This window comes from Paenibacillus sp. JT31N11 (genome assembly GCF_056269285.1).
In genome coordinates this window covers 1-93,374 of the sequence record NZ_JBWDNQ010000021.1, presented here as the reverse complement: position 1 = coordinate 93,374, position 93,374 = coordinate 1, and the positions used below count along the sequence as shown (strand labels likewise).

Here is a 93,374-nt window from a genome sequence, read left to right as displayed (position 1 = left end):
TGTCCAGGTCTATGAAGTGGTCACCCGAGCGTCCTTCATACATGTCTAACAAGGGAGAAATCCTGCGAATAAGCGAGCATTCGTGAGAAAACTTAATCGTACCGAGGGAGTTCAATCAGAAAAGACGGGGACAGAGTGAGTAGTCAAAGATTCAAGTAAGAGGTTTTGAAGGGCGAAAGGGTTTTTCCACTTTGATAAAATGGAGGTCTGCTGCCTTGGAGAAGCCATACTTAATTTTTGATTTTGATGGAACCATTGTCCAATCCAAAATGTTGGCGGTTGAGCTTTTTAACGAACTTTCCGGAAAATACGGCGGAGATAAAATCGAAGACAGCAAAATTTCGGAGCTGTCCAATTTGTCGCTTCCTGATCGCATGCGGGCGCTTCATGTGCCTTTATATAAGCTGCCTGCTTTGATTCTGGAGGGAAAGAGGGAGTACAGGAAAGCTGTGGTTGGGCTACAACCGGTTGAAGGAATGACCGGGGTCCTTCACAGCTTGAAGCAGAAAGGATATTCGCTTGGTCTGCTGTCGTCCAATACACGGGAAAATATTCAAGCCTTCCTGGACCTTCACTACCTGCATCTGTTTGAATTCATTCATTCTGCTTCGAATTTATTCGGAAAAGACAGGGCTATCGCAAGCGTTGGCCGCAAATACCGGATCAATCGGGAAAACATGTTGTATATCGGAGATGAGCTCAGAGACATTCAAGCCTGCAAGAAAATAGGTGTCAAGGTTGCGGCTGTAACATGGGGATTTGATTCTGCAACTCTTCTGCGGGGTGCGGGTCCTAACTTCCTGTGCCATTCCCCACAGGAATTTGAGAACATGCTTTAGCTTAAATTGACGGACATTTGAACGATGACGAATGGTGTGAAAATTAATCAACAATAGTTCAAACCGCCTTATAATAGGTGGTTTTTTTTTGCAATTCAATACCTTTTCCCCTTTAAACCAAATGATGGAAGTGATAAAATGGCGGGTAAAGAAGGAATGATGGAAGAAGAAGCAAGCATTGGAAGTGTAGCCACACTTCCGAAAAAATGCTTGTTAGGGGTTCCCCCTATGACCCCGAAATTCATTAGGGCTGCGCCCTAAAACCCCTGAAAAAAGAAGGTGATGCCATTGGATAAAAAACGATACAGAGATAAAGAAGTTAAGTTCTTCGTTACGCAAAAGGAATTGGAAATGATCGATAAAAAGGCAGAGGTCGCGGAGCTAGATCGAAGCAAATACCTTAGAAGAATGTCGTTGGAGGGTTACATTATAAAACGTGATTTTTCGCAGGTCGAGCAATTAGTTTATGAGGTCAATAAGATTGGTAACAACATTAACCAAATCGCTCGTCGGGCTAACGAAGTGGAATATGTAAGTGCAGACGATGTTAAATATTTAAGAAAACAGTTAGATGACATCTATAATCAAATCGAAAAATTTTACGATGGGGGATGACTTCATTTTGCCATACGTAAAACAAATTACGATACGAACGACCTTGAACCGATCCTTGAAATATATTGTTAACGATAAAAAAACGGACTACGGTTGCTTTGTAACGGGCGTGAACTGTGCAACGAATGATAAGCTGGCCTATAAGCAGATGATCGGAAATAAGAAAAAACACAATAAAGAAGAAGGAACGCTTGGCTTTCATTTCATTCAATCCTTCAAAGAGAATGAGATTAACGATCCGTACAGAGCACATGAAATCGGATTGAAGTGGGCCGAGAAATTGTTTGGCGATAAGTATCAATTTATCATCAGCACTCACTTAGATAAAGGGCATTACCATAACCACATCATTATTAATTCCGTTTCTCTGGACGGTAAGAAATTCAATGCTTGTAAACAGAGTTTGAAAGACGCAAGGGATTATTCGGATGAAGTTGCGAAGGCGTATAACCTCAATGTGATCCCGTTCAACAAAGATTCCGTTTCAAAATCGTATAAGGAATGGAACGAAGAAAGGCAAGGGACTTCATGGAAAGCTCATATTAAAAATAATATTGACACCGTTATAAAATCAGCCAGTTCGTTTGAGGATTTCATGTACAGGATGAATCAACAAGGTTACACGATGAAACAAGGAAATGTGAAATACATGACGTTTAAGGCTCCCGGCATGGAGAGATCGGTTAGAGGAAAAACACTAGGGGTCGAGTATACAGAAGACCGAATTAAGGAACGGATTCGATTTAAAGCGTTTAATCTTTCTGAATCGAAACACAAATATAAGTATCGGTTTAATCGTAAAACGAGCCGAAACCAAATCATACATGCAGCAAGACAATATCAGTACAGACGGGGAACCTTGGCCGTTAACTTTATGCTTACGATTGCTCTTATTCGAACATTGATTGACCGTAATACTGCTGAGGCCCAAAGAAGAAATGTCAAACGAGATTTTAAAGCAGATATTGAAATATCGAAGTTATCTAATCAACTGAAGTTCATCACCGATCAAAGTCTAAAAAGTCGGTCCGACTTGAAACAGGCGATTACTAAAATGGAAAGCCAAATCCAAGAGATCAATTCCGTTATAAAAGAAGCAACTCAAATGAATCGAAATATGATACTCGTCGTCCAGACCATTGATACGTATAACAAATACAAGCCAATCTACGACGAATATCAAGCGTCTACAATTAAAAAAATGATCCTAAAGAGAAAATACAACACAGAGTTAGAGACGTTTGAAAAGGCGCTTAATCAATTGAAAAAGATCGGCATTAAAGAAAATGAATTACCCTCATATGTTGAAAAGCAAAAATCAGTTGAAAAGAAAATGGAACAGCTAAAGGTAAGATGGGATGCGTCGAAAGAGGAACTATCGAAGCTCATGGAAATCGAAAAAACATTGGACCAAAGAAATCAAATCCTTCTGCCGAGAAATCAAATCAACGAAACAAAAAAACAACGCGACGAAAGATAAAAAACTAGTATACAGTTTTCCGTCCTGGTGTGCAGCTGCAGCTCTTAATCCGTATACAAAAGTGCAGCTGCCGGTGGATCCAAAACCGAAAATCTGTATACGAAAATAAGAGCAGCCCGCGCCGATCGCGCGCGGCCACTCCAATGAAGTGTATACCTTAGACTCATTCTTGTGATAATTGGAGACATGTTACAATATGTAGGGGTTGAAAGGGAAGGTGACTTATGACCAAAGTTTTACTCTTCAATTTTAATGGAACCATTGTAAATACAAAGTTATTGGCCATTCATATCTTTAATGAAATTGCTGAAAAACGCGGCTATAAAAAAATCAAGGATGAAGACATTGATTTACTAAGTACGTTATCGGTGCGTGAAAGGTGTAAAAGGCTTGGTGTACCCCTTTATCAAATGGCTCTTATTGGGATACTCATTAAGCAAAAGTATCAGCAGTACATTCCCACACTGCATTCGGTTGACGGTATGAATGAGGTGATTCACGAATTAAAGCAAAGAAGGTTTCGTTTAGGTTTTTTGACCTCCAACTCCCGTGATATAACAAGCCAGTTTTTAAACAACAATTCAATTAACATTTTTGATTATAGTCATTTTTCATCTAATCCTTTTTCTAAAGCAAAAAATATTTCCTCTTTTCTTAAAAGGAATGGGATAAACAGCGATGAGGTGGTTTATATAGGCGACGAATTAAGGGATATTAAAGCTGCTAAAAAGAATCACCTTTGTTGTATCGCGGCGGCTTGGGGCTACGATTCAATTGATCTTTTGACTACAGGACATGCGGATTATATTGCACAACGGCCAGAAGATATTTTAAGCATTGTTTTAAGGAATTGACCTATGCTGTTTATTTTCTTTTTTAATTTGTTGTTTGGGATCATCCTACTCGTTACGCAACCCAAGGAAAATGAAGCTAACCGATGGATGGTCACATTTATTATGTCCGCTGCAATAGGCGCTCTGTCAGAATATTTAGTGAGTGACGTGATCCCGGAGCTTCAGAAGATAGGGGCCATATCCCTTTCGAATATTACATTTGAGATGCATATCTATTTTCAATTTCTAGGGGAGGTTATTTCTCCTTATGCCATTCTCATGTACGCCATTGTGTATTCGGAAATAGTTAAGCCAAAGACTAAGAAATGGTTGGCATATCTCCTTTCAATACCAATGGTTGTTATGATATTTTTTTCTGACTTCTACCCTGACATTGTCATTAATTTTCGAGTGCTTCTTGTATGGTCTGCCCCGTATTTCTTTATTGCAAGCTGGCTCATGTTCTACACATGGCGCAGTGAAATAAACATGTACCGCAAAAAAAGCAAGTTTCGTGTATTTACCGTCCTGGTTCCTGCTTGGTTAGGTATTTTTTTCTTTAATTACACATTACGGGCAATTGACCCACATACCGAATTATTCCGATTTGTCCCTGTTTTTTTCTCTATAGCCTATGTCTTATTCGTCGGATATATTTTCCTAACGGGTGCCTTTGGAATCAAGATCAAAATAGAACAACAACACGTACTAGATAAGTCTATGCAAATTATGAGTAGTGGAACGGCGATTTTAAATCACACGATTAAGAACGAAGTTAGTAAAATCAGATTTTTCTTCGTTCTCGCTAAAGACTCAATTGAAAATAAAGATTTGGATGAAGCCAAAAGCTCCATTGAATCGGTCTTTTCTGCAATTGAAGGCATTGATAATATGGTGGATCGGATTCGTTCAAAGACGGAAGATATTGTTCTTAAAGAGGGAAATGTCCAACTGGTAGAATTGATTACGAATTGTGTTAATGGAATAAAGGCTATGTACAGTTCTAAAGGCATTCAAATAGAAACACAATTGAAACCGGTTACGTTGCATGGTGACAATGTTCTTTTAGCGGAAGTTATTAAAAATATCCTTAATAATGCCATAGAAGCTATCGATGTTCCAGACGGAAGGATATATGTTCAGTTGTTTCAGATGAAGAATGGGATAAGTATTGAGATTAGTGATAACGGTGTTGGAATCCCCAAAGAAGAACTAAACCGGATCATGGAACCATTCTTTTCGACAAAGAAGAGCATAAAAAACCATGGTCTAGGACTTAGTTTCTGTTATAAGGCAATCCGAGCACATGATGGCGAAATTATTGTACATAGTGAGGTGAACAAAGGAACTTCTGTCATTATCCAGTTGCCTAAATCGCGGGTCGCTCAACAAAGCTCGATGCATACATGATCGTATAGTTTTGGAATGGAGGTAAACCCATATGGAAAATAAAAAAATAAGAGTGGTTTTGGTCGAGGACGAGCCTTTTTGGCAGGAGAACATATCCAAATATATTGCAAAGGGGACAAATAATATCGATGTCGTTCGAGTTGTAGGATGTAAGGAAGAGATGCTAAAAATTGTGAAAGAGGTACCCGACATCGATGTTGTATTATTGGATTTAAACCTTACGAGAGCTAATTTAGATGGGATTGAGCTTATAAAGGAATTAAGTGATCGGGGACTTAAAATAATTGCACTTACTTCAATTGTTGATGAAGAAGTCATTATTAATTCTTTTGAATCTGGAGCAATCAATTATATAAACAAGTCCAGCATATTTGACATCATATCAGCTATACAGGAAGCTGCTGAGGGCAGGAATCGAATTCACCCCGATGCTTCCCCCGCCTTGCTATCTCGAATTAAGGAAGAAAAGAAAATGAAGGCTCTTAGCCCTTCCGAACAAGAAATTTATATCCTGCAACAAAAAGGATACGGGAGGAAGCAAATTGCAGAAAAGCTCTATAAATCGATAGATACAGTTAAAAAACAAATTCAGTCCATAAAGAAGAAATTAAATGCGTAGCAAAGCATTACGCTCCTCAAAGTAGGGGCTATTTTTTTTGTACACATCATTTGGCCGCGGCAGCGCCCGATCCGCGCCGTCACCCTATTTTTTTGTATACAGATTAGTGGAGTAGATCTCGCCGGCAGCTGCCTTTTTGTGAACGTAAAACGGATGATAAAGCTAATTGAGCAAAAGCAGCCCATCCTCAGTTGAGGATGGACTGCTTTTTTCGTTGCTGGGGATGCATTTTTCCAGTTCAGAGTCCTTATGACGACAAAGCATGGCTTTTGCAGTGCTCTCTTAAAGGGGCCAGCATCAGCCATCTTCTCATCGCATCGAACGACCTTCCCTTAGCCATATTGGAATCAGTACAATGGACAACGCTACAACGATCGCATGTATCGGATTGGCAATATCCCCGATCTGCGGTTCGGGCGGATAAGCCCAGTCCATCCACGACAATAGCACGGCAACGCCTACTGCAATCAAGGCGTAGATCAGCCGCGGCCGGGACATTGTCTTGCGAAGTTTAGCATAAATAAATGCGCCAACACAATTGACGACAATCGATACGACCATAATCGACACCGGATTCAATTGGATGAAATGCAGTCCTGTAAGTAGCGTCAGCAGGTAAAATAACACGACCCCCGCAACGCCGGAAATAAGCCCTGCCCTCACGCCGACCATCCAAGTTTTCTTCATTCTGAACACTCCCTCGTTTTTTCTTATGTATTGATCTTACCAGAGCGCATCTTCGAAGATCAGTGACCTTCTTCACGAAAATGAGATGACAATCCTCACATTATTCGTGCCGGACTGTGAGGATTGTCATCTTTCCAACGGAGACGATTCAGGAAGAAAAATCCCTTCGGAAATGAAGGGATTTTCTTATGCTCACTCCTACCCTAAAGGCGAAGGGGCGAAAGTTGCCAGCAGATCGTTTGATGATGGCGATGTCGCTAGTGTTCTCATGTTAAGTAGAAGGGCGGCATCAACTAACGGAGACGATAATTCGATGCAGCGGCGAACCAGTCCTGTGGGGTTTAAACTGTCATTAAGTAAGCGTCACATACCTCGAAATAGCCCATGCCAAGCGAAGATGACCATGGCAAATAAGGCTCGATCGCTTCTAGATTTTGTGGATCCGGAAGCTGCTCAAACAGGTATTTTAAATATTGAAACGGAAGAAGCCCTTTTTTCCTTCGCGGTCTAAATGACGCTGTAGATCGCCGCACTTGCCTTCGCGCCTCGTGGCGTGTTCGCAAATAACCAGTTCTTTCTTCCGATCACGAACGGCTTTATCAGCGTTCACTTCGGTTGTTATCGATTTCGAATCGGCCATCCTTTAGGAATACCGTCAATTTTTCCCACTGATTCAAGTTATAAGCAATGCTTGTTCAACCAGACTCTTCGGCAATGTTTGAGAGCGCTGCTGCTTGAGCCATACCGAATAAGTCTCTAGGGCGATTTTTTGTATAAAAATATTGTTGTAGCCGCAAGTGCGGCCGGCATCCGGTGATCTGAAAGGTATCATTCTATCACAAAGGTCATTGAACAAGGGAGGGGTATTATTTTGGTCCTCCCTTAAATTTGTCGAAGCTTGTACGATGTAGCTATCAATTATTCAATAACGAATCGAGGAGGTTGGTTAAATTTTTCTTCTGTCGGGGGTCTAGGCCATGAATATGTTTAAGCAATGACATGTGGTCCATTACGAGTGATGCTGCTAAATCTATTTCATCTGAAGATAGCCGTTTCAAATATGTATTGAATCGATCCAAATTCGAATTCACTTCATCTTCATGAGAATCTAAATTCTTTGGCGGTAAGACATCATATAATGTGATTCCTAAGGCATCGCAAATTCTTATCATTGCATCGAAGTTAGCAAATCTTTCTCCGCGTTCGATGCCGCTAATGGTGCTTTGGGATGTTTCGGATAAAGCACCTAATTCAGAAGTTGTCATTTTTAGATTTTTACGATAGATCTTTATCTTTTCGCCAATGTATTTTTTTAGGTCATCCATATTTTATCTACTCGATTCGATTGGTTTATTTTATCTTATCAAATTCTGATCTTTATTTGTTATATGCCCATATATTAATAATCATAATATTAATAATATCTATTTACAGGTTATTTGATTTCGAATATAATCAGATCAAGGAGGTGCAAAAATATTCATAAGATCAGATTAAAACGATTAGAAAGAGGTTGGACCCAATTGGAGCTAGCGGAAAAATCAGGGGTTCCGCAACCGACCATATCCCAAATTGAAAAGGGAAATCGAAAGTACCCTACACATGAAAACATTAGGAGAATCGCTAAGGCATTAGAGGTTGATATAGCGGAACTTGATGGTGACGATGAACCACAGCGTAAGGAAATGTAAATCAAAGGAGTGAGAACATGTCCGAAATCGGCGGTGACGTTTCAACGGTTGTAACCCGACTAGGCGCGGATTTATCCAGAGAAGCCGCTAAAATGACGAATGAATCCATGAAGCAGATGCTTCTGTTTTTAATTCAGAAGGCAAAGGAACAGGCTGATAAGGCAGGTGAAGTTGCTTTAAGTAAGCTTGTAAAATCGAACGATGAAATCAAATTGTTCGATCTGGATCAAAAGCAGCTTAAAGCATTTAATGAACTTGCAAAAAAATATGAAATTTCCTATGCGGTAGTCAAAGACCAAAACCAGTTATCCGTTTTCTACAAACAGAGTGAAGAAAGCCGAGTTAAATTAGTTCTAGAAAAGTTGGTCGAAAGAGAACTGAAAGATAGGGAAATCCCCGTTACTAAAATTGATGAAAAGGAGCAGCAACAAAGCGGATTATCATTAATCAGGGAGAAACTGTTCCGTGTAAAAAACGACCAAATGGAATCTGTGAGAGATGACAAGGCTGAAACGATTGAAAGCAAACATGAGGAAGTGAAGCAGCTCACAACAAATCAAAACAACGTTAAGCCCTACGAAGCCGTTGATCCTAAAGGCAATATCGAAATGACATTCGTAATTGATCGTAACGGCATGTTTGAACGTCTGGAGAAACACCAATTGGATGAACGAGTTAAACGGATTTTGGAAAACATGAAAGACAATGAGAAACACCATTTTGATGTTGGAAACAAAAGGGATCGGATAAGTGTAGAACGTCAAGGTCATGTTTATGTTTTCAGGGCTGAACACGATCATAGCCGGGAAGAAGACCAGCGAACAACACTTGCTGAAAAGCTTGGCACTAAGGCAAATAATGTCCGAACTGAAAGCAGAGATCAGGGCCAAGAACGGATGTCGCTTGCCGAAAGACGTGAGGAAATCAAGCCCTTAATGGAAGCACAAAAACAAGCCCCTCCGACAAAAAACAAAAATAAGGAAAGAGGGGGGCGATAAGTGAACGATCAAGATAAAAGGAAAAAACAACTTAGATTTTTTGCCCTCCTTTGTTTCCTTCTCTATATCCCACTTGCTTACTTTACATTGCACTTTCACCATGTTATCTCAACCACAGAAGAAAAATTCAATATACTCAACATCGAAAATTACAGTGAAGCAACTTTAGAAAGTATCCAGACGAATGTCATTGTACCGAGCAAAAAAGAGTGGCAAATACTATTGCTGGAACTAATCGCTGTTTCCTTATATGTCCTTTATAAAGTAACCGATCAAAAGAATTTGATGCCAGGGAAAGAGCATGGCACGGCCAGATGGGGAGGTAATGCCGAGAGAAACAGTATCAAACATAAGGCCCAACTCCAAAATATCATTTTAACAAAAACGGAGAGGCTAAGCCTTGATACCAAAAAGGTACGAAAAAATCTTAATATTTTAGCTATTGGTGGAGCAGGTACAGGTAAAAGCAGATTCTTTGTCAAACCAAATATCCTGCAAGCAAATACAAGCTTTGTCGTCACCGACCCCAAAGGGGAATTGCTCCGGGACACTGGTTCTTCTTTAAAAAAGCAAGGATATAAGATTAAAATATTCAATCTAATCGATATGTCGTCGAGTTGCAGATACAATCCATTTGCTTACGTTAAAAAGGAAAGCGACATTTTGAAGGTCATTAATAACCTGATAAAAAACACCAATGTAGGTAAGAGCGGCGGTGATCCTTTTTGGGAGAAAGCAGAGACAGCATTATTACAGGCGGTTTTCCTGTATATCTTCTACGAACTTCCAACGTTCGAACACAATTTCAAATCGGTATTTACTTTGCTACGACTTGCAGAAGTGAAGGAGGATGAGGAAGATTTCAAAAGTGAGTTTGACTTCTTGTTTGAGAAACTCAGGGAAAAGAACGCCAATCATATTGCCGTAAAACAATACGATATTTTTAAAATGGCTTCTGGAAAGACGGCGAAAAGCATCTTAATATCTGCGGGAGTTAGGCTTTCACCATTTGGCATTGAGGAAGTTGAACGGCTGCTGATGGAAGATGATCTGGAACTACACAAGCTAGGGGATGAAAAGACAGCCTTGTTTGTACTCATTCCAGATAGCGACACAACCTTTAATTTCATTGTCGCTATGATGTACGCGCAGTTGTTTGATTCCTTGTATTATCAAGCTGATTTTGTCAGCGGCGGCAGTTTAAAGCATCATGTAAAGTTCTGGCTGGATGAATTTGCGAACATCGGGCAGATACCTGATTTTGATAAACTAGTTGCCACTATGCGAAGCCGTAACATTTCAGTGTCGGTCATCCTGCAGAACATGACGCAACTCAAAGGTTTATATAAGGACTCATGGGAAACGATCGTCGGCAACTGTGATACGATCCTATTCCTTGGAGGACAGGAACGATCTACGCTTGAATGGGTGAATAAAGGGCTTGGAAAGCAGACCATCGATACGAAAAGTTCCAGCCGATCGAGGGGAAGAAACAGTTCATCGAGCGTCAGTTACGGAAGCCAAGGCCGGGATTTGATGACCATCGACGAGATCGCGCAGATGCCGGATAAATACTGCATCCTTTTTATTCGGGGGTTAAGACCCTTTTACAGTGAGAAGTTTAAGCTGGAATCGCATCCGAATTATAAACTTCTCTATGAAGCTAACGAAGCCAATTATTTTGATTCTGAAATGGGGGTGAGCATAGCTGCCGATGAACCTACAGAAGAAGCTACCTTAAAGCCGTTCAATTTGCGGGTTCCCGATCAAAACCTTGAAGAACGAAAAGATGACATTCACTTGGTTGACGTTGAGGAAATAGATGCCATAGAAAAACGGATGGAAGCCTTAATTTAAAATAAAATTGAACCCAAAGGGAGAAATGTGACGATGAACAACTATATTTCCAAGTTTTTCAATGTATTTAATATGAATATTGCTATCAAGTCGCTTTGTATCGCTATCGTTCTCATGTTGGTCGCAACTAGCGTATATGCAGCGCCGGGAGATCCGGTTGGTATGGATAAGTTGGATGCTGTTATTGCTGTAGTCGCTACGTGGTTGGGACGCATCGGTTTAATTGTAGCCTTCTTCGGAGCCGTTCAATTGGCCCTAGGGTTTAAAAATGACGATGCAGATGGTAAGGTTCGGGGCATGAAAACCTTGGCGTCAGGCTTCCTTGTGTTCGGTATTACACAATCCCTTCCATTGTTCGGACTGTAAGAGAGGGGCAGCCTACGAGCTATCAAATCGTAAGCTGCCCTTCCATTCCTGTATCAAGTCAAGAGCAGGGCATTACCAATAACCTTTTCCATACGAAAACAAAATCAATAAACAGGTTGGTAGGTGGTGAAATTTGTCCTCTCCAGTAGATGACATTAAGCAAGCGTTTCAAGGATTTACAGCACTCATTAGTGAGGTAACGGCTCTTGTTAATCAAGGGCCGTCATCATATCCGGGGCTTTACTCTGTAATAAAGGAAATCCATCAAGCCATTCTTCCTGTGGCGTATAGCCTTTTAACACTTTACTTTTTACTCGACTTTCTTAATAAATCCATGAACTTTTCGTTTGTTCGATGGGAAATCGTTGTATCTTGCATGGTGAAATTGGTATTTGCCAAATTCGTAATGGAGCATGTTTTCGATTTATTGGAGATCATTTTTCATGTGTCGTCGTACCTTACAAGCATCGTTGGCGCAAAAGGCTCAAGCGCATCGCTATATAACGTGGATTTTTCGGCCATGGAAGCGGAGTTTAACGGTATGAGTTGGTTTGCTAAACAGCTTTACAGGTTTGAAATTTTTCCTTTTAAGTGGGTCTTACAGGGAATAAAAATCGTTATCATGCTCATTGTTTTTGGCCGATTGTTCGAATTGCTTATTTACACCGCTGTTGCTCCCATACCGCTTGCAACCTTCATTCATGATTCCCTTTCTGGAACAGGAAGAAGGTTCATTATGGAATATGCTGCGGTTTGTCTCCAAGGAATTGTTATCATCGTCGGATGCGTTATCTACGCCGCGATTGCTTCCAGTTTTACCTTTGGTGGTTTCACTGGGGGTGGCGATATAGAGGTATGGAAAGGCATATTATCCGCTTTAGCTCTTTTACTTGTCGTCATAAAATCCGGTTCATGGGCGAGAAAATTAACAGGAGCATGATAGGTTTTTGTTTTTAGATGAAAGGGGGAGAGCGATGTTCATCTTGGACTGGCTTCAAATGAGCATGGTTGAGAGGTGTTGGTATGTTGCCATTATGATCTCATTGTTGATGATTTCCATTCCGAGTGTTCTCGAGGAACATCGGGCATTCAAGAGGCACGACAAATACATGTCTATGCTGTGTGGTAGAAAATCTAAATAAAGTAATCATAAGCTGTAGCTACTTTAGATCCTTGTATACAGAGAATGAGCCGATAAGTGGTCTACGTTTTCATGTCTTGTATCCCGGCCGGCGCTGATCCACAACCACGACCCAAGATATGCAATGTCACGTTTAATATGGAGGATTTATGATTGAAATTCGGATTCCCAAAGAAATTCGAACGTATAAAGAAAAGCTATTTTTCGGATTGAATTTACGCCAATTGGTTTGTACCTTAATTGCCATTATTATCAACGTACCTTTGTACTGGTTTGGAAGAAATATGGTGGGTTCGGATACGGCCAGTTGGATTGTCATTTTCATTGCGATGCCGTTATTTTTGGTCGGCTACTTTAACTACAACGGCATGACCTTTGAGCAATTTATAAAGTCAGTCATTCAACAGGAGCTCATTTATCCGCAAAAAAGGAAGTACGCCACTCTAAATATGTTTGAGATCTTATCCAGTGCGAAAGAAAAGGGGGAAAATGGCCGTGCTATCCTTTCTAAGCAAAAAAAGCGCCAGTAAGAAAGTACGGATTCCCAAAACAACACAGCAATCCATTCCGTATTCGCACGCGTTCGAAGACGGCATTTTATTACATGGGAAAAATAAATTCTCGAAATCCTTTTTGTTTAAGGATATTAATTACCAAGTGGGTAAACAGGAAGATCAAGAAGAAGTGTTTGCCAAATACTGCGAATTCCTTAATTTTTTCGATAATACCGTTGATTTACAAATTACCATTACGAATAAAAGCTTTAACAGAGAGGATTTTGAAGAAAAACTGGTCGTGACAAACCGGGACGATCATCTTAAGCCATATCGGGACGAATATAACGCCATGCTGAAAAAGAAGATTGTCGGTGGCAAGAACGAAATCAAAAAAGAGAAATTCATTACGGTTTCCATTGAATCGAGTTCGGTGGAAGATGCCCGAAATTCCTTTATGCGAATGGAGAATGAGACGCAGAACGTCTTCAAGCGTATGGGGAGCTCTGTTTTCGGATTGGACTTGAATCAACGCCTGGAACTTCTTCATGATGTTTACCGCATGGGACAAGAAGGGCATTTCAGGTACAGCCCTACCGAGCATAAACGCAAGGGATTGGTGACGAAGGACTTAATTGCTCCAGATGCGTTTACCTTTAAACGTGATCATATGATTATTGGTGAAAAATTTGCGAGAGCGATCTATATACGAGATTTACCTACCTTTCTTAATGACAAATTCTTAAGCGAAATCTCCGACTTCAGTTTCAATATCCTGTTAACGATGAATATTAAGTCGGTCGATGCGTATAAAGCGCTTCGAATCGTCAAAAAACAGATTACCGGCATGGAAGCTAATAAAATTGAGTACCAAAAGCGCAGCCTTAAAAATGGCTATCTGGAAGCATTCATTCCCCATGAGTTAAAACATTCCCTCGATGAAGCTAAAGAACTTCTCGATGATTTAATTAACAAAAACCAAAAAATGTTCCTTACCAATGTCATCATCATCCACTTTGCAGATGACCTTGAAACCCTAAATAAAGACGGTAAAGAGATTACTGCGATTGCCAACAAGTTTTTGTGCCAAGTGGGAACCCTTCATTATCAGCAAGAAGACGCATTAAATTCGTGCTTGCCGTATGGTTTGAATTTAATTAAGGCTTCCCGTACGTTGACGACAGAAAGCACAGCTATATTTATGCCCTTTACCAATCAAGAGTTGTTTCAAGAGGGGGGGATGTATTACGGCTTAAATGCGGTTTCAAGAAATCTGATCATGTTCAATCGCCTTTCCCTAAAAAACCCGAATGGTTTTATTTTGGGAACGCCGGGATCGGGTAAATCCTTCGCAGCCAAACGCGAAATGATAAATGTTTTACTTAATACCGACGATGATGTGATTATCATTGACCCCGAACGGGAATATACGAAGCTTGTAACCAATTTTAGCGGCGAAGTTATTCATATTTCAGCTGGATCAAAGAATTATATTAATCCGCTAGATATGACGATCGATTATGCCGATGACGACGATCCGTTATTGCTTAAATCGGATTTCATTCTGTCCTTGTGTGAAGTGCTTGTGGGTGGCCGTTACGGTCTTACCCCTAGAGAAAAGTCGATTATCGACCGCTGCTTGAAACTCACGTACAAGCAATATTTACAGACGTTTGATCCCGAGGATGTCCCAACCCTTTATGACTTTTACGAGCAGTTGAAAATACAGAACGAAGATGAAGCGGTTCAACTGGCGACAGCACTTGAATTATACGTGAAAGGCAATTTATCGGTTTTCTCCAACAAAACAAACATCAACATCAATAACCGTTTTGTATGCTTCGATATTAAAGATTTGGGAAAGCAGCTTAAAACAATGGGCATGCTCATTGTGCTCGATCAAGTTTGGAATCGGATCACATTAAACCGGGGCAAGGGTAAGCGGACTTGGATTTACTTGGACGAAATCTATTTACTCTTTGCCAATGAGTATTCAGCGAATTTCCTCTTCGAGTTGTATAAACGGGCTAGAAAATGGGGCGGTGTTCCAACGGGAATTACGCAGAACGTAGAGGACTTGCTTAAATCCGAACTTGCGCGGCGAATGCTCTCTAATTCCGATTTTCTAATGATGCTCAATCAAGCTCCGTCGGATCGTAACGAACTTGCGGATTTATTGAACATATCCGAAACACAACTTAGTTATGTGACCAATTCGGACAGCGGTCAAGGCTTGTTATTCGTTGGAAATGGGATTGTTCCTTTCAAAGACGAATTTCCTAAAAAGACCAAGCTATACAACATGATAACAACGAAAGTGGATGAAGTTGCGGAGGGCGATAAGGAGCAACCTGCATGAAAACTTACTTTAAGCCAGGACTAAAAAGAAATCTGAAACTAATTCGAACTGCACCAGTAAATCCCCCCGTTACGCAAGGGGGGATTCGAGCCAAACTGAAAGAGGGGCTTTATAAACGGGTAAAGCAATCCCCCCGAAAAGCGGCAAATCATCTAATTCGGACGCTTGATTCGTACCACGAAGAAGAAGCACATGAAGCGATTCAATCACTACGGCTCCCGAAGAAAGGTACAGACCAAGCTAAAAAGAGCTATAGCCAGATTTCGAGTGTTTTAAATCGAATTTCATGCCAACCATCTACGATTAAAAGTGGCAGTCGCTCCCGGACCATGTACGGATTCAGAAAAATTAAAGGTGCGGCTTCCACTCCATCGGCCAGCAACTCCAGTAACGTATCGACGATCAAAACGTTAAGTAGCAAATTTGTTTCCAAAAACAGGTTTACGTCCCTCACGATTAAAACAGGATTAAAAAAAGCACTTTCTTCTCCTTCTGCTTTTTTAAAAGAAGCCGCCCAACAATTAACGAAAAAACTTATAGCCAAGCTCGTTACTGCGGTTGTGGCTAATCCAAAGATTTGGGCGATTGCGGCAGTAATTGGTTTGCTGCTATTTCTGATCATGTCCGCCACGAACAGTATGGGAGGATCGGCAAGTTCAGCGGGTTCCTTTTTTATGACAGATGAGGATAACGCCAAGCAATACAAGGCTACTGTCGATGAATTGAATGATAAATTACAACAACAGATCGAGGATTATAGGGATAGTGGATATGATGATGTGAGAATCGATTATATGAATGAAGAAGGGGTATTGCAGGTCAGTTGGGTTGAAATATTCGCCCTGGTTGCCGTAAAGTTTGAGCAGGAATTAACCTTTTCTGATGCACAGAAGGACTATATGAAAAGCCTATTTAATCAATTTAATCGAGTAAATACAGCGACAGAGACGTACTCAGCTGAGGTGTGCTCAACCATTGTAGACCCGGAGAGTGGGGAGGAAGAAAGACATTGTCATTCAGAAAACAGAACAAGGCTAGTCGTTAAAATTTATTCGTATGACATGGAGGATGTTTTCGATTGGATTGGTTTTGACGAGGATCAAAAAGAATGGGCGCGAAGGCTCGTATCGTCAGGAGCTATTCAAGAGCAATTTCCTGAGTTAGCCGGAGGTTACGCGGGTGGAACGGGTCCCGGCCCCGGTAGCTTAACTCCAGAGGAATTAGCCGATTTAATGAACAATTTAGGCGGCGATATTGATAAAGCGAGAATGAAGGTTATTGAAACAGCACTAACGTTAGATGGCAAAGTTGATTATTTTTGGGGAGGTAAAAGTCCCGCTGGATGGAACGACAATTGGGGTAAGCTCGTCATGGTCACCGCGCCTGGTAGTGATAATACAGGGACATTACAGCCTTATGGGCTGGATTGTAGCGGATTTATTGACTGGGCATTCAAAACAGCAGGTCTTGGAAATGTTTTTTCGTCAGGAGGAACTTCCTATCAATGGAGCAAGACCTTTGCGATAACGATGGATGAGCTAAAACCGGGAGACTTGGTTTTCAAGAACATTCCGGGGCAGGGCGGGGTTAATCACACCGGCATTTTTATTGGCCGAGATACAAACGGCAATCCCTTATACGTTCATTGTCAGGGATCAACAGGCGTAATTGTAAACAGCTATAAGGGATTTAAGTATCCTCGAAGGCCCCTATTATTCCAGTAAGGCAGGTGTTTATTATGCGAATACTTATTTCGGTACTTTTTGTTTTCCTCTTTATTAGCTTTGCAGGGATTCCGGTATTTGCCGAAGAAGTCACTAATCAACCGCCAGCGAGTATCGATACCGTGAGTATGCTTGAAATAACGGCTACAGTTCCCGAGGGTTTTGATAGTACGATCCTAATTAATTTTACATCTGTTGAGCAAGAAAACGTGATGGCCCGGCTTGTTAGGGCAAATAGCTACTTATCTTCACAGGAAATTAAGCCCGGGACTTATAAGGTCGATTTTATTAGTGTCGTGGGTGAGAATGCCAGTGACTTTAATATTACTGCCCCTGAACAGATTGTGATAAATGAAGGGGATGCAGCCAAATTTCCGTTACAAATTGCTTTGAAGCCTAACGTTCAAAAGCCAGAAGTGAAAACGGAACCTAAACCTGAAATCACACAGCCTGTTACCGAAACAAAACCGGAGGGATCGGCAGTAAATAGTGTGTCCGTTCCCGAAGTTGTGAAAGACGTACTAGCGCCAGCAGATGTTATTAAACCATCTACTTCTAGCGGGGGTTCAATTTATCCTGCCGTTAATGTTCTCATTGGTTTTGCCGTTGCTGCGCTGCTTGCGCTTTTGTATCTTCTTTATAAACAAATTCGATATAAGCATGATTATTACGATTGTTAGAGATTAGGAGGGCTTTCGATGGACGAAGATAAAAAATTAATGAAGCTGTTTGAACGTGAAGAAACATTGACTAAGAAAAAAGAAAAAATCGAGGAAGAATTAAAGAAAATTGCAAAACAGATCAAGGAGTTGGAGCGTCAACAAAAAGTGAAGAATATCGAGGAAACAATCCTTGTTCTGGATGATCATGGCCTTAACATTAAGGACCTTATCAAAGAAATTCAGAAAGGCAACTTCGATCATTTGAAGAAGAAACCTGCAAGTGATGTGGAAACACAAGAAGTCGCCGCGGATATGTCTCGAGAAAAAATGTATACAGGGTGATAAAGTGGCCACGCGCGATCGGCGAGGGCAGAGATTATCTGGGCACGGTGAAACCGAAGACAGCTCGTGTCAGGTGGGAAATGTTCATAGTCGTTATTGATTCGAGGCAGATAAGGTGTAGCGTAAACAACCCCCCAGAACCCGGAGACGTATCGTTCAATATTCTCGACCATCGGAATCTTCCGGGCGGTTGTAGGTTCGCTACAATTCACTACATCTGGATGCAGACGGAGTCAACTGTTGGCTTGGCGAGCGCACGCAAAGTAAGGTCGGGGTAAGCGGTCAGCTATCCAAGTGCTTTATACTGGAACATGTTTATTAAGGAGATTAAATATTAATACCATATTTTGATCAATTTGGAAGAAGCGGAGGATGCTGTTGAATGAGCCAGCAAAAGATATTAGGAGGTAGATGTTGCTAAGGTTCTAATGGAATTAGCAAAGAGCAGCGGATTAAAAGACACGTACCACATCGCAAATCATAAGCAAGGCACTTAGAAGTCATTTCAAAGCCGAGAATTTAATGAAATAAAGAATAAATATTGGTAGTATAATTAGTTAAGTGGTTACCTGAACTGAAGGGGGGAGTTTATGCATTCGTGGACGGATTTTTTAATAGTAGTGGCCGTAGCCAGTTTTCTTTATCCTATGAGAAACTTGCTTGGTTTGCTTACTAGATTAGCGATTTATGGGATGATTGCTATGGCATTGTTTTCTGGATCAATCGAGGGGTGGGAGGACAAATTATTTGCTGTCGCGATCTTGAGCCTCCCTATTATAATAAATTGGATATTTAAACTTCTAAAATCGAAGTTATCCAGCAAGCTCAATGCGTAACCGTCACCTAACTGGGTGGCGGTTTTTTTTCAATACATAAGGAATGTGTTGAAACTATCGTTACGTTACCGGGCAGATTACTATAGCAGCAAGCCACAAGGATTGGGGCGCATGTATGAGCTTTTCAGGCGAAAGTCTAAGGAGGATCGAATTTATTTGATAGAAGGTTTCGTGCAAAAATAGTTATTGATGATAATGGGCATCTAGATTTATTAAAAACAAAGAACTCAACATTGGCGATTCAGCTATTTAGTCAAATTGGGTCTAGAAGCGGTTGGAGATAACTATACTTTAAATAAATTGGTGTACCATCAGTGCCTTGATAAAGAGAGAAATTTTCGTGTTGCTTGCGCCTTGAAAAAAACAAATCGGAAAGGGGTGGTTGGTGAAAGTGAAAGCGTTTACTAGTATCTTTGTCGCTATTTTTTTGCTCATGAGCATTGCAGCGTGCAGCGGCGGAACCAACACAGAGAACACCGGCAATACAGGCAATACCGAAGCAGCGCAGGACAACACCGGGCAGACGACCGACAACGTCGCAAGCGATCCGGCAACGGCTGCTGAAGAGCAGGTGCCTGCAATCGACCTCTCGGGCAGGACGATCAAATTCGATGCGTGGTGGAATGACTATCCGACCGGAGATGACGTGGATTCTGAGACGCGGCGCCAAAAAATCGCCGAAGTGGAAGAAAAGTATAATATCACAATCGAATTTACGGAAACGCCTTGGGGCGAAAATGTCGAGAAGCTGACGACATCGGTTCTCGCCGGCGAGCCTTATGCGGATATCGTCCGGTTCGAGCCGTATCATGCGAAACCCAACCTTATCGTCAAAGAGGTGATTCAGCCGCTGGACGATCTTATGGATGTTAGTTGGTTCCCGGAAGATGTCCGCAAGATGGGCGGCTATCAAGGCAAAATGTACGGCTTCTTTAAGGATAATGTGGACAGCGGAACAGGAGTTTGGTACAACAAGGGGATTTTCGAGCGTGAAGGCCTCCCGGATCTGTATGAGCTTCAGGAAAGCGGAGCGTGGACGTGGGAGAAATTCCGTGAAATCGCGAAAGCGGCGACTAAGGATACGAAAGGTACCGGCCAAATCGATCAATGGGGCATCGCTAACGGTCCGAGCGACCTTGCTTACGCGCTGATCATCAGCAACGGCGGCCATGTTTTCGATGAACAAAACGGTAAATTCGTTGGCAATGAACCGAATGCCGTCGAGGCTCTGACGTTCCTTCAGCAGCTGTATTCAGATAAAGTGTTCGCGCCGGGTGAAGGGGACTGTCCGATGTGCGGCGGCCCCAAATTCGAAACCGGTCAAGGGGCCATGAAAATCGGCTCGTCCTATGAAGGCAACGGGTTCAAGGAGAAGCTGACAGACGATTTCGGTTTCGTGTTCTTTCCGAAAGGTCCGCAAGCGGACGAGTACACGTCTTTCTCGGCAACACCGAACATGTGGTATCTGCCCAAGGGCGTGAAAGATCCCGAGGCGGTGATGCAGATATGGAAAGAGATCAATACGTACGAAGATACGGGCGCTGGTTCCTGGGGTGAAGAGCAATTCAACTCCTTGGAAGACATCGAGACCCACGAAAAGATGATAGATTCACTTGTCATCGACATGGGAGCGGGCTTCCCTAAAATCAACGAGCTGTTCAACGGCCAATTCGATGCGATTGCGACCGGCGAGCAAAACCCGGCGACACTCGTCGAGACAATTAAAAATGAAGTGCAGGCGGATATCGACAGTATCCTTAAGCAATAGTACGAACGAAAAATACACCCTGCATGGAGACGAGTATAACGCTCGTCCAACCCAACTGAATGCCGGGTGTATTTTCTTTTCTCTAGTGGAGGAGGGACTCACTTGCAGCACAATGGGATGCGATCGAATCCGATCAAACGGTTTGTCCTGCTCTGTCTGGGTGTCGTCGTCTTGCTGCATCCGGCGGGAGCCATCCATTCAGAGTCGACGGTCGAGCCTGTTTCGGAACCGTCGGACGTATCCGGATTCGTGGCCCCCGACAGCTACGACAGCTATCTGAATGCCCACCAATCGGCCGAGCGGCCGAACATCCGGATGATGATTGAAGGGGAAGCATTCTCAAGAGCGGACGGGATGAATGCGGCAGTCGCAGACAATGCGTCCTATGGCGGCGCCGAAGGAGAATCCCTGCTGACGGAGGAGTCAGGTTCGGTTGAATGGGAAGTTGAGATTGAGAATGACGGACTGTACAACATCGGCATCCGCTACTATGCAGTGGAAGGCAAGAGCTCCTCGATCGAACGGGAATTACGCATCGACGAAAAAGTTCCGTTTCGCGGAAGCGACCGGCTTGTTTTTCCCCGAATCTGGGTGAACGAGCAAGAGGAGATCGACCGGGATAGCCGGGGCAACGACTTGCGCCCGCGCCAGAAGGAGAAGCCGGACTGGCAGTTCTCGCTCTTTAAAGCGTCGGACGGCTACTATAACGGGCCGTATCTCTTTTACTTGTCCAAAGGAAAGCATACGATCAGTCTTCATTCGCTTCGGGAGCCGATGCTCATTGACCGCCTGGAAATCTACCGGGAGACCGAGGCTTTGGACTACGCATCCGTCGTCGAGCAATACAATGCGAAAGGGTACGCAAAAACCAAAGGGGTGCTGGTCAAGGTGCAGGCGGAAGATGCGGCAGCCAAATCGGACCCTATGCTATACCCGCTGAACGACCGTATCTCGCCGGCTACCGAGCCTTACGACGTGTCGAAGATCAGAATCAACATGATCGGCGGGAATAACTGGCGGATGCCGAACCAGCGGATCAGTTGGAAGGTGGAGGTTCCCCAGGACGGACTGTATCAGATTGCACTGAAGAGCAGGCAGAACCTACTGCGGGGCGTGTACTCTACCCGCAGGCTGACCGTGGACAGGGAGCTGCCGTTCCGGGAAGCGGACAACCTTCAATTCAAATATGACGGTAACTGGAGCATGAACGTACTCGGAGGCGAGGAGCCGTATTTGTTTTATTTGAGCAAAGGCACCCACGAGCTCGCCCTCGAGGTGACGCTCGGCGATATGGCCGAGCTGATCCGGGAAGTGGAAGCAAGCGTACTTGAGCTGAACGAGCTGTATCGAAAAATATTGATGATAACGGGATCCACGCCGGATACACTGCGAGATTACGAGCTGGACAACCAAATTCCGGGACTGGCCGACACGCTGCTCAAGGAGAGCGAACGGTTATCCGCAATCGCGGGCACCTTGCAGCGCGAGACGGGGGAGAAAAGCGACAAGGTGGCGATCCTCAATACGACCGCCTATCAGCTTCGGGATATGGCCGAACGGCCGGATTCGATCCCTCAGCGGTTGGACCGGTTCAAGACCAATGTCGGGGGTCTGGGCACCTGGATGCTGCAGGTGAAGGAGCAGCCGCTAGAGCTCGATTATCTGATCGTGGCGTCGCCGGGCAGCAAGCTGCCCAAAGCGGAAGCCTCCTGGTTCCGCACCGTCCGCCATGAATTGTCGGCCTTTTACCACTCTTTTTTCGAAAACTATGATGCGATCGGAGACGAGTCGGACGCCGGGGCCGTCGAGGTATGGATCGGCACAGGCCGGGACCAGGCGCAGGTGCTGAAATCGATGATCGACGACACGTTTACGGTGAATACGGGCATTGAAGTCAACCTCAAGCTGGTGCAGATGGGTATGCTGCTGCCGGCTACGTTGGCCCAAATGGGGCCGGACGTTGCGATGCAGCTCGGCAGCGACATACCGGTTAACTACGGCATGCGCAATGCGTCGTACGATCTGACGAATTTTCCGGATTTTCTGGAGGTTTCCAAGCGGTTCCGGGAAAGCGCTCTCGTACCGTTCACATATGGCGGCGGCGTCTATGCGCTTCCCGAGCAGCAAACCTTTAGCATGCTATTTTACCGGAAAGACATCTTAAGCGAACTGAACCTGGAGGTGCCGGAAACGTGGGACGACGTTAGGACTATGATCCCCGTGTTGCAGAAAAAGCATATGGAATTCGGCCTGCCTGCCGAGACGCTGCCGAACCAGATGTATCCGAACCATACGTTCGCGATGCTTCTTTACCAGAACGGCGGAAGCTTCTACAGAGATAACGGCCTCGCGAGCGACCTGGACAGCGATATCGGCGTCCAGACCTTCAAGCGGTGGTCCGACTTTTATTCCAGCTATAAGCTGCCGCTGCAGTTCGATTTCGTCAACCGGTTCCGGACCGGCGAAATGCCGATCGGCATCGCCGACTACACACTGTACAACCAGTTGTCGGTATTTGCGCCCGAGATTATGGGGATGTGGGAGTTCGTTCCCGTACCGGGCACGAAGCAGCCCGACGGAAGCATCCGGCGGGATGCGGCGAGTACCGAGTCCGCGGTCATGATGCTGAACGACGCGGCGAATAAAGAGGATGCCTGGGCCTTTATGAAATGGTGGACGGATAAAGATACGCAGGTGATGTTCGGCCGGGAGATGGAAGGTCTGATGGGCGCTGCGGCGCGGTATCCTACGGCGAATATCGAGGCGCTGAAGGAGCTTCCCTGGCCCGTGAAGGATTACGGGCATTTGTCCGAACAGTGGGAATGGGTCCGCGGCATCCCGGAAGTGCCCGGAGGATACTTCACCGGCAGACATTTGAACAACGCGATGCGGAAGGTGGTTAATGATGCCGTGAACCCGCGCGAGACGCTGCTTGATTATGTCCAGTTCATCAATGAGGAAATCAGGATCAAACGCAATGAATTCCAGCTTCCCACGGAATAGGAGGAAATACGTTGCGGGAAACGTGGCTGCAGATGAAACGGCACAAGCATCAGTACCTGCTGCTTAGCCCTTATTTCATACTCTTTTTCATATTCACCGTATTCCCGGTCCTCATTTCGGTGATTCTGAGCTTCACGTACTTCAATATGCTGGAATTCCCCCGCTGGATCGGGTGGGACAACTATGTCCGGCTACTGCTTCACGACGAAGTATTTATCATCAGTCTGAAGAACACGATCATCTTTGCGGCCGTCACCGGACCGCTCAGCTACATCGCCTGTTTCGTGTTCGCCTGGCTGATCAACGAATTGCCGGCCAAAGTCCGAGCCGTGATGACGCTGGTATTCTACGCGCCTTCGATATCGGGGAATGTCTATTTTATTTGGCAAATCATGTTCTCCAGCGACCAGTATGGTTATATCAACGGATTTCTGATGAAGACGGGCATGACCTATGAGCCGATTCTGTGGCTGCAGGATCCGAAATATATGTTGGGCATCGTTATACTGGTCCAGCTGTGGCTCAGCCTGGGAACGAGCTTTCTGGCTTTCATTGCAGGTCTGCAGGGCATCGATCGAACGCTCTATGAAGCCGGGGCTGTGGACGGGGTTCGCAACAGGTGGCAGGAACTATGGTATATTACGCTGCCTTCCATGCGTCCCCAGCTGATGTTCGGCGCGGTGATTCAGATCACCGCTTCCTTCGCCGTCGCTGACGTCGCGATGAATCTCGCCGGCTTCCCAAGCGTCGATTACGCTGCGCACACGATTGTGACGCATTTGATAGACTTCGGCACGATCCGGTTCGAGATGGGCTACGCGTCCGCCATTGCGACGGTACTGTTCTTCCTGATGCTGGGTTCGAACCTCATCACGCAGAAGCTGCTTCGAAGGGTGGGTGAGTAGAATGAAGCTGCTGTCCAGAAGAAGCAACGGCATGCAGCGGTCGATTTTCGGGGACCTGGCGTTTCTGGTTGTGCTCGCGGGCTTCGGTTGCTTTATGGTGCTTCCGCTTGCCTATGCGGTGAGCAACGCATTTAAGCCGCTTGACGAATTGTTTCTGTTCCCGCCGCGATTTCTGGTACGCAATCCGACGCTGACCAACTTCGTTGATCTGTTTCGGCTCATGGCCAGCTCATGGGTGCCGTTCAGCAGATATATATTCAACACCGTCTTTATTACGGTTGTCGGTACGGCGGGACACGTCATCCTGGCATCCGCCGCCGCCTATCCGCTGGCGAAGTACCGTTTCCCCGGAAGCAGAGCGCTGTTTACGATGACCGTGCTGTCACTGATGTTCGCTGGAGCGGTTACCACCATTCCGAACTACATGACGATGTCCTGGCTCGGCTGGATCGACAGCTACGCCTCGATCATCGTACCGTCGTTCGCCTTTTCCCTCGGCTTGTATCTGATGAAGCAGTTCATGGAACAGATTCCGGACGCGCTCATCGAAGCGGCCAAGATCGACGGCGCCAGCGAGTACCGCATTTTCTGGACGATCATCATGCCGCTTGTCAAGCCGGCGTGGCTGACGCTGATCATCCTGCTATTCCAGCAGCTATGGGGCACCGACGGAGGAATGTTCATCTACAGCGAAGAGCTGAAGACCATGGTTTATGCGGTGGGTCAAATTTTGGCCGGCGGCATTGCCCGAGCGGGCGCGGCGGCAGCCGTCGCGGTGCTGCTCATGGTCGTGCCGATCACGATTTTCGTCTTGTCGCAGAGCAATATTATCCAAACCATGGCCACTTCCGGCATGAAGGATTAGGGGGGACAAATGTGAGCATGCCCAAATCCCTCGCACTGCTGCTGTCCCTCCTACTCTTTGGCACAGCTGCAGTCCCGTACGTGTCCGCGAGTCCGTACGGAGGGTATAACTATTCGGCTTGGAAAGAAGCCGTAGCATCTCCGCTTGCCTACGAAGCGATCGAGGTCATCGATGGCGTCCGGTTGAACGCCGGCCCGCTGAATCAGCCGGAAGACATGTATGTCGACCGCAGCGGACGCATCTACATTGCCGACACCGGGAACAACCGCATCGTCGTCGCGGACCGGAATTGGAACCAGGAGGCAGTCATCTCGTCGTTCGACAACGGCGGGACAGAGGACGGCTTCCAAAGTCCGACGGGCGTATTCGCGACAGCGAAGGGCGAAATCTACGTCGCCGATTCCGGGAATAAGCGCATTGTCGTCATCAGCCTCGACGGACGTCTGTTGCGGGTGATTGGGCCGCCGGAGTCCGAGGTTTTGCGGCAAAACTTTCAATATACGCCGGTCAAATTGGCCGTTGATCTGGCGGACCGCCTGTACGTCGTTAGCCGCGGCAGCTTCGACGGACTCCTTGAGTTCGACGCGGACGGCGTTTTCCAGGGCTTTATGGGTACCAACCCGGTACGGGTCAACCTGCTCGACTATATTTGGAAACGGTTATTCTCGACCAATGAGCAGCGTGAACAAATGACGCGGTTCATTCCGGTCGAGTTCAACAGCATGGATATCGATGCCGACGGTTTCGTCTATGTCACCACGCCGGATTATAATTCCGAAAAGCCCGTTCAGAGACTGAATCCGACCGGCAATGACGTCATGCGCCGGAACGGCTACGATAACCCTCTCGGCGAGCTAATGACGGGTGGACTTACTTCCCGGTATGCCGGCAATTCGATTTTTGCCGACGTGGACGTTGAGGACTATGGCATCTTCCACGTGCTAGACACGAATCGAAACCGCGTCTTCACCTACGACGAGGAAGGCAATCTGCTGTATATTACAGGACAGCCGGGCAGCCAGACAGGGACATTCGAGGCGCCGGCCGCACTAGAAACGCTGGACGGAGGGCTGCTGGTGCTCGACAAGGGGCCGGGTCTGGTTACCGTGTTCGAGCCTACCGTCTTCGGCAGAAGTGTAAACGAAGCGGTAAAGCACAACTATGAAGGCAATGACGAAGCCTCGGCTTCGGCCTGGAAGCATGTCGCCGATCTCAACGCGAACTATGAGATTGCCTATATTGGCATCGGCAAATCGATGATGAAGCAGGGCCAGTACAAGGAAGCCATACACTATTTCAAGCTCGGCGAAAGCCGGATGAATTATTCGAAGGCGTTCAAGGCTTACCGCAAACAACTGCTTGGCGAGCATCTGGGGTCTATTCTGACGACATTGCTTGCTGCGGCCGCACTGCTCGTCTGCGGCAGGCTGGTACTCAAACGGAAAGGGGCGGCGAAAACCGATGCTCGCAGCGTACATTAAATTTCCGTTTTATTTGATCTTTCATCCTTTCCAGGGCTATTGGGATCTGAAGTACGAGAACCGGGGGAAGCTGCAGCTGTCGCTTCTCTTCATTCTTTTGCTTGCGGTCGTATCGATCCTGAAGCGGCAGTATACGGGATACATCGTCAATTACAACAATCCGTATACGCTGAACAGCCTGGATGAGCTCCAGTTCATTGTGCTGCCCTTCCTGCTTTGGTGCATAGCCAACTGGTCCCTGACCACGCTGATGGACGGCGAAGGCAAATTCAAGGAAATCGTGATGGCGGCCGGCTATGCGGTTGTGCCGCTGATTATCGTGTATATTCCTCAGCTGCTGTTCAGTAACGCCATCACCACCGAAGAGAGCGCGTTCTACTATATTCTTAACAATATCGCCATGATTTGGTTCGTGTGGCTGCTGTTCGTGGGGACGATGACGGTACACCAATATACGGTAACGAAGACGATTGTTACGATCCTGCTGACGTTCGTCGCAATAGGCATCATCATTTTTCTCGGCCTGCTGTTTTTCAGCTTCATTCAACAAATCGCCGCATTCGTCATAACCATTTACCAGGAATTGACTTTTAGAATGTGAGAGCGGAGGGAGCGTAAATGAGAGGTTGGCTTAACATAACCGTTACCGTCTTCCTCCTGGCGGGGCTGCTTTCACCCTTGACGGGACACGCAGCCGCAGCCGCCCCCGCCTTTTCGGGGATGGAGCCCGCGGCGGATAACGGTCGGATGACGCTGTTCTGGAACCGGGACACGGCAGAAATCGCCGTTAGGGACAAACATACGGGCGACATATGGTATTCGAATCCGCCCGGCAGGGAGGGCAGGGGTGTGCAGGACGCCCAGCTGGAAATCGCCTATCTGGACAAAAGCGGACAGTCCATCGTGATGAACAATTATACGGACAGCATCGTGAACAAGCAATTCGAGGCCACCAAGACGGAGAACGGCATCAAGATCGCCTTCACCTTCGGCGACGCTTCGAGGGGGGTCGAATCGAGCCCCGCCAGAATCAGCAAGGAGCGGTTCGAAACGCTGATTCTGGCCAAAATTGCCGATGAATCGCTACGCAAGCAAATCGAGGCCTACTACAAGCTCCTACCGGAGCAGAATTTGTATGAGCGCAGAGATATCGCGAAGAACAAAGTCACCGTAGACCGGCTGCTAAAGGCACTTGAGGATGTCGGCTATACCGAACAGGACCTGGCCTTCGACAACGAAGCGAATCAGACCGAAGGCGGGGCGGGCGGCAATCCCACGTATACAGTTCCGATCGAGTATGCGCTCGACGGCGACAACCTGCTCGTTACGGTCGCAGCGGGAGAGATTCAATCTCCCCCGGACCAGCCGCTCAACTGGATACGGGTTCTTTCCTTCTTCGGGGCAGCGGACGATACCGCAGACGGCTACATGTTCGTCCCGGACGGTTCAGGCGCGCTGATCGAATTGAACAACGGGAAGACTTCCGTGCAGCCCTATTTGCTTCCGGTCTATGGAACGGACAAATCGATCGTCCTCCGGGAGCAGGTGCAGCGAACCGAGACGACCCGGCTGCCGGTGTTCGGCATGAAACAGGGGGATAGCGGATGGATCGGCATCATCGAGGAAGGCGACGCGCTTGCCTCGATCGAAGCCGATATCCGCGGAACGAGGAGCGATTACAATCATGTCAACGTCAGATTTACGCTGTTCGCGAGGGACGAATTGGTCATGCAGGGAGGGGAGACGGCGAAGGTGGCCCCGCTCTACCAGACGCCGGGTTACGACGGCAGCCTGGTGCTCAGGTACGCCTTTTTGCACGGGGAAGCTTCCGGATATGATGGAATGGCCGGCTATTACCGGGACTACCTGATCACTAAGCACGGACTGCAAAAGCTGGATAGCCAATCGAATGCGCCATTTTTTCTGAGCGTCGTCGGATCTATACAGAAGCGCAAAACGTTTCTCGGATTTCCGTACACGTCGCTGACGGCGCTCACGACCTTCGAGCAGGCGAAAGGATTGACGGATGAGCTGATAAGTCGCCAGGTCGGCGGCATCAAGCTTCGCTATGTCGGTTGGTTCAACGGCGGCGTCGACCATACGCTTCCGTCGCGTATATCCGTCGATCGAGTACTGGGGGGCATGCGCGGATTCCGCATGCTGGCGGACAACCTGCGGGAGAAAGGCGTCGGCTTCTATCCCGACGTCGCGTTGCAGAACGTAAATCGCAAAGGCGGGGGCTTCAATCAAAAACGGGACGCCGCCAGGCTACTGACCCGCAAGCCGGCCGTGCTTTACCCGTACAGCCCGGCCGTATTCGTGCCCGATCCCCTAAAATCGCCTAAATACCTGTTGTCTCCGAACAGGCTGGCGCCGGTCGCGGCCGAATTTCTACAGTCGTACGGCGAGCTCGCCCTGCAGGGAGTTTCGCTGCGGGATATTGGCGAGCAGGTCCATTCCGATTTCCGGAACGATCATGTAGTCAACAGGCAGCAATCGGCCGAAGCGATCGAGGCGCAGACGGAAATGATCGGCTCGAGCATCGGCGACGTCATGGCATCCGGCGCCAACGCAGTCGTTCTTCCGTATGTGAAGAGCGTCGTCAATGTACCGACGGCAAGCAGCATGTTTCATATTGCGGACGAGTCGGTGCCCTTCTATCAGATCGTCCTTCACGGCTATTACGATTATGCGCCCGAGCCGCTCAATCTGGCTGGAAACCAGGATGCCAAAGGCTATTTGCTCAAGGCGCTGGAGACGGGTTCCGGCATCCACTTCGAGTGGAGCTTCGCAGAGTCGTCGGCGGTCAAAAACACGGCGTACGACCGGCTGTATTCGTTGAATTACAAGCCATGGATCGAAATCGCGTCCGATATGTACAAGGAAATCAACGGGGTACTCAGGGACGTGCGGGGCGAGCCGATCGTCAGGCACGAGAAGCTTGGGGAACGCGTGTACCGCACGACCTTTGGAAACGGTAAAACGATTACCGTCAATTACGGCAAACAAGCGGTTATCGCCGATGGCAGCCGCATCGAGGCGCAGAGCTATCAGACAGGCGGGGTGGTCGAATGAAACGGAAATATATGCCGCTGGAGCGGCAGCGGACATTGCTCAGCCTGTCGTTCATCCTGCCATGGCTGATCGGTTTCGTACTGCTGTTCGCACTCCCGCTGTTCCAATCACTCCGCTACAGCCTGAGCGAGCTTGAAATTACGGCCACCGGGTTTACGCTGAACCACCTGGGCGCGGACAATTACAAAACGCTTCTGACCGTCAATCCGGACTTCAACCGAAATCTGACGGAAGCCGTCGTGTACATGGTCGTGAATGTACCGCTCATCGTCATCTTCAGTTTGATCGTCGCTGCACTGCTGAATCAGAAATTTATCGGGCGCAGCTTCTTCCGGTCGGTCTTTTTTCTGCCCGTCATCCTGACTTCGGGGGTTATGGTGCTGATCGACAGCTCGGATTTTCTGCAGCAAATGATGAGAACGACGACTGCATCGTCCGTATCGGAGGTTGCCGTGCTCAAGAGCTTCGAATTGCGGCGGCTGCTTCTCGACTCCGGCTTGAACCAGGTGGTGGCGGGTTATCTGCTGGGCGCGGTGGACCGTATCTATGAGATCATCAGTTCTTCCGGCGTGCAGATTCTGATTTTCCTCGCCGGGCTTCAGTCCATCTCGCCTCCGCTTTACGAAGCGGCCAAGATCGAAGGGGCAACGGGATATGAATCGTTCTGGAAAATAACCTTCCCGATGGTAAGCCCGCTCATTCTGACCAACGTTATTTATTCCATTATCGATTCGTTTACGAACAACCAGATGACGACGATGATTCAAGATACGGCGTTCAAGCAATTCGAATTCGGACTGAGCGCGGCAATGTCCTGGCTCTATTTCCTCGTCATCGTCGTCATTCTGATTGTGGTCGGCGCCCTGGTGTCGAGGAAAGTCTTTTACTACGATTAACGAAAGGCGTGAATGCCATGCAGCCGACAAAAAAATCGGCCGACAAGCTGGAATACGGCCTGCAGATCAGGCCGCTTGCCCTGCACCATGCGGGCAACCGCCTCAAGCAATGGTTGTGGATCGTCGTGCGTACGGTCCTGCTGGTCGGTATCTCGTATGTCGTGCTATATCCGATCCTGCTTAAGCTTTCGATTGCCGTCAAGCATCAGGACGACATCTATAACCCGCTGGTAGTCTGGGTGCCGATACACTTTACTTGGGATAACTTCCGGTTTGTATATGAACTGATGAATTATGGGAATTCGCTGCTCGGCTCGCTTGCCTTGTCGGGCATCATGATGATCCTCCAGACCATCACATGCGCGCTTGCCGGATACGGCTTCGCGCGCCTAAAGATCAGGGGCGCCGGGTTCCTATTCGGACTCGTCATTTTTACGATCGTCGTGCCGCCTCAGACAATCATGGTACCGAGCTACCTGTTCTTCAAAAATTTCCTGGGTACCGGCATCAATATGCTGAACACCTATTGGCCGTTCGTCATTTCGTCCGTTCTAGGCATGGGAATGAAGGCAGGATTGTATATTTTTATTTTCCGGCAGTTCTTTCGCGGTTTGCCGAAAGAGCTGGAAGAGTCCGCCTTTGTCGACGGTGCTGGCGTCTTACGGACGTTCTGGCGAATCATTCTTCCGAACGCCATGCCGGCGATGGTGACCGTCATGCTGTTTGCCTTCGTGTGGCAATGGAACGATACGTATTTTACCGGCATTTATCTTAGCGGCCCCGATCTGCTCGCCCATAAGCTTGCCGCGCTGAGCGCTCAAGCATATAACACGATTGGCGGAGGAACGAACGATGTCGACCAGAATTATGTATCCATGCTGGTGAGCACGGGGGCGCTCATGACTGTCGCACCGCTGATCATTCTGTATGCTTTCGTTCAGCGCCATTTTGTAGAAAGCATCGAGCGGACCGGCATCGTCGGCTGATAAATTTGGGAACACAATGAGGAGGATAATCGATGGAGTTGAGCTACCGGCATAGAACGGAGTTGTTTCATAACGGATATACGGTCATTCCGGGTGTCGTACCGCAGGTCATGATCGATGAGGCGTTGAAGACGATCAACCGCCTGATCGGCGAAAACGGTTGTCCGGAGCACAGCAGTCTGCCCGCAATCGCCAGCCTGTACAACGATACGCCTGCCCACTCCCTTGCGGAATCGGTCATCGGGGCAGGAATGATCCAGCCTGTCGATCATGGCCAGATCGCCCTGCGGTTTCCCGTGATAGCGGATCCGCCAACGGAGCCAAGGGAGCATCTAGACGGTCTACTGAAGATTAAGCAGGGAATCGTGCAGAACTTTACGGCTTTGCTCGGAATCTATCTGAGCGACGTTGCGACGGATTATGCCGGCAACTTTACTGTATGGCCGGGTTCGCATAGAGCTTATGAGCGCCATCTGCGGGAGAACGGCGTAGATACGCTCCTGCACGGGACGCCGCGAATCGAGATCGGGGAACCCCAACAGATTCGTGCAAAGGCGGGCGACTTGATTTTATGCCATTATCAGCTGGGGCATGCCGCGGCGATTAACGTGCATTCTCATATCCGCTATGCCTGTTTCTTCCGATTGGACCATAAGGAACGGGCAGCGGATTGGAAAGCGCCGTTGACGAATATATGGCTGCATTGGCCGGGCATGGCGGATTTTCTCCCGAATAGCAGCAAAGAGATATGAATAACCGGAGATCGTGACAAAACAGCTCGGATGTATAACGACCAACGGCGTCGCGTCTTGCGCTGCAGGAAGGCCCGATTGCCGATACGAGGAGACATAGGATATGAAACTGACATTTATGCAGAAGCGGCAGTTGCTGGAGGACGGATATGTCAAGATTCCAGGAGCGGTGTCGGCCATTATGGTCAAGGAAGCGTTGAAAGCCATCAATCATTCGATCGGCAAAGGCATTCCGTCGGACCATCGGGGGGCGAACTACTGCAGGGATCTAGAAAATGATACCATTATTACAGACCTGTTCAACAAAACACCCGTTAAATCGATTGTCGATTCACTGATTGGAGCAGGCGATTATTATAATATCGGGTCCGCCCAGATTGCCTTGCGTTTTCCAGCTTATGCGGACGAAATCCCGGAGGAAGCGGGGGCGCACCTGGACGGCGTTCTTCGGGTGAAAGACCGAATCGAGCAGACGTTCACGGCGCTTGTCGGCATTATCCTGAGCGATCAGAGAGAAACGTGGTCCGGAAATTTCACCGTGTATCCGGGGACCCACCGCGCGTATGAGGCGTATTTCAGGGAGCATGGGGCGGAAGTGTTGTTTGATGACCCGGGGTTCGCAACCCGGCATCGCTCCCTGAATGTGCCGCTTCCGAAACCGGTACAAATTACAGGGGAACCTGGCGACGCCGTCATCACCCATTATCAATTGATCCATGCCGGAGGGATTAACCTATCGGATCGAATCCGCTATTCCTGTTACTACCGTATCGACCATAAAGCCCGCAAGAATAACTGGCAGGGCGCTCTCACCGACCAATGGCGACACTGGCCGGGAATGGAAGGCTGCCGCTGAAGTAACGGCCCGCTTGGATATTCAAATCCGTTAGTAGAAATCCCCGCCTACCGATCGGTCGGCGGGGATTAATTTTTAACATTAATACCTTGCATGTCTCCCTCCTTTTCAATGGGTAATCCGTATTCTCCTTCTACGAAGCCAGGCAGTCAATATGTACAGCTAGCTTGAGGCATTTCTGTAATCAATGGTGTTGCTTTACATACTCCAAAAGTCATCTTGCTTGATTGTCGGATCGATTTTCCGAAGAGCCGTTATAATTTTCTTCATCGTTCGTCCGCTAGGCATATGTTCGTTCTTGTTTGCTAATTTGCTTATGGTGAATTTATTTAGTTTTGTTTCTTTAACGATCCATTCTTGGGGGATGCCCTTGTTATCGAGCCACTTTCCGAACGCTGTACGTTCTTTTCCGAAGCCAAGCATGACCAATCACCTCTAAAACTAGCTTAGTCAAATTATCGGAAAATTAGTCACTAAAAAGTGTAATCCTGGACAAGTCCTTCATGATATAATTGGAATAAGGACTTAAAAGTGGTGGAGCGACTGCGGCGTAGCCTTCCGAAAGGGGGTGATGCCAATGGTCGTACTTGTGGCGTTACTGGATATCCTCAAATGGATTGCAACCATACTCAGCCTTTTGCTTAGTATTCGGAAGCTCTATCGATGGATGAAACGGAAGCTAAACAAGCGAAAACCCACCGCGTAAGGTTGGTCGCCTGACGGTGGGTTTCGCTTAGATTCATTCTTTGCGCGCCGTGGGGTTCAACCACAACTTTTTTGTCCGTAGAGTCTTTGCCGTTCGAGCGGCGAAGGCTCTTTTTAGTTTATGCCGATAATTTCTTGATTTATACTCCAATTTTAGCACTTGTCCGATGCTGAATCAATGGGTTGAGTTTCTTTTTGCTTTCGTCCAAGCGACCATTAACCAGATATGAAACGGGATTGCGACTAGCGAATAGACGATGAAGAAGAGGCTGAATATCGTTTTATATGCGAAGGTTTGTGCTTGAATGAAGTTGCACGTACTGTACAACAATACGGCTGCTCCGAAAACGTACTTATTATACGATGAATTATTTTTCCTCAATCTCATGTTCACCGCATGTAACCAAGCGAAAAAGCTAACGACAGCGATTGTCAGGACCCAGACCACTATTTTCACTCTCCCTTCAACTCTAGTATACCCTTCCGATTGCTAGTTTTAGACCGTGAACGGTTATCGGTCCTGGATCCTTTGGCCAGACATTTTATGGTTATGGATTTCTCGCTGCAGCTTGATACCAGGGCAAAAACGGAATAAAAAACTCCTCGCGGTTCACCGTCCCTAAATCCCAAGTGGCCCCGATTAAAGCATCGGGGTTTTCTTTACGGAATTCACAAGGAAGCGGAAACCTTCTGAAGTAATGCTCGAACATCAAGGCTTTCTTCGCTTCCGCGGGCGCTCCATCTCCACAAACCATCATGTTCTACGAAGCAGGGGAACCTTGATTCCTCTGCGCTATCGCTCCATTCCATTATCGTTCCTTCAAGCATTCCGGGTAGATCGAGAAGCAAAACCTTTGCAAGTAGATCGAAGAAGAAAGGGTCCATTTCGCAAACGTTCTCACGCGTGCTGCCTTGTCCTATTCCGCCTTTCCAAGAACGCATTCCTGTACCGCAGCCATCTAGTCGCATGGGAGCAGATAGAACCTCACAGCGCAAGGCGAAAAAACTTTTTTGAGACAACCACTCAAAAAACTTTTTGTCGTCCCTTCGGGCACCCTTGCTCTGCGAGAACCTATCTGCTCTTCAATTTGCGACGGCTACGGTACACGAATGTTTTGTTCTTTGAAAACTACATAAGACAAGGCAAGTCAGCAAGCAAGAAAACTGCTCACAAACCTTAAAACGTTTCGCTCCGCGGGGGCCGGCAAACGATTCCGAATGTTAAGGGTTTAGGAGCAAAAGGTTAAGCCTGAAAGGAGGTGAAAACGGATGGATTTGCTTCTAAAACAGATCGAGAAAGCGCGGCAAAAGATGCATGAATGTACCGAGTGGTATGGCCTTAACGCCCTGCACGTATTGGAACAGTCGAGAAAGTTGGATGATTTGCTGAATTCTTATTATCACATGAAAGCGAGGAAAAGCGCATGACGCATTTATTTATCGGTAAATTTCCATTGGGGCAAGTGGTAGCAACCCCGGGAGTGATGGAAGCAACAAGCGAGAACGATCGTATTTCAGCTCTTACACGACATCATAACGGCGATTGGGGTGAGGTTTGCGCCGATGATTGGGGGAGCAACGATGAAGCCTTAGAACAGGGCTTCCGGCTTCTGTCGGTGTATACCAGCGCAGACGGCTGTACATTTTGGATACTTACTAAACATGATCGAAGCGTGACCACGTTTTTATTGCCGGAAGACTATTAAAGGCCGATTTGCTTTAGCGAGCAATTCGGCCGGGGCGAATACTTTGGACGGTTTCGCCCCTCCATTATATCACATGAAGGAGAGGGATAACATGAGCGAAAAAATTTATGAAATGATCACGAACCGTATGATTCAACTATTGGAAAGTGGCGTTGTGCCTTGGCGCAGACCTTGGCGAGTAGGGGCGGCGGTGAACTGGAAAAATCAAAAGCCATATCGGGGCATTAATACGCTTCTTCTTGAGCCGGGGGAATATGCCAGTTTCAAGCAAGTAAGCGAAGCCGGGGGAACGGTGAAGAAAGGCGAGAAAGGGCAAATCGTGGTTTTTTGGACGTGGTTAGAGAAAGAAAACGAGCAGACCGGGAAAACGGACAAGATCCCATTCCTGCGTTACTATACCGTGTTTGAAATTAGCAAGCAGTGCGAAGGCTTGCAAAGCAGGCGGAATGATCAAACGTTTGAGCATGACCCCATTGCGGAAGCCGAGCGCATTTGTGAAGGATACGAAGACGCTCCTGCCGTTCACTTCACTTCTGATCGGGCGTTCTATCGTCCGTCAGATGATAGGGTGAGTGTCCCACCATTACGCGATTACGGCAAGCCCGAAGAATATTACAGCACATTATTTCATGAGCACGTTCACAGCACAGGCCACGAAAAACGGTTGAATCGTGCGGGTATAACGGAGATCGCAGCCTTTGGTGATGAAAGCTACAGCAAAGAGGAATTAGTTGCAGAAATCGGCGCGGCCATGCTTTGCGGCGTGACTGGAATAGACAATAGCACGATAGAAAACAGTGCCGCCTATGTCGGTAGTTGGTTGCGAAAGCTGAAGGATGATAAAAAGTTGATCGTGCAAGCCGCAGGGCAAGCACAGAAGGCCTCTGATTATATTTTAGGTGTAACGTTCGAGGATGCAACTGGGTAACTGCGGCGAAGTGCGGCCCCCAACCGGGGCCCCTTCCCTAGTCGGGGGCGACTTTCCCGAGAACAGCGGAGGTGTTGCTGTCAATAACGCATGGCTCAAATAATTTCATCTCAAAATCACCAAATACCGGTAAGAATTATACGAGATTCTTTATCCAAGTAATATAATAAAAAAAGTACCTTGACAGTCAGAGTAGTATGTCGTATTATACAGGTATGGAGGTGATCGCATGAGCGAGAACAAAATCACATCCGACCTGCTGCGCGGGCATACCGATACGATGATTTTACGGCTCTTATCCGAAGCGGACCGCTACGGGTACGAGATTGTCAAGCTGATTGCCGAGCGCTCGGGCGGTGAGTATGAATTAAAGGAAGCCACGATGTACTCCAGCGTCAAGCGGCTTGAGGTGGACGGGGATATCGAGTGGTACTGGGGCGATGAATCTCAGGGTGGACGGCGTAAATATTTCAGGATTACCGAAAAGGGTAAGGCTGCTTACGATCGCAACAAAAGCAATTGGGAGTACGCAAAGCGCGTGCTTGAAAACTTATTATAAGGAGTGTTGAGATTATGAATCAGAAATTAACCCACTATGTGAACGGTGTTTTTGCACCCTACGATGAGGTAAAAAGCGTCACCGAATTAAAGACGGACCTGCTCTCCGATTTGCAGGAGCGGTTCCGTGAACTCAAAGCCGAGGGCAAGGATGATGAAGCCGCTTTTGAATTGACGATTGAAAGCATCGGCGACATTGAGCAAACGGTACTGGAAGTCGCTAACCTCTCCCACTCGCTGGAGCGGCAGGTGGTGACCAACTTTAGTGGAAGCAACCTGGCGAAAAGCGACTTTGCAGGCGTTACGGCCCATAAAGGACAGTTTAAAGGCAGCGCGATGCACGGATCCGACTTTGCAGGCGCAGACTTGACCGGCAGTTCGTTTAAGGGCAGCGACGTGCGTGAAGCCAATTTCGACGGCGCGAACCTGACGGACTGCAGCCTATCTGCCCTTGACCTGGCAAATGCAAGCTTCAATAAAACGATCCTTGTACGAACCAATTTCAGCAAGTCGTGGCTTGTCGGAGCCAAATTCACAGGCGTAAAACTGACCGACGTCAAGCTGGACGCAACCTACCTCAGTAAAACAATCTTTGAAAACTGTATCTTTGATGGCGTGGAGTTCAATTCTTCCGATCTGGGAGGGCTGTGTTTTGACGGGCAAACCTTTATCGGCGTCAAGTTTGACAAGTCGGCACTAAACGACGTTTCGTTTAAGGGCGCAACACTCAAAAACGTGTCCTTTCCAACGTCTTCGTGGTCTAAAAGATATTACCGTGCCATCAAAACCGTTTGCTTTGACGGCGCAGTCATGGATAAGCTGACCTATGCTGCCCTTAAAGGCATGGATGCCGATTTGTCCAAGGTTACCGTTCGATAAGGAGGGGAAGATATGCCAACCACATCCATTCAAGTAAAAGGACTGCAAAAGTCCTACAAGCAGCTTCAAGTCTTAAAGGGCGTAGATTTCGAGGTGGAAAAGGGCCGTATTTTCGCCCTGCTCGGCTCCAACGGGGCGGGCAAGACCACGGTTGTCAAAATCCTCACCACACTGCTCAAGCCAGACAGCGGAACCGCCACCGTAAACGGATTCGATGTTGCGTCCAAACCCGACAATGTGCGGCAGGCAATCAGTCTGACCGGGCAATTTGCCGCCGTGGACGAAATGTTGACCGGACGGGAAAATCTGACCATGATTGCCAAGCTGCGATACCTCAAAAATCCGCGTCAGGTTGCGGACGACTTGCTTCAACGCCTCGGCTTGACGGACGCTGCCGACCGCAGGGCGTCTACGTATTCGGGCGGGATGCGCCGCAGGCTCGACATCGCCTTGAGCCTTGTGGGAAAACCGCCGATCATTTTCCTCGACGAGCCGACCACCGGGCTTGACCCGGAAGCACGTATCGAGGTTTGGAAGACGGTCAAGGAGCTTGCCGATGGCGGCACGACGGTTTTCCTCACCACGCAGTATTTGGAGGAAGCTGAGCAGCTTGCCGACCGGATTGCCATTCTGCACGAGGGCAGAATTATCGCAAACGGCACGCTCGCGGAGCTGAAAAAGCTGTTCCCCTCCGCAAAGGTGGAGTATGTTGAAAAACAGCCGTCGTTAGAGGAGATCTTCCTCTCCATCGTCGGCAAGAAGGAGGCCATGTAAATGGAGACGGCAAAAAATCATTTCTTCACCGATATTAGCGTGATGCTCGGGCGTTCTATGCGCCATATTTTCCGCAGCATGGACACCATCGTCACGGTCTGCATCACGCCGATTGCGATGATGCTGCTGTTCGTCTATGTGTTTGGCGGCGCCATTCAAACCGGAACGGATAACTATGTGAACTACCTGCTGCCCGGCATCCTGCTGATTGCGATTGCAAGCGGGATAGCCTATACAGCTTACCGGCTGTTTTTGGATAAGCAGCGGGGCATCATCGAGCGGTTCCACACCATGCCGATTTCACGTTCCGCCGTGCTGTGGGGGCATGTGCTGACCTCGCTGGTATCCAACGCCATCTCGGTTGTCGTCATCATTCTCGTAGCGCTCGTTATGGGCTTTCGTTCGCCGGCGGGGATAGGGTCATGGCTTGCCGTAGCCGGCATACTCGTATTGTTTACGCTGGCCTTAACTTGGGTCGCAGCAATTGCCGGACTGACCGCCAAAACGGTGGAAGGCGCAAGCGCATTTTCCTACCCGCTTATCTTTCTGCCGTTTATCAGCTCGGCGTTTGTGCCGACCGAGTCGATGCCGAAGGTCGTCCGCGCCTTTGCCGATAACCAGCCGGTGACCTCGATTGTGGAAGCCATCCGTGCACTGCTGTCAGGTCAGCCGGTGGGAAATGACATATGGGTCGCGCTTGCGTGGTGCATCGGAATTATGCTCGTGGCTTATATCTTTGCGATGAGGGCGTTTAAAAAGCGGGTGTGAAATAGGTAAAGAAGGAAGCTGCAGGACATATCTCGATTCTGATTACCCAGAATATTGCCAATATTCAGATTCTATGATGCATCGAATACACCTTTTTGACAAAGGGTTTTCCAGCATGAATAACGAATTAGTAGTTGAAAACCATAGGGCTGATAGAAAAGGAAGAGAGGGAAACCAAATGCAAACGATTACAACAGAAGATTTTAATTCGTCAGAAAATATGAAGGATGTTGTTGGCTTCTCCGAAACAGGGCTGCGCAGAATGAGAGACGTGCTGGCACGGCATGTCGAGTCCGGGAAGATTCCTGGGCTTGTCGCCCTGGTCAGCCGTGGCGGCCAGACGCATGTCGAAGCGATCGGCACGATGCGCCATGATGGTGGCGCGCCGATGCGCCGGGACACAATCTTCCGGATGGCCTCGACGTCCAAGCCGGTTGCGATCGCGGCGGCGATGATCCTGCTCGACGAGTGCCGGCTGCGGCTGGATGATCTGGTAGAGCAGTGGCTTCCTGAACTTGCCAATCGGCAGGTGCTGAAACGACCCGACAGTCCGCTAGATGATACTGTGCCAGCACGGCGGCCGATTACCGTACGGGATCTGCTAACCTCCACGTTCGGGCTCGGTTTGGATTTTACGGCGCTGGGCACTCCGATCATGAACGCGATCCTCGAGAAGAATCTCGCGCTCAATGTACCGCCGATGCCCGATCCGGATGAGTGGATGCGCCGCCTTGGGGCGCTTCCGCTGCAGTACCAGCCCGGAGAACGCTGGCAATACAACATCAGCAACGATCTACTCGGCGTGCTCGTTTCTAGAGTCACGGGCCAGTCGTTTGAGACGTTCCTGCGCGCATGCATCCTCGATCCCCTAGGCATGAAGGACACCGGTTTCCACGTTCCCGAAGGCAAGATCGACCGGATGCCGCCCCTCTACGCCCCCGATCCGCAAACCAGAGAGTTCATCGTGTGGGACGAGGCCAAAGGGGGACTCCATAGCCAGCCTCCGGCGTTCGAGAGCGGCGGTGGCGGACTTTCCTCCACCGTCGACGACTATCACGCCTACTTCCGGATGCTGCTGAACAAAGGGATGCACGGGAGCAAACGGATCTTGTCCCGGGCCGCCGTCGAGCTAATGACCACCAACCGCCTAACACCCGAGCAACAAGCCGTCCGAAACGAAATGGCCACCAACAACGTCCATATATCTTTCGGCCAAGGGCAGCACGGTGGCTGGGGCATGGGGATGGCAGTGCGCACCTACCGCGGCGACTACGCGCCCATCGGCCAGTTCGGCTGGGACGGCGGAAGCGGCACCTCGACCTACGCCGACCCAGAAAATCAGCTCATCGGAATCCTGATCACCCAGGTCGGGATGACCACCCCAGATTCAGCGCGGGTTATCCACGACTTCTGGACCACGGTCTATCACGCAATCGAAGACTGACATCGATGGCGATTCTCCAAACCGAAGAGGAGCAATGAAGAGATCGAAGAGATAGCAATGAGAATCTAATCATTTTCTGGTGGGATAAATTAGACAATAATTAGAATGGGCTTCCAGGCTGCATATAAGCAGCTTAGGAGGCCTTTTTTGTTTATGGATGTGTTTTTTAGATCTCCTGTTTTGGGGTTTATATTGGCTCTAAAGGACGTCAAATGGATGATTAATGAAGTCTTCCCGGGTAAGGCTTCAGCTCTAGGCTGTCGATCGCATAACACGTGTTATATCAGTGTTGGCCAACAAGTGCAGTGATTATTATAAAGCATTGTCGGAAGACAACCCGAATCACAACAGAAAATATTTTACCTGTATACGAACTGGGGTTCTCGCCATATAATATAAGAACTAACGTTCGTGTTCAGACGGTCAATCATTTTACGCTTAGATCGGAGGTCACTTTAATTGAGTAAACTTGACGGGAATGAGCGGTGGAAGTCGAAAATGTTATTGACGGAACACGCGGAACAATACGACAGGAAACAAGCAGAAGTCATCGGAAAGAATTTGACAATGGAAGAACGCTATATGATCCGCGATTATATCCTATTGCCGCATATGGAGAAGATGATTCAGAAAAGCATATCCGACATCGAGAATTCCTCTAACGTTCTGAAACGACTCTACCTAGCAGCTGGCCACAAAGTCTTAACCATGGTTGCTGAAGACTATTATCGATTACGAAGAGAGTTGAAGAAACGGAATATTCGCGTTGTTGCTGAGGAACAAGAAGACATGATTATTTATCATAAATGTTATTTTCGGGGTTATGAAGAACGATTCGGAATGACACGTGATGTTATGCGATCGGAGATAGCTGTTCGGCTAACAAAGTATACGACAGAGCTCATCGTGCAGCTAAAGGCGAAAGTGTGAGGCACGGGCTACATTATTTTGCGAATTACGGGTTTCGTTGGCCACTTCTGCGCACGTGAACTGCAGAAGAGGTGACCTATGAGACAGAGGCTGCTTAGAAATGGTATAATCACCCATATTACGAATATATTAATGAAGCTGTGTAGGGGGACTTACTTTTGAGCAGTAAGTGATCTCTTTTGCGTAACCATTGATGATTTATAAGGAGCAACAAGGAGTTGACAATGAAAGTGATTAAGGAGAGCGAGCAATTGGTGTATCCGAGGTTAAAATATGTTTTTGATGTTGCAACGACATGAGTGATTGTTAATAAAAATAAATTAGTATAAGGAAGATAGCCCTGTGTCTAATTTCAATAAAGATAATCCATCATCCTCTAGCAACGTGCGCAAGCTTGCACCTGATCTGGTCAGAGGTTTTATGCTGCTGCTCATTGCCTTGGCTCATGCTAATCAGAATCTTTTGAACCTCGAAGCAACCGCTTTAAATCAAATTATCGTATTTTTGCGGCAGATCTTTGTTGACGGACGGGCGTTTCCTGTATTTTTTCTTCTGTTTGGCTATGGAATGGTCCTATTATTACACCGCCAAGTAGAAATGGGTCATAATTGGCCCTTTATACGTAAACTGTTCCGCCGACGGGGCTGGTGGTTGCTTCTGTTTGGTTTTGTACATGCAGTATCGCTTTACGACTTTACAATCGGACTGTATGGCATGGCAACAGTCATCTTTTTCTGGTTCCTCCGTCTTTCGGACAAGAAATTAATTTGGATCGCCGCAACAACCCTCTTACTGGCGGCAGTTCTTGGTTCTGAGATTATACGCGGTGAGTATGAATGGGATCAAGTTACTGCAACTACAGAATTAGCAACTTCAGCCGGCATCGTGGATACCCTGCTGACCCGATCGTCTGAATGGGCTATCTTAAGTGTGATCCTACTGCATCAAGTTATACCGACTATGGCACTTGGCATCTGGGCAGGCCGGAAGAAGCTGCTGGATCATCCAGAGCAACACCGCCACCTCCTTTTGCGAACGGCAACTGTTGGCCTTGCACTGTCCACATTGGGCGGCATACCATTAGCACTTATATCCTCGCTGTATTGGAATTACCCTTCAGAAGCCGCAACAGCCATTGCAGGTTCTTTACATACCGTTACTGGCTATGCTGGCGGAATCGGTTGGGCTGCTCTTATCGGATTTATGGCTGGGAGCCCAAGAACGATACGCAGCAAGCTGACAACGGCTATCGCAGCTGTTGGTCAGCGATCGTTAACATTTTATATTTTCCAATCTATCGTATTCTTTATTGTATTTGCGGATGGAATTGGCGGTCTTGGCGCTATCGGCAATCAACTCAGCAGCGACATTGTCGCCTTGCTGACATGGATCGTCTCCATAATAATTGCTGAGTTCATGCAACGCGCTAACTACTCTGGCCCCGCCGAGAAGCTATTACGCCGATTGACTTATCGAAAATCATGAAGCTAAATGGAGAAGATGGTTTCAAAAGGCTGTGTCGATGGCAAACACAACGGTTTTATTTCTGATGATCGGCTGTAGAGCAAATTAACATGTATAGAGGAGAAAAGCCGTTATGATGCAATTTTCAGTAGGGCTGTTTGATCGTTTATTTGGGAAAAAACATCACTAGAAATACCTGACGGTAAGGGAAACATAGTGAAACGTACCGTAACGGTGAAATGGCTGGAAGTAATGCAGAAGCAAGGAAAGATGGAGGTCTTCAAGGAAACCACACGAGATCCGATAGTAGATAATAATGTAAAGCAACCTGTTTCTAACACAATAAGTCCAGATATGGCAGTGGCATTTGTTTTCAAGGCAGCTTCGGATGATCTGCCGATTAAATGGGAACAAATCAAAAGTCAAATTAAAGGCTACGATGAAATATTCGAGGAAGTGCCAGAAGAATGGGTGCAGTTTGAGTTCATATTGGCTTCATTAGGAATCGATCTTCTAGCACTGCACAACCTGTTCCCGAAACAGCAAGCAAACGAATTACATGATCTATTAACGTTGGTCGGTCAGATGGAGGAAATAGGGAAGAATTCAGCAACGGCAGTACATGATTATTATTTAGTGGCATCTGATGCAGTCAGTAAGCCGGAAAATCCAATGGAATATGCAGCTTCTTTCTTGTGTCACAGGCTTGATCTTTCTGCGGATCATACTGGTCCAATCGCCCTAACAGGAATTATGTATGGTATAGGGCAATTCGTAGGGAAATGGAAATGGATCAATGAAAAACTTCACAGTAGCCGCTTAGTAATGTACGGCACCTATAAATAAGCGTATGGTAATATTTTTGACTAGTGTCAGAGGACAAGAACATATACCCATTAAGAACCGCGCATTGCGCGGCTTTTTTGTTTTAAAGATATATGTTCTTGTACAAAGTGAAAGACAAGAATATATATCCTTAGCCGTATCAGGACAAGAACATGCAATCTTATCCGTAATTGAGAATGTTTATTAATGATTGCGATGTATTTAATTACGTGATGCTGTAATAACCAAAGGAATCCCCTCAACAGCAATTGTTGAATAACAATGCTTAAAACCGCGGGAAGGGGCAGCTGCGAAATCAAATAATTTTTGTTTAGCAGATTTTTATTTCGCAAAGCACAGAAAAATAGTGTTACTGAATAACCATAGTACGGGGCATGTGGAGTGTTGTGTGTTGTGTATTGTTTATAAGAAGTTCCTGAATAAGCCACATAATCTTAAGTTGGTTCGAGTTTACACAAAAATACTTCTTAGTTAACAATAGATCTTTATACTCTTAGTTATGACTTTCAAATAGAAGATAAAGGTGGCTGTAGTCTGAACTCCGAAATCCATAGTTTCTTAATGTAGGTACCATCCTAGAATAGGGAGTTTTATGATGAAAATAACATTAAAGAAATATGCAAAACCGTTGCTAAGCATCATCCTGCTATTTTCCATGATATTATCCATTATCCCTCCGATGGAGGCATCGGCGGCCGAGACCGTAACGAGTCTTGCCGGTAACGGCACAGCGGATTCCCCTTATAAAATCGGCAACGAGGAGGAATTGTTATTCGCCGTCGGAAAGATGAATACCGGCGACGCCACTTATAGCGTCTCGAAGACGTATGCCTTGACGGCGGACATCGCCCTGACGAGCAACTTCCCCATGATCAACACGTTCACCGGAACATTGGACGGTCAGGGGTACAAAATTACCGGGCTAGTCATAGAGGCCAATAACACGACGGGGAACGTTGGATTTATCAAGAACGCCAGCGGCAACGCGTTAATTAAAGACCTGATTATCGAGGATGCTTCGGTCGTTCGTAACTTCACTTCCGTAATGAGAACGCAAGACGGGATTCTCGTTGGCTACATGACCGGTACGGGACATATTTCCGGCGTTCAGGTCACCGGTTCGATTACCGTGTCGGCTACCGGAGCCGCGGGGGATCACGATCACGCCGTCGGCGGCATCGTAGGCTCCAGCTACACCGGCACGGCCAACGGTACGGTCATAGAAGACTCTTTCTTCAAAGGAACCGTTAAGCTTGACGGCACCGTGGGCTTTAAAGTCGCTCAGGTGGGAGGCATCGTCGGCTTCACGACGAATTCCATCGTGCGTCGCAATATCGCGATGGGCGAAATTTATAACTACGTGACCCCCAACTCGAACGCCACTTACTTCAACGCGGCGCTGATTGCGGGAATTCTGACGAACAACACGACCTTTGATAATAACGTTGCCTATGAGGGGACGATCCACTACAAGTGGGATGTCCTAACGGGACGCGCCGTTAATAAAGATATCGGAAGCCTGTTCGCAAATACGCCTTCGCCGATCAATGGCAGCAATAACCTGGCCAACGAAGATATTATGATGCAGCGGGACGAAGGCTCCGATCAGAATCCGTACCGGATCACGACGAAGCCCAACACCGACAATTCGGTAAATGCGGCTATTACGCCGAAGACGCCGTCTGAGCTTCGACAACAAGCTGCCTATGAGGCGATTAACTGGAATTTCGATACCCGTTGGAAAATGGATGAAGCGAACGGGTATCCCGTATTATCGTTCGAGGAGGACGAGGATGCTTATCAGCTCTTCGGCGACGGGTCCGCGGCGGATCCGTTTCAAATCGCCAATGAAGAAGATTTGCTGTTCGCCGTCGAAAAAATGAACGACAGCGATTCGACCTACAGCAGCTCGAAGGCCTATATCCTGACCTCGGATATTACGCTGACTCAGAACTTCCCTATGATAGACGCTTTCAGCGGCGTATTCGACGGTCATGGGCACAAAATTACCGGATTGACGATCGTAGCGGGCAATACGGGGGGGAATGCCGGTTTTATCAGAACTACCTCCGGCAGCGCCTTGATCAAAGACCTGATTATCGAAGGCGCTTCGGTTACTCGTAACTTCACCTCGGTGGCGCGAACGCAAAACGGGATCCTTGTAGGCTACTTAAGCCAGACAAGCCATATATCCGGCGTTCAGGTCACCGGCTCGATTATCGTGACGGTTTCCGGGGTTGCGGGGGATAACGATCACGTTGTCGGCGGTATCGTAGGCTCGGCATACACCTCCACGGTTGACGGAACCACCATAGAAGATAGCTTCTTTAATGGGACGGTTAAGATCGACGGCGACGTGGCATTCAAAGTCGCGGAGGCAGGCGGAATCGTCGGTACGACAGCCAATAGCATCTTGCGTCGCAACATCGCGATGGGCGACGTCTATAACTACGCTACTCCCACCACTACCGCCACAAATTTCAACGCATCGCTGATCGCGGGCGTCTTGACGAACAACTCGACCCTGGATAACAACGTTGCCTACAAGGGGACGATCCATTACAAATGGGATGTTCTAACGGGAGTCTCCACCAACAAAGACATCGGCAGTCTCTACGCCAATACGCCCTCGACCGTAAAGGGCAGCAATAACCTGGCTAGCGAAGAGATTATGATGCAGCGGGATGAGGGCTCCGATCAGAATCCGTACCCGATTACGTCCAAGCCCAGCTCCGGCAACGTAGTGAACGAGTATATCTCGTTAAAGACGCCGGTAGAGCTTGCGCAGCAAGCGGCCTATGAGGCCATCAACTGGGATTTCGACACCCGTTGGAAAATGGATGCCGCGAACGGGTACCCGGTGTTGAAATTTAGCAGCGACTCCACGGAACACGAAGAACCGCTCTACACGATTGCGGCCTTCAGCGATATGCATATCGACTACGGTCTGCAGGATAATGCCGACACCATCCGGCAGCAAACCCGCTTGGCGATGGCTAAGATCAAGCAAGAGGAAAATCCCGATGTCGTGATCGTTTCGGGCGATTCCATTAGTACCCATGGAGCCCCGACATGGGATGATGGGACCTTCGACAAAGTTACTTCTCAAATGCCTGACGCTTTCAGACAAACGGCCAAAGAGGGCAAAGTGCTCTATACCAACGGCAACCATGATTACGAGGTCGGCCTTACGCAATACAATTCGGGAGCTTACATCGACTCGGTGATGCAGGCCGACGTTGGAGCGTATAAGGATGTTTTGTACGAAGATGCCGTCCGGAAGTCGAATCTTATCGCTTATCACTATGAGATTGACGGAATTCATTTTATCGGTATCAACACCCCCTATAATGGCGATGGAGCAATAACCGACTCGATTTACACGCCGGAATCGATTGCATGGGTGGAAAACATTCTAGCCAAAATCGGCAAAGAGGAACCCGTGATCGTGATGGGGCATTACGGTCTGCTGGATTCCCGTGGGTTGACCCCTGACTACGGGCTTCATAACAGCAACGGAATGGAAGCCAAATTGAAAAGTATTCTGTTGGATCATCCGAATTTGCTTTACATTTACGGACACGATCACGGCGGCCCGGAGCAGTTTATCGAAAGGGATACCTATGAACGAGTTACGCCCTACAATGCCGACGGCAGCATTGAAACTATCCGTAACAACCGCTCCAGCGGTTTTGTCTCCAGCTTCGCCGGTTCATTGAGCTATTACAACAATCGCTTTAATGCAGGAGCGCTTTCGGCCGCGCAGCCGTTGGTCGTACAGTCATTGATGATCTATGTCTATGCCGACCATTATGAACTGCAAATGAAGAACTACGGCGAACAGACGGGAGCGGTGGCGACTCCGCGGTCCTTCAAGATTCCGTTCAAGTCGCTTCTTACTTCGTCCGAGTACACGATCGACAGAGGTCGAAGCACGGTTACCGATATTGCCCACAAGACCACGATAGGCGATTTCATCCAGGGATTCGATCAAGCGAACGAAATCAAAGTTTACGATCTTGCGGGTATTGAGATTACCGATACCAGCCGTTACGTTCGATCTGATATGACGGTCAAGCGCATCGTGAACGGCGCCGAAGGCGATTCCTTGCGCGTAATGGTCAACAAACCGGCTGCCAACGCCAATGGTCCGTATCCTCTATCGACCATTCCATCGTCCGCGGACACGGAGATGGTGGTAGGTGCCGACCAGAAGGACAACAAAATCGTCGTATACAACCAGAACAGTCCCGATTGGAACGACAACAGCTCCGTCATATGGAGCTGGAAGCCGACTATCGCAGAGGGTTTTAGAAATGTAGGAAAATATACGAACGTAAGCGACGCGAAATTGCGTTACAGCGATTTTTACGGCGGCTATGTGGCGATTACGACGGCATCCGGCGGCTTCGTGGGAGTGATAGACTACGAAACGGGAGAGAGTCTATTCTCCCGCAATGATGTCATCGAGAACAATCCTCATTCCATCGAGCTGCTGCCGGATGGCGATATCGCGGTCGCGAGCAGCACCGGCAATTCGGTTACCCTATACGCGTCCTCGCAAGGAGATAGCAGCGGTTATTATAATCGGGTTGCCTTGCCCGGAGCTCACGGCGTTACTTGGGATCCGAAGCGGGAAGTGCTCTGGGCGATCGGGGATTATCAGGTGGTCGGGTATAAGATTACCGGCACGGCGGAGCAGCCTATTCTAACGCTGCAAGAGGATTTAGCTACCGATCTTCCTTTCGTCCAAGGAGATATCGGAGCCTGGGGTCACGATCTATACCCGGTTTACGGGAACAGCGATCTGTTCTGGGTCATCACGGGTGACAATGTCTTCCAATTCAATGCCGCGACCCTGACGGTCAGCACGGATTATGAAGGATACGACGATATTTACAGCAAGAACATGAAGTCCATCGGCAACCAGCCTTTCTCCGGAACGATCATTCGCGCGGTTCCTAACGAAACGCTGAATCCCAACTGGAACACCGAAAAGGTAGAAATCTACCGGCCGGACGGCCAGGGCGGATACACCAAAGAAGAGCGGACTCAAAGCAGAGAGACGTTCTACAAGGCACGGGTCTGGTATTATGCCTATCAAACGGCAGCGAGCGCTGCTCCATCCGTCACGGATGTGACCGTTTCCCCTGCGACGATCGACGTACAGAAGGGTGAAACGCAGAGATTTAACGCGGTCGTCACCTCGGAAGGCGGTGCGCCGGAGAGCGTCACCTGGTCGGTTTATGGTAACCAAGCGGCAGCTACGACTATTGCCAATGACGGTATGCTGACCATTGCGGCCGACGAGACCGCGACAACCCTAACCGTGACCGCGACATCCACCTTTGACGGCACGAAATTCGGAACGGGTACCGTGACCGTTACCGAAGAGCCTGTTCAGCCGAAAGTCATCAGCGTAACCGTGTCTCCGTCGACGGCGAACGTTCAACAAGGCGAGACGCAGCAATTCGAGGCGGACGTCATCGTACAGGGCGGCGCATCGCAGAGCGTCGTATGGGAAATGACGGGCAATCAAAGCGGTAACACGATGTTAACTGACGGTCTGTTGACCGTAGGCGCGGACGAGACAGCCGAAAAGCTGACCGTAACCGCGAGATCCGATTTTGACGGCACGGTGTTCGGCACGGCTGCCGTAACCGTGGCTCCAGCCAACAAGGTTCTGGAGAGCATTGCGCAGCCTGCTAATATCACAGGGTTGTCTAATGGCACTCCCAAAACGTCGGCGGCACTGGGACTGCCTTCGTCGGTCAACTTGACAACAAATGGAGGCACTGTGCCTTCGTCGGTTCAATGGGACTTAGCTACTAGCTCCTACAACCCGTCCTCTGCCTCCGCTCAGACCTTCACGGTAAACGGTGCGGTAATGTTGCCGAGCGGAGTAACGAATCCGGACAACGTACCGCTTACGGTCTCCGTCAGCGTGTCGGTCAATGCTAGTCGCTACGACGCACCGGCTCCGACGGTCTTTACGATTACCGCTTCGGCGGGCGAGAACGGCAGCATCTCTCCTTCCGGTACGGTCAGCGTGACAAGCGGCGGGAGCCAAAGCTTTACGATTAAAGCAAACGACGGCTATCAGTTAGCCGACGTGACCGTGGATGGACAAAGTATCGGCAAAGTTTCAACCTATAGTTTCAGCAATGTGACCGCTAATCACAGCGTTAGCGCATCGTTCGTTAAAGTGGAGATCGTTATAACCCCGCCTGACGAATCGACGGATAAGCCGACGGACAAGCCGACGGATAAGCCAATCCTGAACGATGTCAAAGAAGGTGCTTGGTATAACGATGACGTGGAGTATGTCATCGCGCATGGATTGATGAAAGGAACCGGCAATCATAAGTTCAGTCCGAACACGGAATTGACTCGGGGAATGATGGCTACCATTCTCGGACAGCATTATGGCTTGGATGTGAGCAAATACGCCGAAAATTCCTTTGACGACGTGGACAACGACAAGTATTACGCCCCTTATATCGAGTGGGTTCGCGATGCCGGAATCGCCGAGGGGATGGGGAACAACAAGTTTGATCCGAATGCGCCGATCATGCGGCAGGACTTGGCTGTTATTCTCATGAGATACGCGGGGGTTGCCGGATTGAACCTCCCCGTAGTCAAAGCGAATACAGGTTTTAAGGATGACGCGGATATCTCGAATTATGCGAGAGATGCGGTTGAAACGTTCTTTAAGGCAGGGATCTTCAACGGGAAGCCAGGCGGAATATTCGATCCGAAAGGCGTAGTTTCCCGAGCAGAGGTTGCAGCTATTCTGCATCGGTTCATCGAAACGGCAATAAAGGAATAATCGAAATTGCTAGTATCATGATTTCCAGAAACGGGCGGGCAACCGCCCGTTTTCTATTCCTTGCTGGTTAATTATTAGAAGGAATGTTCGAAAAAGTAGGGTGAACCTTCTGCTACTTTCAGTTTAGTAGGTTTGAGAGTTTACACAAAGTATTTTACAGACTCGAACAAACCCTTATTCCTTAAGGGTTTATCCTACATCAACTTATTAAATCCCACCACAAGAAAACAAAAAAACTAAAAGTTTCCAGTCCAATATTTGTCATTACAAAACGATCCAATTATTTTAAGCCGATGCCAAATATTTTGGCATCGGCTATTTTGGTTCGGAAAATGGGTTAAGGTTATAAGTTCTTGTCTTTTATGGATATATGTTCTTGTCCTCCGACAGCTATGCTAAATTTTGTTTTAGGAGAGTCCTTTTGATGCCTACATACATCTGTACAAAAGACGACTTTTATGACGTAGTGCGTTAAAGTACCGAAGAAATAGTTATTTTTTGGGTATTCCCCGATTTCGATAAAAAATCGGGTGCTCACCGTTTCACTTGCTAAGACTGATGAATTCCCTGGCTGCCGATCAGCAGGCGGACAAAGGATTGATAGTATATCCAATGCCCGTAGTCATTTGGATGATTGATGTTATTTAGCAAGAGGCTCTCGGGTGTCTTACCGGCTACTAGTTCTTCCGTCCAGAGTCCATAAGCGTCCGCCGCGCCGATTCCCAGCGAATCGGCAAGACGGAGGATCGTTTCCGCGTAGCATGATGTCTGGCCGCTCGTATGTAGCCAGCGGGGGTTCGGTTCACACGGCGTCACTAAGATGACGTCACTTCCTGTGCCGTTGCGGACTGCCTCAACGATCTTACGTAGATGGTCTTCAAATGCTTCCAGAGATGTGGTGCAACCATGCTCGTATCGGTTCTGGTCGTTCATCCCGTAGCCGACCGTCACGAGATCGGGCATCAGCGCCACAACATCCTCGTACACTCGGTCTGCGCCGCCGCCGCTGGTCTCACCTCCGATGGACCGGTTTTCGATGCGAATCCGGCCACGGGGGAACAATTCGCCTAGCAGCTTCGCGAACCGATAATAGTAGGTCAATGATTCATCGCTTGCATCGCCGCCAGCGCTGATGCTGTCGCCGTAAACGACATAGAGAGCTTCTTTGCCCGACGCAAGCTTGCGGACAGTCCGTTTGAGCAAACCGGATCCGGCGACATCCCTGGCGATCGGTGCTATCGCTTCCACGGTTTCGTCGGTCGTATAATCCGCGTAGACCGTAAAGTCAAGGTTGCTGTAATTAGGGTACTTGTTGTGGTCAAACGGATTCACTCCGTGCAGCGGATGCAGCGTCCCGTCAGGAATCCGGCTCTCTGCTGTGCGGTGAATGGTCCCCCTGTCATAATCGATGATATAGTCGACACCTTCTTCATACCGATTCGCATCGGGATCCTCGGATCTGGACCTGCTACGCACCTCCGTACCTTCTACGGCGAGCGGGCGGTGTCGCATAGGCAGTGGAGTCACCTTATGAAGGACGAACGGTTCCGCCGTTTGCCGACTCGTGACATTGTTTCTGCCGTTACCCTTGCTTTCATTATGGGTCACCATTCCAGCACAACTCCCAGGAAAAACTCGCTTTTATCCATGATCATCTGCCATGCGCTTTCCGCATCCTTTGCTGCGAACCGATGCGTGATGAGGGACGACGTCTGAAGCCATCCGTCACGAATGCCCACGAGCGTCTCATTCATCCGGTCTTCCGTCCAACCCGACGGACAGTGGAGCGTAATCTCAAGCGGCCGAAGCTCTTGAATGTCCACTTGGCCCGAATTCCCGAGAAAGCCAGCCGACACCAGATGGCTGTTCAGTCTCATCGCGGGCTTCAACACACGGAATGTGTCCATGGCGCCGACGGTATCGACCACGACGGCGATGCTCCGGTTGGCGGGCTCCTCCAGCCAAGCCGAAAGCGATGCGAACCTCAGATTTAGACTGCGGATCCCGGTCGGTAATAATGCCAAGCGGCGGTCGTGTTTGCCAAGTACGGTGACCTCCGCACCCCGGTGGGCAAGCGTCTGAGCTGACCATTGGCCGACCATTCCGTCTCCGATAACAATCGCCCGGTCGCCGGTCGCTACCGGTGGCCGGCGACCGCAGTTGAAACCGACCTGGGCAAGCACCATCCCGCTGTAGTCGATCGGATCTGCACCTTCGGGCACCCTCCAGACCTGCCCCTGGTGTGTAACGGACGGATTGATGTGCCCCCCGGTGTCGAATTTCATTCCGTCCACACGACTGATAGAGGCGAACACCCGGTCACCGGGCTTAAACCGCGTAACCTCCCCTCCGACCTGGCGAACGACGCCGACCTTCTGATAGCCGGCCACTTGGGGGAACGGCAATTTGTCACCCGGCCGTGTAACTTGCTCGCCCTTGACGCGCTCACCATACAGAAATGAAGACTCTGTCCCATTACTGATCCACGAGAAGAGGAGATCGATAACGACGTCTTCGGGTCCGGGTTCGGGTAGGTCGACCTCCCGGAATTTCACTTGCTTCACATCTTCGAATACGACGGCGGTGCCCTTCATTTTATAGACCCTCCGCGGTGGTTAATTCGAAATCAGCGGCGGGGTACGCATACACTTTGATCGCTTCCTGCCGATTCAGCAGTTCGATCGTCTCGTGATAGCGGTAGAACGGCACGTGATGCGTCTGCAGGCACTCCGTGTTAAGTCCACGGTTACCTACCAGGTCGAGGAGCAGCTTGCGGTCGGTGTCGCCGAATTTCCGGTAGCGATAGGATTCCAGAATGGTTCCCTTCAGCCACAGATGGGCACCGTAGCGCACTTCGCCCTTCAGAACCCCGAAGATAACGAGACGGTCGTCCACCTTGTCCAGGAGATTCTGGACGGAAGCAGCGGCACCGACGCAATCGTAGCCAAGATCGAATCGCCGGAAGCCAAGCTCTTCCGCGTGCACGGCGGTGCCCAGTCCAAGCTGGTTTACGTGTTCAATACGGCTCCGATTGATATCCATAGCGACGACATCGGATGCCCCCAACAGACGCGCGGACTGCAGCGCCAGCATACCGGCAGGGCCGAGGCCCGAGATTAGCATCGACCGGCCATTCAAGTCTCCGAATTGAAGCAAGCCGATAAGCACACACTTCAACAATTCGAAGGAGACCGCTTGCTCCCAAGTTATCCCGTCGGGCAGCCGCAGCAACTCAGCCTCCCGGTAATTCAAGAATTGCGCGTATGCGCCGATACCGGATATATGCTCCAGTGAGGCCACGCGGTCACCAATCTTGAGGTCTTTCACCTTGCTTCCGACGGCAACGACCGCGCCCGCCATTTCGTGCCCGGGCCAACCAGGGGGCAAAGGATAGTCCGGCGTCTTGCTCGGATCCATCATGTCCCTTCCCCCCATCATGCTCATGTCCCAGCGGGGACATGTGGATACGATCTCGATCCGTACCGTTACTTGGTCTTCCCGCGGCTCGGGCAACGTGAAATCGACAATCTCGTACGTGTTTTTTCCGAGTATCTGCAGCGCTTTCATTTCATTCGCCTTCTTTCTTAAATTGGTGAGAGGATACAGCAAAATCATGCGTTCCCGGCGAAAGCTCATTTCACGACGGTTCAACTGTTTACAGGGATTTCAACCCTTGCCTTCTCGCCCTTCAAGACTGATTCATTTGCTGATTCATTGCTGTCTGCCGCTTCACCGTTCACGATTCCGACCCCCCCTTTATCCCTTGACGCTTCCCAATACAATCCCGCTCATGAAATACCTCTGCAAGAAAGGGTATATGAGAAGGATTGGCAAAGCACCGATAAAGATCTGCGCCGCCTTATTGGTCCGGTTGGAAACCTCTAGGAACAAGGCGGTATCCTGAAGAGTCACCATCTTCTCCAGACCCTGCTGTACCACAACGGTTTGTAGATAGCTTTGCAAAGGGTAATTCTCCGTCCGATTCATCAGGATAATCCCGTCAAACCAGCTATTCCAATGGCCAACTGCGCTAAACAGGATCAACGTGGCAATGGCGGGCATGGAGAGCGGCACGAATATTTTCCATAAAGTATACCAATGGCCCGCCCCGTCGATAAAAGCTGCTTCTTCAATTTCTTTGGGTAAATTCCGGAAGAAATTGAACAGCAGGATCACATTGAAAACAGATACGGCGCCGGGTAAAATCAATGCAAATACGCTGTCGATCAGACCTGTCATTTTAATGACCATATACCAGGGAATCAGTCCGCCTCCGAAGAGGATCGTGATCATAAAAAAAACAATGTACGCCTTGCGGTAGGAAAGTGTGCTTGGATCCTTGGAAAGTGGATAGGCAATCAATATCGTCAGAAGCATATCGAGCGGAACGCCGATTAACACTCTTTCGAATGAAATGACCATAGAACGGATAAATTCCGGTTTGTTAGCCACAAATTCATAGGCTTTGAAAGTGAAATCAACCGGCCATAGCGTGACCTGCCCCGAAGCCGCGGCCGTACCGCCGCTGAAGGAGAGTGCCAGCACGTGGATCATAGGCAGCAGACACAGCAAGGCAAACCCGATAAGAATTGTGTAATTGAGAATGAGAAAGCTCATTCTTCCGATAGAAAGTTTATTATTCATAGATTCCCCCGTAGCGTTATAGTACCCGGTAACCTGCATATTTGTCGGCCAGTTTGTACGAAACGATAATGAGAACGGCGGAAACCATCGATTTAAACAGACCGACCGCCGTGGCCATGCTGTATTGGTTTTCGATCAGTCCCATCCGGTATACCATGGTATCGATAATGTCCCCGGTACTGTATACGAGCGGGTTGTAGAGATTGTAGACCTGATCGAACCCGGCATTTAATATTCCGCCCAGGCTCAGTACGGTCATCAAGATCACAATGGGAATGATTCCGGGTAACGTTACGTGCCAGGTCTGCTTCCAGCGGTTGGCCCCATCCACGATAGCCGCCTCATACAGCGTCGGATCTATTCCCGTCAATGCCGCAAGATAGATGATGGTTCCGAATCCGGCTTCCTTCCACACATGCGAACCAACGAGCAAATAAGGGAACAACTTCTCATTCCCCAGGAAAAATACAGGCTCTACTCCGAACAGGGATAAAAATTGGTTGACGATCCCGCTTGACGGGGACAGGATATCGATCATAATTCCCGCCAAGAGCACCCATGACAGGAAATACGGGAGATAGATGATCGTCTGAATGCTTCTTTTCACATATCTGGCACGCAGCTCATTCAACAGAAGAGCCATTGTGACAGGTACAATCAAACCCGCCACTATTTTCATAACCGCAATGAAAATCGTATTCCAGAACACTTCTCTTACATCGGGAATTTGCAAAATGAACTCGAAGTTATCAAGCCCGATCCAGTCCGATCGGAAAAACCCTTTGGTCACGTTGTATCTTTGAAATGCCATGATAATCCCAACCATGGGCCCGTAGCTAAAAATCAGCAGCAGGATGATCCCCGGCACCATCATCAAATGCAAGGGATATTCGCGAACCCATTTCCTTCCAGATTGTTTCAATGCCTTCACGGGCACCCCTCCATTGACCGACGATTGCGGTTTAGTCAAAAAAGGAAGTTGACAGAACCAACTCCCCCTTATCAACGCTTACCTTTAGATCATTTATTTTGACTTATACCATTCATTGACTTCTTGGGTCATTTGATCACCGCCCAATTTTTTCCACTGGGAGACGAAGGTGTCAAATTCATCGATTGGCGCTTTCCCCATAATGATCTTGAGGAACGTCTCATTCTGCATCTTAGTGAGCGTAGCTCCCTTGTCGATGATGGTCTGAGTAGGAGCACCGTAAAATTCGTTAAAGGTGTACTGCTTGTTTTTGTCGATTTTCTCCAGGATGGATTGGGAGCCCCCCGGTCCGAATACGGCGGCATAACCCCAACTTTTGATATCTCCGTCCTTATAGGCAAGAACCTTATCATAGTTGGACTTGTCCGTATTGTTCAGCTTGGAAGGATCACTGCTGTCCAGGGCGCCCTTGACCGCCTGGAAGCTTTCAAGGTTTTGCTTGGGCTTCCATACCCGGAACATAGACAACTTGAAAACTTCCTTTCCTTCTGCCGTCGTCCCGTATTTGTTGTTGTCTCCGTTTGGACCCATCGTGGTTTCTACCCACAAATTGACCATTTTGATAAGGGCTTCCGGATTCACGAAATTTTTATTTACAACATGGTAGGTCTTCGCAGGATTCGACACCATGGAAAGGACTGGCTTTTCGTCGGAAGAAACCGGCGGGATTACGATCCAATCCCCAGGATCCTGAGCATTCTCTTTGCTCGAATTCAGCGGCCAAATGGAATTCCACATCTGTCCGTAAGCGATCCCAATTTTGCCCGCCGTCGCGGATTCGGCCACCTTCGTGCCGTCCTTCACGCCGAATTCTGGATCAATCATCTTATTTTTATACATATCCTGCAAATACGCCAGTGCGTTCTTTACTTCCGGTTGGATCGTTCCGTTGACCAGATTGCCTGAAGCATCCTTGATCCATCCGTTCGGATAAGCATGGAATGCATAGAAGATCGGGGCAATATCCGCCCATCCGGTTACGCCGCCGCTGACAGCATCCTTGTTGATCGCGAAGCCATATGTGTCGGCCTTTCCGTTGCCATCTGGGTCCTGGGTGACAAACGCTTCGGCTGTCTTCTTCAATTCAGCCAGCGTCTTGGGGATTGGCAGATTCAATTTTTCCAACCAGTCCTTACGGATCCATATCAAGTCGATACTGTCCAAGAAGGACTGGGTCTCCGGAATGGCCATTAGCTTACCGTCAATTTTGGCCGTTCCTAGCATGACACCGCCGTCGCCTTCAATCACGCTTTTGGTCAAGGGGGAGGCGTACTGCTCATATGCGCTGGTCAAGTCGGCGATAACGCCATTTTCAGCGAGCAGCTGAAGGTTTTTGATATCAACATCGAACACGTCCGGCAAATCGTTAGACGCAATGGAGACGCCGAATTTTTGCGCATACTGGTCCTCCGGGACGACCCAATTGTACTTGATCTTAATTCCCAGCGAATCCTGATAGGCCTGTGTCCAGATATTGTTGTCGATCGTTTCATTGGCGTCGAATTTATAGTTGGTTCCAAGATCCCTTCTCACGCTTGTCACGGTAATCTCCGGGCTGTACTTGGTCAGAGAACCGTCCGCAATGGCAGAACCCTCAGGAGATGCGGGAGTATTCGCAGGCGCATTGGCTGTTCCAGACGATGCTTCATCCAGCGTGTTATTCGTCTTGCTGCAAGCAGCTAAAAGCAAGACAGCCGCAAGAATTAGCGATATGAACTTGGTGATACCCCTATTAGTCATTTAATCCCTCCGTTGATTATTTTTTTTGTGGCCTCTTGTTTTATTATAGGGAGGTAATGAAAGCGTTTAAATAGAACGATTTTTACAATTGAGCTTTCCGTTTACATCTTTATCAGGGAATCGCGATATTCCTGCGGAGTCATCTGAGTGGACTTTTTAAAGAACTTGGCAAAATAAGCCGGAGAATCGAATCCGATCGCCGCGGATATTTCATGGATCTTCATAGAGGTCCCGCCCAATAGATCCATTGACTTGTCAATCCGTGCCCGATGGATGAGATCCGATATATTGGCTCCGGTAACCTGTTTGAACAAACGAGACAGGTAGGAAGGATTGAAGCTGGTTAGCTCGCCCAGTTTGACCAGAGAGATGTCCTCCGATAAATGCTCCAAAATATATTGCTGCACCTGCATGATCGTATCCTTTTCCCTTTTCTCCTGCTGACTCTCCTTCAATGCGAAAATATCAATCGCCGTCTTGCGCAGAAATTCCGCGGCATCGGCCCAGGTTCCGAAGTTATCAATATGGGTAAAATTTCCGATATCTTCAGTGAATTCCTTTTTACCGGCAAGCCCCCATCTGTTGATATAAGACAGCAACTTCAAGGACAGTGCAAAATAGAGTTCCATAGCTGGGATATTCCGCATATGGTTTACGGTTGATAAATATCCCGTTATCTCGGATAATAGTTCAAAGAATTCATGCCTCTGACCGCGCTCCAGGCAACTCTCCAATTTACCAACCTTGTTCAGATGAATATGAATTTTACCATCCGCGCGTTTTAAGAGGTGATCACCCGCCGGTGAGAATTCACTTTCGGTGACGATGATGCCGCTTTTGCTGCCAATCCAGTAGTTCAGCAGCTGTCTTAATCCGTAATACTTTTCGGCTGCCGTATCCCAATCGATTACTTCGTTTGTAATAGCAAACGACATGTTGACATGGAGGGATTCCATGCAGGCTCTCTGGGCATTTTCGAGCATTCCCCTGACAAACAGACCGATTCGATCCCAACCGCGTTCAGGCCCGGTCGGCTGAAACAGCCATACGCAGTAAGACTCGTCATGTACAAACGAGGTTTGGATATTCTCGAATACATATTCCTCGACCATATTCTTGACTGTATAGGTCAAGCGGTTTTTGTCGGATCCTTTCAGATGTTTGGATGTATTATCCATTCTTCCTAAAAGCAGAAATACGGGCAGCTCGGCATTCAGCGGAAATTCCATTTCATCCAGCTGTTGCTGCCGAACCGGAAGCACTGACTTCTCTCCATGCAGAAGCGTAGTCAGAAATTCCCTCTGAAGCAACGGGATCGCTCTGCTTAGCTGCTGTTTCACCCTGCCGAGCAGCTCGTTATTTTTAAAGCTCCTCTCAATGTCTTCCACGGCTTTTTCGACCGCATGGATGATTTCCGCATCGCCTTCTGTCTTCAGAAGATATGCTACTCCTTCGTGCTTGATGGCCGTATACACGTATTCGAATTGGTTGTATCCGGTTAGAAATATGACTTTGCAGTCCGGCCATCTGCTCTTGATGTTTTCCAGAAGCTGCATTCCATCCATCTCGGGCATATGGATATCCGTCAGTACGATGTCAATCTTCGTCCTGTTCAGCCAGCCCATGGCTTGTTCTCCCGTATATGCCTTGTACAAATCCAGCTCAAGGTGCGTTAGGCTGCCGAACAGCCTGTACAGCCAATCCACGATCAATTGCTCATCATCTACAATCAACAGTTTATACATATGACTGCCCCTTCCTTTGCCTGTCTTTCTCTGGGAGGTTAAACTTCGATTCTGATAACCGCCTTCAATCCGCCGAGCGCGCTTCTCGTCAAGATTAATCCGCTGCCGCTGCCGAAACGATATTGAAGCCTTCTGTGTATATTTTGGATGCCTGTTGTTTCAACGTCCTCCATATTTCCTGTTTCAAGGAGAGCTTTCTGCATATTTTCCAGTGCCTGATTGCTCAGCATATTCCCGTTATCTTCGACGATCACATCCATCGCGCCTTCCGACTTTGAAAATGAGACGAGCAGTATTCCGCCATTACCCCGATTTTCAAGCCCATGCTCAAGCGCATTCTCGATAATCGGCTGGATAATGAGTCGGGGTACCCTGTAGAGTCTGCATTCTTCAGGTGTGGGCTCAAAACCGAGTTCCATCCTGCTCGCAAACCGCATTCCGATGATTTCGGAATAGATCCGCGCATGCTCGATTTCCTTGTCCAGCGTAACCTCGTCCTCACCGCTACGCGTAATGAACTTGAGGTAGTGTCCGATCAGTTGGGAGAATCTGGCCGCATTTTCGTTGTCTTCATCGATCACCATCCTATGCAGGATAAAATAGCTGTTATAGAGAAAGTGGGGGATGATTTGTGTCTGAAGCTGCTTTAGCTGCGCATGCTGCGCGAGTATCTTTTGTTTATAAACCTGCTCTATCAACGTATCAAGCTTGTTGACCATGGTATTAAAGGCTCGGTACAGATACCTGAATTCATCATGGGTCTTATGGGTAATGGAAGCGTTCATATCCCCTCTCTCTACTCTGCGGAATGACTTTACCAATACGGACAAGGGCTTATAGATCAAACGATAGGTGGAGAACGAATACAGCAGGATCAACAGGACCGATGTCGCTGTAAAAATCCAGAACCAATTGAAATATTTCTTGAAGTTCTTCAGGACTTCGCTTTCCGGTATATATTTGCTGAGGGTGATCCCAAGATAATCGGAACTTGTATAAATAGCCCAATAAGTCTTTTTCATGATATCCACGCTTCGGAAGCCGCTTGCCGAGGTCATTGCAGCCTCCTTAATGAATTCCGACATCCGGGCATTTTTTTCCGAATCGGTTGTGCTTGTCAGCATGAATTGGTTACGGTCGTCAATAAATATGGCTCCGCCGCCTTCGTAATCATTAAACTGCTGTAATGCATTCTCCAGCACTGTAAGATCGAGCTCTACGCCGATAATATATTCAGGCTTCTTTTTCTCCTTTTTGTTCTCGAAGGGGGTATTGGATAAATTTGAAACACTCAAAAAGAGACGGTTATTCCAGTAAATCGTCTGAGCATCTACGGAATAATAGGAGTTTGTATCAAGAATCGCGAATTCATCTCTGGGGATGGAGCTTTTAAAGCCTGAAGAGGAAATCACCCTGTCGATAGAGGGGATATATGTGCTTACATTTTTAATATAGGCGCTACTGCTTGCAATCGCCTGAAGATATTGCTGAAGTTGCAGGATCGCAATCGCCTTCTCATATTCGTCTAGAGATTCCGGAACATAGGCCAGCTGCCGCATATTGACATCTGCCGTGCTGTAGTACTGCAGAAGCTGGATCCTTTGTAATTCTTTCTCAAGTGTCTCCACGTAGAAGTTAAGCTGGGAAAGCATCGTATTGGAGATATCATCTTCCTGTGTCTGTATCGCCCATTTGTAGATTTCAATGCTAAGCACGTATAACGGAGAGATAATAAGAAGAAAGGTGATGACCATTCTGGTGAAAATAGACTTGTTCATCTTTGATGTAAACCATTTTCCCGAAACCGGCATCTTTCTCAGCCTCTCCTCTCGGTGAGTAACCCGCCATATAATAATTGCTCGCTGTTTTCCGTTTCAGAATAGCAAAATACCAGATGATTGGATATGGTTGCCAATAACTCCTTGATGGAAAAAGATGGCCTCCTAATAAATCCGGAAACCATCTTTTTCAATCGACTCGGTAGGCCGGAATCCCTGACATTTATACTCTATCGTATCAGGTGAAAATATGACACGATTTCTTATAGATTGCTCATTTACGAAATGTTCGTACTATGCTCTCCGCTATTCATGGAAGTTGAATGCGAATGTTCCTTCTTCTCGATCCAGCTTCCTAATTGGACGATGGCGAAGGTAACCAGCATAGCAAACAGGATCATGCCGTAAAATCCCGGCGCTTCAGTCCTTCCGCCGCGGTGCGCTTGCCAAAGTACATGTCTAGTTTTTTCTCCCATATCCCCATATCCATTAAAAATACTCCTTATTTATTGTGGAATTCCTGAAGCCTTCCACGTCACCGAACGGAGAATAACAGGAGCCCTGAATGATGCACGACTCCTGTATTCGCTTAGTGCCGGAAAACCACTCAGGAAGGTGTCAATGCACTTCTATCTCGGGAAACTGCACCCTGTATTCCGGCACTCCGTTTATCGTATACGGCCTTATTTTGGTTACATTGATCTTCACGTATTGTGCCGACGTGCTGGTAATCGGGAACTTCTGCACAGAATTTCCCGGTTGAGGATACCCAGTCCGGGTAACGACGGTCGTCCAATTGACATTGTTCGAAGATACCTGAATCGTGAAGTCGATCGGGAAGTGTACGCCCAAATAGGCGTCATTTCTCGGATACAGGTGAATCTCCTTAATGTTCTTGCTGCTTCCCATATCCACCGTGACCCATTCGGTATGGTCGGTGTTAAGCGAATTGTTACTGGACCAACCATACGCTCCTGCCAAAAAGTTTCGTTCCCCGTCTACCGCCGATGCAGCCGAGTGTCCACTCGCTTCCAAGGAACTGGAATAAGTCAACGTCTTACCAGTAGCAAAGTTGATTAATTGGTCTTTGTAGTAGATGCTTGCCACTCTTGCTCCGGTACCGCCAGAAGCAAAGCCGAAGCTCAACCGGGCCGAGTAAGGATTATTCACATCAGGGACGTGGATAGCTATTCCTTCCGGTTCTCGATAATCGAGCGTATAACCCGCCCTCGTAAGTTTTCTGTCAATTACCGCTCCGGTATTCAAATCGACAGCGGTTATATGCGTGTTGCCATCGGGATATACGGACCCTGGAGCGCCGTAATTGGTACCTTCGTACATGTAGAGATAACTGCCATACAAAGTGTATCCTTGGAATACCGTACCCGGAAAAGCTGGCGATGCAATGTCGGCAATAGGTGAATAAATCCCCTGCTTCACTTGCGCCAAGTTATAGACGCGGTACCTGAAGGTAGCGGCATTGTCCAACGAATAGCGCATCATCAAATTTCCGTGCATCATGTCGATAGCAGCCGTAACGTAGGTAGCGCCCGACACCAATTCATGTTTCTCCAGCCATGACGTAGTGGGAGTGACTACAGCACCATTCGTGAAAGGAAATCTTGCCAATTTCGTCCCCCACCCGCCTACACCGTCCGTTTCCGTCCACAAATACGCAACAGGCTGCCCGTTCAGCGTGCCCGGCTCCGCCCCGAAAGAAACGCCATGACCGAATCCTTTTAAATACATATAACCTAAGATATTGCCCGACATACTCAGCTTCGTTAAGCACAAATCTCCGTTTGCCCCCCTAACGGCGCCGGTTACGGGTCCGGGTTCTCCCGGCAGCTGGATACCTCCTTGCATCAGTTGAAGCGTGTAAATGTGTTGATTTACATTATCGAATGCAATCGATTGAAGTACAGAATTATTTTGAAGCGGTTTTTCCCGAATCATCATGATAGCGCCTTTTGACAGTTCGAATCTTTCAGATTGTGAAACTGCCGCAAACACATCACCTACAGGTAGGACGAGTAAGACGGCTGCCATTAATACTCCACTAAGTTTTAGCATCATTATTTTAACCATTTCTAATCACTCTTCTTTCTATTGAAATAGGATGTGAGATAACAACAACGACTGTTCATTGGTCTTCTCATGGGCATTGTTTTTTAATCTCTCTCCATTTGTAAGTACATCGGGATATAAACAACTCACAGAGCTCAGCTAGGTCGGAATATTCATTCCTTCCACTCTTTATCGAACCACCCTCCTGCATCTAGTTGCATTAGATCTACCTAGTCATGGACGCTCACCTCCCAAAACTATTGGTTGTACGATCTAACTTATTATGCGGTGTCACATTCTTGTTGTATGTCATTTTAGGAATGAAGCCTCTAAGCACATCATAAGGAACCGCTTTCATAGTGTAAATATGACAAATTTTACTTTTGAGTGTTCCGTTTACTTCCTGATTGATGAATCGTTTTGTTTACCATTTCCAATTACTAGATGTCCGTTAGCAAGGTCTGCAAAAAGACCAACTCAATTTAAGCTGGTCTCAATAACATGTTATTTATTTGTAAGCGTAGCATTTTACACCTTACCAGTCTCGATAGTCAAGAGAAGATGATGGCAACCTATTCATTCCCACGAATACTATAAATATGTCGCCACTGAGCTTCAGGTTTGACTTGATATAAGAACAGGCCGTAACAAGTAACGACTTGGTGAATCCACGTAACTTATCCCGGGTTCATGGGACCGTGATAAGTCGTATTTATGGTATTGGTATCTTGATAAAGCACACGTAGCAATTAAACTTAAACCTGTACATACAGCTGTACATATGTACAGCTGTATGTACAGGTTTATCGATTATGGAATGGTGAGACGATGCTACAGAGCGCTTTTTTATATCCAAAGGTTTCCCTAGTGAGACGGTTCGGCCATTTCTCGTGTATATGTCATTATGAATCCGGACAAACTTCAAGGAGCTTTCCGTTGTTCGAAAGGCATTCCTAAATTTTTTATTGATTATTGTCACAGATATGTTCCTTCAGTTGTCTTCTTTGATGTTCAAACTAAAAACAAAATGGAGGAACTTCAATGAACAAACTGTTAGTCATTAATGCACACCCAAAAGTGGATTCTACTTCTTCATTCAGTCTAAATGTATTAAATTACTTCATGAAAATTTATAAAGAGGATCATTCGAATGACGAAGTCATTGAACAAATTAACTTATACAATGACGTTATACCCATGATAGACCAAACTGTTTTAAGCGCATGGGGAAAACAAACCAATGGAGAAGAATTAACAAGCGAAGAGCAAGAAGTAACCGGGCGAATGAACGAGGTATTACAACAATTTAAAAGCGCAAATAAATATGTAATCGCATATCCAATGCATAACTTTAGTATCCCCTCAAAATTAAAAGATTTTATAGATAATGTTTTGATTGCAAGGGAAACGTTTAGATATATCGAAACCCCAATGAGTAATGGAAGAGCATCCGTCGGACTTCTCGACGATGGAAGAAGCGTAGTTACAATTCAAGCCAGTGGATCAATTTACACCAATAATGACTTTTATACCGAACTTGAGTACTCGAATAAATTTTTGAAGTCCATATTTTATTTAATGGGAATCGAAGATTTTGAAACAGTTCGTATTCAAGGAACAGGATTCCTGGACAGAAATGAAGTATTACAAAAAGCATATAAAGAAGCTGAAGAGCAAGCTTCAAAATTAGCAGCAAAATAAGAAATTATTTTCTCAGCCGATCCAAAAGACCGGCTGTTTTTCATTTTTACCACATTAAACCTGTACATACAGCTGTACATATGTACAGCTGTATGTACAGGTTTAATGATTATGAAATGGTATGGTATGGGTGAGCTGGGGTCTTAACAATTATTAATAATGGCAGGAGATTCTCCGTAGCGAATTGAAAAAGACTGCGTAAGGGAGTCTAAGCCCCTAGACTTTACTTAGCCTAGGGGCTTATCTGCTATTTTACCTGTCTCCTTCCACTGCCGATTCGATGTGTTACGTAGTCTACGACGTCGGGCGAATCAGCAGGATTCTTCTTTGGCTCTTCGCGATTGGCAATTTTCAGTGTTTTTCTTACAACGGCCACAGCTGCGTATTCCATCACATCGTCAAGGGTTATATGATCGATCTCATCTGTCCGAGCGTTATGGAGGTATACCAGCGTCTCCATACCGGCGACCACTTTCGTTGAGAGGTGGACAAGTATTGGCTGTTTTTCACGCTTACCAAATAGAGCATCCCCAAGCCATGACATACTAAACTAACCTCCCGCGTCTTAATGTATGCATATCCTGTTGGTACGTAAAGTGCCCCCGGCGCATGTCTCGTTTGTATTTATCGTTTATTCGTTTCATGAATCCTTCGCTGTCTAGGGCATACTCAATGGCTTCGGTATAAAACAAATTCAGCGAGATGTTATGACGGAAGCTAAGCGCATCGATTTCACTGTGGGTTACTTCATCTATTCTGAGCGTCACCCGATGCTTCTTATCAATCCTATCTGCCCTCTTCTCCATTGCCAATCAACCCCCATTGTGTTGGTTATTTTCGCTGTCATGACGTCATGACAGCGGATTTAGTGCGGTCGGAGGGAGGCTGATTGAGAGAAATATTCCAGCCTCCTTTCTTCTCTGTCCTAGAAAATATCATTCATTGCCACTGTATCGTCTCCTACTTTTTCTGAAACATTGAAATCTGAAACCTCTTGACTGTATGCGGTGCTTACTCTGCTTTTCCCAGCCACCATATGAGCGTATAGTACGGACTTCACAAAACCGCTAAAGTTTTGGCCGCTCTGCGCAATGACCCACTCAAACAGATCCCTTTGGTGATTGTTTTCAATGTTGAAGCTGATGGCTTTTCGTGCGAAACTCATAAGCCACCTCCTGCACGATAGAAACCGATCGCGTTCGCAAACAAAGGATTTGGCAAAGGCTGCGCCCTCGAAAAATATGGTCTAAGTAATTCCGTGAGCTCTTCTGCGCGGCCGCCGCTTATCAACACATGATCAGTGGAAGCCCATTTTTTACTAATTTCACCCGCGATCCGAGCCGCCATCTGTCGCGGATTATCTGCCTTATTCGTGTTAAACCCAAAAGGCAATGTACCAGAATCTCGGTCTACATATCGCTTATCCCGCATTGTCACGTAATTAACGGTCTTACTTCCCGCATCAATGACACGTACCAGGCCCTCTTGAGGAGCTGACCAGAACGCTCCTCCTCCTTCCACTGCCACTTTTACGTCAGTAACCTGGATCTTACGATGATTACCATTTACTTCGATCTCCCATTGCCCTTTCAAAAGATTGCGCATGGCTTCTTTCGTGTCTGGACGGTGATGTTCTACAGGTAAACCTGTTATGATGGATACATTTGAATAACCAGCAAGGTGAATCGATACCAGAGCAAGAAGCAACGTATCGATATGAGCTTTATCATCGGTCATCATGTATCGCCCAAATTCGGACTCATTGGCCGCTAAGTTTCCAATAAAATAGCGCTCGCCCTGAAATACCACTTCTATATCGTCATCTCGCCGGGTGAGAAGCCTGCGCTCTCGCCACTCCCCCACGATTGACGGAATATATAAGGTATGCACTCCAGTGTACGCCTTAACCCCATTTCTTCCGATATCAAGTCCAATGTAATGATGTTCCATCTAACCCCTCCTCCAAACGTAGGTAAAACGTAGATGATCTCAGTACCCCTGACGTTTTACGTATGTTTGATGTTATGCAGCACCGCTTGTCCATCTTTCCACACTTTTGATGAAATATTTTTGAATACATGACTAAAGAGACGTTTATAGTTTCGTACTCTTGTCCATACTGAGACTAAACAGCGACTTGTGATTTGCGGAAGGATGAGAAAAATGTTTGGAAAGGAACGCAGTCGATTCGGTGAATTCATTGACCGACATGGGATAAAACAAGAGAAAATACGGGAAATATCAAAAGTTAGTCGGGAGACCATTTCGAGGGTCTGCAAAAATAGAGATTATATGCCTGCTGGTAAGACGATGAAGGCATTGGTGGACGCGGTACGTAAGCTTACCGGAAAACACGTCAAATCAGATGACTTTTGGATGTAGAACATCCTATATTGTAGGTGTAATATGTGGTGTTACCAAGTAACGTTGAAAGTGCTGCCTGCAGCCGGGTAAGCAGTCCAAACTGCCCGCGTATAGTTTAATCATACCTGTACATACAGCTGTACATATGTACAGCTGTATGTACAGGTGATTTAGACTCTCCCCTACCTACCGTTACTTCCTTGAAGGTATTGATACCAAGCATCAACAAAATCATGGAGGTAGAATAACCCATGAATGGGGTTTTGAACAAAGGGTAATTTAAGGAGCCAAGTAGCGAAACTTAATCTCGCACGCAGACTTCATGGTATACATGTTTTTAGGATCACGGTATGCTCATCATGCTTTTCAATCACACCACCATTGTCAATCAACTCTCCGTCTTACCATTCCATAACCGTTGTTTAGTTAAACATTAGCGGTTGATAAATGTGCATCGGTAGCTAAGATAAATATGGATTTAAATATTATATTTCCCTCTTTTTTTGACAATTCGACATGAATAGAAGTGATCCCTTCCTATATCGTAAGAGTAACCTATCCTGGAAACGAAAGTATAGGAATATTTGAATTTGCAATTATCTTCTTTATCAATGGCCGATCACCTTTCCAGATTTACCTCCAGGTGTTAAATGGGGATATCAAATCAAATGGGACGACGTCCGAACCTAAGTACCGGCTGGCGTAGAGAACATGCGGCTGGCGAATGGATATAGCCCGTGAATATATCGAAGAAGAAGACGAATAGAACTGAAAGGGCCTCTTTTTGCTCTTGATAGTGCAATATACCGTTTTTGTTGAGCAACGCAGAAGCATGACACTCAAACGAAATATACCTGTACATATGTACAGCTGTATGTACAGGTATAAGTGATGAAAGAGATAGGCGTGATTGAATTTTAAAGGATCCCCTAATCATACCAACAAATGAGAAAAGTATTTAGTTTTTGCCCCCGAAACTAAATATGGAGACGAAGTTTGTATAGATGAATCACTTTAACGGTAAGGGGGAATGATACAACTCCTCGAATTTTGCTACTCACAACCGGAAAGGGGCGCTCGAAAACTTCAGGCAGTTTCTATTTTTGGTCATTTTTAAACCTGTACATACAGCTGTACATATGTACGGCTGTATGTACAGGTTTAAATGATGTAAATTAGCCAAGTAGCGAATCTTAAACTCGCACGCAGCCTTCATGTAATACAAGTTGTTTAGGATCACGGTATGCGTATCTTGCATTTTGCAATCACACTGCCATTGTCAATCATCTCTCCGTCTTACCATGCCATAACCGTTGTTTAGTTAAAACATTAGCAGTTGATAAATGTGCATCGGTAGCTAAAATAAATCCGGATTTAGACATTATTTTTCCCTCTTTTTTGACAATTTCGACATCAATAGAGGTGATCCCTTCCTATTTCGTAAGAGAAACCTGTCTGAAAACTAAAGGATGGGAATATTTGAATGTGCTATTAGCTTCTTTATCAATGGCCGATCACCTCTCCAGATATACCTCCAGGTGTTAAATGGGGATATCAAATCAAACGGGACGGCGTCCGAAACTAAGTACGCTTGAATTGCAAAGGGTGGCGTTGAGAACAAGCGGCTGGCGAAATGGATATAGCCCTTGAATATGTTGAAGAAGACGAATAGAACTGAAAGGGTCTCATTATACTCTTGATGGTGCAACATACTGTTTTGTTGATGGAAGCAGAAGCACGACACTCAAACGAAGTCCATATGTACAGCTGTATGTACAGGTATAAGTGATGGAGGAGATAGGCGTGTTTGAAAATCAAAGATCCTAATCAACTCAACAATAGAGAAAAAAATAAGGATTATGCCTCCGAGAGTTATTAGGAGACGTTTCTCTCAGATCGAATTTCATCAGGAATATAGAAACACATCTGGAAGGAACATTTGCGTTATTTTAAGGTAAGGGGAAAATTGACACCTCGAATCTTGCTACTCTCAACTGGAAAAGGACGTTCGAAATCTTCAGGCAGTATCTGTTTTGATGTTATTTGTCTTACATTAGAAAGACCTGTACATACAGCTTTACATATGTACAGCTGTATGTACAGGTATAAAAACTTATTGCTGTTCCTATTCATTGTGGTAGAATACAGGTATACAGTTTTTAAGGAGGTAAGAAATGGGGATTGTAATTAGTTTTGGTATCCAAAAAGGTGGAGTAGGTAAAACAACAGCTTGCGCAATCACAGCGCATCTATTGTCTAAAGAAGCTCGCATTCTAGCCATTGACTTTGATAGTCAGGGTAACCTAACTGAGTTTCTTACGCGAAGGGATATTTACGACTTTACAAAACAAACGATTCTTGAGGCTATTCAGGAAAAGAATCCAACTCCATATATTGTACGTATCACTGATAATCTTGATTTAATACCTGCAGAAGATATTTTATCGACGTTCAGCCGCTGGTTATATAGAGACTACAAAGGGGATGCTACCCAGGCCCTGAGAAAAACCATCGATATGGTCAAAGACCGATATGATTACATACTAATTGACTTGCCACCAAACCTTGGAGATCAGACCATTAATGGTCTGACTGCGAGTGATTATGCAGTTGTTATCTTGCAGTCTGAGCCATTTTGCTATTCAGCTCTAGAACGTTATCTTGAGACACTTACTGTTGTACAGCAACGAACGAATGAACACCTTGCTTTGGCTGGTATACTGATCGCTATGAGCGATGGACGAGCCGGCATAGACAATTCCATCGTTGATAAGGCAAAGGATGAATATGGTCCGATGGTGTTTGAGCATATAATCAAACGGCGTAGCCGCATTAAAGAATTTGTACTGGAAGGCATCCAGGACAGCACGAAGTTTGATCAAGGCGTATTGGAGTCATATATAGGGTTTGTTGAGGAGCTGAAGCAGCGTGTCAACCAATAAGGCGGATAAATTTAAATCACTTATGCGTTCCCCCTCAGGGAACCAAGAGAATAAAGAAGAAATTATCTTCCCGAATGAAATTGCGAAAAGTCCTGCTCACGAATTGGTGCAGATCAGCGGGAAAAAGAAAGCTACATTTGAACTTGATGCTGAATTGCACAGATGGCTTAAGGTTCACGCATTGACGATCAATAAGGACATGGTCCAGATTCTAGAAGAGGTATTAAGGAAGTATCGTTCTGAAACAGAGAGGAAATAGTCCTCTTTGATTCGCCTGTATACCTGTACATATGTACATACATATGTACAGGTTATTTGCATAATTATGAGTAAAGGATCAAACAACAGGATTAGACTAATCTATCAGTTTATCTTGTTTTTATTTGACTGTGAAGGGTTAAATTTTTACCCCTCCCCTAATGAGTCGTCCCCCTGTATTATAATCCTGCAGGTTGTTATTTAATATCGAATTTTCTGCATCTGTGATCAGCTTGTCATGTCATCAAAATGATCTCTTCTTTGCTTTATGAAAATCTCCCAGTTAATCGTCTCTAAATTTCAAGCGACCCTGGAAAAATCATCCGGGTTCCATTGAAATTCTTAACGGGACTTGCTAGGAAGCAGCCCTAAATATAATACAGTCTCCTGTACATCTGTATGTACAGCCAGATGTACAGCTGTACACATGTACATCTGTATGTACGTACAGCTATACAGTTTTAGAAAGTTATTCCATTCTATTAATTGGTATGATAGAATGAAAGGGAAATATCAACCAAATTACAACAAAATAAGCCATTGTTTCGGCGGCTCGGTGCTGGTAACACCGATGCTGCTTCATCCGATCAAGAACATCGGTGAAACAGGCGCATCACAATGACTTTTGATACCTTTATTATACCCGATTTATTTCTATTAAATCAAGGGCTTAGTATGGGTTTCTATAGACATGGCGAAGGCTCCTGATTCCCTTTTGGAATCCGGAGCCTTTTTTTGTTGTTAGGGATCTTCGTTCAGTTCATTATCAACTAACTAGAGAGATTGTTACATATAAAACGATGAAAAAAACTAAATAACCCGGCGTTCGTTTCCAATTTTCAAAAATTGGACTTCGAAGGCTTAGTTTCCTATTGTCTTTTTTGGATGCTGAGTCAGGATGAGCCTTCGCCAGCTCGGTGGGATCAGGAGACCACGGTAAAAGACCTGCCCAATTCATGTGGCGAGCCGGAGGCTAGTGGGTTGGTGATTGTCGGGGGTTGTCACGTATTGGCCGTGACCACTTGCGCCGGAAACCGGGCGTGAAGTGAAGCTTTACACTCGTAGTCTGCCTACCTAACCGGGGGCAGACAATCCGGCAAAAAACGAAGTACGGTCCTTTTGCGATATGACTCTATCGTGGGCCGTGACCGTTCCGAAAAGTACGTGGTACAGACTCGAATGAACCTTGCTGGAAACCGTTCAAGGGAGAGTAGACCACGGTTTGAGAAGTCGCTGAAAAAGCTGTGGTGGCAGATTGGTCTATAGGAACCGTAACCAATCCAGGGCATGTCCCTATAAGTAAGCGAGCCGTAGAAATGCGGCGTGGCAGAAACAACTCCTGGGAGCCGTTCCCCAATGCGTGACGGTCGAACCATTCTGTACATCTTAGTCCATTTAGGCTGTTTATATTTTTTTATTCAGCCTATCGGGATAAGGTGAACTGTGTCCACCCCGCACGATCCATCCTGGTTCCGGCTTCGCCTTCCGTCAAGCATTATGTATCTAAATGCGACGAAAATAAACAGTTCACCGATAACGTAGGGGAGGGCGTGGGGAGGATGATTTAATCAAATGCAAGCGAATGCTTGCTACCTTTTGATTTTAAAATTCTTTCTATTGAACCTGCGGAGAAATAACAGATGATTAAGATTTGGCAGACGATCTTAAAGCTTAGTATCTTTATGAGATGGTTCTAAAGATGATTTAGTCGGTGGTGAGTATAGCCGTGAAGTGAGTCGAGGTTTGGGGGCAACGTGTTTTTTGTTGTCCCCACTCCGAGGCGAGCTACGCGGAACCGTGAGGAAAAATATTTAGACAGATACTTTCTTGAATTCTGTTTTTGTAGACATTTGTTTAAAATTAAGAATGGTCTGATCGGAGCGAGTACCGAAAATACATATGTGGTCAAGCTCCTGAAAGATCCTTTTAAAAAAAGTATTTCATAGTGTAGCGTTACACGATACACTATTGTTAATTAATACCACGCTTTTTATGGGAGGGTCGTATTATGAGGAAATCGTTTGAAGTATCATGTCATCCAGGAACCTACGTCCGACAGAATATTATTCCCTCGGGCATGACTGTGAAAGCCGCCGCCGAGCGACTAGGTATCGGCAGGCCAGCACTATCGAACTTCCTTAATGGCAAATCGTCCCTGTCCCTCGAAATGGCGGTTAGGTTGGAGAGGGCGTTTGGCGCTGAACGGAAGCAACTGATCGATATTCAGGCTGCTTACGACAGGCAGATGCGGTTGTCTGCTGATAAGGAGATCACGGTGCGCGCCTTCGTCCCGAATTTCCTGACCATCAAGGCAAGGAAAATCGAAGACTGGGCAGATGGCCAGATCGACGCCCGAAGCCGTCTTCCCGTTTTGCTGCGGAAGCTGGTCCACTCAACCGGATACGAACTCCGCCAAGTGGACTTCCCCGGCTACGACAACGCACAGCGCAAAGGCTCGGATGGTTTCGTCGCAGCGGGAGTCGCCACACCTTGGATTCCTGAGGGGAACTCTTATTGGGAGTTCGGGACTGACCAGAAGCCGGGTTTCAAAGCCGAGAGTGATTATGCGGCGCGGCTGACCTCGGTAGATCCTGTTGTGCGTTCAGTTAGCACCTTTGTATTTGTGACACCTCGCAACTGGCCAGGTAAGACCGTTTGGGAGAAGCAGAAGAACGAAGCTGGCGATTGGAAGGCTATCAGAGCTTTCGATGCGAGCGATCTCGAACAGTGGCTGGAGCAATCCGTGCCGGCGCAGATTTGGCTTGCAGAACAACTTGTCCTACCGATCAGCGGCTACGAAACGCTGGAGCAGGCATGGATTCGTTGGGCGAATGCCAGCGAGCCCCATCTAACTCCCGAAATATTCGCTCCTTCGATCGCTGCTTACCGGGATACGTTTAAGGCTTGGCTTGAAAAATCGAGCAATAGGCACTTTGTAGTAGCGGCCGATTCACGGGATGAGGCGCTTGCCTTTCTCGCCTGCCTGTTTAATGAGACAGAACTCCGACAATTCAAAGACCTAGCTGCAATCTTCACATCGCCCGTTGAGCTTAGGACGCTAGTTGAGTCATCTGTGTCTTTCATCCCAATTGTTCATTTGGAAGAGGCCGAGCGCGAACTCATCGACGCCCATCTACGGCTTCATTGCATCGTTTTCCGCCCCCGAAATGCTGTCGATACGGAAGCAGACATCAAGCTCGATCTTCTCAACTACGAAGCCTTTGAAAAGGCCCTCACCTCCATCGGCATCGAGGAAGGCGACATTGACAGGCTTGCACGGGAGTCAGGCCGTTCGCCAACAATTCTGCGCCGCCGTCTCTCTCAGAACGCCGCAATCAGGATGCCTGTATGGGCCGGCGATGACGATAGGGCAAAATCGCTAGTACCGATGGCCCTGATCGGCGCCTGGAACGCCGAGCCAGAGGCTGATCGCGAGATCGTCTCCAATGTGGCAGATCGAAAATACGAGGCGATCGAAGACGATATCGTGCGTATACTGCGGTTCGATGACAGCCCAGTGTGGTCTGCTGGACGTTATCGGGGTGTTGCCTCAAAGATCGACGCCTTGTTTGCAATTGCGAGGATGGTCACACCGGCGGATCTCGATCGGTTCTTCATCGCTGCAGAATACGTGCTTTCCAAATCCGACCCGGCGCTCGAACTTCCGGAAAAAGATAGATGGGCTGCAGCCTTTTTTAACAAGACACGCGATCACTCCAGCGCGTTGCGCACGGGTATCTGTGAGACACTCGTCATACTATCGGTCCACGGCAACAACCTGTTCCAGAGCCGTCTCGGAATTGATGTCGAAAGTCGGGTCGCAATACTGATCCGAAAACTCTTAACACCGTTGACTCTCGAAAAGCTGCTTACCCACGACCGCGACCTACCACACTACGCAGAAGCTGCGCCCGATGAATTTCTCAAGATCATCGAAGATGATCTACGGCGCAACGATCCCTTTGTCTTCGGTCTTCTCAAGCCAGTTGATAGTATCTTATTTGGAGTATCACCGTCGCGAACTGGCCTTCTTTGGGGACTGGAGTGTCTTGCCTGGAAACCGCAAAACCTCCCGCGCGTGTCGTCGATCCTCGCCCGACTCTCTCTTCCGAAAATCGACGATAACTGGACGAATAAACCAGATGCCAGCCTAAAGGCTATCTTCAGATCATGGATGCCACAAACGGCGGCTTCAGTGGAGCAGAGGCATAAGGTACTGGAGTTGCTAACTAAACGTTTCCCGGATGTCGGCTGGGAGATTTGCATCGATCAAATTATGCCGGGTTCCCGGATTGGTCACTACAGCTACAGACCTAACTGGCGCGGTGACGCCTCAGGAGTCGGGCAGGTCGTCACGCACAAGGAGATGTACGACTTCAACCGAAGGGCTTTGGATCTCCTGATCGCTTGGCCGAATCACGACGAAAATAAACTTGGAGATCTCGTCGAATCTCTTCAGGGTATGCCCGAGGAAGACCAAACCAAGGTCTGGGATCTGATCGATGAATGGTTCAATAACGCTGGCGAGGCCCCTAAAGCAGCGCTGCGCGAACGCATCCGGCAGTTCGCCTTTACTCGACGAAGCCACCACTTAAAGCTCAAGGAAGCTACCCGCGATCGTGCCCGCGAAGCCTACGATAGCCTCCGGCCCCAAGATCCAGTCATCCGTCACGGTTGGCTGTTCGCTGATCAATGGGTGCAGGAATCGACTGACGAAATCGAAGATGAGGATTTCGACTATCGAAAGCGCGAGGAGAGAATCGACAGGCTGCGCCTCGAAGCGATTATCGAGATATGGAGCGAGCGCGGTTTCGAAGGGGTGAAAGAATTGATCGCCAGCAGTGGAGCCGCCGGCGTCATCGGCCGCTATATGTCATCATGTGTTACCGGCGTTAAGCCACAAGTAAATTTCATTCGTCTATGCCTTTCCATTGACGGAAACCTCCGAAGCAAGACCGAGTGGTGTCTGCAGGACTTTATTTTGACGATTGGGGACGACTCTCGTGCTGAAGTGTTGCAGGTTGCGGCCAATGAGTTACCTGCCGATGAACGAAAGCGATTATTTATATGCGCGCCGTTCCAGGCATCCACTTGGCGCCTTTTGGATGAATATAGCGAGGATATCCGCACTGGGTACTGGAAAGACGTACTGCCGTCCTGGGGGCCGCATACGCCCTCCGAGCTAACCGAACTGATCGATTGTCTCTTGGAGGTGCGGCGGCCCCGCGCGGCTTTCCATGCCGTGCACATGGACTTCAAAGACCTAGAGACATCCCGCCTCAACCGGTTGCTATACGACGTAGCCACGGTGGATGTCGAGCCAGCAAGCCATTTCAAGCTTAAAAGCTACTATATTTCGGAAGCATTAAATTCGCTTGATGGTCGTGCTAGCGTCACCCGTGACGAAATGGCCCAACTTGAATTCCTATTCATTGGTGCACTCGATCACAGTAAACACGGAATTCCGAATCTTGAAGCTCAGATCGCTCAATTACCGGCGCTGTTTGTCCAGGCGGTTGCACTTGCTTACAAACGTCGTGACGAAGGCGAGGATCCACGTGAATGGAGGATCGAGAATCCAGAGCAGCGGGCGTCAGTCGAGTCGGCAGCCCATCGTCTTCTAGACCACATTACGAAGATCCCTGGCACAGACAAAAACGAAAGAATTGATGCAGTAGCGCTTGCCGAGTGGCTTACCGAGGTAAGGCGTCTATGCCGCGAATATGGCCGCACCGAGAAAGGCGATCACTGCTTAGGTCAACTACTTGCTAAGGCACCGGCGGGTGAAAACGGCATATGGCCCTGTCAAGAAGTATGCGAGGCAATGGATGGAATAGCATCGCCAGAAATCGCCAGAGGATTTTCACTAGGGGTTCGTAACTCTCGCGATTTTGAACGGCGAGGGGAAGGGGGCGACCACGAACGCGAGCTCGCAGCAAAATACCGCGCCTGGGCTAAGCGCTTACACTTTGACTACCCCTATGTCGGGGCGATCCTCGAGGACATCGCCAAATCCTACAATAGCGAAGCCCAGTGGCATGATTCAGAAGAAAACATTACGAAGAGGCTACGCGATTGAGGGTAGGCACCGCTATCACGGCGTGTATCACCTATCAAAGACGGCTCTTATACATGGGTTTGAAAGATTCGGGCCAGTTCTTCAGGGGTGCCGTACAGGTGCAAGGATCCAGTCACAGCAAGAAATTGTTCATCGATTGAATAAGGCTCAACCAGATCAGTAAACGACTGATAGATTTTTGTAATTGCATTGATACGTCGATATATTCTTGCATGCGCGGCTTGATAATGATGACGTCCGGACATTTTGCTGCGATGGCTTCCCCTAGCCTTTCTGCCGTCATAACTCCATACGATTTTGCAATGGGGCAAGCGGCAAGGATAATGCCTGATCGACGTTCCGGATCTCCTGAAACCACGACCGGTTTAATACGGCGAAATCTACGAGATCAGGATCCAGGGCAACCGTTTCAATACCAACACCGTTGGAATAGTTTCATTTTTCGTGTAAAAGGATGAGATAAGGTGTGAAATGATTCACAAGATGTTTATGGTTTATCCATACCAGTGTCCAAATGTTTAATACGAGATGGAATGATACATATATTGCATACATATATTGTAATCGAGAGATGTCCAAAGGTGGAGGACACATAAATAACATATTAAAATTACTTACACCCATCAATAAATTTAATTATTTTGTCTATCGTTTTATTATTGTCCTCTTTAAACTCATGCTCCCAAATCCGTAAAACATTCCAACCATTACTTAAATAAAAATCAGTGACAGTAATGTCTCGGTTCTTATTCCTAAGAAACTTCTTTTCCCAATATTCGAGGTTGCTCTTCGGATACCTTCCATGTATGTCACAAAAATGCCAAAAGCAAGAATCTATAAATATTACTATTTTATATTTTTTAATTGAAATATCCGGCTTTCCTATCAAACCCTTAGAGTTTCTTCTAAATCTTAAACCCCGGCTCCATAATTGCTTACAAACGTAGTCCTCTAATTTGGAGATTGACCGAATAGACTGCATCATTTTACTCCGAGTTTCTTTTGAAACTCTATCACTCAACTTATCACCCCTGTTTCTACAAGTCTCCCCCAAGAAATATGATTTACACTTTGATCTTACTTGAATTCTGTTATAATATAAATGGAACTTTATAGAAATAGGTGAAAACAAATGGCAGGGGTTTCGGTAGCTGAATATTTAGGACAGAGAACTGATGTCGATGACATGCAAATTCATCCGGTTGGGATAGGGGCCCCATGTCCCTTTATGGATGGAAGGAAGTGCCATAAAAAGATTCCTGTATGTTCTATTCGTAATAAGGGGAAGTTGTGGATTGTTTGTGAAAATAGATTATGCAGTTCAAAAAAGACTGTGGCTGATCTAGCCAACCCAAAAAAGAAAGTGAAATTACCTTTATCGAGCTATCAAAAAAAGGTCTTACTAGAAATTGCCAGGGTTTCTTTTTCTTCTGTCCTCCGACTTGAAGATGTTGCAGTTAAAAGAGAGGTTCCAATAAAAGCAAATGACAAAAGCGATTACAGTGCAGACTTTGTCATGACACTGTACAATGGCAAGACTAAATTGCCAGGGCCTGATAGGGTAGTACTTGAAATGCAAGGTGGAGGCGAGACATCTAACACAGGAGAAATAACGCGACATCTTTCTGCTTGGGCTGCAGATAGCCAAAGGACTAACGCAATGTTGCGGCAAGAGATTTCTGGAGTGGGGACGATTGAGACAAATGCTTGGCGGCGACAACAGGAACAATTTTTCGTTAAAGGTAATGTAGCTTTAATGACATGGAAAGGTTACGGAATTATATTTTGCGTTGGCGAGCTGCTCTATGACTACATATGGAGAAAGATCGAAAACAAGGCTACACTGCCTTCTTTGGAAGAACACAATTGGACCTTAGCTTTTTTAGAGATCTGTGAAGACAAGGAACAGCCTCTGGTCCCAGGTCCATTACCTTTATTAGTAGGGAGAAGATTATTCACAAATTATCAGACATTTGTCCATTCTCTTATCAATCAAGGCGAACCAAGTTTAAGCACATTTGCAGGAGAGTTTGATCGACTTGATGGATCAACAGTTATCATAGAAAGGGACGGTGGTTAAAACAAAACAGGCTAGGACTACTCCCTAGCCTGTTTTGTTTGTGATAGTGCAACGAGTCTTCTACCTAACCATTCGATGACAGGAACTGCAACAGCATTCCCTAAAGTTCTGAATCTATTTCCGTCCAATCCACTGGGAATCCCTGTAGTTTCTCGTATTCCGAAGGGAGCATCCGTCTGACAAATAGCGTCTGAGCTGCCTCTGGAGTCAAGTGTATAGGTTTCTCCATCATTTCTATATCCTTTTGCTTGGGGTCCGGCTGAAGCTTTTCGTCCAATTCCGGCATGCTGGATAGAATAGAGAGCTGGAGACATATTGCCCTCGCCAGATCCAAAGGAAGTGGTTTCTTTCTGTCCCAAGCCCTGTCTAGGAGCGATTGCAATTGCCCCCTGCTCAAAAAGTACTTCAGCGGCGCGCTGGCTTCGATAACTTGCGACAATGTAGACTCTTCTACGTCGTTGGGGTGTTCCAAAGTATTTTGCATCCAATACTCGCCACGCCACACCATACCCGAGTTCATCCAGTGTTCGTATAACGACTCTGAAATCATTTCCGTCGTTACTGTTAAGTAGTCCGGGAACATTCTCGACAAGAACCCAATCAGGTCTTCCTTGTTCGATAAGTTCTGCGTACTTATAAAAGTGTCCGCTTCGGTCTCCTTCAAGACCTTTTCTTTTACCTTGGTTTGCGAGCGAGACATCTTGGCAGGGGAATCCTCCGCACCAAACTTCTGCTTTTGGGACTTCGTTGATTGTAACGTCATTTATATCACCCATCAATTTAACATTTGGCCAGTGTTTATGTAGGACCTTTTGGCAAAAGGCGTTCCATTCACACTGAAAAACAACTTCCATACCTGCTCGTTCAAGCCCGAGGTCAAAACCACCTATACCACTAAAAAATGAAGCTACTTTTAACATTCAATCAACTCCAATAGAACATATGTTCTATATTCGAAAAACGGTTCTAAATTCCTTCTTTGTTTAGCATCTTTTTTTCATAATTAGTATATCATATGCTTGCTCGAATGGCCAGTAAAATCGATATTGTTTTAATTTAATGAAAAGTAGAAGCACTACATTAACTTATTTTACATTTAAGCTTAAACTTGTTATTATAAATTGTTTTAGGGCAACAATGAATATATAGTTCTAAAACTTTATCAGCTATGGTTTCCTAAGAAAGCTTGTGGACCCATTTGAAATATAGGTTTTTTTTTGGTTAACAGTTATAATTAGTTAAAATTGTCCAGCATCGATTCCTTTTAGGATTGTTCGTTTACTATACTTTATTGGGAGGACTCACTATGGCTGAAAAATTATTTTTGAGTTTAGATAAACTTCATTTCGATCCCCAGAATCCCCGCCTGCCCAAGACCTTAATTGGTTCTCAGAATGAATTACAGGTTATTGATTATTTAAACCGATATGGAAATATTGTAGAGCTAATGCAGTCAATTGGGGAAATTGGATATTCAGAAGCTGAGCCTTTGTTGGTAGTTCCCAAAGAAGGGTTTCAAGACAATTATTTAGTTGTGGAGGGAAACCGAAGATTAGCTGCATTAAAATTGCTTTCAAATCCCGAACTAACATCACTTCGAAAAAAACTAATTGCTGACGTCATTGCTTCCGTTAAGTTTACCCCAAGTAATATTCCAGTCATACTATATAATAGTAGAGACGAAATTTTGGATTATTTGGGATATCGCCATATAACCGGGATTAAGGACTGGGGTTCCTTAGAAAAAGCACGATACCTTGACCAACTGTATACATTACATATTAGCACTGTGGGACATGGGCAAATTTATCCGATATTAGCAAAAATGATAGGAAGTCGTTCAGATTATGTCGCTAAACTTCACACTGCTTTAAAACTTTACGAGGTAGCAAATAATGACGCATATTATAATGCGGATATTAAAGAAACCGACTTTAATTTTTCATGGTTAACTACTGCAATATCCTACAATGACACCGTAGAATACCTTGGTCTCTCTTCAGCAGGAGACTCTTCACTAACCAACCTGAATAAGAAGCACTATGCACAATTGTTTACTTGGTTATTCGATCCTGTGAAAAAGAAAGTTGAAGAATCTCGGCAAATATCTGATTTAAATAAAATACTTGAATCTAAAACAGCTGTTACAAAGTTGGAACAGGGAGGTTCAATTTCTGAGGCCTTGCTTTATACATCTGCACCAAATGAGACCTTCCATTTATTGATTGAAAAAGCAAGAACTACTATACAAAGTTCGAAAAATATGATCGAACAGTTAAGCATCTTTCCTGAGAATACTATTCCAGTAATTGATGACATTGAAAAACTGTGTAAATCAATTAGGGGAGCTATTAGCGAAAATTTTGATTCAGATGGGCATGATAAGTTAAGTAAACTAGGCAATTTATCTTCCGAACAATTAGACAAGTTAATAAAATTGATCGAAAAGCAAGGTGAATAAGCCATGGCTCTTCCTAAAAAAATCAACATATTGCCTAACTGGTCCAGGAGTGATAAGAATAGATGGGCTGATTTTATAGAGTTGAAATGTTTAAATAGTTCTGACGGTTTCGTTACGATAGATGATATCATAGATCATTTTACCGACGAAAGCCCTGAAGAAATGGATCGCGGGACTCGGGAGCACTCTTCAAAGTATGATAAAATCTGCATGGACATTCAAGATTTTTTTGCATTGATTAAATTCAGGACAAAAACTCTCGGCAAATATTATCCCTTTGAGTTGATTGATGAATCTATATCCCTTAAAGATAACTTATCAAAATATCATAAATTTTATTTTTTTCTTTTATTCGCATCGAACCTCAGTTTCTTTGATGGGTCAACGATTTATGCCTTGACCCATGCTTTTGAAGACATAAGTTGTCATATTTTGCGGTTAATATCCTCACCTTTATCTAGTACTCATGTATTCGGAACCTCAAGAAACAGTGAAAGCAACTTATATACGGGAAATAAAAGGGAAAGAATAAATAAATTAGCTAGTAATTTATCTACACTTACAACTAAATCCTTTGACATGGATACATCGTATAATGCTCCAGCCGGGGATGGTGGGCTTGATTTAGTATCATTTATTCCATTAGACAACATGCCTTATATTCCAGTTTCCTTTGCACAATGCGCGTGCAGTTTTGACGAGTGGGCGGATAAGCAAAATTCGATAAAGCCTGACTGGTGGTCTTCGCGAATTGAAAATATGGCTCCTTATCTACAATTCACGTTTGTTCCATTTTATATCCGGCATGTCAACAGTGAATTCGAAAATATCACAACAATTAATACGTGTGTAATTGATAGACACCGAATCTTTAGGATTGCGCGAAGATCCCTTTTTAAGAAGTTTGAAAGGCACCATATTTTTGGAAAGATTGAAGCAATAATTTCATAATTAGACTTGCTAATAATTTTTTGTAACGAGGGGAGTGGTATCATACTTATGATGCCCTCCCCTTTTGTTGATTCTTATGATTTGTGTCATAAAGAAGTTAACAAAATGCACAATTTGTTAATTTGGGGAAAACGCTTGCGGGTAGTTGAAAAGCCGCTTCTAACGCGTTTTTTGTTTGTTTTAGGTCCCATAAAAATTTGTACTTAACATTTTGATTCTATTGTATAATTTAGCTAAACATTTCGGGTGGAAGGAGGGTTACCCCTGAGACCCTCTCAAGGTGCAAATACCGTTCAGCCAATCCGTGACCGGGAGAAGATCCGCCAGATAAAAGAACTGCTGATACATCGATCTTACCGGGACTATTTTTTGTTTTTTATGGGGATTAATTCAGGCCTTAGAATCAGCGACATTTTGCCGCTGCGAGTATATGAGGTGAAGGCAGCCACACATCTTAAGGTACGAGAGAAGAAGACCGGTAACATCCGTCGTATTTTGATGACGGATTCCCTTAGAAACGAAATCCAAAAGTATTGCCGTACACTAGGGGATTCGGATTATTTGTTTCCTTCTCGGAACGGGGATAAGCCGATTAGCCGTGTGCAAGCTTGGAATATTATTAATGCTGCCGCGCGGGATGTCGGCATTCAGGATTCGATAGGGACACATAGCATGAGAAAGACTTTCGATTATCACTTTTATCAAAAATATAAGGACCTGACTCTACTTCAACAAATTTTCGGCCATTCATCCCAATCCGTGACAATGCGATATATAGGTATAACAGATGACATGATTGATCAGGCTATGCAGCATTTTTCTTTATAAAATAATTAATAAGAGAATTAAATAAGGCCGATAAAATTGTGATACATAATTATCATTATGTAATAATAAAAAGAACGTGGAGTTGAGGCGGCGCAACAACAAACTTATGCAAAATATTTCTTCCGCCTTTCTAGGAATTAAACAAGTGTGACATTGAGATTATAATGCTACATAGAAACTAGACAGCGAAAAAGGAGTATCTTAGTTGTATGAAGCCAACAAGAAGGAAGTTCACTCCGGAAGAAAAAGCGCGTCTAGTGCTGGAAATTCTGAAAGAAGAAAAGTCTGTCTCTCAGCTTGCAACCGAGCATGGCCAGACATTTAAGAAAAATATTATGGATACATGAAAGTACTGGATATTTGTAACCAGGATCAAATGGATGAAGAGACGCGAACATTGCCTGAATTATTGCAGAATTAAATCAATTGATTGGACTGAACAGAGTTAAAGAAAAGGTTAATAACCTTAATGGCCTATCAAAAAGTACAGAAATTGCGTGAGAACCAAGGATTAACCTCTGCAAAAAACACCCTTCACCTTTCTTTTACGGGAAGGCCAGGAACAGGAAAAACGACAGTGGCAAGGATTGTCGAGCGGATTTTAAACAAATAGGATTACTTACAAAAGGTCATTTTATTGAAGTTTCTAGAACCGATTTGATAGCGGTTTTCAAGGGCAAACGGCATTAAAAGTAAAAAAAGTTATTGAAAAAGCAAAAGGCGGCGTGTTGTTCATTGATGAAGCCTATAGCATAACAGAGAACGACCACAGCGATTCTTATGGGCTGGAATGCTTGACAGAATTGACAAAAGCATTGGAGGATTATCGAGATGATTTGGTTGTAATCGTGGCTGGCTACACAGAGTCAATGAATAAATTCTTTAAATCGAATCCGGGGCTTAAACTGTTTTAATACATTTATCGAGTTCGATGACTATACGGCTGACGAGCTGGAAAAAATTTTAACCATGATGTGTAAAAATAACGATTATATTTTAAGTGAAAAAGCGAGAAGCAGAATCAAACAAGCTTTAAACAATCAAGTAGCCGCGAAAGATGAGCATTTTGCTAATGGGCGTTTGGTTAGAAATATATATGATGATATAGTAATGAACCATGCAAAAAGAGTAGTGGATATTAATGAACCGAGCCATGAGATCTTATCCTTAATAACCGATGAAGATTTTATAATAGATGGAAGCTGTGAAGCACTTCCAAGAAGACATCAAATCCAGAAACTTAAGATAAATTTTCTTTACGACTCTTACCGAATTACCTAGTTTTGGTTTGAACTACATAAATCATTATGGTAGTAGTTATTACGTAATAGAGGTGAAGGAGGAGAGGGCTATGTATCTGATTGAAAAAGAAAAGAAAGTTAAATCACAAATAAACTATATACAACACTTTTCAACAAGAATTCCATGGAAGGATAACGATTATACTGGGCGAATTGACGATAATCCTAAGTATAATGTAGCTGCTCAAGTAATCCCCAACATTGCAGCATCACGAGACTTAGAGTTTGAGGAAACAAATAAAGGTAAAAGTTACGAACAGATAGGACCAGTAAGAATGCAAAGCTGGATTACAGAGAACGCTGCATTCATGAGTGATACCAAGCTTTATCTTAAAATGAACCATCCATATAAAAAAGGAAATGCTAAGTTCAAGCATTTCGAAGAAACAACTTTCGAGATGGTTTCCTATTCATTCTTATTGCGCCCCTTTTCATGGACTTTAAAGGATAATGCTAATGAGAAACAAAAGTATTACAATTTTAACTTTGACTTAGAAAAAACAGAACAAATGCTGAACTGGTCAAGTGCGTGGGTATCGCATGGAGAATCTCAAAAAGGGATATTTGATTACTTCTTTTCCGGGATTAAGCCGCACAATTCATTGATATTTCCATATTACAAACAAGTCCCATTTATCGAAGATAATCGGCGTGTAATTGCAGGAATAGGAAATATATTATCTAATGTAGAAATTCATGAGTATGAGTCTGATGGAAGCAGTGACGAAAAAAACTACATTTGGGAGACGAATGTAGCTCATTCGATAAGAGTTGATGGCAAAGATGGCTTTTTAATGCCATATCTTGAAATTTCCGAGTATGTAAAAGAGCATCCTGATTTTGATGTATCGAGTGTCACATTGTTTGAAGCGGCAGGTTTTAGATCGGAATTTTCATATGCAGCTGAATGGGTCAGCTACGATGCGGCTATTGATGTGCTAAATCAAGCGAAAATTGCATTGAAAAATATAGCTAAACTCAAGCTAAAAGAGGCTAATCATGAATGGGTAAATGTTCAACTTGAATATATTGATAATCAATTAAAAAGCGTTTGGAAACAACGTGGTATTTTCCCGGGACTAGGTTCGATTTTATCAGCTTTCGGTGTTAGGTATGGTTTCGATGTTGCTCATCATGTTGATACTTCTGAAAACGACTTGATTTCTGAATTGAAGTTGTATTTTTCAGGGGAGAAAGAAACAGGCAACGGGAAACTGGATGACAGCTTAGCTGACAAAGAGGATGAGTTTTCAGGTTTACTAAGAGATGAAACCAAAACTCGATACTTCGAACTTTTGTCTCGATTGAATCTTTCTGTTGAACAAGCTATTTATGCTTGGAGTAACCTGAAAAATTATGCAGCTGAAATTGTTGAAAACCCATACCAATTATTCGAATTTACACGAAAAGAAAAGGACGAACATCTAGTTACTATTTCTCAAATTGACAATGCAATGTTTGTGAATCCGTTGGTGGAAAATAGGTATCCTCTAAATAAACCATCTAAAATGAGAACTGAAAGTGATAAGCGCCGATTTAGAGCTATGGTGATATTTGTTTTAGTTCAAGCCGCAAATCAAGGCCATACTTTACTCAGCTATAATAAAATTGTTGAAGAAATTAATAAATTACCATTAGATCAAAAAACGGATTTTCAAACTGAAAAAATTGAAGGCGTTTTAGAGTTCTTGCAGGAAGGTGAATTGTACGTTAATGTGAAAAATACTTACATTAAACTGAAAGAATATCAAGATTATAAACAATTGGTAGTCGATATAGTAAATAGCCGTTTAGAAACTAGTTTATCTAGTGAACAAAACTGGGGAAAAATTATTAACGATCAATTTGGAAAACTTCAAGAAAATAATGAAGAAAACGATCAATTGGCTCGTGATGAAAAGGCGACAGCGTTAAAAATTCTTGAATCATCTAAAATATCTGTCTTATTGGGGAGAGCTGGGACGGGTAAAACATCAGCTTTGGGCATTTTTGCTTCTTCAAAAGCAATTAAAGCTGGTGGGGTATTAGCATTGACCCCTACTGGGAAAGCAAGAGTTCAACTCGAGAATTCATTTAAGAAGACTAGTGTTGAAGCTGAGTTTATGACTGTGGCACAATTTTTAATTCGTTCAAAAGGCTTCAGTTGGAACACAATGGCTTATAAGATGCCAAGCCAACCTAGTTCGAGTATTGCCAAAACAGTTATTATCGATGAAAGTTCAATGCTGACCGAAGATATGTTTGCTGGGATACTAAAGCTTGTTGATTCTCATGCTGAGAGAATTATCTTTATAGGAGATCCAAATCAATTACCTCCAATAGGAGCAGGGCGCCCATTTGTCGATTTGATTAATTATTTAGAGAGTACTTATCCTAATAAGGTCGCAACGTTGAAAACTGAGATGAGACAGGGTTCAGGTGGTGATGATTTGTCATTTGCTCAAATATTCTCTAATTCGAATTCAGTCGATAAAGGTGTAATTTATCGTATTCAAAACAATAAAACAGATAATCGTCTTAAATATATTCAATACGCCGATTTAGTCGACTTAGAAAAAGTGTTCTTTGAAGAATTGGTGGAAACTGCGAATATGACAAATAAAGATGATATTGATGGTTTCAATAAAAGTTTGGGAGCTACTGTAGAAAAATATACAAGTTATCCAACTAGTGAACATATAGAAGACTGGCAGGTTCTATCTCCTACTAAATTTATTGGTGCAGGAAGCTATTATTTGAATAATCAAATTCACCAAAAATATCGTCAAGATACTGTCGAGCAATGGAATGCATATTCAAGGTCAAAATACAGCCCTCTGTCTGTTCAAAATATCGTTTACGGAGATAAAGTCATATCTAATGTAAACGGTGAGAAGGATTACTGGGATGGTACAACGGGGAAAGCATATATTGCAAATGGTGAAATTGGTATTATGGCGGATTACCCAGGCCACTATGGAAAAAATGACAAGAATTCTAGTTGGTATAAATTCCGTTTTGGCTCATTTGAAGGAAAATTATTTTCATATACTAATTCTGATTTTGGTGGAGAAAACAGTGACTCTAAATTAGAACTTGCATATGCTCTTACTGTTCATAAGTCTCAGGGTTCTGGTTTTGGCAAAACCATAGTAGTCATAAATGGAAAAAGTACATTTATTGCAAAAGAACTTTTGTATACTGCATTTTCTCGTCAAAGAGAAAAACTAATTGTATTAAGTGATTTGTCAATTCAAGAATTAGTTCAGTATGCGAATGACTGGTATTCGGATACAAAACAACGATATACAGACCTATTTGAAGTTCCAAACATCATTGAGATAGAATCTAGTAAACAAAAACGGTACTTTGAAGAAAAATTGATCCATAAAACGATTCGTGGTGAAATGGTAAGATCAAAGTCCGAAGTAATTGTGGCTAATATTCTCGAGAAGATGAAAATTGAATATTCCTATGAAGAACCATTAGATGTTAGTGGCAAAACCTATATTCCTGATTTTACTCTACGCTACCAAGGCAAAACTGCTTATTTAGAGCATCTTGGAATGCTAAGAGATAAATCATATAAAAAGCAATGGGACAAGAAAAGAGCAAATTATGAAAGTATAGGAATTTCAGAGGTTGTTGGAAATTTGATAATTACAGAGGATGGATTAGACGGAAGTATGGATGCAACGTTAATAGAGAGTAAAATTCAAACATGGATAAAAAATAGTTGATTTATTCCCATCAATAATTCAGGTTCAGGTACCAGGTTCTAACACGATTTTAAATTGTGTCAGAATCCGGTACCTTCACTCTAAGAAAGTTAGTATAACTATGCTATGTTCCCGCCTACCGCTAGTGCCCAAAATACCGTAAATATGTTTCCGAGAACGGACAATTACCTCATCGAGTGAGACTAAACCAAAAATTGATGCGGCGTTATATTTAATTATTATTAGTCAAGGTAAACACTACTACATCATGTCTGCGATGAGCACTCAAACCAAGTTGACTATGGGAACAAACATCAGAAGAGCGGACGACTGTCTAGATAACGATCGTTTTTTAAACGAGGATGAAAGAATCATCCTTATCATTGGTTCGACCACGAATCATGTCTATAAAGTCGTCTGAAATTCAATGTCTATGAAAGATTTCACCCGAGCGTTTTATATACTTATTGCTCCTTTACATAAGCAAAATAAGGGGTTGAGGGCAGACAATTTCTCATAGCGTACGTTTACAGCGTTTTGCTGGCGATACTCCATGTAGTATATATTCATTACAACTTAAACAATTCCCTATTTAATGCTGCCCGTTCGTGGAGCGAATGGGTTGCCAATTCAGTAACCCTTCAGTTTAAAATCTCGTTTCTGATGACGTTGTATGGACGAATTATGAATTATTATTATGGCTCTTTTATTGTTTGGTAAAAGTACCCATTCTATTTTATAATAAGACAACGACTTATAAGGGGATGGATGATGGATTCGTTCGTTGATTATTATAAAATTCTTGACATACCTCAAAATGCCTCGCTTGATATGATTAAGTCTGGCTACAGGAGCCGTTCCAAAGAAGTGCATCCTGATGTTGGCGGAGATGATGAACTTTTTAGGGCCGTAAAAAAGGCGTATGATATTTTATCCAATCCGGCTACAAGAAGAGTCTATGACGAATTGTTCGAAAGCAAGCAGCGAGAATGGATGGAGATGCAACAGTTTTTTTATGAGACCCCACCTCAACCACCAGAGGAACCCACACCTTCTCCAGCGACTCCTCCTAAAGGAACAACCCAATTGTCATTCTTCATCCGTTTTCATTGGCGTGCTTATCTCATCGGAGTAGGAGCCTTTATTGTCCTTTTATTGATCATTCAATTTATCAACCGTGACGACACTGGCTCTACGGACAATATCTTCCATACGAGCGGCAGCCTGAACGAATCGTCGGTTGAAACCGTTGATCCGGTGAATGAGATAATGTATCAGGAGCCTACGGCTGAGAGCAATATCGATTCCCCTGATGTAGAGTCGTCGGCCGTTACCGAGGACAATACGGGGCCGATTGAAAACACGTTACAAAATCCTGAATTAAACTATGGCATTTTGAGTGATAACAAATCGTCTAATAGTGTTAATCCAATCGTTGATAAAAATAAATCGTTACCTAACAATACAGATGCAGGAAAAGAAAAACAATCCATTCCAAAGAATACTGGGGCATCATTTGGTTTAGGCAGTGATCAGGATACAGTAAAACAAGTCATGGGCGCACCTGATAGTGCTCAAACTTATGAGATGGTGGGGAGTACATGGGCATATGGTGGGTCCGTCATTGATTTTGATACAAACGGAAAGGTCAAAGGTTGGAGGAATGACGCAGGTAATCTACAAGTTGATATCGGCAAGCAAAAAAGTGAGGCGCGTGCAACTACGTTAGGAGATGCAAATCAATCTGTGATTGATGCGATGGGAACCCCTGACTCTCTCACCTCCTATGACATGGTAGGGGAAACATGGGGATATGACAACTCAAGTATCGACTTTGACACCGATGGCAATGTAAAGGGTTGGGCAAATCGTGGAGGCAATTTAAAAGTCTTTCTCGGTGACCCTAAACCCAAAGTGGGCGGCATTCGAGAGGATTCAACAAAACAAGAAGTATTGGATGCCATGGGGACGCCGGACTCGGTGCAACCTTACGACATGGTAGGAGAAACATGGGGTTACGGAAATTCTTCGGTCGACTTTGATACAAAAGGTTTTGTTAAAGGGTGGAGCGATTACGGAGATACCTTATATATTGCAGAACAATGAGAGGCGTTCCCAATAAGATCTTATTTGTAACAAAAAAAGGAGCCGCCGCATAACAGGCTCCTCAGCAATTGTGTTCTGTCGAGCTAAGGTCCGCCGCGCGGCTGCCACTAGAACTACGACTGAGCGTGTTGAAGGCGTATCCAAATTAAGTAGTAAGGGTCAGGTAATGTTTGTGCTGGTGGACATAGGATGGCTTTAAAAACATCGCATTTCTTGAGTAAGAAGCAACGTGTGGTAAACAGGAACATCAGTATTTCGAGTCTCCGAGAGGTACATTTTCGTTATTGGTAATAAGAGAAATTAAGTCCTTTTTGTCGAGACTACTAAGCCGCATATAATCAAGTAAGTTGAGGTGACTAAAATTGGTATTTAATTCGCTACTTGAAAAAGTCAGTTATGTTAATTATTTTGAATTGCGTTTAGAGCTCCATGCCCAGATTCCTTCCTTTGAACTTATGCGTATGATAATAAAAACAACAGATGAAGTAATTAAATCGGAAGTGTACAACTATGGTAATGTGGTTTTCATAAAACAAAGTTTAAGTGGGAGAGAGCTCTCTTGCATTTTAGAACAGGCATTAAAGAGCGGTCGATTTCGAATTGATACTCCTGGCGTTTGTGAATTCATTGAGTGTAAGTATGACTTGGAAAGTTTACGGTTTGAAGAGCGAAGGCTTTCAGCAGGTCAGTGGGATGGTATCCAGAGATCAGGATTTCCAGCACATGTTATTCGGAGCAATGTAGAAGTCGACCACAAGTTTGATCACTTGATTGAAAATCCAATGAATAGAGTTGGATTGCCGTATTTTCCCAATCTGAGAGATGCCGAGTTCTACTATCTTTACGATACCTTCTTGGAGAATGTCGGAACTTCAAGATGGTTTTTACAGATTATTATGCTAGATAAAAGGGCTTGGATTGAACGAGTCGTAGTTGATGCATTCGGATTACATGTAACAGTTACTGGAAAAGAGGCTGGGAAGTGCGAACTTAAGCTCTTTGGAAAGCGCCCAGGTATTGCCCAAGTCGTTAGTATTTCTGAAAACCATTCGGCAAATATTATCTTGGGAGCATTACCTTCAGAGCTTTATGTACACCTTTGCCTCCAGGACGAAGTGCTTGATTCTCGTTTTATAGCTGAAAGTGAAATTCCATTTGCTCCGACTGCGGGGGTAGTGTTTCAAAAAGATGATAAGCTGAGTATTGAAGGAATAATTATGCTTAGAGGTGAAGGTCTTCATCATGATTACAAAGAGACTTATACAGAAAAAATTCTTGTGACAATGTGTGCCTTTGCAAATACTGAAGGTGGTTCGATATTTGTTGGAATTAGTGATGATGGGAAAATTGTGGGTGTCGAAGATGGGGATGGTATACGCCTCAAGGTTGAAGACCGGTGGGAAGACAATGCAATTGGAAAAGTAGAAAGGAGGTATAGTTTTCATCCTCTGTTTGACGATCAGGGAAATGAGCGGATTGTTTTGGAAATTCTTGTAGAAGAGGCGGAAACTAAACCAGTAGGCATACGTAAGAAGAATGGGCAGGAAGCATATTATGTGCGTCGGGATGGAAGTAATCGACCAATGAAACGGGATGATTTTGTTCACCTTATTGAAATAGCCCTGAAAAACTCGAATTCCAGGAGTTCACTTATCAATGACCCTCTGTATTGGATGAAATAATCGAAAACTGAGTAAGATTCAGATTATCATAGTGGCGAGGGCTATGCAACCACACCATAGTCCCGAATCTGACGCCACCCCGGGCCAGGGTGTCCAAATACGGTGTCTTGACATCGGGATGTCACGCGCAGGACACATCTATGGCTCTACCATTATTATTTATGGTGTATTTTGGTTAAGCAATTAAGTGATTTATCAGAAGAAGCAATTGCAATTTTTCTTCATCAAAAAGAGAATTATTTGTTGAGAATAAAAATAACAAATAATCATTATGGATCCACTACGGATATGATATTTTAACAAACAACGGCAATTTGGGACTTTATGTATTCGTCCTGGACTGCCGTTTATATTTTTCAGAAGTCTGTCTAAAAGGGAAATAATAGAAACTTGAGAACCTCGAAGCATCATCCAATTAATGAGGAGCGTGTGCGATGCTCAAATGGAGTAGCACGTCCTACGTTTTCTTGTGTCAGAAAGCATACTTTTCGGCACATTGAAAAATAGGCTTGTTTTGCGTGCCAATATATCATAAAATGGTTTTTGGCATGTGCCATGAAATGATAGGATATTTTGGCATGAAATAT

Annotated in this window: 71 protein-coding genes and 2 pseudogenes; 53 read left to right on the top strand and 20 right to left on the bottom strand. The window is 45.9% G+C overall.

Going from position 1 to position 93,374, the window contains the following annotated elements; all coding sequences use genetic code 11:
* The first annotated feature begins 215 nt into the window (after positions 1-215).
* The 6 genes from AC0YNV_RS36480 (at position 216) to AC0YNV_RS36455 (ending at position 5,796) form a co-directional block, all read left to right on the top strand.
* Entirely contained in the window at positions 216-839 is a 624-nt protein-coding gene (locus AC0YNV_RS36480; protein ID WP_475772445.1) for an HAD-IA family hydrolase, read from the top strand.
* Positions 840-1,127: 288 nt separating this feature from the next.
* Complete coding sequence (locus AC0YNV_RS36475) at positions 1,128-1,454, top strand: plasmid mobilization protein (RefSeq protein WP_475772444.1); 327 nt, start codon at positions 1,128-1,130, stop codon at positions 1,452-1,454.
* Positions 1,455-1,461: 7 nt separating this feature from the next.
* A complete protein-coding gene (locus tag AC0YNV_RS36470) occupies positions 1,462-2,934 on the top strand; it encodes a relaxase/mobilization nuclease domain-containing protein (RefSeq protein ID WP_475772443.1) in 1,473 nt (490 codons plus the stop codon).
* Between the two features lie 224 nt (positions 2,935-3,158).
* Positions 3,159-3,788 (top strand): HAD-IA family hydrolase, encoded by a 630-nt coding sequence (locus tag AC0YNV_RS36465; protein ID WP_475772442.1) that lies wholly within the window; start codon positions 3,159-3,161, stop codon positions 3,786-3,788.
* Between the two features lie 3 nt (positions 3,789-3,791).
* Positions 3,792-5,177 (top strand): sensor histidine kinase, encoded by a 1,386-nt coding sequence (locus tag AC0YNV_RS36460; protein ID WP_475772441.1) that lies wholly within the window; start codon positions 3,792-3,794, stop codon positions 5,175-5,177.
* A 31-nt stretch (positions 5,178-5,208) separates the two neighbouring features.
* Positions 5,209-5,796, top strand: coding sequence for a response regulator (locus AC0YNV_RS36455; RefSeq protein WP_475772440.1), 588 nt, complete (start codon positions 5,209-5,211; stop codon positions 5,794-5,796).
* Between the two features lie 309 nt (positions 5,797-6,105).
* On the opposite strand, the gene AC0YNV_RS36450 is transcribed toward AC0YNV_RS36455, so the two are convergent.
* The 3 genes and pseudogenes from AC0YNV_RS36450 to AC0YNV_RS36440 form a co-directional block, all read right to left on the bottom strand.
* Positions 6,106-6,483 (bottom strand): hypothetical protein, encoded by a 378-nt coding sequence (locus tag AC0YNV_RS36450; RefSeq protein ID WP_475772439.1) that lies wholly within the window; start codon positions 6,481-6,483, stop codon positions 6,106-6,108.
* A gap of 341 nt (positions 6,484-6,824) precedes the next feature.
* Positions 6,825-7,252 (bottom strand): annotated as a pseudogene (locus tag AC0YNV_RS36445) (IS66 family transposase); the annotation flags it as partial.
* A gap of 145 nt (positions 7,253-7,397) precedes the next feature.
* Complete coding sequence (locus AC0YNV_RS36440; protein ID WP_475772438.1) at positions 7,398-7,808, bottom strand: helix-turn-helix domain-containing protein; 411 nt, start codon at positions 7,806-7,808, stop codon at positions 7,398-7,400.
* 198 nt (positions 7,809-8,006) lie between these two features.
* Here AC0YNV_RS36440 and AC0YNV_RS36435 point away from each other — a divergent pair, with 198 nt between their 5' ends.
* From AC0YNV_RS36435 to AC0YNV_RS36275, 33 genes are all read left to right on the top strand, one after another.
* A complete protein-coding gene (locus AC0YNV_RS36435; protein WP_475772437.1) occupies positions 8,007-8,174 on the top strand; it encodes a helix-turn-helix domain-containing protein in 168 nt (55 codons plus the stop codon).
* A 17-nt stretch (positions 8,175-8,191) separates the two neighbouring features.
* Positions 8,192-9,172 carry a DUF3801 domain-containing protein gene (locus AC0YNV_RS36430; RefSeq protein WP_475772436.1) on the top strand — a complete coding sequence of 327 codons (981 nt, stop codon included), beginning with the start codon at positions 8,192-8,194 and terminating at the stop codon, positions 9,170-9,172.
* On the top strand, positions 9,173-11,029 hold the full coding sequence (locus tag AC0YNV_RS36425; RefSeq protein ID WP_475772435.1) for a VirD4-like conjugal transfer protein, CD1115 family: 1,857 nt from the start codon (positions 9,173-9,175) through the stop codon (positions 11,027-11,029).
* A gap of 33 nt (positions 11,030-11,062) precedes the next feature.
* Positions 11,063-11,395, top strand: a complete 333-nt coding sequence (locus AC0YNV_RS36420) for a hypothetical protein (protein ID WP_475772434.1) — start codon at positions 11,063-11,065, stop codon at positions 11,393-11,395.
* A gap of 133 nt (positions 11,396-11,528) precedes the next feature.
* Complete coding sequence (locus AC0YNV_RS36415) at positions 11,529-12,335, top strand: VirB6/TrbL-like conjugal transfer protein, CD1112 family (RefSeq protein ID WP_475772433.1); 807 nt, start codon at positions 11,529-11,531, stop codon at positions 12,333-12,335.
* A gap of 350 nt (positions 12,336-12,685) precedes the next feature.
* Complete coding sequence (locus AC0YNV_RS36410) at positions 12,686-13,066, top strand: PrgI family protein (protein ID WP_475772432.1); 381 nt, start codon at positions 12,686-12,688, stop codon at positions 13,064-13,066.
* On the top strand, positions 13,026-15,389 hold the full coding sequence (locus AC0YNV_RS36405) for a VirB4-like conjugal transfer ATPase, CD1110 family (protein ID WP_475772431.1): 2,364 nt from the start codon (positions 13,026-13,028) through the stop codon (positions 15,387-15,389). The genes AC0YNV_RS36410 and AC0YNV_RS36405 overlap by 41 nt, the downstream gene beginning before the upstream one ends.
* The gene (locus AC0YNV_RS36400) at positions 15,386-17,113 is read left to right on the top strand and encodes a C40 family peptidase (protein WP_475772430.1); all 1,728 of its coding nucleotides are present in this window, start codon (positions 15,386-15,388) and stop codon (positions 17,111-17,113) included. The genes AC0YNV_RS36405 and AC0YNV_RS36400 overlap by 4 nt, the downstream gene beginning before the upstream one ends.
* Positions 17,114-17,127: 14 nt before the next feature.
* Positions 17,128-17,793: a hypothetical protein gene (locus AC0YNV_RS36395; RefSeq protein WP_475772429.1), complete on the top strand. Its 666-nt coding sequence runs from the start codon at positions 17,128-17,130 to the stop codon at positions 17,791-17,793.
* Between the two features lie 18 nt (positions 17,794-17,811).
* Positions 17,812-18,117 (top strand): hypothetical protein, encoded by a 306-nt coding sequence (locus tag AC0YNV_RS36390; protein ID WP_475772428.1) that lies wholly within the window; start codon positions 17,812-17,814, stop codon positions 18,115-18,117.
* 1,227 nt (positions 18,118-19,344) lie between these two features.
* Positions 19,345-20,721 (top strand): ABC transporter substrate-binding protein, encoded by a 1,377-nt coding sequence (locus AC0YNV_RS36385; protein ID WP_475772427.1) that lies wholly within the window; start codon positions 19,345-19,347, stop codon positions 20,719-20,721.
* 102 nt (positions 20,722-20,823) lie between these two features.
* The gene (locus tag AC0YNV_RS36380; RefSeq protein ID WP_475772426.1) at positions 20,824-23,724 is read left to right on the top strand and encodes an extracellular solute-binding protein; all 2,901 of its coding nucleotides are present in this window, start codon (positions 20,824-20,826) and stop codon (positions 23,722-23,724) included.
* A gap of 32 nt (positions 23,725-23,756) precedes the next feature.
* Positions 23,757-24,629 (top strand): carbohydrate ABC transporter permease, encoded by an 873-nt coding sequence (locus tag AC0YNV_RS36375; protein ID WP_475772451.1) that lies wholly within the window; start codon positions 23,757-23,759, stop codon positions 24,627-24,629.
* 31 nt (positions 24,630-24,660) lie between these two features.
* Complete coding sequence (locus AC0YNV_RS36370) at positions 24,661-25,494, top strand: carbohydrate ABC transporter permease (RefSeq protein ID WP_475772450.1); 834 nt, start codon at positions 24,661-24,663, stop codon at positions 25,492-25,494.
* 17 nt (positions 25,495-25,511) lie between these two features.
* Complete coding sequence (locus AC0YNV_RS36365) at positions 25,512-26,975, top strand: gluconolactonase (RefSeq protein ID WP_475772449.1); 1,464 nt, start codon at positions 25,512-25,514, stop codon at positions 26,973-26,975.
* Positions 26,956-27,576 carry a Yip1 family protein gene (locus AC0YNV_RS36360; protein WP_475772425.1) on the top strand — a complete coding sequence of 207 codons (621 nt, stop codon included), beginning with the start codon at positions 26,956-26,958 and terminating at the stop codon, positions 27,574-27,576. The genes AC0YNV_RS36365 and AC0YNV_RS36360 overlap by 20 nt, the downstream gene beginning before the upstream one ends.
* Before the next feature lie 17 nt (positions 27,577-27,593).
* The gene (locus tag AC0YNV_RS36355; protein WP_475772424.1) at positions 27,594-30,050 is read left to right on the top strand and encodes a DUF5696 domain-containing protein; all 2,457 of its coding nucleotides are present in this window, start codon (positions 27,594-27,596) and stop codon (positions 30,048-30,050) included.
* Positions 30,047-30,946 (top strand): carbohydrate ABC transporter permease, encoded by a 900-nt coding sequence (locus tag AC0YNV_RS36350; protein ID WP_475772423.1) that lies wholly within the window; start codon positions 30,047-30,049, stop codon positions 30,944-30,946. The genes AC0YNV_RS36355 and AC0YNV_RS36350 overlap by 4 nt, the downstream gene beginning before the upstream one ends.
* 17 nt (positions 30,947-30,963) lie before the next feature.
* Positions 30,964-31,932, top strand: coding sequence for a carbohydrate ABC transporter permease (locus AC0YNV_RS36345; protein WP_475772422.1), 969 nt, complete (start codon positions 30,964-30,966; stop codon positions 31,930-31,932).
* A gap of 32 nt (positions 31,933-31,964) precedes the next feature.
* Complete coding sequence (locus AC0YNV_RS36340) at positions 31,965-32,684, top strand: phytanoyl-CoA dioxygenase family protein (RefSeq protein WP_475772421.1); 720 nt, start codon at positions 31,965-31,967, stop codon at positions 32,682-32,684.
* A 103-nt stretch (positions 32,685-32,787) separates the two neighbouring features.
* On the top strand, positions 32,788-33,540 hold the full coding sequence (locus AC0YNV_RS36335) for a phytanoyl-CoA dioxygenase family protein (protein ID WP_475772420.1): 753 nt from the start codon (positions 32,788-32,790) through the stop codon (positions 33,538-33,540).
* Between the two features lie 1,974 nt (positions 33,541-35,514).
* Positions 35,515-35,673 (top strand): aspartyl-phosphate phosphatase Spo0E family protein, encoded by a 159-nt coding sequence (locus AC0YNV_RS36330; RefSeq protein ID WP_475772419.1) that lies wholly within the window; start codon positions 35,515-35,517, stop codon positions 35,671-35,673.
* On the top strand, positions 35,670-35,951 hold the full coding sequence (locus tag AC0YNV_RS36325) for a hypothetical protein (RefSeq protein ID WP_475772418.1): 282 nt from the start codon (positions 35,670-35,672) through the stop codon (positions 35,949-35,951). The genes AC0YNV_RS36330 and AC0YNV_RS36325 overlap by 4 nt, the downstream gene beginning before the upstream one ends.
* Before the next feature lie 91 nt (positions 35,952-36,042).
* The gene (locus AC0YNV_RS36320) at positions 36,043-36,879 is read left to right on the top strand and encodes an ArdC family protein (RefSeq protein ID WP_475772417.1); all 837 of its coding nucleotides are present in this window, start codon (positions 36,043-36,045) and stop codon (positions 36,877-36,879) included.
* Between the two features lie 229 nt (positions 36,880-37,108).
* A complete protein-coding gene (locus AC0YNV_RS36315; RefSeq protein ID WP_475772416.1) occupies positions 37,109-37,438 on the top strand; it encodes a PadR family transcriptional regulator in 330 nt (109 codons plus the stop codon).
* A 14-nt stretch (positions 37,439-37,452) separates the two neighbouring features.
* Complete coding sequence (locus AC0YNV_RS36310) at positions 37,453-38,316, top strand: pentapeptide repeat-containing protein (RefSeq protein WP_475772415.1); 864 nt, start codon at positions 37,453-37,455, stop codon at positions 38,314-38,316.
* Positions 38,317-38,328: 12 nt separating this feature from the next.
* Complete coding sequence (locus AC0YNV_RS36305) at positions 38,329-39,090, top strand: ABC transporter ATP-binding protein (RefSeq protein ID WP_475772414.1); 762 nt, start codon at positions 38,329-38,331, stop codon at positions 39,088-39,090.
* A complete protein-coding gene (locus tag AC0YNV_RS36300; RefSeq protein ID WP_475772413.1) occupies positions 39,091-39,858 on the top strand; it encodes an ABC transporter permease in 768 nt (255 codons plus the stop codon).
* 178 nt (positions 39,859-40,036) lie between these two features.
* Positions 40,037-41,302: a serine hydrolase domain-containing protein gene (locus tag AC0YNV_RS36295; protein ID WP_475772412.1), complete on the top strand. Its 1,266-nt coding sequence runs from the start codon at positions 40,037-40,039 to the stop codon at positions 41,300-41,302.
* A gap of 459 nt (positions 41,303-41,761) precedes the next feature.
* Positions 41,762-42,232, top strand: coding sequence for a YhjD family protein (locus tag AC0YNV_RS36290; protein ID WP_475772411.1), 471 nt, complete (start codon positions 41,762-41,764; stop codon positions 42,230-42,232).
* A 342-nt stretch (positions 42,233-42,574) separates the two neighbouring features.
* Positions 42,575-43,717, top strand: coding sequence for a DUF418 domain-containing protein (locus AC0YNV_RS36285; protein WP_475772410.1), 1,143 nt, complete (start codon positions 42,575-42,577; stop codon positions 43,715-43,717).
* A 195-nt stretch (positions 43,718-43,912) separates the two neighbouring features.
* A complete protein-coding gene (locus AC0YNV_RS36280) occupies positions 43,913-44,542 on the top strand; it encodes a hypothetical protein (protein WP_475772409.1) in 630 nt (209 codons plus the stop codon).
* 592 nt (positions 44,543-45,134) lie between these two features.
* A complete protein-coding gene (locus AC0YNV_RS36275) occupies positions 45,135-51,371 on the top strand; it encodes a DUF6528 family protein (protein ID WP_475772408.1) in 6,237 nt (2,078 codons plus the stop codon).
* 549 nt (positions 51,372-51,920) lie between these two features.
* Here the strand turns inward: AC0YNV_RS36275 and AC0YNV_RS36270 are convergent.
* From AC0YNV_RS36270 to AC0YNV_RS36230, 9 genes are all read right to left on the bottom strand, one after another.
* Positions 51,921-52,982, bottom strand: a complete 1,062-nt coding sequence (locus AC0YNV_RS36270) for an SGNH/GDSL hydrolase family protein (protein WP_475772407.1) — start codon at positions 52,980-52,982, stop codon at positions 51,921-51,923.
* Positions 52,976-53,776: an alcohol dehydrogenase catalytic domain-containing protein gene (locus tag AC0YNV_RS36265; protein WP_475772406.1), complete on the bottom strand. Its 801-nt coding sequence runs from the start codon at positions 53,774-53,776 to the stop codon at positions 52,976-52,978. Before AC0YNV_RS36265 ends, AC0YNV_RS36270 begins: the two co-directional genes overlap by 7 nt.
* A 190-nt stretch (positions 53,777-53,966) precedes the next feature.
* On the bottom strand, positions 53,967-54,986 hold the full coding sequence (locus AC0YNV_RS36260) for a zinc-dependent alcohol dehydrogenase (protein ID WP_475772405.1): 1,020 nt from the start codon (positions 54,984-54,986) through the stop codon (positions 53,967-53,969).
* Between the two features lie 141 nt (positions 54,987-55,127).
* A complete protein-coding gene (locus AC0YNV_RS36255; RefSeq protein WP_475772404.1) occupies positions 55,128-56,015 on the bottom strand; it encodes a carbohydrate ABC transporter permease in 888 nt (295 codons plus the stop codon).
* 16 nt (positions 56,016-56,031) lie between these two features.
* Positions 56,032-56,889, bottom strand: coding sequence for an ABC transporter permease (locus AC0YNV_RS36250; RefSeq protein WP_475772448.1), 858 nt, complete (start codon positions 56,887-56,889; stop codon positions 56,032-56,034).
* Positions 56,890-57,039: 150 nt separating this feature from the next.
* Complete coding sequence (locus AC0YNV_RS36245; RefSeq protein WP_475772403.1) at positions 57,040-58,746, bottom strand: extracellular solute-binding protein; 1,707 nt, start codon at positions 58,744-58,746, stop codon at positions 57,040-57,042.
* A gap of 101 nt (positions 58,747-58,847) precedes the next feature.
* Positions 58,848-60,491 carry a response regulator transcription factor gene (locus AC0YNV_RS36240; RefSeq protein WP_475772402.1) on the bottom strand — a complete coding sequence of 548 codons (1,644 nt, stop codon included), beginning with the start codon at positions 60,489-60,491 and terminating at the stop codon, positions 58,848-58,850.
* 38 nt (positions 60,492-60,529) lie between these two features.
* Complete coding sequence (locus AC0YNV_RS36235) at positions 60,530-62,302, bottom strand: sensor histidine kinase (RefSeq protein ID WP_475772401.1); 1,773 nt, start codon at positions 62,300-62,302, stop codon at positions 60,530-60,532.
* Positions 62,303-62,887: 585 nt separating this feature from the next.
* The gene (locus AC0YNV_RS36230; protein WP_475772400.1) at positions 62,888-64,228 is read right to left on the bottom strand and encodes a discoidin domain-containing protein; all 1,341 of its coding nucleotides are present in this window, start codon (positions 64,226-64,228) and stop codon (positions 62,888-62,890) included.
* Between the two features lie 1,149 nt (positions 64,229-65,377).
* Between AC0YNV_RS36230 and AC0YNV_RS36225 the strand changes: the two genes are divergently transcribed.
* Positions 65,378-66,037: an FMN-dependent NADH-azoreductase gene (locus AC0YNV_RS36225; RefSeq protein ID WP_475772399.1), complete on the top strand. Its 660-nt coding sequence runs from the start codon at positions 65,378-65,380 to the stop codon at positions 66,035-66,037.
* Positions 66,038-66,284: 247 nt separating this feature from the next.
* Here AC0YNV_RS36225 and AC0YNV_RS36220 read toward each other — a convergent pair whose 3' ends face one another.
* From AC0YNV_RS36220 to AC0YNV_RS36205, 4 genes are all read right to left on the bottom strand, one after another.
* Positions 66,285-66,581, bottom strand: coding sequence for a hypothetical protein (locus tag AC0YNV_RS36220; RefSeq protein WP_475772398.1), 297 nt, complete (start codon positions 66,579-66,581; stop codon positions 66,285-66,287).
* 1 nt (position 66,582) lies between these two features.
* Positions 66,583-66,843 (bottom strand): hypothetical protein, encoded by a 261-nt coding sequence (locus AC0YNV_RS36215; RefSeq protein WP_475772397.1) that lies wholly within the window; start codon positions 66,841-66,843, stop codon positions 66,583-66,585.
* 119 nt (positions 66,844-66,962) lie between these two features.
* The gene (locus AC0YNV_RS36210; protein WP_475772396.1) at positions 66,963-67,202 is read right to left on the bottom strand and encodes a hypothetical protein; all 240 of its coding nucleotides are present in this window, start codon (positions 67,200-67,202) and stop codon (positions 66,963-66,965) included.
* Positions 67,199-67,987, bottom strand: a complete 789-nt coding sequence (locus AC0YNV_RS36205) for a ParM/StbA family protein (protein ID WP_475772395.1) — start codon at positions 67,985-67,987, stop codon at positions 67,199-67,201. Before AC0YNV_RS36205 ends, AC0YNV_RS36210 begins: the two co-directional genes overlap by 4 nt.
* Positions 67,988-70,575: 2,588 nt before the next feature.
* Here AC0YNV_RS36205 and AC0YNV_RS36200 point away from each other — a divergent pair.
* The 3 genes from AC0YNV_RS36200 (at position 70,576) to AC0YNV_RS36190 (ending at position 77,680) form a co-directional block, all read left to right on the top strand.
* The gene (locus AC0YNV_RS36200; RefSeq protein WP_475772394.1) at positions 70,576-71,343 is read left to right on the top strand and encodes a ParA family protein; all 768 of its coding nucleotides are present in this window, start codon (positions 70,576-70,578) and stop codon (positions 71,341-71,343) included.
* Positions 71,330-71,602, top strand: coding sequence for a hypothetical protein (locus AC0YNV_RS36195; protein ID WP_475772393.1), 273 nt, complete (start codon positions 71,330-71,332; stop codon positions 71,600-71,602). Before AC0YNV_RS36200 ends, AC0YNV_RS36195 begins: the two co-directional genes overlap by 14 nt.
* A 2,007-nt stretch (positions 71,603-73,609) precedes the next feature.
* Entirely contained in the window at positions 73,610-77,680 is a 4,071-nt protein-coding gene (locus tag AC0YNV_RS36190) for a HigA family addiction module antitoxin (protein ID WP_475772392.1), read from the top strand.
* 47 nt (positions 77,681-77,727) lie between these two features.
* Here AC0YNV_RS36190 and AC0YNV_RS36185 read toward each other — a convergent pair.
* Together AC0YNV_RS36185 and AC0YNV_RS36180 are read right to left on the bottom strand one after the other, a co-directional pair.
* Positions 77,728-78,050 (bottom strand): annotated as a pseudogene (locus AC0YNV_RS36185) (Y-family DNA polymerase).
* Between the two features lie 240 nt (positions 78,051-78,290).
* Entirely contained in the window at positions 78,291-78,701 is a 411-nt protein-coding gene (locus AC0YNV_RS36180) for a very short patch repair endonuclease (protein ID WP_475772391.1), read from the bottom strand.
* 111 nt (positions 78,702-78,812) lie between these two features.
* Here AC0YNV_RS36180 and AC0YNV_RS36175 point away from each other — a divergent pair, with 111 nt between their 5' ends.
* Positions 78,813-79,760: a hypothetical protein gene (locus AC0YNV_RS36175; RefSeq protein ID WP_475772390.1), complete on the top strand. Its 948-nt coding sequence runs from the start codon at positions 78,813-78,815 to the stop codon at positions 79,758-79,760.
* Between the two features lie 17 nt (positions 79,761-79,777).
* Here the strand turns inward: AC0YNV_RS36175 and AC0YNV_RS36170 are convergent, their stop codons facing one another.
* Entirely contained in the window at positions 79,778-80,680 is a 903-nt protein-coding gene (locus tag AC0YNV_RS36170; protein WP_475772389.1) for a DNA cytosine methyltransferase, read from the bottom strand.
* 386 nt (positions 80,681-81,066) lie between these two features.
* Between AC0YNV_RS36170 and AC0YNV_RS36165 the strand changes: the two genes are divergently transcribed.
* The 9 genes from AC0YNV_RS36165 to AC0YNV_RS36125 all read left to right on the top strand — a co-directional run bounded on the left by AC0YNV_RS36165 (position 81,067) and on the right by AC0YNV_RS36125 (position 92,787).
* On the top strand, positions 81,067-82,221 hold the full coding sequence (locus tag AC0YNV_RS36165) for a hypothetical protein (protein WP_475772388.1): 1,155 nt from the start codon (positions 81,067-81,069) through the stop codon (positions 82,219-82,221).
* A gap of 3 nt (positions 82,222-82,224) precedes the next feature.
* Positions 82,225-83,172: a hypothetical protein gene (locus AC0YNV_RS36160; protein WP_475772387.1), complete on the top strand. Its 948-nt coding sequence runs from the start codon at positions 82,225-82,227 to the stop codon at positions 83,170-83,172.
* A 264-nt stretch (positions 83,173-83,436) separates the two neighbouring features.
* On the top strand, positions 83,437-84,000 hold the full coding sequence (locus AC0YNV_RS36155; protein ID WP_475772447.1) for a site-specific integrase: 564 nt from the start codon (positions 83,437-83,439) through the stop codon (positions 83,998-84,000).
* A 209-nt stretch (positions 84,001-84,209) separates the two neighbouring features.
* A complete protein-coding gene (locus tag AC0YNV_RS36150) occupies positions 84,210-84,347 on the top strand; it encodes a transposase (protein WP_475772386.1) in 138 nt (45 codons plus the stop codon).
* A 357-nt stretch (positions 84,348-84,704) separates the two neighbouring features.
* On the top strand, positions 84,705-84,914 hold the full coding sequence (locus AC0YNV_RS36145) for an AAA family ATPase (RefSeq protein ID WP_475772446.1): 210 nt from the start codon (positions 84,705-84,707) through the stop codon (positions 84,912-84,914).
* 55 nt (positions 84,915-84,969) lie between these two features.
* The gene (locus AC0YNV_RS36140) at positions 84,970-85,281 is read left to right on the top strand and encodes a hypothetical protein (protein WP_475772385.1); all 312 of its coding nucleotides are present in this window, start codon (positions 84,970-84,972) and stop codon (positions 85,279-85,281) included.
* Between the two features lie 70 nt (positions 85,282-85,351).
* The gene (locus AC0YNV_RS36135) at positions 85,352-89,020 is read left to right on the top strand and encodes an ATP-dependent DNA helicase (RefSeq protein WP_475772384.1); all 3,669 of its coding nucleotides are present in this window, start codon (positions 85,352-85,354) and stop codon (positions 89,018-89,020) included.
* Positions 89,021-89,767: 747 nt separating this feature from the next.
* Complete coding sequence (locus AC0YNV_RS36130) at positions 89,768-91,105, top strand: J domain-containing protein (RefSeq protein WP_475772383.1); 1,338 nt, start codon at positions 89,768-89,770, stop codon at positions 91,103-91,105.
* Between the two features lie 362 nt (positions 91,106-91,467).
* Positions 91,468-92,787, top strand: coding sequence for an AlbA family DNA-binding domain-containing protein (locus AC0YNV_RS36125; RefSeq protein WP_475772382.1), 1,320 nt, complete (start codon positions 91,468-91,470; stop codon positions 92,785-92,787).
* A 407-nt stretch (positions 92,788-93,194) separates the two neighbouring features.
* Here the strand turns inward: AC0YNV_RS36125 and AC0YNV_RS36120 are convergent.
* On the bottom strand, positions 93,195-93,374 hold a 180-nt coding region (locus AC0YNV_RS36120; protein WP_475772381.1), incomplete at its 5' end, for a hypothetical protein.

Excerpts from the sequence above, each read along its gene's own strand:
- AC0YNV_RS36355 (WP_475772424.1), top strand. The coding sequence starts at position 27,594 with ATGAGAGGTTGGCTTAACATAACCGTTACCGTCTTCCTCCTGGCGGGG.
- AC0YNV_RS36275 (WP_475772408.1), top strand. The coding sequence starts at position 45,135 with ATGATGAAAATAACATTAAAGAAATATGCAAAACCGTTGCTAAGCATC.
- AC0YNV_RS36270 (WP_475772407.1), bottom strand. The coding sequence starts at position 52,982 with ATGGTGACCCATAATGAAAGCAAGGGTAACGGCAGAAACAATGTCACG.
- AC0YNV_RS36440 (WP_475772438.1), bottom strand. The coding sequence starts at position 7,808 with ATGGATGACCTAAAAAAATACATTGGCGAAAAGATAAAGATCTATCGT.
- AC0YNV_RS36395 (WP_475772429.1), top strand. The coding sequence starts at position 17,128 with ATGCGAATACTTATTTCGGTACTTTTTGTTTTCCTCTTTATTAGCTTT.
- AC0YNV_RS36320 (WP_475772417.1), top strand. The coding sequence starts at position 36,043 with ATGAGCGAAAAAATTTATGAAATGATCACGAACCGTATGATTCAACTA.
- AC0YNV_RS36390 (WP_475772428.1), top strand. The coding sequence starts at position 17,812 with ATGGACGAAGATAAAAAATTAATGAAGCTGTTTGAACGTGAAGAAACA.
- AC0YNV_RS36255 (WP_475772404.1), bottom strand. The coding sequence starts at position 56,015 with ATGAATAATAAACTTTCTATCGGAAGAATGAGCTTTCTCATTCTCAAT.
- AC0YNV_RS36315 (WP_475772416.1), top strand. The coding sequence starts at position 37,109 with ATGAGCGAGAACAAAATCACATCCGACCTGCTGCGCGGGCATACCGAT.
- AC0YNV_RS36235 (WP_475772401.1), bottom strand. The coding sequence starts at position 62,302 with ATGCCGGTTTCGGGAAAATGGTTTACATCAAAGATGAACAAGTCTATT.
- AC0YNV_RS36420 (WP_475772434.1), top strand. The coding sequence starts at position 11,063 with ATGAACAACTATATTTCCAAGTTTTTCAATGTATTTAATATGAATATT.
- AC0YNV_RS36140 (WP_475772385.1), top strand. The coding sequence starts at position 84,970 with ATGATGTGTAAAAATAACGATTATATTTTAAGTGAAAAAGCGAGAAGC.
- AC0YNV_RS36200 (WP_475772394.1), top strand. The coding sequence starts at position 70,576 with ATGGGGATTGTAATTAGTTTTGGTATCCAAAAAGGTGGAGTAGGTAAA.
- AC0YNV_RS36260 (WP_475772405.1), bottom strand. The coding sequence starts at position 54,986 with ATGATTTTGCTGTATCCTCTCACCAATTTAAGAAAGAAGGCGAATGAA.
- AC0YNV_RS36365 (WP_475772449.1), top strand. The coding sequence starts at position 25,512 with ATGCCCAAATCCCTCGCACTGCTGCTGTCCCTCCTACTCTTTGGCACA.
- AC0YNV_RS36135 (WP_475772384.1), top strand. The coding sequence starts at position 85,352 with ATGTATCTGATTGAAAAAGAAAAGAAAGTTAAATCACAAATAAACTAT.
- AC0YNV_RS36300 (WP_475772413.1), top strand. The coding sequence starts at position 39,091 with ATGGAGACGGCAAAAAATCATTTCTTCACCGATATTAGCGTGATGCTC.
- AC0YNV_RS36165 (WP_475772388.1), top strand. The coding sequence starts at position 81,067 with ATGGCTGAAAAATTATTTTTGAGTTTAGATAAACTTCATTTCGATCCC.
- AC0YNV_RS36240 (WP_475772402.1), bottom strand. The coding sequence starts at position 60,491 with ATGTATAAACTGTTGATTGTAGATGATGAGCAATTGATCGTGGATTGG.
- AC0YNV_RS36225 (WP_475772399.1), top strand. The coding sequence starts at position 65,378 with ATGAACAAACTGTTAGTCATTAATGCACACCCAAAAGTGGATTCTACT.
- AC0YNV_RS36295 (WP_475772412.1), top strand. The coding sequence starts at position 40,037 with ATGCAAACGATTACAACAGAAGATTTTAATTCGTCAGAAAATATGAAG.
- AC0YNV_RS36430 (WP_475772436.1), top strand. The coding sequence starts at position 8,192 with ATGTCCGAAATCGGCGGTGACGTTTCAACGGTTGTAACCCGACTAGGC.
- AC0YNV_RS36460 (WP_475772441.1), top strand. The coding sequence starts at position 3,792 with ATGCTGTTTATTTTCTTTTTTAATTTGTTGTTTGGGATCATCCTACTC.
- AC0YNV_RS36400 (WP_475772430.1), top strand. The coding sequence starts at position 15,386 with ATGAAAACTTACTTTAAGCCAGGACTAAAAAGAAATCTGAAACTAATT.
- AC0YNV_RS36215 (WP_475772397.1), bottom strand. The coding sequence starts at position 66,843 with ATGGAGAAGAGGGCAGATAGGATTGATAAGAAGCATCGGGTGACGCTC.
- AC0YNV_RS36455 (WP_475772440.1), top strand. The coding sequence starts at position 5,209 with ATGGAAAATAAAAAAATAAGAGTGGTTTTGGTCGAGGACGAGCCTTTT.
- AC0YNV_RS36450 (WP_475772439.1), bottom strand. The coding sequence starts at position 6,483 with ATGAAGAAAACTTGGATGGTCGGCGTGAGGGCAGGGCTTATTTCCGGC.
- AC0YNV_RS36190 (WP_475772392.1), top strand. The coding sequence starts at position 73,610 with ATGAGGAAATCGTTTGAAGTATCATGTCATCCAGGAACCTACGTCCGA.
- AC0YNV_RS36325 (WP_475772418.1), top strand. The coding sequence starts at position 35,670 with ATGACGCATTTATTTATCGGTAAATTTCCATTGGGGCAAGTGGTAGCA.
- AC0YNV_RS36245 (WP_475772403.1), bottom strand. The coding sequence starts at position 58,746 with ATGACTAATAGGGGTATCACCAAGTTCATATCGCTAATTCTTGCGGCT.
- AC0YNV_RS36175 (WP_475772390.1), top strand. The coding sequence starts at position 78,813 with ATGGCAGGGGTTTCGGTAGCTGAATATTTAGGACAGAGAACTGATGTC.
- AC0YNV_RS36410 (WP_475772432.1), top strand. The coding sequence starts at position 12,686 with ATGATTGAAATTCGGATTCCCAAAGAAATTCGAACGTATAAAGAAAAG.
- AC0YNV_RS36160 (WP_475772387.1), top strand. The coding sequence starts at position 82,225 with ATGGCTCTTCCTAAAAAAATCAACATATTGCCTAACTGGTCCAGGAGT.
- AC0YNV_RS36150 (WP_475772386.1), top strand. The coding sequence starts at position 84,210 with ATGAAGCCAACAAGAAGGAAGTTCACTCCGGAAGAAAAAGCGCGTCTA.
- AC0YNV_RS36205 (WP_475772395.1), bottom strand. The coding sequence starts at position 67,987 with ATGGAACATCATTACATTGGACTTGATATCGGAAGAAATGGGGTTAAG.
- AC0YNV_RS36170 (WP_475772389.1), bottom strand. The coding sequence starts at position 80,680 with ATGTTAAAAGTAGCTTCATTTTTTAGTGGTATAGGTGGTTTTGACCTC.
- AC0YNV_RS36335 (WP_475772420.1), top strand. The coding sequence starts at position 32,788 with ATGAAACTGACATTTATGCAGAAGCGGCAGTTGCTGGAGGACGGATAT.
- AC0YNV_RS36250 (WP_475772448.1), bottom strand. The coding sequence starts at position 56,889 with ATGATGGTGCCGGGGATCATCCTGCTGCTGATTTTTAGCTACGGGCCC.
- AC0YNV_RS36345 (WP_475772422.1), top strand. The coding sequence starts at position 30,964 with ATGCAGCCGACAAAAAAATCGGCCGACAAGCTGGAATACGGCCTGCAG.
- AC0YNV_RS36370 (WP_475772450.1), top strand. The coding sequence starts at position 24,661 with ATGCAGCGGTCGATTTTCGGGGACCTGGCGTTTCTGGTTGTGCTCGCG.
- AC0YNV_RS36360 (WP_475772425.1), top strand. The coding sequence starts at position 26,956 with ATGCTCGCAGCGTACATTAAATTTCCGTTTTATTTGATCTTTCATCCT.
- AC0YNV_RS36230 (WP_475772400.1), bottom strand. The coding sequence starts at position 64,228 with ATGATGATTCGGGAAAAACCGCTTCAAAATAATTCTGTACTTCAATCG.
- AC0YNV_RS36350 (WP_475772423.1), top strand. The coding sequence starts at position 30,047 with ATGAAACGGAAATATATGCCGCTGGAGCGGCAGCGGACATTGCTCAGC.
- AC0YNV_RS36330 (WP_475772419.1), top strand. The coding sequence starts at position 35,515 with ATGGATTTGCTTCTAAAACAGATCGAGAAAGCGCGGCAAAAGATGCAT.
- AC0YNV_RS36210 (WP_475772396.1), bottom strand. The coding sequence starts at position 67,202 with ATGAGTTTCGCACGAAAAGCCATCAGCTTCAACATTGAAAACAATCAC.
- AC0YNV_RS36375 (WP_475772451.1), top strand. The coding sequence starts at position 23,757 with ATGAAACGGCACAAGCATCAGTACCTGCTGCTTAGCCCTTATTTCATA.
- AC0YNV_RS36310 (WP_475772415.1), top strand. The coding sequence starts at position 37,453 with ATGAATCAGAAATTAACCCACTATGTGAACGGTGTTTTTGCACCCTAC.
- AC0YNV_RS36305 (WP_475772414.1), top strand. The coding sequence starts at position 38,329 with ATGCCAACCACATCCATTCAAGTAAAAGGACTGCAAAAGTCCTACAAG.
- AC0YNV_RS36220 (WP_475772398.1), bottom strand. The coding sequence starts at position 66,581 with ATGTCATGGCTTGGGGATGCTCTATTTGGTAAGCGTGAAAAACAGCCA.
- AC0YNV_RS36465 (WP_475772442.1), top strand. The coding sequence starts at position 3,159 with ATGACCAAAGTTTTACTCTTCAATTTTAATGGAACCATTGTAAATACA.
- AC0YNV_RS36130 (WP_475772383.1), top strand. The coding sequence starts at position 89,768 with ATGATGGATTCGTTCGTTGATTATTATAAAATTCTTGACATACCTCAA.
- AC0YNV_RS36340 (WP_475772421.1), top strand. The coding sequence starts at position 31,965 with ATGGAGTTGAGCTACCGGCATAGAACGGAGTTGTTTCATAACGGATAT.
- AC0YNV_RS36405 (WP_475772431.1), top strand. The coding sequence starts at position 13,026 with ATGGCCGTGCTATCCTTTCTAAGCAAAAAAAGCGCCAGTAAGAAAGTA.